Annotated in this window: 112 protein-coding genes, 1 pseudogene and 2 riboswitches (1 of these 115 running past the window's edge); of the genes and pseudogenes, 42 read left to right on the top strand and 71 right to left on the bottom strand. The window is 45.4% G+C overall.

The window, feature by feature from the left end:
* Nucleotides 1-75 precede the first annotated feature (75 nt).
* Complete coding sequence (locus DPF93_RS04350; RefSeq protein WP_114764992.1) at nt 76-486, bottom strand: PaaI family thioesterase; 411 nt, start codon at nt 484-486, stop codon at nt 76-78.
* Nucleotides 487-512: 26 nt separating this feature from the next.
* Between DPF93_RS04350 and DPF93_RS04345 the strand changes: the two genes are divergently transcribed.
* Nucleotides 513-788: a DUF134 domain-containing protein gene (locus DPF93_RS04345; protein WP_075649153.1), complete on the top strand. Its 276-nt coding sequence runs from the start codon at nt 513-515 to the stop codon at nt 786-788.
* Between the two features lie 34 nt (nt 789-822).
* Here DPF93_RS04345 and nqrM read toward each other — a convergent pair whose 3' ends face one another.
* The 7 genes from nqrM to DPF93_RS04315 all read right to left on the bottom strand — a co-directional run bounded on the left by nqrM (nt 823) and on the right by DPF93_RS04315 (nt 3,733).
* A complete protein-coding gene (gene nqrM, locus DPF93_RS04340) occupies nt 823-1,017 on the bottom strand; it encodes a (Na+)-NQR maturation NqrM (RefSeq protein WP_075649154.1) in 195 nt (64 codons plus the stop codon).
* Nucleotides 1,014-1,451: a NifB/NifX family molybdenum-iron cluster-binding protein gene (locus tag DPF93_RS04335; protein ID WP_075649155.1), complete on the bottom strand. Its 438-nt coding sequence runs from the start codon at nt 1,449-1,451 to the stop codon at nt 1,014-1,016. Before DPF93_RS04335 ends, nqrM begins: the two co-directional genes overlap by 4 nt.
* A gap of 114 nt (nt 1,452-1,565) precedes the next feature.
* Nucleotides 1,566-2,216 (bottom strand): 3'-5' exonuclease, encoded by a 651-nt coding sequence (locus DPF93_RS04330; RefSeq protein ID WP_244204673.1) that lies wholly within the window; start codon nt 2,214-2,216, stop codon nt 1,566-1,568.
* A gap of 160 nt (nt 2,217-2,376) precedes the next feature.
* Nucleotides 2,377-2,790, bottom strand: a complete 414-nt coding sequence (locus DPF93_RS04325) for a GFA family protein (protein ID WP_114764991.1) — start codon at nt 2,788-2,790, stop codon at nt 2,377-2,379.
* Between the two features lie 38 nt (nt 2,791-2,828).
* Nucleotides 2,829-3,068: a hypothetical protein gene (locus DPF93_RS04320; protein WP_114764990.1), complete on the bottom strand. Its 240-nt coding sequence runs from the start codon at nt 3,066-3,068 to the stop codon at nt 2,829-2,831.
* Nucleotides 3,069-3,175: 107 nt separating this feature from the next.
* Nucleotides 3,176-3,310 (bottom strand): hypothetical protein, encoded by a 135-nt coding sequence (locus DPF93_RS21505; RefSeq protein WP_279628045.1) that lies wholly within the window; start codon nt 3,308-3,310, stop codon nt 3,176-3,178.
* A gap of 111 nt (nt 3,311-3,421) precedes the next feature.
* A complete protein-coding gene (locus DPF93_RS04315; RefSeq protein ID WP_114764989.1) occupies nt 3,422-3,733 on the bottom strand; it encodes a helix-turn-helix transcriptional regulator in 312 nt (103 codons plus the stop codon).
* 142 nt (nt 3,734-3,875) lie between these two features.
* On the opposite strand from DPF93_RS04315, the gene DPF93_RS04310 reads away from it, so the two are divergent.
* Entirely contained in the window at nt 3,876-4,196 is a 321-nt protein-coding gene (locus DPF93_RS04310) for a hypothetical protein (RefSeq protein WP_114764988.1), read from the top strand.
* A gap of 54 nt (nt 4,197-4,250) precedes the next feature.
* Here DPF93_RS04310 and DPF93_RS04305 read toward each other — a convergent pair whose 3' ends face one another.
* Nucleotides 4,251-4,883 (bottom strand): glutathione S-transferase family protein, encoded by a 633-nt coding sequence (locus tag DPF93_RS04305; RefSeq protein WP_114764987.1) that lies wholly within the window; start codon nt 4,881-4,883, stop codon nt 4,251-4,253.
* Nucleotides 4,884-5,263: 380 nt separating this feature from the next.
* On the opposite strand from DPF93_RS04305, the gene DPF93_RS04300 reads away from it, so the two are divergent.
* Complete coding sequence (locus DPF93_RS04300) at nt 5,264-7,177, top strand: methyl-accepting chemotaxis protein (RefSeq protein WP_114764986.1); 1,914 nt, start codon at nt 5,264-5,266, stop codon at nt 7,175-7,177.
* Between the two features lie 64 nt (nt 7,178-7,241).
* Here the strand turns inward: DPF93_RS04300 and DPF93_RS04295 are convergent, their stop codons facing one another.
* From DPF93_RS04295 to DPF93_RS04280, 4 genes are all read right to left on the bottom strand, one after another.
* The gene (locus DPF93_RS04295) at nt 7,242-7,925 is read right to left on the bottom strand and encodes a glutathione S-transferase family protein (RefSeq protein WP_114764985.1); all 684 of its coding nucleotides are present in this window, start codon (nt 7,923-7,925) and stop codon (nt 7,242-7,244) included.
* Nucleotides 7,926-8,055: 130 nt separating this feature from the next.
* Nucleotides 8,056-8,628, bottom strand: coding sequence for an RNA polymerase sigma factor SigZ (gene sigZ / locus DPF93_RS04290; protein WP_114764984.1), 573 nt, complete (start codon nt 8,626-8,628; stop codon nt 8,056-8,058).
* Nucleotides 8,612-8,908, bottom strand: coding sequence for an ArsR/SmtB family transcription factor (locus DPF93_RS04285; RefSeq protein WP_075649163.1), 297 nt, complete (start codon nt 8,906-8,908; stop codon nt 8,612-8,614). Before DPF93_RS04285 ends, sigZ begins: the two co-directional genes overlap by 17 nt.
* A 568-nt stretch (nt 8,909-9,476) precedes the next feature.
* Nucleotides 9,477-10,205 carry a hypothetical protein gene (locus tag DPF93_RS04280; RefSeq protein WP_123777512.1) on the bottom strand — a complete coding sequence of 243 codons (729 nt, stop codon included), beginning with the start codon at nt 10,203-10,205 and terminating at the stop codon, nt 9,477-9,479.
* Between the two features lie 620 nt (nt 10,206-10,825).
* On the opposite strand from DPF93_RS04280, the gene DPF93_RS04275 reads away from it, so the two are divergent.
* Entirely contained in the window at nt 10,826-11,902 is a 1,077-nt protein-coding gene (locus DPF93_RS04275) for a permease (protein WP_114764982.1), read from the top strand.
* A gap of 99 nt (nt 11,903-12,001) precedes the next feature.
* On the opposite strand, the gene DPF93_RS04270 is transcribed toward DPF93_RS04275, so the two are convergent.
* Nucleotides 12,002-13,240: a peptidoglycan DD-metalloendopeptidase family protein gene (locus DPF93_RS04270; RefSeq protein WP_114764981.1), complete on the bottom strand. Its 1,239-nt coding sequence runs from the start codon at nt 13,238-13,240 to the stop codon at nt 12,002-12,004.
* A gap of 171 nt (nt 13,241-13,411) precedes the next feature.
* On the bottom strand, nt 13,412-15,154 hold the full coding sequence (ggt, locus tag DPF93_RS04265) for a gamma-glutamyltransferase (protein WP_114764980.1): 1,743 nt from the start codon (nt 15,152-15,154) through the stop codon (nt 13,412-13,414).
* A 207-nt stretch (nt 15,155-15,361) separates the two neighbouring features.
* Here ggt and DPF93_RS04260 point away from each other — a divergent pair, with 207 nt between their 5' ends.
* Nucleotides 15,362-18,952, top strand: a complete 3,591-nt coding sequence (locus DPF93_RS04260; RefSeq protein WP_114764979.1) for a hypothetical protein — start codon at nt 15,362-15,364, stop codon at nt 18,950-18,952.
* A 76-nt stretch (nt 18,953-19,028) separates the two neighbouring features.
* On the opposite strand, the gene DPF93_RS04255 is transcribed toward DPF93_RS04260, so the two are convergent.
* Nucleotides 19,029-19,820, bottom strand: a complete 792-nt coding sequence (locus DPF93_RS04255; protein WP_114764978.1) for a nucleotidyltransferase domain-containing protein — start codon at nt 19,818-19,820, stop codon at nt 19,029-19,031.
* A 121-nt stretch (nt 19,821-19,941) separates the two neighbouring features.
* Nucleotides 19,942-20,046: pseudogene (locus DPF93_RS21455) on the bottom strand (GNAT family N-acetyltransferase); the annotation flags it as partial.
* Between the two features lie 350 nt (nt 20,047-20,396).
* On the opposite strand from DPF93_RS21455, the gene DPF93_RS04245 reads away from it, so the two are divergent.
* Nucleotides 20,397-21,998 (top strand): long-chain fatty acid--CoA ligase, encoded by a 1,602-nt coding sequence (locus DPF93_RS04245; RefSeq protein WP_114764977.1) that lies wholly within the window; start codon nt 20,397-20,399, stop codon nt 21,996-21,998.
* 70 nt (nt 21,999-22,068) lie between these two features.
* Here DPF93_RS04245 and DPF93_RS04240 read toward each other — a convergent pair whose 3' ends face one another.
* The 3 genes from DPF93_RS04240 to DPF93_RS04230 all read right to left on the bottom strand — a co-directional run bounded on the left by DPF93_RS04240 (nt 22,069) and on the right by DPF93_RS04230 (nt 24,176).
* Nucleotides 22,069-22,494, bottom strand: coding sequence for a GNAT family N-acetyltransferase (locus DPF93_RS04240; RefSeq protein ID WP_114764976.1), 426 nt, complete (start codon nt 22,492-22,494; stop codon nt 22,069-22,071).
* Nucleotides 22,495-22,598: 104 nt separating this feature from the next.
* Nucleotides 22,599-23,198 carry a GNAT family N-acetyltransferase gene (locus tag DPF93_RS04235; protein ID WP_425275281.1) on the bottom strand — a complete coding sequence of 200 codons (600 nt, stop codon included), beginning with the start codon at nt 23,196-23,198 and terminating at the stop codon, nt 22,599-22,601.
* Nucleotides 23,199-23,342: 144 nt separating this feature from the next.
* The gene (locus DPF93_RS04230; protein WP_114764975.1) at nt 23,343-24,176 is read right to left on the bottom strand and encodes a helix-turn-helix domain-containing protein; all 834 of its coding nucleotides are present in this window, start codon (nt 24,174-24,176) and stop codon (nt 23,343-23,345) included.
* Nucleotides 24,177-24,410: 234 nt separating this feature from the next.
* A riboswitch (FMN riboswitch) is annotated at nt 24,411-24,551 on the top strand.
* Between the two features lie 108 nt (nt 24,552-24,659).
* Here DPF93_RS04230 and ribB point away from each other — a divergent pair.
* Nucleotides 24,660-25,316: a 3,4-dihydroxy-2-butanone-4-phosphate synthase gene (gene ribB, locus DPF93_RS04225; protein WP_114764974.1), complete on the top strand. Its 657-nt coding sequence runs from the start codon at nt 24,660-24,662 to the stop codon at nt 25,314-25,316.
* A gap of 131 nt (nt 25,317-25,447) precedes the next feature.
* Here the strand turns inward: ribB and DPF93_RS04220 are convergent, their stop codons facing one another.
* Nucleotides 25,448-25,927, bottom strand: coding sequence for a hypothetical protein (locus DPF93_RS04220; RefSeq protein WP_114764973.1), 480 nt, complete (start codon nt 25,925-25,927; stop codon nt 25,448-25,450).
* A gap of 1,320 nt (nt 25,928-27,247) precedes the next feature.
* Nucleotides 27,248-28,504: an adenylosuccinate synthetase gene (locus tag DPF93_RS04210; protein WP_114764971.1), complete on the bottom strand. Its 1,257-nt coding sequence runs from the start codon at nt 28,502-28,504 to the stop codon at nt 27,248-27,250.
* 145 nt (nt 28,505-28,649) lie between these two features.
* Here DPF93_RS04210 and DPF93_RS04205 point away from each other — a divergent pair, with 145 nt between their 5' ends.
* On the top strand, nt 28,650-29,537 hold the full coding sequence (locus DPF93_RS04205) for a LysR family transcriptional regulator (RefSeq protein WP_164675312.1): 888 nt from the start codon (nt 28,650-28,652) through the stop codon (nt 29,535-29,537).
* A 107-nt stretch (nt 29,538-29,644) separates the two neighbouring features.
* Here DPF93_RS04205 and DPF93_RS04200 read toward each other — a convergent pair whose 3' ends face one another.
* Nucleotides 29,645-30,376 (bottom strand): nucleoside phosphorylase, encoded by a 732-nt coding sequence (locus DPF93_RS04200; protein WP_114764969.1) that lies wholly within the window; start codon nt 30,374-30,376, stop codon nt 29,645-29,647.
* A 335-nt stretch (nt 30,377-30,711) separates the two neighbouring features.
* Here DPF93_RS04200 and DPF93_RS04195 point away from each other — a divergent pair, with 335 nt between their 5' ends.
* On the top strand, nt 30,712-31,392 hold the full coding sequence (locus tag DPF93_RS04195; RefSeq protein ID WP_114764968.1) for a Crp/Fnr family transcriptional regulator: 681 nt from the start codon (nt 30,712-30,714) through the stop codon (nt 31,390-31,392).
* Between the two features lie 126 nt (nt 31,393-31,518).
* Here DPF93_RS04195 and DPF93_RS04190 read toward each other — a convergent pair whose 3' ends face one another.
* The 10 genes from DPF93_RS04190 to DPF93_RS04145 all read right to left on the bottom strand — a co-directional run bounded on the left by DPF93_RS04190 (nt 31,519) and on the right by DPF93_RS04145 (nt 39,205).
* Nucleotides 31,519-32,730, bottom strand: coding sequence for a NupC/NupG family nucleoside CNT transporter (locus DPF93_RS04190; protein ID WP_208638765.1), 1,212 nt, complete (start codon nt 32,728-32,730; stop codon nt 31,519-31,521).
* The gene (locus DPF93_RS04185) at nt 32,731-33,273 is read right to left on the bottom strand and encodes an NAD(P)H-dependent oxidoreductase (RefSeq protein ID WP_114764966.1); all 543 of its coding nucleotides are present in this window, start codon (nt 33,271-33,273) and stop codon (nt 32,731-32,733) included.
* Between the two features lie 227 nt (nt 33,274-33,500).
* Entirely contained in the window at nt 33,501-33,791 is a 291-nt protein-coding gene (locus DPF93_RS04180) for a membrane lipoprotein lipid attachment site-containing protein (RefSeq protein ID WP_114764965.1), read from the bottom strand.
* A 191-nt stretch (nt 33,792-33,982) separates the two neighbouring features.
* Entirely contained in the window at nt 33,983-34,252 is a 270-nt protein-coding gene (locus DPF93_RS04175; protein WP_114764964.1) for a DksA/TraR family C4-type zinc finger protein, read from the bottom strand.
* 129 nt (nt 34,253-34,381) lie between these two features.
* Entirely contained in the window at nt 34,382-35,134 is a 753-nt protein-coding gene (locus tag DPF93_RS04170; RefSeq protein ID WP_114765156.1) for a phosphatase PAP2 family protein, read from the bottom strand.
* Between the two features lie 293 nt (nt 35,135-35,427).
* Nucleotides 35,428-37,491 (bottom strand): heavy metal translocating P-type ATPase, encoded by a 2,064-nt coding sequence (locus DPF93_RS04165; RefSeq protein WP_114764963.1) that lies wholly within the window; start codon nt 37,489-37,491, stop codon nt 35,428-35,430.
* Nucleotides 37,488-37,787 carry a YtxH domain-containing protein gene (locus DPF93_RS04160; RefSeq protein ID WP_114764962.1) on the bottom strand — a complete coding sequence of 100 codons (300 nt, stop codon included), beginning with the start codon at nt 37,785-37,787 and terminating at the stop codon, nt 37,488-37,490. Before DPF93_RS04160 ends, DPF93_RS04165 begins: the two co-directional genes overlap by 4 nt.
* Nucleotides 37,774-38,085, bottom strand: coding sequence for a magnetosome protein MamC family protein (locus DPF93_RS04155; RefSeq protein ID WP_114764961.1), 312 nt, complete (start codon nt 38,083-38,085; stop codon nt 37,774-37,776). The genes DPF93_RS04160 and DPF93_RS04155 overlap by 14 nt, the downstream gene beginning before the upstream one ends.
* A complete protein-coding gene (locus DPF93_RS21450) occupies nt 38,082-38,876 on the bottom strand; it encodes a YtxH domain-containing protein (RefSeq protein WP_244204672.1) in 795 nt (264 codons plus the stop codon). Before DPF93_RS21450 ends, DPF93_RS04155 begins: the two co-directional genes overlap by 4 nt.
* Nucleotides 38,873-39,205, bottom strand: coding sequence for an HMA2 domain-containing protein (locus DPF93_RS04145; protein WP_114764960.1), 333 nt, complete (start codon nt 39,203-39,205; stop codon nt 38,873-38,875). The genes DPF93_RS21450 and DPF93_RS04145 overlap by 4 nt, the downstream gene beginning before the upstream one ends.
* A gap of 141 nt (nt 39,206-39,346) precedes the next feature.
* Here DPF93_RS04145 and DPF93_RS04140 point away from each other — a divergent pair, with 141 nt between their 5' ends.
* Complete coding sequence (locus DPF93_RS04140) at nt 39,347-39,709, top strand: HMA2 domain-containing protein (RefSeq protein ID WP_244204671.1); 363 nt, start codon at nt 39,347-39,349, stop codon at nt 39,707-39,709.
* Nucleotides 39,710-39,725: 16 nt separating this feature from the next.
* On the opposite strand, the gene DPF93_RS04135 is transcribed toward DPF93_RS04140, so the two are convergent.
* Nucleotides 39,726-40,160: a hypothetical protein gene (locus DPF93_RS04135; protein ID WP_114764958.1), complete on the bottom strand. Its 435-nt coding sequence runs from the start codon at nt 40,158-40,160 to the stop codon at nt 39,726-39,728.
* Nucleotides 40,161-40,367: 207 nt separating this feature from the next.
* Here DPF93_RS04135 and DPF93_RS04130 point away from each other — a divergent pair, with 207 nt between their 5' ends.
* A complete protein-coding gene (locus DPF93_RS04130; protein WP_114764957.1) occupies nt 40,368-41,258 on the top strand; it encodes a LysR family transcriptional regulator in 891 nt (296 codons plus the stop codon).
* A gap of 74 nt (nt 41,259-41,332) precedes the next feature.
* On the opposite strand, the gene DPF93_RS21265 is transcribed toward DPF93_RS04130, so the two are convergent.
* The 4 genes from DPF93_RS21265 to DPF93_RS04115 all read right to left on the bottom strand — a co-directional run bounded on the left by DPF93_RS21265 (nt 41,333) and on the right by DPF93_RS04115 (nt 45,817).
* On the bottom strand, nt 41,333-41,485 hold the full coding sequence (locus DPF93_RS21265; RefSeq protein WP_164675311.1) for a hypothetical protein: 153 nt from the start codon (nt 41,483-41,485) through the stop codon (nt 41,333-41,335).
* Between the two features lie 760 nt (nt 41,486-42,245).
* Nucleotides 42,246-43,079, bottom strand: a complete 834-nt coding sequence (locus DPF93_RS04125; protein ID WP_114764956.1) for an arginase family protein — start codon at nt 43,077-43,079, stop codon at nt 42,246-42,248.
* A gap of 5 nt (nt 43,080-43,084) precedes the next feature.
* Nucleotides 43,085-43,810, bottom strand: a complete 726-nt coding sequence (locus tag DPF93_RS04120) for an IclR family transcriptional regulator (RefSeq protein ID WP_164675310.1) — start codon at nt 43,808-43,810, stop codon at nt 43,085-43,087.
* A 330-nt stretch (nt 43,811-44,140) separates the two neighbouring features.
* Nucleotides 44,141-45,817: a DUF342 domain-containing protein gene (locus DPF93_RS04115; RefSeq protein WP_114764954.1), complete on the bottom strand. Its 1,677-nt coding sequence runs from the start codon at nt 45,815-45,817 to the stop codon at nt 44,141-44,143.
* A gap of 295 nt (nt 45,818-46,112) precedes the next feature.
* Between DPF93_RS04115 and DPF93_RS04110 the strand changes: the two genes are divergently transcribed.
* The gene (locus DPF93_RS04110) at nt 46,113-49,430 is read left to right on the top strand and encodes a mechanosensitive ion channel domain-containing protein (RefSeq protein ID WP_244204670.1); all 3,318 of its coding nucleotides are present in this window, start codon (nt 46,113-46,115) and stop codon (nt 49,428-49,430) included.
* 41 nt (nt 49,431-49,471) lie between these two features.
* Here DPF93_RS04110 and DPF93_RS04105 read toward each other — a convergent pair whose 3' ends face one another.
* The 3 genes from DPF93_RS04105 to DPF93_RS04095 all read right to left on the bottom strand — a co-directional run bounded on the left by DPF93_RS04105 (nt 49,472) and on the right by DPF93_RS04095 (nt 51,914).
* The gene (locus tag DPF93_RS04105) at nt 49,472-50,518 is read right to left on the bottom strand and encodes an alcohol dehydrogenase family protein (protein WP_114764953.1); all 1,047 of its coding nucleotides are present in this window, start codon (nt 50,516-50,518) and stop codon (nt 49,472-49,474) included.
* Nucleotides 50,518-51,039, bottom strand: a complete 522-nt coding sequence (locus DPF93_RS04100; protein ID WP_114764952.1) for a TetR/AcrR family transcriptional regulator — start codon at nt 51,037-51,039, stop codon at nt 50,518-50,520. The genes DPF93_RS04105 and DPF93_RS04100 overlap by 1 nt, the downstream gene beginning before the upstream one ends.
* A gap of 98 nt (nt 51,040-51,137) precedes the next feature.
* Nucleotides 51,138-51,914, bottom strand: a complete 777-nt coding sequence (locus DPF93_RS04095) for a phosphotransferase enzyme family protein (RefSeq protein ID WP_114764951.1) — start codon at nt 51,912-51,914, stop codon at nt 51,138-51,140.
* A gap of 228 nt (nt 51,915-52,142) precedes the next feature.
* Between DPF93_RS04095 and DPF93_RS04090 the strand changes: the two genes are divergently transcribed.
* A complete protein-coding gene (locus DPF93_RS04090) occupies nt 52,143-53,084 on the top strand; it encodes an alcohol dehydrogenase catalytic domain-containing protein (RefSeq protein WP_114764950.1) in 942 nt (313 codons plus the stop codon).
* Nucleotides 53,085-53,178: 94 nt separating this feature from the next.
* Here the strand turns inward: DPF93_RS04090 and DPF93_RS04085 are convergent, their stop codons facing one another.
* Nucleotides 53,179-53,760, bottom strand: a complete 582-nt coding sequence (locus tag DPF93_RS04085) for a TetR/AcrR family transcriptional regulator (RefSeq protein ID WP_114764949.1) — start codon at nt 53,758-53,760, stop codon at nt 53,179-53,181.
* A gap of 121 nt (nt 53,761-53,881) precedes the next feature.
* Here DPF93_RS04085 and DPF93_RS04080 point away from each other — a divergent pair, with 121 nt between their 5' ends.
* Both DPF93_RS04080 and DPF93_RS04075 read left to right on the top strand, forming a co-directional pair.
* A complete protein-coding gene (locus DPF93_RS04080) occupies nt 53,882-54,763 on the top strand; it encodes a DMT family transporter (RefSeq protein WP_114764948.1) in 882 nt (293 codons plus the stop codon).
* Nucleotides 54,764-54,767: 4 nt separating this feature from the next.
* Entirely contained in the window at nt 54,768-55,166 is a 399-nt protein-coding gene (locus DPF93_RS04075; RefSeq protein WP_114764947.1) for a TrmO family methyltransferase domain-containing protein, read from the top strand.
* A gap of 156 nt (nt 55,167-55,322) precedes the next feature.
* Here DPF93_RS04075 and DPF93_RS04070 read toward each other — a convergent pair whose 3' ends face one another.
* Entirely contained in the window at nt 55,323-56,510 is a 1,188-nt protein-coding gene (locus tag DPF93_RS04070; RefSeq protein WP_244204669.1) for a multidrug effflux MFS transporter, read from the bottom strand.
* Between the two features lie 9 nt (nt 56,511-56,519).
* Nucleotides 56,520-57,197 carry a glutaredoxin 2 gene (gene grxB, locus DPF93_RS04065; protein ID WP_114764946.1) on the bottom strand — a complete coding sequence of 226 codons (678 nt, stop codon included), beginning with the start codon at nt 57,195-57,197 and terminating at the stop codon, nt 56,520-56,522.
* 132 nt (nt 57,198-57,329) lie between these two features.
* On the opposite strand from grxB, the gene DPF93_RS04060 reads away from it, so the two are divergent.
* Nucleotides 57,330-58,235, top strand: a complete 906-nt coding sequence (locus DPF93_RS04060; protein WP_208638759.1) for a LysR family transcriptional regulator — start codon at nt 57,330-57,332, stop codon at nt 58,233-58,235.
* Between the two features lie 24 nt (nt 58,236-58,259).
* Here DPF93_RS04060 and DPF93_RS04055 read toward each other — a convergent pair whose 3' ends face one another.
* On the bottom strand, nt 58,260-58,799 hold the full coding sequence (locus tag DPF93_RS04055) for a dihydrofolate reductase family protein (protein WP_114764944.1): 540 nt from the start codon (nt 58,797-58,799) through the stop codon (nt 58,260-58,262).
* A gap of 88 nt (nt 58,800-58,887) precedes the next feature.
* On the opposite strand from DPF93_RS04055, the gene DPF93_RS04050 reads away from it, so the two are divergent.
* On the top strand, nt 58,888-59,454 hold the full coding sequence (locus tag DPF93_RS04050; protein WP_114764943.1) for a TetR/AcrR family transcriptional regulator: 567 nt from the start codon (nt 58,888-58,890) through the stop codon (nt 59,452-59,454).
* Nucleotides 59,455-59,531: 77 nt separating this feature from the next.
* Here the strand turns inward: DPF93_RS04050 and DPF93_RS04045 are convergent, their stop codons facing one another.
* Nucleotides 59,532-59,957 carry a MarR family winged helix-turn-helix transcriptional regulator gene (locus DPF93_RS04045; protein ID WP_114764942.1) on the bottom strand — a complete coding sequence of 142 codons (426 nt, stop codon included), beginning with the start codon at nt 59,955-59,957 and terminating at the stop codon, nt 59,532-59,534.
* Nucleotides 59,958-60,111: 154 nt separating this feature from the next.
* Between DPF93_RS04045 and DPF93_RS04040 the strand changes: the two genes are divergently transcribed.
* Nucleotides 60,112-60,432 (top strand): DUF3861 domain-containing protein, encoded by a 321-nt coding sequence (locus DPF93_RS04040; protein WP_114764941.1) that lies wholly within the window; start codon nt 60,112-60,114, stop codon nt 60,430-60,432.
* A gap of 39 nt (nt 60,433-60,471) precedes the next feature.
* On the opposite strand, the gene DPF93_RS04035 is transcribed toward DPF93_RS04040, so the two are convergent.
* The 8 genes from DPF93_RS04035 to DPF93_RS04000 all read right to left on the bottom strand — a co-directional run bounded on the left by DPF93_RS04035 (nt 60,472) and on the right by DPF93_RS04000 (nt 68,975).
* The gene (locus tag DPF93_RS04035; RefSeq protein WP_114764940.1) at nt 60,472-60,768 is read right to left on the bottom strand and encodes an antibiotic biosynthesis monooxygenase family protein; all 297 of its coding nucleotides are present in this window, start codon (nt 60,766-60,768) and stop codon (nt 60,472-60,474) included.
* A gap of 26 nt (nt 60,769-60,794) precedes the next feature.
* Entirely contained in the window at nt 60,795-61,358 is a 564-nt protein-coding gene (locus DPF93_RS04030; RefSeq protein WP_114765153.1) for a LysE family translocator, read from the bottom strand.
* A 102-nt stretch (nt 61,359-61,460) separates the two neighbouring features.
* Nucleotides 61,461-62,006: a GNAT family N-acetyltransferase gene (locus tag DPF93_RS04025; RefSeq protein ID WP_114764939.1), complete on the bottom strand. Its 546-nt coding sequence runs from the start codon at nt 62,004-62,006 to the stop codon at nt 61,461-61,463.
* Between the two features lie 208 nt (nt 62,007-62,214).
* Nucleotides 62,215-63,912, bottom strand: a complete 1,698-nt coding sequence (locus DPF93_RS04020; protein ID WP_114764938.1) for an ATP-binding SpoIIE family protein phosphatase — start codon at nt 63,910-63,912, stop codon at nt 62,215-62,217.
* A gap of 9 nt (nt 63,913-63,921) precedes the next feature.
* Entirely contained in the window at nt 63,922-64,221 is a 300-nt protein-coding gene (locus DPF93_RS04015; RefSeq protein WP_114764937.1) for an STAS domain-containing protein, read from the bottom strand.
* A gap of 366 nt (nt 64,222-64,587) precedes the next feature.
* The gene (locus DPF93_RS04010; protein WP_114764936.1) at nt 64,588-66,588 is read right to left on the bottom strand and encodes a tRNA(Met) cytidine acetyltransferase TmcA; all 2,001 of its coding nucleotides are present in this window, start codon (nt 66,586-66,588) and stop codon (nt 64,588-64,590) included.
* A 190-nt stretch (nt 66,589-66,778) separates the two neighbouring features.
* The gene (locus DPF93_RS04005; RefSeq protein WP_114764935.1) at nt 66,779-67,750 is read right to left on the bottom strand and encodes a ParB/RepB/Spo0J family partition protein; all 972 of its coding nucleotides are present in this window, start codon (nt 67,748-67,750) and stop codon (nt 66,779-66,781) included.
* Between the two features lie 7 nt (nt 67,751-67,757).
* Complete coding sequence (locus DPF93_RS04000) at nt 67,758-68,975, bottom strand: ParA family protein (protein WP_114764934.1); 1,218 nt, start codon at nt 68,973-68,975, stop codon at nt 67,758-67,760.
* 1,250 nt (nt 68,976-70,225) lie between these two features.
* Between DPF93_RS04000 and DPF93_RS03995 the strand changes: the two genes are divergently transcribed.
* Complete coding sequence (locus DPF93_RS03995; protein ID WP_114764933.1) at nt 70,226-72,196, top strand: replication initiator protein RctB domain-containing protein; 1,971 nt, start codon at nt 70,226-70,228, stop codon at nt 72,194-72,196.
* A gap of 229 nt (nt 72,197-72,425) precedes the next feature.
* Here DPF93_RS03995 and thiE read toward each other — a convergent pair whose 3' ends face one another.
* From thiE to DPF93_RS03965, 6 genes are all read right to left on the bottom strand, one after another.
* Nucleotides 72,426-73,043, bottom strand: coding sequence for a thiamine phosphate synthase (gene thiE / locus DPF93_RS03990; protein WP_114764932.1), 618 nt, complete (start codon nt 73,041-73,043; stop codon nt 72,426-72,428).
* Nucleotides 73,044-73,098: 55 nt separating this feature from the next.
* Nucleotides 73,099-73,899, bottom strand: a complete 801-nt coding sequence (gene thiM, locus DPF93_RS03985) for a hydroxyethylthiazole kinase (RefSeq protein WP_114764931.1) — start codon at nt 73,897-73,899, stop codon at nt 73,099-73,101.
* A gap of 42 nt (nt 73,900-73,941) precedes the next feature.
* Entirely contained in the window at nt 73,942-74,793 is an 852-nt protein-coding gene (gene thiD, locus DPF93_RS03980) for a bifunctional hydroxymethylpyrimidine kinase/phosphomethylpyrimidine kinase (protein ID WP_114764930.1), read from the bottom strand.
* 91 nt (nt 74,794-74,884) lie between these two features.
* A riboswitch (TPP riboswitch) is annotated at nt 74,885-74,995 on the bottom strand.
* A 202-nt stretch (nt 74,996-75,197) separates the two neighbouring features.
* The gene (locus DPF93_RS03975) at nt 75,198-75,671 is read right to left on the bottom strand and encodes a transcriptional regulator (RefSeq protein ID WP_114764929.1); all 474 of its coding nucleotides are present in this window, start codon (nt 75,669-75,671) and stop codon (nt 75,198-75,200) included.
* Nucleotides 75,668-76,600 (bottom strand): ATP-binding cassette domain-containing protein, encoded by a 933-nt coding sequence (locus DPF93_RS03970; RefSeq protein WP_114764928.1) that lies wholly within the window; start codon nt 76,598-76,600, stop codon nt 75,668-75,670. Before DPF93_RS03970 ends, DPF93_RS03975 begins: the two co-directional genes overlap by 4 nt.
* A complete protein-coding gene (locus tag DPF93_RS03965) occupies nt 76,597-77,445 on the bottom strand; it encodes an ABC transporter ATP-binding protein (protein ID WP_114764927.1) in 849 nt (282 codons plus the stop codon). The genes DPF93_RS03970 and DPF93_RS03965 overlap by 4 nt, the downstream gene beginning before the upstream one ends.
* Nucleotides 77,446-77,816: 371 nt before the next feature.
* Between DPF93_RS03965 and DPF93_RS03960 the strand changes: the two genes are divergently transcribed.
* The 3 genes from DPF93_RS03960 (at nt 77,817) to DPF93_RS03950 (ending at nt 79,186) form a co-directional block, all read left to right on the top strand.
* A complete protein-coding gene (locus DPF93_RS03960) occupies nt 77,817-78,014 on the top strand; it encodes a PA3496 family putative envelope integrity protein (RefSeq protein WP_075648073.1) in 198 nt (65 codons plus the stop codon).
* Between the two features lie 144 nt (nt 78,015-78,158).
* Nucleotides 78,159-78,368 (top strand): DUF3283 family protein, encoded by a 210-nt coding sequence (locus DPF93_RS03955; protein ID WP_114764926.1) that lies wholly within the window; start codon nt 78,159-78,161, stop codon nt 78,366-78,368.
* A 101-nt stretch (nt 78,369-78,469) separates the two neighbouring features.
* Complete coding sequence (locus DPF93_RS03950) at nt 78,470-79,186, top strand: YebC/PmpR family DNA-binding transcriptional regulator (protein WP_114764925.1); 717 nt, start codon at nt 78,470-78,472, stop codon at nt 79,184-79,186.
* A 49-nt stretch (nt 79,187-79,235) separates the two neighbouring features.
* Here the strand turns inward: DPF93_RS03950 and DPF93_RS03945 are convergent, their stop codons facing one another.
* The 3 genes from DPF93_RS03945 to DPF93_RS03935 form a co-directional block, all read right to left on the bottom strand.
* Nucleotides 79,236-80,246 (bottom strand): DUF2955 domain-containing protein, encoded by a 1,011-nt coding sequence (locus DPF93_RS03945; protein ID WP_114764924.1) that lies wholly within the window; start codon nt 80,244-80,246, stop codon nt 79,236-79,238.
* 22 nt (nt 80,247-80,268) lie between these two features.
* The gene (locus tag DPF93_RS03940; protein WP_114764923.1) at nt 80,269-81,330 is read right to left on the bottom strand and encodes an HlyD family secretion protein; all 1,062 of its coding nucleotides are present in this window, start codon (nt 81,328-81,330) and stop codon (nt 80,269-80,271) included.
* Between the two features lie 66 nt (nt 81,331-81,396).
* Nucleotides 81,397-81,612: a DUF2798 domain-containing protein gene (locus DPF93_RS03935; RefSeq protein WP_114764922.1), complete on the bottom strand. Its 216-nt coding sequence runs from the start codon at nt 81,610-81,612 to the stop codon at nt 81,397-81,399.
* Between the two features lie 83 nt (nt 81,613-81,695).
* On the opposite strand from DPF93_RS03935, the gene DPF93_RS03930 reads away from it, so the two are divergent.
* The 3 genes from DPF93_RS03930 (at nt 81,696) to DPF93_RS03920 (ending at nt 84,864) form a co-directional block, all read left to right on the top strand.
* A complete protein-coding gene (locus DPF93_RS03930; RefSeq protein WP_208638758.1) occupies nt 81,696-82,586 on the top strand; it encodes a LysR family transcriptional regulator in 891 nt (296 codons plus the stop codon).
* Nucleotides 82,587-82,682: 96 nt separating this feature from the next.
* Nucleotides 82,683-84,134 (top strand): NAD-dependent succinate-semialdehyde dehydrogenase, encoded by a 1,452-nt coding sequence (locus tag DPF93_RS03925; RefSeq protein WP_114764921.1) that lies wholly within the window; start codon nt 82,683-82,685, stop codon nt 84,132-84,134.
* A gap of 187 nt (nt 84,135-84,321) precedes the next feature.
* Entirely contained in the window at nt 84,322-84,864 is a 543-nt protein-coding gene (locus tag DPF93_RS03920; protein WP_114764920.1) for a copper resistance protein NlpE, read from the top strand.
* A gap of 83 nt (nt 84,865-84,947) precedes the next feature.
* On the opposite strand, the gene DPF93_RS03915 is transcribed toward DPF93_RS03920, so the two are convergent.
* Together DPF93_RS03915 and DPF93_RS03910 are read right to left on the bottom strand one after the other, a co-directional pair.
* Nucleotides 84,948-86,609 (bottom strand): methyl-accepting chemotaxis protein, encoded by a 1,662-nt coding sequence (locus DPF93_RS03915; protein WP_114764919.1) that lies wholly within the window; start codon nt 86,607-86,609, stop codon nt 84,948-84,950.
* 207 nt (nt 86,610-86,816) lie between these two features.
* Nucleotides 86,817-87,596 (bottom strand): DUF4344 domain-containing metallopeptidase, encoded by a 780-nt coding sequence (locus DPF93_RS03910; protein WP_114764918.1) that lies wholly within the window; start codon nt 87,594-87,596, stop codon nt 86,817-86,819.
* A gap of 207 nt (nt 87,597-87,803) precedes the next feature.
* Here DPF93_RS03910 and DPF93_RS03905 point away from each other — a divergent pair, with 207 nt between their 5' ends.
* On the top strand, nt 87,804-88,160 hold the full coding sequence (locus DPF93_RS03905) for a YibL family ribosome-associated protein (RefSeq protein WP_114764917.1): 357 nt from the start codon (nt 87,804-87,806) through the stop codon (nt 88,158-88,160).
* Between the two features lie 93 nt (nt 88,161-88,253).
* Here DPF93_RS03905 and DPF93_RS03900 read toward each other — a convergent pair whose 3' ends face one another.
* Nucleotides 88,254-88,901, bottom strand: coding sequence for a helix-turn-helix transcriptional regulator (locus DPF93_RS03900; protein WP_114764916.1), 648 nt, complete (start codon nt 88,899-88,901; stop codon nt 88,254-88,256).
* Between the two features lie 532 nt (nt 88,902-89,433).
* Between DPF93_RS03900 and DPF93_RS03895 the strand changes: the two genes are divergently transcribed.
* Genes DPF93_RS03895 through DPF93_RS03880 form a run of 4 tightly spaced genes read left to right on the top strand, consistent with a single transcriptional unit; the run spans nt 89,434 to nt 92,330 of the window.
* Complete coding sequence (locus DPF93_RS03895; protein WP_114764915.1) at nt 89,434-90,540, top strand: hypothetical protein; 1,107 nt, start codon at nt 89,434-89,436, stop codon at nt 90,538-90,540.
* A 14-nt stretch (nt 90,541-90,554) separates the two neighbouring features.
* On the top strand, nt 90,555-90,905 hold the full coding sequence (locus DPF93_RS03890) for a carbon storage regulator (protein ID WP_114764914.1): 351 nt from the start codon (nt 90,555-90,557) through the stop codon (nt 90,903-90,905).
* A 1-nt stretch (nt 90,906) separates the two neighbouring features.
* A complete protein-coding gene (locus tag DPF93_RS03885; RefSeq protein ID WP_425275280.1) occupies nt 90,907-91,584 on the top strand; it encodes a C39 family peptidase in 678 nt (225 codons plus the stop codon).
* A 2-nt stretch (nt 91,585-91,586) separates the two neighbouring features.
* Entirely contained in the window at nt 91,587-92,330 is a 744-nt protein-coding gene (locus tag DPF93_RS03880; RefSeq protein WP_114764913.1) for a hypothetical protein, read from the top strand.
* 64 nt (nt 92,331-92,394) lie between these two features.
* On the opposite strand, the gene DPF93_RS03875 is transcribed toward DPF93_RS03880, so the two are convergent.
* Complete coding sequence (locus tag DPF93_RS03875) at nt 92,395-93,390, bottom strand: transporter (RefSeq protein ID WP_114764912.1); 996 nt, start codon at nt 93,388-93,390, stop codon at nt 92,395-92,397.
* 294 nt (nt 93,391-93,684) lie between these two features.
* Complete coding sequence (locus tag DPF93_RS03870; protein WP_114764911.1) at nt 93,685-94,848, bottom strand: amino acid permease; 1,164 nt, start codon at nt 94,846-94,848, stop codon at nt 93,685-93,687.
* A gap of 463 nt (nt 94,849-95,311) precedes the next feature.
* On the opposite strand from DPF93_RS03870, the gene katE2 reads away from it, so the two are divergent.
* Complete coding sequence (gene katE2 / locus DPF93_RS03865) at nt 95,312-96,745, top strand: catalase KatE2 (RefSeq protein ID WP_114764910.1); 1,434 nt, start codon at nt 95,312-95,314, stop codon at nt 96,743-96,745.
* A gap of 188 nt (nt 96,746-96,933) precedes the next feature.
* Here katE2 and DPF93_RS03860 read toward each other — a convergent pair whose 3' ends face one another.
* Nucleotides 96,934-97,839 (bottom strand): LysR family transcriptional regulator, encoded by a 906-nt coding sequence (locus tag DPF93_RS03860; protein ID WP_114764909.1) that lies wholly within the window; start codon nt 97,837-97,839, stop codon nt 96,934-96,936.
* Between the two features lie 140 nt (nt 97,840-97,979).
* Here DPF93_RS03860 and DPF93_RS03855 point away from each other — a divergent pair, with 140 nt between their 5' ends.
* The 8 genes from DPF93_RS03855 to DPF93_RS03820 all read left to right on the top strand — a co-directional run bounded on the left by DPF93_RS03855 (nt 97,980) and on the right by DPF93_RS03820 (nt 108,153).
* Complete coding sequence (locus DPF93_RS03855) at nt 97,980-98,282, top strand: monooxygenase (protein WP_185067074.1); 303 nt, start codon at nt 97,980-97,982, stop codon at nt 98,280-98,282.
* Between the two features lie 41 nt (nt 98,283-98,323).
* On the top strand, nt 98,324-98,695 hold the full coding sequence (locus tag DPF93_RS03850; protein ID WP_114764907.1) for a hypothetical protein: 372 nt from the start codon (nt 98,324-98,326) through the stop codon (nt 98,693-98,695).
* Between the two features lie 610 nt (nt 98,696-99,305).
* Nucleotides 99,306-100,010: a GntR family transcriptional regulator gene (locus DPF93_RS03845; protein WP_114764906.1), complete on the top strand. Its 705-nt coding sequence runs from the start codon at nt 99,306-99,308 to the stop codon at nt 100,008-100,010.
* A gap of 29 nt (nt 100,011-100,039) precedes the next feature.
* Nucleotides 100,040-100,936 (top strand): methylisocitrate lyase, encoded by an 897-nt coding sequence (prpB, locus tag DPF93_RS03840; RefSeq protein WP_114764905.1) that lies wholly within the window; start codon nt 100,040-100,042, stop codon nt 100,934-100,936.
* A gap of 134 nt (nt 100,937-101,070) precedes the next feature.
* Nucleotides 101,071-102,198, top strand: coding sequence for a bifunctional 2-methylcitrate synthase/citrate synthase (gene prpC, locus DPF93_RS03835; protein ID WP_075648051.1), 1,128 nt, complete (start codon nt 101,071-101,073; stop codon nt 102,196-102,198).
* Nucleotides 102,199-102,330: 132 nt separating this feature from the next.
* Nucleotides 102,331-104,928, top strand: a complete 2,598-nt coding sequence (acnD, locus tag DPF93_RS03830; RefSeq protein WP_114764904.1) for a Fe/S-dependent 2-methylisocitrate dehydratase AcnD — start codon at nt 102,331-102,333, stop codon at nt 104,926-104,928.
* Between the two features lie 9 nt (nt 104,929-104,937).
* A complete protein-coding gene (gene prpF, locus DPF93_RS03825) occupies nt 104,938-106,122 on the top strand; it encodes a 2-methylaconitate cis-trans isomerase PrpF (protein WP_114764903.1) in 1,185 nt (394 codons plus the stop codon).
* 153 nt (nt 106,123-106,275) lie between these two features.
* A complete protein-coding gene (locus tag DPF93_RS03820; protein WP_114764902.1) occupies nt 106,276-108,153 on the top strand; it encodes a propionyl-CoA synthetase in 1,878 nt (625 codons plus the stop codon).
* Nucleotides 108,154-108,211: 58 nt separating this feature from the next.
* Here the strand turns inward: DPF93_RS03820 and DPF93_RS03815 are convergent, their stop codons facing one another.
* Entirely contained in the window at nt 108,212-108,805 is a 594-nt protein-coding gene (locus DPF93_RS03815; protein ID WP_114764901.1) for an NADPH-dependent FMN reductase, read from the bottom strand.
* Complete coding sequence (locus tag DPF93_RS03810; protein ID WP_114764900.1) at nt 108,802-109,698, bottom strand: DMT family transporter; 897 nt, start codon at nt 109,696-109,698, stop codon at nt 108,802-108,804. Before DPF93_RS03810 ends, DPF93_RS03815 begins: the two co-directional genes overlap by 4 nt.
* A 106-nt stretch (nt 109,699-109,804) precedes the next feature.
* Between DPF93_RS03810 and DPF93_RS03805 the strand changes: the two genes are divergently transcribed.
* From DPF93_RS03805 to DPF93_RS03795, 3 genes are all read left to right on the top strand, one after another.
* Nucleotides 109,805-110,284: a MarR family winged helix-turn-helix transcriptional regulator gene (locus tag DPF93_RS03805; RefSeq protein ID WP_114764899.1), complete on the top strand. Its 480-nt coding sequence runs from the start codon at nt 109,805-109,807 to the stop codon at nt 110,282-110,284.
* Between the two features lie 801 nt (nt 110,285-111,085).
* Entirely contained in the window at nt 111,086-112,231 is a 1,146-nt protein-coding gene (locus DPF93_RS03800; protein ID WP_114764898.1) for an efflux RND transporter periplasmic adaptor subunit, read from the top strand.
* Between the two features lie 12 nt (nt 112,232-112,243).
* Nucleotides 112,244-114,181 carry the 5' portion of an efflux RND transporter permease subunit gene (locus tag DPF93_RS03795; protein WP_114764897.1) on the top strand. It continues 1,212 nt past the right edge of the window, so 1,938 of the gene's 3,150 nt are visible here — the first part of the coding sequence; it begins with the start codon at nt 112,244-112,246; its stop codon lies beyond the right edge, outside the window.

The following is a 114,181-nucleotide window of genomic DNA, read 5'->3' as shown; positions in this document are numbered from 1 at the left end:
CGCGCTATTCTGCTGTACTGATTACAAAATGATATGGCTATGCTAACACGGAAAGCTCACAGGAAAACGGGGAAGTTAATTGGTGTCAGGTAGCGATAAAAACTGACTTTTAGCTCTCGAGCAAAGCTGCCCTTCAACACTGATTTGACTGCTCAGTTGATGTAAGTTGCGCTTGGTGGCGAGCCACGTCGCCTCCACCACAATACTGACACCAACCGGAACTGGTTGATGAAATCGAGTTTCTAATTTGGCAGTCATCGCGGTAATACCCATGCTAAACAAGCAATGCAGCATCGCACTGTCATGTAAGGCAGTGATTAAGCCGCCTTGCATAATGCCAGCGTAGCCTTGCACCCTATCTGTTGTTACAATCTCAGCTCTGACCACACCGGGTTCAACGGTTGTGAACTGAAGGGTGTTATCAGCAAAAAATGGCTGTTGGCAAACCACGCAATCCGCGTGATTGTGAGGAAATATTGGCTTCATGGCGTACTAGCCTTTAGGAAATAGTTATGGCTCGACCTAAAATCCATCGCGAAATCTGCACTCGCGCTCCTTACTCATGTTTTAAGCCAAACGGGGTTCCGATGACTGACTTAGAGCAAGTTGAGCTGCTACCAGAGGAGTTGGAAGCGCTGCGACTGGCGGATCAGGAAGGATTGAGCCAACTCGACGCCGCAGCCCAGATGCAGGTATCTCGCCAAACCTTTGGTAATATTGTTAAGCGAGCAAGAAACAAAGTGGCACATTGCTTAGTCAATGGTCATGCGCTGGTACTGAGCAAATAACTTACTAATAAACAGCAGATGCCAGATCTCGCTGCTATTTAGACGGCTCTTGAATTTGATACAGCACTTTGTGTTCCGCACACACCTCTTCGCAATTGCACTCACGTTCAATATCAATTGAAGCCAACCCTCCGCAACTACCCGCGATTGGCTTACGCGAGAACATCACGCCAATCGCCATCAAAGCAATGATCGCCACAAAAGCCAGCACAGTCAGTATTAGCGTCATTTGCCGATCCTAGTGATCTTGGCAAAATTCGCCGGTGCTAATCGAGCCAATAGCGATGGCTTAGCTGCAGGCTTGCTGCCACAACACCCACTTTGTTTACGTGGCTCTCTGCCATATTCCAAGCTTTTCACTTGCTCTAAATTGGCAAAGTCGAGTTCTTGCACAGGCATTTTAGCCGGAGACACTAGTACGGTTAGCTGCCGGTCAAACAGGCGTTGCAGCATTTTTTTACCAATCGCTCGGACGACTACCGCATCAACTTGGTAGGTATCGAGAATTTCCATCCACTGTTTTTTCTTACCACATTGCGATGGGGTTTCCACTAAGGTAATAAGTTGATGGGTATTGCGCTCATCATCAACGATCAGCACTTGCGGAGAGCGAGAGAAATGATTGGCAACTTCAGCGTTGCGACTAGGAATAGCGTATATCATGGGCACTCGAAATAGGTGACTTCACTGTGCCTCTATTATTGCTAGTTATTGGCATACGCCAATAACTAGCAATGAGATCTTAGATTGCGCGCTTGCTTAATGATTAAACGGATTTTACAAACTCAGCTTATTCGCTATCTTCTGTGCTTCTTTGCGAAGCATCTGATCAACCACCGCTTTCGAGGTTTTGCCTACTTTGACCATTAAATCAAAGCTCGGCTCATCAATCGCATACTTTTCTTGCACCGTCGCCAACTGCACTTGCCACAAATGCGCGGTCATTTCGGCATCGGCTAACGCGCGGTGAAAAACGCCATCATTGGCAATTTGGTGGTACTTCACCAAATCACCGAGCTTATGTGAGCTACTCTCTTGATGCAGGCGTCTTGAAACCAGCAGTGAACAAGCGAACTTACCACCGTAGTTGCGGTTGATTAGCTGTAACTCACCATCAAGAAAACGTTGGTCAAAAGAGGCATTGTGCGCCAATAAGTTACTGCCTTGAATAAAGTCAGCAAACTCATCCATCACCTCAGCACAACTTGGCGCGGTCGCTAGCATATTGTTGGTGATACCGGTGTAGCCTTCAATAAAGCTACTCACGCGAAAGCCTGGATTCATCAAACTTTGGAAACGATCGACAACCTCACCTTGGTGCAGTTTAACCGCACCAATTTCTATCGCGCGATCACCTTGCTGCGGTGAAAGACCTGTGGTTTCAAAGTCGAGAACAATAATCGAGCTTGCTGCTGATGGAATAGCCACACTTTACCTATATTGAAGCACTAAAAAGCGGAGTGTAACGACCCAAACGCAGCTTGGCAAAACAATCATTTCACCAAATTAGAGTCGACAAATGGGATTGGAAATCAGCAAGAGAGTAGAATAAATAAAACGCCCTGTAAAAACAGAGCGCTAGATGCGATTAAGGTTGTTCTTCAAACACTTTTACGCCATCAGGGATGGTGTACCAAGAGACCTTCTCTTTCACCCAAAGGTGCGCCGTAGGTGCAAACATTGTGTCGTCCTCTAGGCCAACAGGCTTGAGTTTTAGCTTGATCATCGCAGCATCTTGCGGATTGAAATGGTAAACGCGATTACCGCAGCTTGTGCAGAACTTGGCGGCATTGGTATTACCACTGTCTGCAGGACGGCTCCACTCACCCATCTCACCGCTAAATTCAATATCTTCCGCTTTCACCAGCGCGGTAACGCTAAACGGCGCGGTCGCGAGTTTTTGACACTCAGTACAATGACACGCAGCCACCATTTGCGGCGCGGCTTTAAGTTGATAGGTTACCTGCCCACACTGGCACTGCCCTTCAATTGGGTAGCTCATTACTCTCTCCTTGTGTAAAAGCTGCCAATCTTTGACAGCTACTTAAACTCTTCGCCCTTATTATCTAGCGTCATATGATGACAGTGAGTGCACTGCTCATAGCGATCGACCAACTCTAAAGAAGCCAATCCCGCGCCCACAGTGACACCCGAGAAAAAGCCAGACAAGAACGCTTTAAACTGCTCTTTGCGGCTTTTTCCATAAGGGGAAGGTTTTTGTTTTATGATCTCTTTGTGCTCACACGTTTTTCCACAATTTGAGCAATAACGAACCGCCATCGCTTTCTCCACTACTCAATACAACAGGGATTAACACCCACCAACTACCAGTAAGGTGGGTATAAGTGTCGGTTCAGACTACAAATTCGTGTCACAAAGGTCAAATTTTACTCAGCATTGTCCTTCGGTGGCAGGCTGGATTGCTGGTTCAACTGCTGCATAATCACTTGCTGCTGCGTAGTACTCGATTCTAGCGCTTGAGCAGTGATTTGAATCGCTTTTGCCAAGTTGTATATTGCCACTTCATCAATATGACTCCTAACTGGTATCGGTCTATCAATGGTAGTGGCTTAAGCGCATCAATGCGTATGAGAAAACAATAGAGGAAAGCAATTCAAGTGATAACCGAGTGATTATTTCTTGGTAACCTGCATAATAAATCGCACCAACATAGCTTGTGCGTCGGAGCTGAGTAAGCGCGCAGCGGCGAGTAAATCAGCGTTAGTAAATGGCTGGATCTCTTTGACATCCAATGCGATATCCAAATCTGTCATATTCAGCGCACGAATGATTGAACGATATTGAGAGATCTTCATATCTGACTCACCACGCTCGATACGCTGGTAGGTTTTCAAGCTCATCCCCGCCGTATCAGCCATTTGCTGACGAGTTAACTTAGCAAGTTTTCTTCTGGTGGTAATCACTTGCACAATCGGATCTATCATAGCCACCACCTCAGTAAACGGACATATTTGTCCTAATCAAGGCAATAACTAGACCATGTTAACCATCTGATATTTACCCGCATAGGTAGCCGCTCAGAATAACCAAACTTTTTAATCACTTAAGGTGAAAGGTTGGTTATTAATGGCAAGAGACGATATTAGCTTTGATGCAAATTGCGAAGAGGATCTTAGCATTTTGCAAAACTACATTGCAGAACTTGTTGCATATGTAGAGTTAAGGGCTATCAATAAAAATCAACAAACTCAAATCGCTCTTCGTGAATCACAGTACCGCTTAATTAAATATAAAGAGCTTCTGTTACACGCAGAGTACATCGACGAGACGGATCTCCTATTGATGTATACAGAACTATCTAAGGTGGAAAAGTCGATTGCCAAACTGGGCGTGGAAGCGCTGACCATTGCCATCAATCAACTGGATAACACGTTTATCAATAGTTGATGTCAATTAGCCGAGTCTTTGACTCGGCTAACTTATCCGTAGCTAAGTGACTCGCTAGCGAAACACCGACAAATCAATCTGCTCTAACTCGGCGACGGCGACAATGGTCGGGTGTTCACTCAAACGCTTTAAGTATGCCGCCAAACACTCAAAATGCAGCGGTGATGTTTTGATTGGCAAACTCCACTCCGCCAACATAAACAGGAAAAAATCACAGGCTGAGATTTCATCACCTAGCAAATAAGGTCGACCTTGCAACTGCTGATCAATAATTGCTAAACATTCGCCAATACGCTCATCTTGCGCTGCAATCACATTGGGGATGTAGCGTTCATCATCGGTATGACGATGAGGGTAATAACGCACCATCAACTCAGCTTGCAACGTATTATTCAGATAAGTTAACCATTGAAAGAACTTCGGGCGCAATTTAGATCCCATTGGTGGGATCAACTGATTATGTTGCTCGCACAAGTGAATACAAATTGCTGCACTTTCAAAAATCGCCTCGCCATCATCAATCAAAGTGGGGATCCGCCCTGCTGGGTTCAACTTCAAGTAATCGGTCGATTTTTGAAAATTGGCTTTTTTGTCCACCAAGATAAGTTCGTACTTGGCTTGCATAAAATGCAGTAAAAAGTGCGGTGCAAGACTGGCGTTGTTGGGATAATAATAGAGTTGGTACACAACCGATCTCCTGTGCAAAAAATACACTATACTGGCGCACATTCCTTCAGTATTCGGCAAAACTCAAATCAACGACTTGGACCGCATTTTAGGCAACTTTCCCTCGTATTTTCTCAAAACAATCAAAATCGACTGAGCTGAACACAACCAACATAAAACCTTCTGAAAATCATTCACCTAGATAATTTTTCACCTTAAATCTATTTCTTACCTCAAATTTTTATCGCACCATGTCGCATTTTTTTTGTAAAGAAATGAAACTCTCAGCCGCTACCTTGTACGTGTTGGAACTATCTACGAATGGATGACATCGCCTATTAGGGTAAGCAGGCGAACCGAACCAGAACCAAAACGCAATGCTATAAAGGGTAGATGAACCAATGAAATTGAATTCAATTAGCATCAAACAGAAAGTCGTTGCTGGGATCACGTTTGCCGTGCTCGCATCAACCATCATCATGGGCGTCCTTGCTTACAATCAATCTCGCAGTGTGATAGAACATCACCTGATCGATATCGAGCTTCCAGCTCTGTTGGATGACATCAGCAGTCAGATCGATCGTGAAGTGAATGAAATGCTGCTGGCAGCCGAGCAACTCACCAATAATGAATTTGTTAAACACGCGGTTGATGGCACTGAGATTGATGCCAGTACGCAAGCAATGTTGGTTAAAGAGCTCAACAACCTCCGCCAGCAATACCAACTTAATGACGCTTCGGTTGCGAACCGCCAAACCGCGAATTACTGGAACCAAAATGGCTTCCTACGCCAGCTAAATCAGCAACAAGATGGCTGGTTTTTTGATTTTACCCAATCGGGTAAAGCAACCTCAGTAAGCATTTTCCAAGAACCAACGGGTGAAGTGAAAATGTTTGCCAACTTCCAGTTAGTGCATGGTTTGACGATGTCAGGTCTATCTAAATCGATGGATGACATGGTTTCGTTACTGAATAACTTTAAAATTGAACAAACTGGCTTTGTTTTTCTTACCGACGCACAAGGCGCGGTAAAAATTCATCGCGATCGCTCAATGGCAAACTCTTCACTTTCTCGCCTGTATGGCGCAGAGACTGCAAGCCTACTCAACAAAAACCACTTCAATTTAATCGAAGCCAATTACCAAGGACAGCGCGTCTTTGTTTCGAGCACCTACGTGCCATCAATGGATTGGTATGTTGTCGGCGTGGTACCGGTTGAAGAAGTGTTTGCAGATCTCGCAAATGTTGCCACCGAGATGATGGTGACAACGGCAGTGATCGCCGCCATCTTTATCTTTATGGGCTTGCTTCTTGCCAATAGCATCACGCGTCCAATTCGCGAAATCGCCCAGCGCTTTAGCGACCTTGGCAAAGGTGATGGCGATTTGTCACAACGCATCAACGTGAAATCTCACGATGAAATTGGTCAGCTCTCACAGGGCTTTAACGGCTTTATTGAAAAGATCCATGACTCAATGAAGGAAGTTGCCTTTACTAGCCATGCGCTGCAAGCTGCCGCTGATAGCGTCTCTGATCGCGCTAATTCAACGCATAACAACAGCCAAATGCAGCATGACCAAACCATTCAGCTCGTAACTGCCATCAACCAAATGGGCGCAACCATCAGCGAAATCGCGTCTAACGCTGCGACAGCTGCAGAAACTGCATCTCTGGCATCTGATAACACTGAAATGGGACAAAGTGTTGTCGGCACAGCCAAAGACGCCATCAGCCGCTTAGCATTGGATATCGACAACACAGGTCAAGTGATTGAGCAACTGGCGTCTACCACGCAAGAAATTGGCTCAATTTTGGATGTGATTCGCGATATTTCCGACCAAACGAACCTACTCGCTTTGAATGCAGCGATTGAAGCGGCACGTGCAGGTGAACAAGGTCGAGGATTTGCAGTGGTGGCTGATGAAGTGCGTAACCTAGCCAGCCGCACCGCCTCATCAACCGATGAAATCCAAAAAATGATTAACCAGCTACAAAGCGATGCCAAAGATGCTGTAATGGCGATGGAAGCAGGTAAAGCGGTAACCCATGAAGGTGTGGCTTCATCTGACGAAGCGGTTGATGTATTGCGCAGTATTTCAGAACGTATCCACGATATTTCTGATCGCAATACGCAAGTGGCAACGGCAACAGAAGAGCAATCGACTGTGGTTTACACCATTAACAACAACATCGAAGAGATCAATGCGATTAACTCTGCGACCACCAGCACCGCTGAAGAATTAGCGCTAGCCAGTGCAGAACTAAAAGATCTATCACAACGCCTAGACAGCATGGTGGGTAGCTTTAAGCTGTAACCCAGCTTCTTAAACAACAAAGCCCCGCAAATTTTACGGGGCTTTTTCATTCTCTAGCAACACGTTAGCAGCAGTTTGACCCAGCTTTGCACTGCGCTTTCTCCATCCCTAAATGGGTTTGCTCTGATAGGTAAAAGTTAGCAAACACTTGCTCAAAATCTTCTGGTACCGAGCGCGCCATCAAACCCGTTTCAAGCAATGCTTGCTGCCAAGCTTGTACCTTAGGAAAACCTTGCAACATATCAACGCAGCTATGTTGCTTAATGATATCCGCGCGGTGCAGCAGCGGTAACCAAGCAATATCAACGTTACTTAGTTGCTCACCTTTAAAATACGCGCCCTCGCCTAGCTGTTGCTCAACTTTCGCAAACGCTTTTTGCAGATTGGTTAATCGCTCGCTAAACAGCGCCTGATCGCTACTGCGCATAGTGCTACATTGAGCCAAGTAGTGCTTAGCACCCAAGTAGCTCCACGCTCTATCTAACGCGCGTTGTTCGTTGCTAATGCCTTGTTCTAGTGGACCATACTCATCTTCGATATACTCGATAATCGCATCTGATTCAAATAGAGCCGTGCCCGTCTCAGTTACAAGTAGTGGCACCTGCCCATTCGGTGAAATGTCTAAAAACCACTGCGGTTTATCACTTAGGCTAATAAACTCAATCTCATAAGGGATCTGCTTTGCCTCTAGCGCAGCAGTGACACGTTGAACAAACGGGCAGATTTTAAAGCTAACGATTTTGATCATCTTTCATCTCTCTATTTAGGGGGCGAAACCGAGTCATTTGGTTTCGCTTACATCCCTAAGACGACGGCTAAAACTGAAAGACGAAATTATTTCGATAAAAATGGAAACTTTTTCCTGGTCCGAGGAAAAATTAGCAACGCGAGCAACCTTTGACTTTTTGATGGTAATCGACCACGTTACCGTGTTTGTCTAACTCAAGATCACAGCACTCTTCAAACAGCTTCTTAAGCTCTGTGCGGCTCTTTTGCACGCGAGATTTCAAGGTGGAATAGCTAACACCTTGCTGCTCGGCAAGCTCTTTTTGACTCACGCCCTCTAGTTCAACGCTACCGAGAAGTTCCGCACTCGACTCAGGCAATGCTTGAATAAATGGCGCAATGCAATTTGCCAGCTCTTGCTCAACACTTTCTGGAGCTTGTTCAAACCACAAATCATCCGCTTGCAGATCACTATCACGCAGAGTACGAGCACGCTTGCGATAAAAATCGATGATGGTTCGCTGCGCCAACTGGAATAACCAAGACTTCACACTGGATTCGTTTTGTACATCCGCCAAGCTTTGATAGGTTTTTATCAAGATCTCTTGTTGCAAGTCCTCAACATCTGCCTCATTGGCGACTTTGCTGTGCAAAAACGCCTTGAGTGAATGTTGATACTGACGCCAAACCTCATCAAGGTTCAGTGAATTACTGACACTTTTCATCTGCACAACACTCAGCTTGCAGAAAGCCAATCACACCTTCCAAACACTGATATTCAGCGACACAGAATAGGGTGCGACCTTCACGGCGTTGACTAATCAAACCAGCAGATGCCAAGCTCGCAATATGGTGTGATAGCGTTGAACCTGGGATATCCAACTGCTCTTGTAAGCCACCTACTGCAATACCTTGATGACCCGCTTTAACGACGCTTTTGTAGATCGACAGGCGAGTCGGATGCCCAAGCTCTTTAAGGGCTTTAGCAACGCATTCTAGTTCCATTGTGTTCTCCGACTTTTGATATATTTCCACAATAGTCGAAATGTCGTTTAAATGCAATCTTAAAGCGTGGGGTTGTTTGTCGTGGGTAGGTGGTATTGTTTGTCCCGCTTCAAGCGGTGAGGGTTTCTTTGAGTTTACTGTAAGCGGTCCAGTTACTCTTTGTCTTACCGCAACAGGAGAGCCGCGTTACGATTTTGAACACTAAACTCAAACATTGTCATTTCCGCGCAGGCGGAAATCTTGGTTTTGATCGGTCTAGTGGGTTAGTTGGTCTAGAGGTTATGTACCGCTTAAAAGTCTATCGATCACTTTCGCTCAGCGTCAGCGGTCCAGTTACTCTTTGTCTTACCAAAGAGTAACCAGAAAGGCGCTTTTGCAATGCGCACGTTGTCCAGCCGGTTTTAGGCGTTCCCGACGCCGAAAACCTAAAAATGCTATCCTGCATTTTTGCTTATTGTTGTGGTTGTATTGGAGTAAATCATTTTTGGACAAAGCACGTTAGAGTAAGAAACCTAACGTACTTTACTGGGATTATAAAAGTATCTTGAAGCATTAAACGCTTGTATGCTTATGTTTCCTCGATCCCTATTTGCACATAAACCATGCGCCAAACAGCAGGCTGAACATCCACATTTGATTGTTTACAAGCAACCTCAATGTAGTCTTTATAACTATGGTGTTCACTGATTTCGAAGTTGCGCTGTTCTTCAAACAATTTAATTAAATAAAAGATAGTTTCAGCGACATCAATTAGTAATTGAGCAGTTAGGAAAGATATTCGATTACCTATTTCTCGTTTCTCACCAACATCAATTAGGTTTTCTGTCTCAAATAACTTTTTAATTAATACCCCTCGTTGCGAGTCAATTTCTACTGCATGGGCCAAAAGAAACTTTAACCTGATTATAAATTTCCTTTGCTCTCTCGTAACTCTACGCTTACTCGAAGCTAATTCGATAACGATGTTTTCAACCAGAGACAAGTCAATGGCCGGAATAACTGAATAGACATCCTGAATAGGTCTTTGATGTTCGAGTAGCAGTTTAGGGAACCAACGTTCCATTTCTACACGTAGAAACTCGAACTCATCATTCATCGCATGCTCGAGAGTTTCTACTCTTTGGTTATAAAACCTAGAAGTTTGGATATGACCGACTAAGCCACCAATCACTGCACATACAATGCCTATCAACCAGTTTTCTACACTCATCAGTTCCCCTAAAAAGCTAACTCTAATTTGACGACATATTGTCGTCTTTAACCCTTCGATAATGCAGTCTTTTTCATATTCACTCAACTGATAATCAATAAGTTATGCCACATGAAGGTAAACTTGGCTGCAAGATATCTTCAAGTAATGGGAATGTTAATTTGTAAGTTAAATCGGATAAATTTGATTAAAGAAAACTCAGGTTAACAAGATAATGATGAGTAAAAGGACTAACACATTTAGGGACAAATCTAAGTTACAACCATACTTGGATGCTGATCGCCTATTTACTTACAAAAAAATTCTCTACTCAGCCAAAGATATGCATCATCCTAGGTAAAAATGCAGGACAGCATTTTTAGGTTTTCGGCGTCGGGAACGCCTAAAACCGACCGGACCACACCAGCAGACTAAAGCGCCTTTCTGGTTACTCTTTGGTAAGACAAAGAGTAACTGGACCGCTTATCGCAGAGCGAAAGAAACCAACAGACTACTAAGCGGGACATACCCACTCACTAAGTCACCGAATCAACAAAAAACAAAAGCCAGTATCCTACTGATTCTAAAAACAATCCCCCTAAAAAAGACACATTCATTAGCTATCCCTAATAAATTTATTTCGATTTTTATCGAAATAACACTTGATCATTAGCGAGATATTTCTATAATTCGAGAAACTTCGAAATTAAACAGAATTTGAGGCTCCTATGAGTAATGAATTGATGACAATGGCACGCGACGCCCTAGACATGTTCGCGTTTTTAGCGGTGGAATTGATTATTCTATTCCTAGCAATCAGCTACATCGTAGGTGTGTTGCAAGAATTTCTAACCCCAGAAAAGATCCAATCGATCCTAAGTTCGCGTAACGGTAAAGGCTACTTTATCGCGGCACTATTAGGTTCTATTACACCGTTCTGCTCGTGCTCAACCATCCCTTTCCTAAAAGGCTTGCTACGTGCGCGTGCTGGTTTTGGTCCGATGATGGTGTTTCTATTCGCAAGCCCACTACTTAACCCAGTAATTATTGGTCTATTCGTAGTGACATTTGGCTGGCAAGTGGCGTTGTTCTACTTTGCTATCGCAATGACAGTATCGGTTGTGGCGGGTTATGTGTTGGAAAAACTGGGCTTTGAGCGTTACGTAAAACCTGAAGCTTACGAATCTGCGAATGCATCAAGCTGCTCTAGCAAATCAAGCTGTGGCGATAGCAAACCAGTAGTAGAAGCGGCAACGTCTTGCTGCACTAAACCTGAGCCTGTACCAGCTCCAACTAGCTGCTGCACAAGTTCAAAACCAGAGCCTGAAGTGAAAGTATCTTGTTGCTCAACTGACGGTAGCGCGACTGCAACTATGGTTGAAACCAAACAACCAAGCCGTTGGATGCGTATTTGGCTTTCAACTTGGAAAGACTTTAAACAAGTACTGCCTTACCTAATGTTAGGTATTGCGATTGGCTCATTTATCTACGGCTTTATTCCAACTGACCTAATCGCGGAATACGCTGGTGCAGGTAAATGGTATGCGATTCCTGTAGCGGCTGTAATTGGTATTCCTTTGTACATTCGTGCTGAAGCGGTCATCCCACTAAGTGCAGCATTGGTACAAAAAGGCATGGCGTTGGGTTCAGTAATGGCGTTGATTATCGGTAGTGCGGGTGCAAGTTTGACAGAAGTTATCTTGCTTAAGTCTATCTTCAAGAACCAAATGATTGCGGCATTCCTAGTGGTTATTCTAAGTATGGCGATTGGCGCAGGCTTCTTGTACACAGTGATCTTCGGCTAAATGATTTTCGACTAAACCAGTTAATCCACTAGTCTTTCAAATTTCAAATCACTTAAGACAAAACAGCAACTCAATGAGTTGCTGTTTTTCTATCTATATCTAACCTGCGCTATTCTCAAGCAACCGTTGATCAAAGGCTTTAACCCTAGCGATAAAAGCAGGCTTATCAGCGTCAGACACTGATGAAGCAAGCGGCAGATCCGCCTTCATTGGATCAACAGCGCGATTGCGTACTAGCACTTCAAAATGCAGATGTGGTCCAGTCAAGCGACCGGTCGCCCCAGACAGCGCAATTTTTTGACCGCGTTGAACATATTGCCCTTTCTTAACCAGAAATTTATCCAAATGCAGATAACGCGTTTTATAAACACTGTTGTGCTCAATCACCAAATATTTGCCCGCATAAGGATGATTTCTCACCCCGATCACTTTGCCATCACCGATTGAATATATCGGAGCGCCAACTGGGGTGGCGAAATCTGTACCATTATGTGGCGTCACTCTTCCTGTGACGGGGTGTTTACGCTTGGGATTAAATGGTGAGGTAATGCGGCGATACTGCCTGTCGATTGGATAACGGTTAAACGCACGCTCCAAACTATTACCTTCGCGATCATAAAACCGCCCGTCCTCTGCAAGAAACGCCGCGACTTCTCCGCGCGCTAGCTTAAATGAAATAGCTTGAATCTCACTATTACCAGTCGCATGTTCGCCAAGATATTGCTCTTTAACTAATACATCAAAGCGATCCCCTGCCCTTAATGCGCGAGAGAAATTGAGCTTATCTTTCAATACTCGAGTTATGTTCGCGATCTGCTTAGAAGAAAGCCCAAGTTTATGTGCAGATAAGGAAAAGCTGCCATCAACACTTCCCGAATAGAGGTTCTCACGCCACGTCGAGGGGGACTCAGTAAATTGGTAACCAAACTCCCCATTTTGCTCTCGACTATAAATGGCTTTCTCTACCAGACTAATATGGTAAGTCAGGCTATTGAGTTGCCTTGTCTGTTTATCGAGTGAAAATTCTAAATAGTCACCCGGCTTAATAGTATCAAGTTGCAAGGTCGCATGGTCTGCTGAGAGTATCTGCTGCAAATCTGTATAGGGAAGATTCCAGTCGGAAAAAATACCACTGAGGGTATCGCCCACTTTTACAAAGTAGTGAACCCGTATCGGCTGATCCGGTGCGGAGCTATTCGCAGCTTTAGTGGCAGGTTGATAAGCGGTGACTTTAATTGGTGCTGCGGGCTCTGGCTCAATCGGCTGCTCGGAAATAAGCGCTGCAACTGCAAATGCACTAAGCGCAAATGCTACTAATGTCAGTCTGATTTTGTTCATGGGTAAAAGCATTGATGAATTTTAGTTATGTTATAACATAACAATTAATCACCAAATCAGACAAATGTTAACTTGTAACTCAGACAATGAGGAAGACTCACTGCTCCCTCATCTATTTATCCAAACCATTCCGATCTTGATGCCCCAAGCAGAGCTTTCAGATCAACGTAATCAATCACCCAACACGATACCTTCTCGCCTTGGATCAGCGCCGCCTATCATCTGACCTTCGGTAAACACCACACCTTGCAGACCGGAATTCAAATCACGAATATCGACCTTGTAGCCCATCGCCTCAAGTGCCGGTTTAAGCTTTTCTGCGTCAGTACCTTGCTCTAAATCGTAGCTGCCAAAACGGTTGAGCATACGCGGCATATTGATCGCCTGTTGGATGTCCATGCCCCATTCAAAGTGGGCGATAAGCGTTTGTGCCATATACCCGATGATACGAGAGCCGCCCGGCGAGCCTAGTGCCATATAGGGTTTGCCCTCTTTCATCACAATAGTCGGTGCCATTGAAGAACGTGGGCGCTTGCCCGGTTCAACGCGATTGGCGATTGGGTAACCATTTTTGTGTGAAGCAAACGAGAAATCGGTCAGTTCATTATTAAGCAGGAAACCGTTACTCATCACCCGTGAACCGAAGCCATTTTCAATCGTACTGGTCATGGAGATGATGTTGCCCTGCTTATCAACAATCACAATGTGGGTGGTACTTGGCAGCTCAATTGATTGGTCATCAGCTTGCGCAATTCGCTGACTCCAAGGTGGATTGCCTGGCTCTACTTGCTCAAGAGCTTTACCCTGTTTAATCAAGTCTGCCCGCTCAGCCAAGTAGTCAGGATCAAGCAAGCCATGTGGCATTGGGACAAAATCCGTATCGGCGATATAACGCCCACGATCAGCAAAAGCTAAACGTGAGGCATCACCAATGATCTGCCATGATTGCGGATCATCAGCGCCCATTTTACTCAGATCAAAGTGCGCGGTGATGCCAAGGATCTGCCCGACAGTTAATGCGCCAGAGCTTGGTGGTCCCATGCCACATACCTGATACTGACGATAGGGCGCACAAACTGGCTCTCGCTCGATAACTTTGTAAGTAGCAAAATCCTCAACAGCCAGCGAACCGGGGTTATCCGTGATGCCTTGAACTTTGCTGACAATATCTTGCGCGATCTTGCCACGGTAGAAAGCTTGCTCGCCCTCTTTCGCCAGTAATTCTAGCGTCTGAGCATACTCGGCATTTTTCAACAGGCTACCTTGCTGCAAAGGCTGTCCGGATTCAGTAAAGAAGTAGCGCTTGGTATCTGGATAGCGGCTTAATCGCTCGTTATCACGTGCAATAGAGCTTGCCAAACGCTCCGAGACCTCAAATCCATCTCTTGCAAGATCAATCGCGGGCTTAAGCAAACTTGCCCATTGCTGCTCGCCATATTGGCGGTGAATATCAGCAAGCAGCTTTACCGTACCTGGCGTACCGACAGAGCGCCCACCGACAACCGCATCAAAGAACTTAAGTGGCTCGCCGTTTTCATCCTGAAACAGCTCCGGTCTTGCTGCTAGTGGTGCGGTTTCTCGACCGTCATAGGTGGTGAGTTGCTGCCTCTCAGCGTTGTAGTAAACCAGAAATGCGCCGCCACCTAAACCTGAAGATTGCGGCTCAACCAAGCCTAATACGGTCTGCACTGTAACTAAAGCATCCGCGGCACTGCCACCGCTTTTCAACACTTGATAACCCGCCTCCACCGCCAACGGATGCGCCGCAGCAACCACAAATTCTTTGGCAGTTACACTTTGTTTTGCATTGATCTGGCTGGTGAGTTCAGGCGCGACACTGTCAGCAACATCAGCGGCAAATGTTAGGTTCGACAACAGTGCCAAACTTAATATCAGCAACGGTTTTTTACCCATGGTCCTCTTCCTTGTGAGCGCGGATACCTTGTAAACACTTTAGCAATGGCAGTAATACTCTGCTGATTTCTCGACCAAAATGGGGATCTTAAGGCAGTTTTTTCTGCCGTTAACTGCGTTAGCTCTGCTTTCTGCTACAAGCGTGTTTTCGGCGTTAACATTTTAAATTACTGTATTTGCAGTTATTTCATCATGCAGTATCGGTCCATGAACCAGTTTGATAAAACCCAAATCATCACCCTCGATATCCACCAGCCTGAACAAATTGAATCTGCACTCATTCAGTATCAAGCGCTATTAAAAAGTGGTGAGGCTTTTAACCAACATCACTTTGATGTGGAGTTCAAACAGCAAGACGCGCAAGGTGTGCGCCGCTTGCAGCCAAGCGATGCAGGCGACAACCTTGAGCTACTTAAATCCGCCCTGAATATGGGGCAAGAAGGTGGCAGCCATTATTACGCCCACGAAATTACCGATCAGCGAGAAGTCTATATCTCAGAAGTGATTTTGTTTGCCGCTGCCCTACAGTACCCAGAGCTAAAAGCAACCGTAGTCGAAACTGCCAAAGCGATTGTTGCTTACACGCGCCGCGTTAATGATACCGACGATATGTGGATCGACGACATGCGCGTATTTGGCATTGAAGCGGTGTATATGCTGGCAAAAACCGATCTACAATACGCCTACTTAGTCGGTCAGTTCTTTGTGCCTTACTGGGACGATGAACACGCGACGCAATACGAAGAATACCTCGCCGCGTTTTTGAATGAACATGGCTGGCACCCAGAGGTGATCAAAGCCTTTATTTGGTGTGATAACCCAAGTTTCCGCTTGGCGATGTTTATGGATGATCCATACAGCAACGACACCACGTTTCAGCCACTCGGCGAATACTTGCAACAGAATCCATGCCAATACGCCAGTTTCAAACAGTTGATGGTGGCGCGCTTTAAAGCTGAGCCAGTGCTGCTGGTAAGTTATGACGAGAGCGACGATGACGAAGCCGATTTAAGCGGCTACAAACCGGTTATCTGGCTCTATCAAACTCTGTTTGCCCGTAGCCATAACCATGATGAGCAAGAAGACGACGCCTTTATGCAGCAGCCATTTATGGCAAGTACCCTCGAAGATGAAGCCTACGATCTGCAATGCTATATCGAAAGCCATGTTTCTGGAGACCTCGTTAAGCCTGCTGAACGTGCATTGGAAAAACGCGCCAAATACCGAGCCTATCTCGAACGTGACGACCGCCGCTTTGATCTTAACTATGGCAGTGAAGTACTTAAACCTTTGATCCTTGCACTGCCACAAGGTGAGCGTTTATGGTGCTACATCGAAGATGGCTCTGAGCTAGAAGCGCTAGAATCTTTGCAAGAGATCGAACTTTTACCTCTTGCTCATCAACATGCACCTGAGATGGCGGATCATATCGATGATCATGTTTGTAAATGGGAATACAACAACCAAGGCATCGCTGAAGAGATCGAAAGTATTCTTGAGCTTGTGCGCGGGGATTTGTTAACTGATCATTTTGGTGAAGAGACCACGATTGAGCTCGCCAATGGCTTGATCACCACTCTCACCATCACCCCTGACAGCGAAGTCTCGCTTCTCAAAGCACGATACGCACAGTATTTGCGCGTCATTGATGTTTTCTACCGCGTACTAGGCAAACGCGAGTTTAGTGAGTATATGATGGAGTCACTCACTGATGACGACGAGCCGCTTATTTCTCGCCAAGATTACTACCGTCGCTACAGCCAACTGCCAGAACCAAAAACCGAGGATGGCGATGAGCAAGATGGCGCGCTAACACGTGAAATGCAATCCATCTTCTACTCCTTCACCGATAACGATGAAATTCTATATAAAAAGAATTTTCAGTTGGTCGACAGTGTGCTGCGAAGTTCTCGTGAGTTATGTCATCCCGACTATTACCCGCGAGCACATATGGGCTTTATTGCGCTTGCCTGTTATCAACTGCATGCGGATTTTACTCAACGCATTGGCGATGATGTTACCGAAGCGCTGTTCAACTACTTAAATCAACAGAATATTTGGCAACAAGCGGTCGATAAGATTCTAGAAGAAGCCTTTATCAAAGGGAACTATCACTGCCCTGAGCATAAAGGACTCACTGAGCAAGATATTGCCCGTGTACGCGACTACTTTTGCGCGGAAAATCCAAGCGAAGATCAAGCCAGCTTACTGGCACTGTTAGAGCCGCAACTGCATCGTGATGATTGCTGCCGAGGCAATCTCTACCTCAGTAAATTCAGCGAACAGCAACCAGGCTATGAGTTCTTACACGATCATGATGAAGACTTCCAACGCTTCACCTTGATTGCCTTTTGGCTAAGACAACTGCCTCTGCCACAGCGAGCACAAGCGGATCGCCTATGGCAATTTATCAAAGCGCTAGCGCCAGTTCGCGTTGCACGCAACGTATTGCGCGCCTACTCTGATGGTCCATGGGGTATCGAATTCAACAACGTGTTGGATGATATTGAGATTCACGAGCAACTTGAAAAAGCGGGCATCGATTCCGGCATTCTCAAAGCCTATGAGATGAGCCGAGTGAGCGGTACTCGCGATATTGAAAAGTACTCCCACTGGCTAGATCGCTACAGCGAGATCACCAATACCTCAACCAGTATGTTTGGCAGTCTAGATCGTAAAAAAGCCGAGGCGCTGCATGAAGGTTTGAAGTTTATTAATGAAAGCACCCGTGTGGCTTTCTTACATCACGCATCGCTGAAATACCCAGACATCACATTAGACATTGAGCATGACTTTGAGCGAGCATTACGATTGGTAATTCAGCGCAACACAACTTCGTGGGAGTTTGCCCTCGGTCACAAGCTAGGCACGAGTTGCCTGTATGTGGGTGAAGGAGATAAAGTACCCGCTAAGCTGCGCAAACAAGTAATCGTAAATGAGCACACCGTGCATGATAAACATTGCCATATGGATGGCATGAGCTGGCTCGCGAGCACCGTGGTGCAAAAACAAGGCGATAAATATGTTGTGCTGATGGCTGATAAAGAAGTGCCACTAGAGGTTTATCAAAACGGGCTGCCAAATGGCATGCTGGTTATCCTTGATGAAACCGTTGACCATCAAGCGGTACTAACACGCATTGATGAACTGCAGCAAACGCCGCAACGTATCGAGCATCTACTTGAGCAAACCTTAGCCTACCTAGCTGGGAATATTGATTATCCAACCATTTCCGCCCTTTATCGCGCGCAAATCGAATCGGAACACTTGCGTCCAAGCTTGGATGAATACCGCCTTTACAGCCTAGGACAGCTATTGTGGATGCTAGAGAAGCCTCAGCGTGACAAGCTGGCTAAACTGCTATTTAACCATGATTATCGCGGCTTTAAATTCATCGAGCGACAACACGAGAAAGCTTGGCTAATCCATCAACTTGCCGAAGGTGAAATTGATTTCGATAGCTATTTGGAGCAAGAGCGTGAAGAAGACGTCTCGGAACAAGGCATGCTGTTTTTACTTAACTGGATGCTGCAATTGGAGATCGATGCTGCGCACATGACTTTGTTCTGCATCAAGCATGCTGAATTTGAAGCCTGTGGCGAGTTTATTCAAGTCCATGCTCGTGGGCAATATGGTGATTTTGAGCGCACGCTAAACTACCTGCACGCGGGCAGACGCGCACAACTACCAGAAATCTTAAGCCAAGCGGATGATGCAACGCAGTTGATGGAACCGCTGACCAAAGATCGTTCACGCGTAGTCAAAGAAGCATTAGCTAAGTGTGTACTGTTAGCCTAAGTCCTCAACGCTAGACTTGCGATATATTAAAACCCCCTAGGTTATGCCAAGGGGGTTTTTAATTGCATTTCGTCGATTACACCAAGTCACGCAAGTAACCAACACACGCATCTTTGGCTCTGTCGTTTACTTGAATCTCTTCGTTTGCACGTAACTCTAGGTAAATCGCAACGCACTGCTCTAATGCAGAGGTGAGTGATGCTTTCTCTGGCATCGCGACTGTTTTTAGCAATTTTGCACTAAATTCTGGCAGTCTTTTCTCGATCGTTCGTACACCCGATGGAGTTAAACCTGCTTGCTTAAGAGCTAAAGGAGACAAAACGTTTTGACGTAAGAACGAGAGAAATTCAAGCGTCTCAAAATACTCGCCTCGCGCAATTTTGGTCGCTGCATAGTGCATCCATACCCAGAACCTATCTTCAATCCATTGTGGATTTGGCTGCGGATACTGCGGCTTAGCGGTTGCAAATACATCACTTAATAGTGTGCCTTTTTGCCACAACACTTGCGTATCATCGACTCGCTGCGCCGCATCAGGCAAAGCAACAAATTTGAAATCAACATGCAGCACTTCAGCGCAATCAAACACCGAGACAATCAGTCGTGGTTCACCGACATGCTCGCCAGTAAACGCGGCCAGCAATTGCTCAAACTGAGTTAAAATCTCAAAGCGTTGTGCCATCACTTCTGGATAGTGTTCTGGCTCAATGGCGATAACTAAATCTAAGTCGCTGTATTGATCCATCGAGTCGGAGGCGTATGAGCCGCTACAACCAATACCGCAAATTCGGCTATCTTGAGAAAGCACCTGAACAAGTTGCTCAAGTAGTGTTTGGTGAGAAGTTGGAAGTGACTTAGGAAACTTCATATTTTACCTTATCTTTAACAGTTAAAGCTGCTGCAACAGCTAGTGCGGTAAAATTAACGCAGCATTATAGAGTCCTTTATTGGTGTAGAATTTGTCAATTAAAATCATACGCCACTCACTATCACTTCATCTCCCAGCGGAAAAAGGGGCGTGCACCTTCCATACGCTCTATTTGGGCGCCCATTCTGGTGTAAAAAGCATGTGCTCTTGTGTTGTGAGGGCTGGCATCTTGTTTTGTCGCTTTCCTTACAATCATATTTTCTCCCTTTAATCGCGGCGCCAATCCCTTGTCTCACAACAGGTTTTATTTGGCAATGTGGCTAAGCGATGCCGCCAGTTTTTTGTGAGGCACACGTAAACCGTGCTGCTAATAATTTGCCTAAAGGAAGAAGAAATTTCCGACTTGCTAGTTGCCCGCTAAGTAAAAAACTTTACCCGCTTAACAGTTGGAAACTATGATAATTGCTGTGAACAATAGAATATATCACTCTAAAGCTAGTAATAAGTTCGACGAATATTAGGCGAGCTTGTTATGCCAGATGATTAGCCAATACCATAAGATAACGAAGAGCCGCTATGAACCAGTACGTGAATGAACCGTCCAACTATCAATTGTTGATAAAGAACCTGCTTTTCTCTCCGGTTGCATTTGATCCAGAACAAGAGATTGTTTACGCCAACCATCGCCGCCACAGCTATCAAACGTTCCACAATCGAGTAAAACAGTTTGCCAACGCGCTTACCAATATGGGCGTGAAAAAAGGCGATACGGTTGCCGTGATGGATTATGACTCACATCGTTATTTAGAATGCTATTTTGCCATCCCTATGATTGGGGCAAAACTGCATATGATCAACGTGCGCCTGTCGCCAGAGCAGATCCTCTATACCATTGATCATGCAGAAGATGACATTGTGCTGATCCATGAAGAGTTCCTTCCTATCCTTGATCAAATCAAAGGACGTATAGATACCGTAACTCAATATGTCGTACTACGCGATGGCGAAGGATGTGAGTACGAAAAGTTACTGGCGCAAGAAAGCTGCGAGTTCGATTTTCCTGAGTTTGATGAAAATACTGTCGCGACCACCTTCTACACCACAGGCACAACAGGGTTACCAAAGGGCGTTTTCTTCACCCATCGCCAACTGGTGCTGCACACTTTAGGCATATTAAGTACGCTCGGCACCAACGCCGTTCAAGGCAGGCTGCATCAAGGTGATATTTACATGCCTATCACGCCAATGTTCCACGTACATGCATGGGGTCTACCCTACATGGCGACCATGTTAGGCGTAAAACAGGTCTACCCAGGTAAGTATGTGCCGGATGTACTGTTGGGGCTGATTGAGCAAGAGAAGGTGACCTTCTCTCACTGCGTGCCGACGATTTTGCATCTACTTTTAAGCTCACCAAAAGCCCAGTCGATTGACTTCTCTCACTGGAAAGTTGTGATTGGTGGCGCCGCGCTACCAAAAGCCCTGTGTAAAGCAGCTCTAGAGCGTGATATCGACGTTTTCGCAGGTTATGGCATGAGTGAAACAGGTCCAATTCTTTCTATTGTTCAGCTCTCTCCTGAGCAGCTAGAACTCGATATCGACCAACAAGCTGAGTACCGTTCTAAGACGGGTAAAAAGGTCGCGATGGTTGAAGCGCATATCGTCGATGAAGAGATGAATTCACTCGCCCATGATGGCGAAACCAGCGGTGAGATCGTGGTAAGAGCGCCTTGGCTGACGCCAAATTACTACAAAGACAACAAGAATTCTAAAGCCTTGTGGCGCGGTGGCTACCTGCATACTGGAGATGTAGCGACCATTGATGACGAAGGCTTTATTAAGATCACTGACCGAGTGAAAGATATGATTAAGATCTCGGGAGAGTGGGTTAGCTCACTGGAACTAGAAGATATTATTCACCAACACAAAGCAGTGTCAGAAGTGGCGGTGATCGGTATGCCACATACCAAATGGGGCGAAGTGCCTCTCGCACTGGTTACCCTCAAAGAAGGCTGCCAAATTAGCGAAAAAGAGTTGGTTAGCTTTGCCAAAGACTTTATCAGTAAAGGCATTCTTGCCCGTGAAGCGCTGCTGCTTAAAGTGAAATTAGTTGAGAGCATCGCCAAGACCAGTGTCGGTAAAGTGGATAAAAAAGAGCTGCGTAGAGTGCACCTATAACTTTTTCGATCTCGTTTAAATAACACTGACGATAATTAGCCCTGAATACGATTTCAGGGCTTTTTTATCTCTACTTGAGCGACTTTCTTAAGCCAATGCGGCTATGCCCGGCTGGGAAGTTATCGAAAGTCGTGAACTCTTCAAAACCAAGACGCTTGTAAAACACTGGCGCTTGCCAGCTTTGTGTCCACAACCATAAGCCTGACAAGTCATGTTCAATCGCATGCTGCTCTGCTTGCTGCATCAATTGACTTCCCATGCCTGTGCCTCGACAGCTTTCATCTACCCATAGCTCGCTGATGTAGAGCCAATCCCAAAGTAAATCAGCAGTAAGCGCAGCAACTAATTTGCCCTGCTCGTCTTTCACCGTCCAATTGAAATGCTGCTTGTTGTAAGTCGGCGCCGCTAAATTTTCGCTATGCGCTTCAAGACCAGTCGTGAGTTCTAAATGGGTTTGCGCATCAAGGGCGCCAGTCGCAAATTCAATCTTAGACATGTTTCATCTCTTGGTAGAAAAAGGGCTCCTAGCACGTTGGCGAGGAGCCCTAATTTTACCGTAATCTTGGTGATGCGAAACGAAAAACAGCAATAGTTTACCAATCAAATGTTAGTAAATTCGGCTTTCGTCATACCGTAGAAAAGTTTGTCATCAAAACCATGCTGCGTTTTGTAGTAGTCTTTCTGACGACCTTCTTGTTTAAAGCCGCACTTTTCTAACGTCTTGTAAGACCCCACATTCGCCGCGTAACAATCGGCTGAAATCTTATGCGCGCCTAATTGGTTAAAGCCAATCTCGGTCATAAGTTGGCAGGCACGCGTTGCAATGCCTTGCCCCCAAGCATGGAAAGGCAGTTGATAACCCACTTCATAGTTGCCCGCGAGAAACATAACTGCTATTACCGCTGTCATACCCATATATTTGCCAGCAAGATCGCGTATGACAAAGACTGGCGACTCTGCCCATTCTCCCGCCTCAATGGCTTGTTGGGTGCTTTCAATCAGAGGGTTAAAATATCCTTCATATAGGCTATTGTCCGCAGGCGCAAAATACAGATACGGGTTAACGAGATCATCATTGAGCATAGCGATGATATCGTCCAAATCTGATGCTTTGATTTGTGCAATGGTTAATCCTGTTGCAAACGCAACGTCGTGTCCTTGTTTCAGCTCTAACAAATTGATTGTATTGTGATTATTCATTTTACCTTTCCTAGCGCTTACTTCACTGCGCCTTAATCTGTGCGAATAATAACAAAGCCATTTGGTGACGAATTGTATTTTTGCGACAAGTTTTGTCGTCGGATAGCGGCTCCAAAAACACCATCGATATTAAAAGCGCTAGCGCTACTCAAAGTCCCCATAGATATCGATAGTTAAATCGCGCTTTTTTAGATAGCTGGAAGGGGTTTTACCGAGTTGCTGCTTGAGCGTGCGGATCAAATGAGACTGGTCACTAAAGCCAAACTGCTGAGAAAACTCTGTCCAATCAATATCATGCTCTTGCTGATAGATGGATAATATCATCTGCTCTAAACGCATCATCTGTAGATACTGCTTGATACTCAGCCCCACCACAAGCTTAAAACTACGCTCAAGCGTTCTGCGCGAACAAGCACATAAATCAGCCAGTTTTTCTACTTCTAGCTCTTGTAAGGATTCTAACTGAGTGTCGATAAGTGCCACCGCTTTTTGCACCAGTAGAAAGGCTTTATCTTGGCTTGGGCGAATCATAAGCGAGTCAAAATGTTGCTTTACACACGTGAGTAACGAAGCAGGTTCGCCTGAAGAGTCCCACAGCATTTGCTGAAACTTGTCATCAAATAGCGGCGATAACCAAGCAAACCATTGGCATTGGTTGGTGTGTTGTACAACGGTTTGATTGAGGCAATAGAGCGCTTCAGGGCGAAAAGTGATCCCTATTCGTTTCAGCGGTGGATTGTCATCAAGCAGAAGCAATTTCTCGCTGGCAGTCAGTAGGTGATTGCCTTTACCCGCCAGCATTAACTCACCGTTGTCATAGCTATAGCTTTGCTGCTGCGGAGTAAATAGCAAATGGGCTCGCACATTTGGGATAAGGTGTGGCTTGGGCTCAATCACTTCACCTTGCTCAACTTCTAGGTACCATACTTGATGGACAAGCCATTCATAGCCAGACAAAGGCTGCTTCCACGCTTTCATTAATTTTGCTTCTTAATCAGGCACTCAATAACAGACGAAGCATGGCACACTAGCGCATAGATCACCATTGCCTATCTTCAGCCTTTTCTCTTCTCTGCTCTACCATCTAATATTCTCACCTCTCTTCATCTCAATTCTCTTTTCTCAACTCTCGTACCTCAATTCTCAATTGCTATCACAACCCATTCTGTAATACCCTTTAGGCGCCTAACTTGTTGGGCAAACAATTAAAACTGAAATTCTCAGGGCAGGGTGAAAGTCCCTACCGGCGGTATGTCTTTTTAGATGAGCCCGCGAGCGCTCGATTCGTCGAGGTCAGCAGATCTGGTGAGATGCCAGAGCCGACGGTTATAGTCCGGATGAGAGAGAATGAGTAACACACCAGATCAAAGGCAGATTTTGCCTGCCGTGAGCTGGTGCATTTTGCATTGTGTTCTATCCCTCCCAATGAGCCCTGATTCTGGTAATGAATAGGAGTTAACCATGAATCAGACATCACTACTTGCCGAATTTGGCGACCCAATCACACGTGTAACCAACGCTATCGAAGCGCTTAAAAACGGCCAAGGCGTTATGCTGCTGGACGATGAAGATCGTGAAAACGAAGGCGATATCATCTATTCAGCCGAGCACCTAACCGCTGCGCAAATGGCGCTGATGATTCGCGAATGTAGCGGCATTGTGTGCCTGTGTTTAACCGAAGAGCACGCGAACCAACTTGAGCTACCACCAATGGTAGAAAATAACGACAGCGCCAACCAAACGGCGTTTACCGTTTCGATTGAAGCAAAAGAAGGGGTAACAACCGGTGTGTCAGCGCAAGATCGCGTGACCACGGTAAAAACGGCTGTTGCTGCGAATGCCAAACCAAGCGATCTCGCTCGTCCGGGTCATGTATTCCCACTGCGCGCTCGCACGGGTGGCGTATTAACTCGCCGTGGTCATACTGAAGGCACCATTGATTTGGTAACACTAGCAGGGTTACAACCTGCGGGCTTGCTGTGCGAGCTAACGAATCCAGACGGCACAATGGCAAAAACACCTGAGATTGTGACGTTTGCAAAAGCGCACAATATGCCTGTTTTAACGATTGAAGATATCGTCCAGTACCGCACACAAAATATGCAAAAAAGCGCTTAATTAAAGCTCTAAATATACGACTAGGGCATCCGCTTGGATGCCCTGCTAAGCTATATGTCCACAAGTACATGTGTTCGCAAATACATGTGTTAATACAAGTATGTGTCCTTTAGTACCAAATAAGCAGTGATCTACTTAACGGTAAAGTACTGTCTGGTCACCACACCCCATTTCTCATCCTGATACTGATCTTCGTTCCATTCACCTTGAATATTGCCAGCTTGCGCGTAGTCACCCACTACATCGCGCCAAAACTTAATTGCATGATCAGCCCCTTTTACCTGCTTGATCTCCCACGATCCACGCAAGTTATCGAACATTTTTGAGATAAACTGTTTACCGACTTTATTCTTACGAAAATAAGGCACGACATAAAAATCACAGATATCGAACTGCTGCGGCGCTTTTTCTGCAATAGAGGTCAAAGCCGCTGGAACACCGTCAATATAAAGCAGGTAACCAGTGACGTTGTCACCTAGCTGAGGGTAGATTTCAAACAGCCCATTTTCATCGGGTTTATCATCAATAATTCGCGAAAACTCAGCAGCGTAACCTTGGTACAAGTTAGCAAATACGTGCGCATTGCTGCTATCAACTTCGACTATTTTCATATACTTATCTCTGTTGTTCTTATGCTTAACCTACATCTTAGTCGCACTCTTTGGGAAAACTTAATAAAATATTTTAAAAATAACGCTAGCAATTCGATTCAAAAGGTGTATATTGCCGTCTTGCTCTGACAATTGAGTTGTTAAAGTATAGTAAGTCTTCCAGAGACATCCCTAGCAAGATACTCCCTGAAATACCCTCATATCTATATTAAAGAATGATTCTTTAAGTTCAGCGCATTGATTTCCGGAATAATAGAAAATTAACTAGTTCTATTATTTGCGATGGTTTTGCCGATCAATAATTTGGTCTAAAGCGTAAAGTAAAAACAGCGAAGCTCCGTCACTTTGGCTGTATTGTGAATATTATCTGATAGATACGCCCCCAGCACTCTAATGCTGGCATACAAAACCCTCCCGAAATCCTATACATGGTATATGTATTCGTTTGATCTACCTGCAGTGCCTTATTTATCGCACTGATATTGGTATTGCTTGATCGCGTCACCACTCTTTGCAAGAGCGGGGCATTGCCGATCGCCTTACCTCATTTGGTATATCTTCTGAGTATCCACTCTTGTGCTTGTCGATTTAGCTTCGGCGGCACCTAATTAATCTTAAAATTTAAACATAGGTAAATAATATGGCACGTTCAATCGGTCGTAAAAGATTTTGGTTTCAAAAAACTCGTTCTAATTCAACATTTAAAAAATAGGTACACGATTGCTAATTACATTTAATATTTTCAAAAATAACACAACTTGGAGTGCGAACATTCATCAGCTTAATAGTGATATTTTAAAGCGCCTTGTGCTGGCAAATAGTCCGTTAAGCGAGTTAGATTTAGACTTTTCTTTCTGTGAAGAAACATCGATGGGCAGTATTACTGGCAAAGATAATTCACAGGTGGGTGAGTTCATTGTATTTTTTTGATGATTGCGATTATTGACCGTCATTCATCAAGCCGTTCTTCAGACAATCCTCTCGTCTGTCGAATCATCGCAGTACTCACTGCGCAAGCAATGCTTTTCTAAATTAGAAAATGCACTCAGAGAACAAGGGCAAAGCCAACAGCTTTTAACCGCTAGAAATGAGAAAGACACAGCGCCACCTGTGGATTTATATGGCTTAGCCCTTACCCTTAACTCACAACCACTCAGTATTAAAACTGAATGAATCCGATCCATTAAAAGAGCCAAGCGAATACTTAGGTTTTCCAAACCCCAAATAGAAAGAAAGCCAACCATCCATGGTCAGCCTCCTTATTTTGCCTAGCTGCTTTGTTACTCGCTCAAAACAACTAGTTTAAATTTTGCTTAACGATTAACGTACGATCATCTGCTCGCGACCAGGACCTACAGAAACCATCTTCACAGGTACGCCCATTAGCTCTTCAATGCGCAATACGTATTTTTGCGCCGCTAGTGGTAGCTCTTCAAACTGACGACAACCTGTGATGTCTTCGCTCCAGCTTTCCATCTTCTCGTAGATTGGTGCTAGTGCAGCCGTTTGTGGCCAAATTGGGTTCTCGCTGTGCTCACCTTCGTAACCGACACAGATCTTTAGATCTTTCAAACCAGTTAGGCAGTCAACTTTCGTTAGCGCGATTTCCGTTGCCGCTTGTAGCTCAACACCGTTTTTAGTTGCAACAGCATCGAAGTAACCCATATCGCGAGGACGACCGGTAGTTGCACCAAATTCGCCTGCTAGTTCACGGAATGCGTCTTGCTCTTCCATTGCGGTAATTAGCGTGCCCGTACCTACTGATGAGCTGAATGCTTTCGCTACTGCAATAACGCGCTCAGGACGAAGTGCTGGTAGACCGCTACCAATACCTGCGTACATAGAAACTACGTTAGATGAAGTCGTCCATGGGTACTCACCGTACACAAGATCACGGCCCGCACCCAGCTGAGCTTCAAATAGCAACGTTTGCTGATTTGCTTGTAGCTCTTTTAGCGGCAGCGTTACGTTGCAGATAGCATCACGCCAAGGCGCCGATACTTCTAGTAGCCAATCTGCCATCTCTTGTGCCGTTTGCTCAAATTCAAAGGTTGGGTATAGCGCGCGCAGTTGCGGCAGTTTCCAATCCATCCAGAATTTAATGCGCTCAACTAGCACTTCAGGCTGTTTTAGCCAACCAACAAGGATGCCTTTTTTCATCACACGGTCGCCGTATGCAGGCGCAATACCTTGGCGCGTTGAACCGTAAGCTTTGTCACCAAGACGCACTTCTTCTAGCGTATCTTCTAGCGCGTGCAGCGGTAGACATAGCGTTGCGCGGTCAGAAATGCACATGTTTACTTTCACGCCTGACTCTTCTACTTCAGCAATTTCTTGCGAAAGTGATGCTGGGCTAATTACCATGCCAGGACCAAGAACTGCGATACAGTCTGGGTTAAATACGCCGCTTGGTAGTTGGTGTAGTTTGAATGTACCAAAGTCATTAACGACAGTGTGACCTGCATTATTACCACCTTGGAAACGGATACTTGCTGATGCTTGGTCTGCCAAATAATCAACGATTCGACCTTTACCTTCATCACCCCAGTTTGCACCAACAACGACAATAGACGACATAATTAACTCTCCTCAAAAGCGATGGACTTATCCTAAACATCGGCTCAAAATAAGAAAAATTAATAATCGTTATAACCCTAATAAGGATTTCATATGGGGATGTAACGCTAAATGCGATCTAGTTTCCGTTTAAGCGAGGATGATTATGTTAGACCTCAACTGGCTCAACACTTTTGTGGTTTTGGCGCGCTTAGAGCACTTTGGCAAAACCGCCAATGAACTGCATATGACGCAGCCCAATGTCAGTTTGCACATCAAACAGCTTGAGCAAGTGACCCGAGTTAAACTGATTGAGCGCAATCCATTTCGCCTCACACAAGCGGGAGAGCGGCTGCTAAAAAGTGCCCAAAGCACGCTGATGGAGCTGCAAGTTTGCCAAGCAGACATTAACGCTATCAATGATTTAGACCAAGGCACGTTGACCATCGCTGCCAGTGATATCATCTCGCGCTTACTGCTTATTTCGCCGTTTCAATCGTTCAAAAAGCAATTCCCGGGAATTGATCTATCGCTGTTAAACACCACCTCTTCACAAGCGGCAGAATTGGTCAAAAGTGCCAAAGCGGATCTCGGTTTTGTGATGGCGCAAAAAGAGAGCCAGCCACTGCATTTTACCGAATTACAGCAAGTGAAATGGTGCGCATTAGGTGATGGTTTACAAGCCTGGCAACAAGGTCAGTGGGACAGCAAACAAGAAGAGCCGACACTTATCTTACTTGGGCATGATACTCGTACCCGTGATCTGCTCGATCTGGCTCTGCCTACGCTTAATTTACCTAAATATCGCGTGATGGAAGTCGGCAGTGTCGATGCACAAATTGACTGGGCGGAAGCCGGCTTTGGCGTGGCTATTGTGCCGGAGTTTTCCCTGCATCCTAAACTCAATTTGAAAACCGCGATTACGCCTTTACCTGAATTTCCTACCACCAGCCTAGGCTACATTGTGCGGCAAAATCAGGTGCTTTCTCGCGCCATCAAACAGCTCTTAAATTGGGTAAGCGAAGAGATTGTGCGCTCACAACAAAGTGCTTAAACCGTTCATTTAAGCGTTGCAACTTAAGAGCAAACGCAACTGAAAAAAACGCCCCAAAAGCCTAGTAAGCATTTGGGGCGTTTTTTGAATTAAGGGTGTTACAAACCTTATGCTTGAGCGATAAGCGCTTCTAGGGCGGCTAGAGAAGCTTGTTTTTCACCCTGCATCATCACCTGCGCTTCATTAACGTACTGATCCACACCTTCTTTGACATCTTGCTGGTAAAGCACCACGTTATTCAAAATAGACGCCACCTCAAGACCGCGTAGACGACCCACCGCAAACAGCGCTGAAGTCTCCATATCCGCGCCTAAAATGCCCTTTTTATTCCAATAGTGGCAAATGGCGTCTTCATCATCGGTGTAAAAACTATCGTGTGAGCGTACGACACCAAAGTGATAAGCGTTCGTTTGACTCGCAAGGTAGTTATCCAGTGCTTTTAACAATGAGAAGCTGGCGTAAGCTGGGTAAGAGGCTTCAACGTAAGACTTTGAACCACCTTCATCACGAACAGCCCCTTCAGCTACAATCAACTCACCTAGACCAATGTCTGCCTGCATTGCCCCCGCTGAGCCAACACGCACAATATGGGTCACACCACATTGCTTTAGCTCTTCCACTGCAATGATCATTGATGGTGCACCAATACCTGTGCTGCACACTGATACGGGTACACCTTGATATTCGCCCGTAAATAAGCGGTATTCACGGTTTTCCGACACCAGCTCAGCTTTAGCAAATAACGCCGCAATACGATTGGCGCGATCAGGTTCACCACAAACAATTACCAAGGGGGCGACTTGCGTTGCATCAACACCAATATGAGGCTGTTTCAGCATGGATTGCTCCTTATACTTCTTGTACTTCAGACGGTTAGATAGCAGGGCAAACGGTTGACTCGCGTTAACCTTTCATTTTCAACCCTATGCATATCGAAGTCCGATAATAATGTGTTTAAACTACGCCAATCTTAGGCGAGTTTCTGCCATACGCAGGAGGACTTTTGTCCCGCCAAGACCCTTTTAAATCGCAGCAATGACGTAAAAAATGACAAACAAAGAACGCATCTTTAGCTTAGCGAAAAGATGGCTTTGCTTGAGACTCAAATATAAATAGAGCTGCGATTCTTGCGCCGAAATACTTTGCGGTGCCCACAATATAAACGTGAGAAAAGATGAGAATTAAACCCTACGCCAATGGTCGCTTTAATGACCTTTTACAGCAAAAAAGCGCTGCCTTTCGCCAGTTTATCTACCAATGCCAAATTGGCAGCCGTTACTTTAGCGCGGGCGAAGCGATTCTGACCCAAGGTGAGCCACTCAATTACATCTATGTGGTGCCTGTCGGTCGCGTCTCGATGAGTATTCTCGCGGCTAACGGACGCCGTTTTCAGCTTGGTGAAGCCAACTGTGACGATCATATTTTTGGTGAAATGGAATTTTTTACCCAAACGCCTTGCCAGTGGAATGTAGTGGCAGACGAGCATATGCAGGTCGACATTATCTGTTTGAAAAAACTCTCTGAAAGCTTGCAACAGCAACCAGAAATGTTGTTTTTCTTTGCCTCTGCACTGGCAGATGATTACCTAGACTCACTGGATATTTACACCAGTCGCTTATTGCACCCCATCACCTACAACATCGCTTATGATTTATTGATGCAGCAAAAAACCAGCCCAGCCTTAACTGGTTTTGACAAAGTGAATCAAGAAGCGGAACGTTTTGGCACTTCGGGACGCGTCTATCGCCGTGCGGTCAAAACGCTGATGGATAAAGAGCTTATTCGTAAAGGTGAGCAAGGGTTAGAAATTGTTGATGAGCAGGCTCTGCGCACTTTCCTCGACACCTACGAGTAGAGCAAAACACAGCGATAAAAAAACGCCACTGGCAATAAGCGAGTGGCGCTATCTCTATCCCGGCTGGTTAGGAGATCAGTGTCTATCAGCAACTGGGGGAAGCAACTGGTAGCTGCAACTAAAATGTTAAACGAACAAGCCGACGATAGCCGCGTTCATCAAGTTTGCTAGTGTTGCCGCTAGCAGTACTTTCATACCTAATTTACCAATCAAGCCAGAACGCTCTGGGATCATGCTGCTTAACGCACCACACACCATAGCTACTGAACCAATGTTAGCGAAACCACATAGCGCAATCGTCATAATCGCGGTAGTACGGGCACTAAGCTCTACCGCGCCCATGCTGGCAAAAGCAACGAACTCGTTTAGTGCAATTTTCTGACCTAAGAACGAACCTGCCGACATCGCTTCATTCCAAGGCACGCCAATTAGCCACGCAACTGGTGAGAAGAAGAAACCTAAGATCACATCAACGGTTAAGCCTTCAAAGCCGAAGTAAGCACCAATCGCGCCCAAACCACCGTTTAGCAGCGCCATCAAACCAATACATGAGATGATGATGGCACCAACGATAGCAGCAATTGACGTACCCGCAATCGCACCTTTTGCTACCGCATCAATAAAACTGGTTGGCTTTTCGTTGTCTGGTAGTTCTGGTACTTCATCAATGGTTGCTTCAGTTTCAGGAATGATAAGCTTGGCAAACATCAATCCAGCCGGTGCCGACATGAAACACGCCATGATCAGGTAGTTCAAATCTACCCCCATGCCTGCAAGACCTGCCAGAATCGAACCGGCGATCGATGATAGACCACCAACCATGATGGCAAAAATCTGTGAACGAGTAAGCACGCGGTGGTAAGGCTTAACCAATAATGGTGCTTCAGTTTGACCAAGTACGATGTTACCTGCCGCATTCATTGATTCAGCACGAGAAGTACCAAGAACGCGTTGTAGACCACCACCAATGATGCGCACAAACCACTGCATAATACCCAAGTAGTAAAGCAGTGAAGTAAGCGAGGCAGTAAAGATGATTTGCGGTAACACTTGCAGTGCCCAAACAAAGCCAATGCCATCAACACTAAAGTTCACCAAGCTACCAAAGGCGAACTTAATCCCCTCTGCACCATAGCTAAATACCTGACCTACTGCGTTAGATACCGCTAGCAGCACATCAGCACCAACTTCGGTCGCCAGAACAAAGCCAGCCACCACTAAGATAATGCCAAACGCGCCTGCTACTGCGCGCCAGCTAATTTGACTTCTGTTTTCAGAGCATAAAAAGCCCACGCCAAGAAGTACGGCGATACCGATTAATGATTGAAACATAATGATTTATCCGATGTGCGCTTTTACAGCGTTGATGACTTGTTGCGTGTGTTCATGCGCCAGTGCGATGGTCTTTTCCACATCGCCCCCTTCCTCAGGAATCGCGTTCATTTCAAACGTGACAATCGTGTCGAGAATATCCATTTCAGCCGCTTTAAAAGCGTGCTCAAACGAGCGTTGGTAATTCTCTAGCGGCATAAAGTTAAAGCCCGTTTCTGAGTAAGACTCTGCCGTAGCACCTGCGGTAATAGAAAACAGCAGTTTTTTGCCTTTTAGCTGACTGCCATCAGGACCAAACGCGAATCCATAAGTAAAGACTTGATCAATCCACTCTTTCATCACCGAAGGAAAAGTGCTCCAGTACAGTGGGAACTGCACCACTACCAGTTCTGCTTCCAGTAGTCGTTGTTGTTCGGTTTTAATATCACCGGTGAAATCTACCGCATGCGCAATCTGCCAATCTGTTTGCTGCTCAAGCAATTTCATAATCTCAGCGTTAGCAAAAGATTTGTCTAGGTTCGGGTGACCGTTAATAACAAGTACGTTCATAGAGTTGACCTATCTTGATCGTGCCTTCGTTTTCTTCTCACGCTCTAAAGCCCTACAAAGAAAAAGCGAATCGTTTGGTGTGTGGATATTTGTTGCGCCAAGCATAACGCTGGCATGATAAGAACAGGAGGACAAAAGTCCCTCTGTTTCGGTCTCAGGTCAAAAGTTTCTAAATTGAGCTTTGTTTGGTAGGTAAATGAAGAAAAGTCAGTCGATAAATAGCGCCATTAACCGATCGGCTTACAAGTACCCAAAAAAGTACTTTGATATTGGTAGCTGGTAATCACACCAGATGCATCGGTATAAAATACGTAAGTGCAGCTACCATCGAACAATTTGTAGATCAGTTCTTGACCACCATTTTCCAAGTTAGTTTTGCTTTCAGGTTCGCCCCAGTGCCCGGTCAACTGTTCAACCGATTCACCTTTCCAGCCTTCACCAAAGTAGTCTTCACCCACAAGTAGCGAGCAACCACTCAGTACAACAGCAAAACACAATAGCAACAAAAACTTCTTCATCGAATTACCTCTATTTCAATCACGATTATCATATCAAGCAAGCAAGATTAATGCGAAACAGTGTCACACATTTACAGTAGAACAAAACTGACAGTTGATATCCAAAGTCGCCATGACTTAACAAAGAACCTAAAGCACCGTACAGACACAGTACCTAGAATCTAGTCTCTCGTACCTTGGATATCACACGATTAACGCAGTTGGCTGTCTTTACTAGCGCGACGATTAAAGCCTGAGGTTGCTCTCTGGCGCGTATCTGCCTGCTGTTGACACTCGATACACAGCTCAACTCCGGGCATAACTTTTCGCCGCGCAAGGGGGATCAAATCCCCACACTCTAGGCAATATTCGGTGTGGTTGTGCTCGCGATTTAGATTGGCACGAGCACGGTGAATTGCATCGACAATGGTGGCATCGATTTGGTCTTGAACGCCACCATCTCTGGTAAATCCATTAGCCATAATGGTCTCCAAAGTGTATGAATGACTGGAGAGCCATTATGGTTTATTGATGCCAAATTGATAATAAGCAGATAAATGAATCACTATTACGCTAGAGTAATAATGTAACTGAAATGATGAATACTGCGTTCAGTGTGTACAGCGCTTGTGTAAATTAAGCTGCTGGCTCAGCTTACTCGCTAAGCCATCAAAATGCGGTAGTAACGCATACACCACCATCACAAATAGAATCGAACCAATTAAATCAATCGGACGGTGCATACCTAACCACAAGCGGCTATAAGCAACAGTCGCCGCCCAAACCATCATGCCTGTCGCAAAAGCATAGCGTTTGTGTTCCAGAAACAAGCCACCGAAGAATGCCACACAAATCGCGACGAAAATCGTATGCCCTGAAGGGAACGAATAATCGGTTTCCCCAAGCCAATGTTGCGTGCGCCAGTGGCTGACATTTTCACTCACCGAAGTAATGATCTTCTCTTGTTGCGAAGCCGAGAGCTGATAGAAATGATCTGGGTTGGGTACTAACAATTGATGCGCCAAAAGCTCTGTGTAAGGTCTTGGGCTTTCTGTCGCTTGTTTCAAGCCAGTCTTCGCGGCAAAGCCAATTAGCAAAATAAGCACTAGCTGCATTGCTTTGGCTAAATTCTGCTTCGGTGTTAGCTTGAGCATCATCACGCCAAACACCAAAATGGCTAAGGTAACAATAAATCCCCCACTTCCAGCAGAATGAGTCGCCAAGGTGAAAAACGCCCCTTGCCAATCACTGACCGGAGCCAACAACTCAATGTGACTCACTAGCAATGTCATTGGTGCGATCAGCAACAGAAGCAATGCCAGTAGAGCAAGCCCATTACGTTTGCCAGAAAGGAGATTTTTCATAACCATCAACTCATCTTATTGTGGCGAAAAGTGCGCTGTTTGAACAAAGAAAAGGAGCAAAAACGCAGCTTGCCAAGTGGCTATCAAGAGGTTGAATCGCCAACTAATTTAAGAAGTGTCGGCAAAGAGCCACTGCTCTTTGTCACCTAATGAAAGGCATATTAGCCACACGGCTTAATCGAATTATCAATTTGCTGTCAATTTGCGGAAAGTTTGCGCTTTTGGAAACGAAAGGCGAAGTAAAAAAGCCTGCTTAAATTAAACAGGCTCTGATTGAGATTTATTCGCTTAGTCTATGCATTTTTGATCGCGACGGAGCGCCCTAAAATAGCCAACGTTGTACCGTTGTGAAGCAGCGCACTCATAGTTGGATTTAACATCCCAAGCGCAGCGGCAAGCATGATGCCACTATTAACGTATTCAGCGACTTTGATGTTCTGATTGATCATCTTCATTGCAACATGAGCCAAGTTAACCGTCTCCGAAACTCCGGATAACTTATCTTGCAGTAGCACCACATCTGCGGCTTGGCGAGCAAGTTCAGTGCCTCGGCACATAGCCACGCCAACATCAGCTTTTGTTAAGGCTGGAGCATCATTCACACCATCACCGACAAACATGACATTGTGACCTTGCTGCTGCAACTGTTCGATAATATTCGATTTACTACTTGGGGTCGCTTCGGCAAACACTCGATCAAGCTTAAGTTCTTCACCTAACATATGCGCTTTATAAGCACTATCACCCGAAATCATCACCAGATGATTGATTCCTTGATTACGCAGTTGAGAAAGCGTCTGATGAACGTCTTCGCGCAGATGATCACGTAAGCCAATCATACCGATGAGTTTTTTCTCTGATGAGATAAAAATCAAGTGACGCCCTAGCTCTTCAAAGTGACGAATTTCTTGCTCTACTTCGCTAAAGTCTACCTGTTCGTGTTCTTCAAGGAAGTGACGACTTCCCATCACTAAGCAATGATCGTTAAGCGTGCTGCGTAGTCCATGAGCAATTACATATTCCACTTCACCATGTTCAATATGAGGAAGCTGATGGTTGGTTGCCGCATTCACGACGGCTTGAGAAAGTGGATGATTGCTGTGCTCCTCGACAGAAGCGGCAATCGCCAACAAATCTCGCGCACTATTTTTCGGACACAATGGGATCACATCGGTGACTTCCATATCGCCGTAGGTCAGCGTGCCTGTCTTATCGAATACACAAGTATCAACGCGAGCAAGTTTTTCAATTGCACTGCCACCCTTTAGCAAAATACCGTGTTGCGCAGCGCGATACATGATCGACTTAAAGGTCACCGGAGTGCTCAATTTCAATGCACAGGAGTAATCAACTAGAAACACAGAGGCGACGCGATTCAAGTCTTGCGTTAGAGCAAACACTGCCGCACCTATACCCAACGTAATCTTAACCCGGCGATTAGCCATATCTTGCGTGACTTGTTGAATCTCGCTCTTCTCGCTCAAAGAGTCATAGATCAACTTGGCGATCTGTGCTGTCGTCGCTTCACTGCCTACCTTATCGACGCGAACTTTTACAGTACCTTCATGCACGGTTGTACCTGAATATACATAAGCTTCGAGCTCCCGCCTTACTGGCACATTTTCACCGGTTAAAGCAGACTGGTTCACCAGCGCAGCACCTTCAACGACAACACCATCAATAGGAATCGCATCACCAGGGACAAGCTCAATGACATCGCCAGCAATAAGCTCCGAAGAACTAACTTGATCTTTGCTACCATCAGGGGTGATTCGCCACACTAATGATTCTTGAGGGCGCATCAAATCAGCCAATAGTTGATCACTATTGCGGCTGGTTTTCTGCTCCATGTATTCACCAAGGCTAATCAAGCTTTGGGTCATCATCGCCGTGCGGTAATCCCCACGCCATGCAGAAAGCCCCACCGCAATGGCGTCCAATACCTCGACCGAAATGCGCTTTTCACGCAGCTCTTCAACTCCTTCAAATAGAGTCGGTGCTATCAAAGTCGCGGTAGACAAAGCTCCCCACTTATTTGGCAACATGGCAGCCGCAAGCGTCCCAATCACGTTCATGGCGATATCACCACGAGTATATTCGTGCTCAGTTTCTTGTTGTTCTGCTTGGCTAAAATCCAGTTGAGCTAATCGGGCATTTAACACTTTGCTATTGAGCAAAGTCGTATCGTATTCAATCACAATAGAGCATGCGGCTTCATTGACACGAACATCACGAATACCTTGAATAGCCATTAAACTGTGCTTGACCCATTCACCGATATCGTGATGTTGTTTCAGCTCACTTACTTTAAAACGCACTCGCCCAGGAAAATGATGCTTGATTTGCAAACCAATCATTCCTCGTTTTTGTGCAAATTACGGTAATATTCGAGCTCTGCTTGGGTATCTTCTAAGCGCTCTTTGAGCTCTTCAACTTCGCCGCGAACAGTAGACCAAGCTTTTTCGCCAGTTGCCGCCACACCTTGCTGAAACTTCTTATTACTCAGAATGTAAGCAACCGCTGCGCCCGCGACTAATCCCATCGCAAAATGCGTTTTACTGTTTTGCTGCTTGTAAGGCTGTTGTTGATTGCTCACTTGATCTTGCTGACCGTAGTAAGGGTAGCCGTAATAGTATGGATTATTGTTGTTCATCGCTTGTCTTTTCCGTCAGTTGATCCATCAGATACACACCTGCAGCACCAACACTTAAAATAGTTAGAAGAGAGAGTACTGGACGACCCGCCATTTTTTCTGCCACATAGGTTGATGCTCCGCTCACCGCCCCCGCTTTGACGGCGGAAAGTGATGCCTGAGCAACCAACTCATTAGTTTCTAACTGACCTTTTTGGTGGTTTTTCCAGTTACTCAACACCGACGCACTACCACCAGCCATCGCACCAATAATCATGGCACGACTGGCGGCACTCAGTTTGTCGCTTGAGTTACTCATACTGGTTTCACATCTTGGTTTTCTGTTGCCACTTCTTGAGCGACTTGCGCAGGCTTCTCTTCCTCTTTTATTTCTTTATGACGCTCTACCGAATCTTGAAAACCTTGTTTACCTGCAGCATAAGTATCACGGAAGATTTCACCGCCTGTGCTGACGTTCTCTTTCACACTATGAGCGGTATTGGCAGCTGTCTCTTTTACTGCACATCCCCCCGTTTTAAGAGCATCACCCGCACCTGAGACCAAGCCCATCAATTTGCCACGTACATTTTCGTTACTTAATAGAAGTGCAGCCGCAGCACCAACCATGGCGCCTTTCCAAAACTCTTTATCGTTCATTCCTAAACTCCCTAAAATTTCTTTAAACATGCCAGCTTCTTCGCCCATCGCACCTTCTAGCATTGCTTGTGCTTGTTCGAATAAAGCGTCATTAGTTTCGCCCTGCTCCTGATGTGGCTCAGTCATTGGCGATTGCATTCCTTGATGCATTGCAGGATGCATATGTGGGTGATGCCAATTTGGCGGTGGCATCATCGAAGGGTGGCAAAACGCTGGATACTGCATCCACATCGGATGGTGCCACATTGGGGGTGGCATATAACCAGCCTGTGGTGGAATTTGCGCTTGTCCCATCTGATGATTTTGATGAGGATGGGCAAACTGGGGATGCGCCATATGAGGAGGGTAACCGTAGTAATGACCATATGGCGGTTGTTGAGTGCTTTGCGGGTCTTGATTGTACGCAGCATTTTGTTCGCCACCACCAACACCATGCGGGCTGTTATCACTCATGAACTAACTCCATTTAAATTCAAACTTTGCGCGATGGCATAACAGACTTGCTCAGCTTCTTGCTCTGTTCCCGAGAACAGGGCATCAATAAGATGAGGCTTTATCACAGCGGGATCGTATTCAAGTAAGATGCTGCCAGTCACACTATTAAGTTTGTAGTTTTTGAACGCAGGAATAGACGCGAGGGCATGTTCGATGTCTTGCACTTTATATTTCGCTAAATGCGCAACAATGCCCATTTTGTATTTCAAGCGAACTCGCCCAGGAATGTGATGGCCAATCACAACCCACTTTCTCAGTTTTAAGGCCGTGTCTACATATTGTTTCATAGAGAAAATATATACGAATGAAACAAAAAACCTACATAAAGTATGGTCATAATGCGTGCGGGTTAGTATTTTTTTGCGCCAAGTCATATAGAATGCTATTGTATACAAATAACAATAGTTATCGTTTGCATTAGGCTTTTTATGAACACTTACATTCACAAAACAAATCAAAGAGTTAGAGTAAGATCTGACTTTATAAAAGAACATCAAAAAGAGGTAGCATCACTGATATCTCAACTTGAACAGATCGATGCCATCACTGAGATCAAGCACAAAAAGCACGCAGGTTCTGTTGCGATTTCGTTCGACCCCAACGAACTAGATACAGAAAGCGTCATGGAAATTTTAGAGAGTCACGGTTGGCTGAAAAGCAACCCAAAACCCTCTTTTGTTGAAAATGCGGTGATCAGTGGCACGAAGACTTTTGCGAAAGGGATGGCAGGTATCGCCCTTTCACGCTTAGTGGGACCTTCAGTGAGCCGAGTCATTATGAGTTTAGGTTGATCGGCAAAGGATCAACTTAAGCCGACATTTGCAACTTCTTAGCTGCACATTTACAGATACCATTGCTCAAAGCCGGGCAACGTTTACACGGTGGGGACTTCATCGGTAAATGAACGATAGACTTCATAGTAGGACGCTGTTGAGCGTCCTTTTTATTGCCATCAACTGCCGGAGATGTCGCTAGACCAACTGAAGGCAGCGAAATCACATTACCATCATGAAACCAAGACAATACAGGGTTGAGTGGCGCAGCTAACTCACTTGCCACATTCACTAAGGCTTGCTGAGATACCTGCTTAAATTCATTACGCCAACCACTCGTTGACGCATGAGTGCCATGTATCGTTGGTTGTTTTGGGAGAGACAAGTTTTGTAGCTGTTTCAAAGAACGAGTCTGTGCTTTTTTCATCACATTCTTCTTAAGCTTCTTCAGCGATTTTTTCGCACTCATTTCCACTCCTGAATCACTCTTCTCGATAGAACAACTGACGGTAAGATTATCAAAAATACGAGTGAAAATAAATATCATTAACATTTTATTTCATAAGTAGACTCATTCCATATTCCTTTACTAAAGTTGATGAAGATAAACCATTTCAGAATATTCCGTTATGGTTTAGTCTTATCGGTATAAATCCTTGTTATCAAAATATGCATCATGCTAAATCCATTGTGGCTTAAAACCTTTGTAACCTTGATTGAAACTGGGCACTTTACGCGCACAGCAGAAAAATTGTTTATGACCCAGCCAGGGGTCAGCCAACACATCAAAAAGCTTGAAGCTGAGTGTGGCTATCCGCTGATTGAGCGTAATAACAAAAGCTTTGATATTACCTCTCAAGGACAAGCGGTTTTTGATTACGCCAAAGAGATGCAGCAGCGCGAGTCTGTGTTGCTCGCGAGCTTAGAGCCGGATTCACCTTTCAAAGGCACCGTGCGTATTGCCTGCTCTGGTTCACTGGCTCTGCTGCTCTACCCGCATCTGCTCGATATGCAATGTCAGCACCCTGCTCTAATCTCGCAAGTTGAAGCCGCGCCAAAACGCAAAGTATTGGCAGACATTCTTTCTGGCGAAGCTGACCTAGGGATCGTCACGAGTGTGCCAACCGATAAGCGCTTAGTGAGCAAAAAGCTTAGTGTTGAGCCGCTGTGCCTTATGTTGCCAGTGGCTTTTGCCGATCAACCGCTTGATCTGGGTAAGTTAAAGCAACTGGGTATGATCAATCATCCTGATGCCGAAAACTGCTTAAGCCTTTACTGTGAGAGTTGTGGGGAGAATTGGTTGCAGGAACTGCGCTTTGATCAGCTGCCGATCTCTGGTTACGTCAACCAGCTGAGTCAGATTCTATTGCCGGTTTCCAAAGGTCTCGGCTTTACTGTATTGCCGCAAGGGGCATTGGAGAGTTTTCCCTACAAAGACAAGATTGCAATCTACCAAGCCAAGCAACAAGTCGCGGAAGATCTTTATTTGGTCACCAAGCAACGAGGCACAGTACCGCTTCGCTTTAACACCATTATTGAACACATTGAAACAATTCTCTCGCGCTAATTTCTTCGCTCAATTTTTACAGCCCCAGAAACTGAAAAAGAGCCGTTAGGCTCTCTTTTCACACTCAGACTATTTTATGCTTCTAGCACGTCTTGTCCCGTCATCTCACAAATCAGTAATGCGTCAGAGGTATCGACATGCAGCCCCATCATGGGTAATCCGTGTTGGCATACCCAAGAGCCAAAAAACACGCCTATAGCGATTGCTAGAAATGCTAAAACTAACATAGCGTTACCTCTCATTGGTTTAACAGATACTTACAATCTACGCCTTGAAATTCCGTTAGTCAATCAAGTGAATAACAAAAGCGATACAAGGTCACAAAATTTATGCCAAAAAATAACGCTATATACGCTGACTTTTTGTTCGATTTGATAGGCTTAGAAACTTGTCACATTTCTTTCACTAAATATGATTAAAATCACACTCCAATGCCCGTGATATCTAGCCTGAACACGAGAAAAACTTGGCATTAAACATGCTTGATATATACAAGCGGCAACGCTTTAGTTAAATAATTGTTTTAATTAAATTTAATTATGGTGGCATTTTTATGACTTTTAATTGTCAAACTGATTATAGTGAGATGTCAGCCATATTAAGAGTTAAAGACAACAGGATTTCGGCACAAAAATGTGATCAAAATCCTAGCTATCGAAACCGAACACAGCTACATTCAAAGAGTTCATGAGGAACTGTATTCACACATGCGCATATCGCAGCAAGAATTAAGTGAGGAAATTTCATGAAGAAAATGAGAAAAGCACAATTACATCGAATTCGCATTCAATACTGGAAAGAAGTGAATAAACCAGTAACGAAATCGTAAATTGTGGATAAAAAAGCAACGTATAAGCTGGCTCTTTAGCCAGCTTTTGTATTTTTGGTCACGAGTAAATTAGCGAGAACGCTCGATAAATAACGCCTGCAGCATCCGGGCATGTCATAAGCAAACACGCCCCAGAGGAAAACGGTAGAATTTAGCCGTTACGCGACTTTATCGTTGGTAGGCACCATACCGGCCAACTCTTGTAGGATTGATAACGTCGATCTGGCAAAAATGTGCTTATCTTTCCAGCCAACCAATTGCACCATTTTGACTTTGCCTGAGATAAGGCTTTGGCGAATGATTCGATTGACCATCTGCACCTCTAAATAGCGCTCTGTGCCCACCAACGTTTGCGGGCAAAGAGAAGCTAAATCAATGCTTAACACTACTTGATCGCAATGTGCTAGATAGCTTGCTAGCTGCTCTTTCATATGGAAACGCTGACTAAACTGGCATTCAGGCAATGTTAACCAATCACAGCCAAGATCTTCTGCGTATTCAAGGGTTTTATCGCTTTGACGGGCACCATCAATCCCCATACAAAACAAACGTATATCGTTGAAGCGCGCCAGCGCGAAGTGGTAGGCAGAGCCTATTTCCGGCTCTAGGGTTGGCTTTATTTCAAATTGATTCCCAATATGAATAATGCCGAGTTCTTTATTTCGGCTACTGAGCAAAGGAAGTGCATGGAGCACTCCTTCGGTGCAATTGCTAAAAACAACAGGCAGTGTATGCGAACCAAGATAGCGACTTAAATTGAGCTGAAAGCGGCCAATCATCTGTTCTGACAACATATAGTGACCGCCATTTAGCCAGCGGCTCTGCTCTTGCTCTGCTAACCAATCAAACACATCCTGCAAGCTCTGATCAGCCATTTCGAACTCAACATGCTTCATAGGCTTAATTTTCTGAGAAATACTCATTAACACCATAGAAAAAGCCGATACACCAGTGACACTGTGTGTTTTATTGCGTCGAAATAGGCCAAACATATGCATTACCTTTCTGGGGGCAGAGCCCTCGCTGCTTGAAGTACGTGAAGGATGATCCTTTGCTGATTTTGTTGAACTCGATGTGCCGGTGCCATGACTGAAATCGCGCCCACCAGTTTTGATCCTTTCATCACTGGAGCACTAATACCTGAAACGCCGGGATCGATCTCTGAAGTACTGAATGCATAGCCCTGCGCTCGGATCGCATCAAGATCTTGCTGCCACTCATTAATACGGTGAGCCTCTCCAAAATAACGCAATATCTTTTCTCGGCGCTGTGCAGGCATAAACGCCAGCATTACTTTCGACGACGCGCCGCGCAGCAACGGCTGGCTTTGACCTTGTACATAGCTACAACGCAAGGCTTGCATACTTTCTTTACGGCTAACGCAAAGCGCTCGATACCCAACAGGCACCATATAAGCTGCCATTTCACCAGTCTGCTTTTGCAGGCGATTAAGTACGGCATCAACTGCATCTAAGTCGTGTTGGCTGGTTTCATAGCTGCGCATCAAAAGTAGCGCTGCCGGACCGATGATCAAGGTTTTGTCACTTGGACTTTCCTCAATCAAGTTCCACTCTTTGAGTAACTTAAGGTGACGATACAAGCTACTGATTGGCGTCCCTAAAAGATCGCTAAGCGTTTTGGCTGTTACAGGCTCATCATTGACCGCAACTTGCATTAGCAATTGCAGTAGCTTCTCATTGACCTGACCGGAATTTTGCTTCATCAAATTCACACTTATGTTTTAACGTTTCGGGTTGGATTGACCAAATTGTATTCCTAGAATATGAGAATTTATAAAGACAAAAAATAACTGATTCTCACAAAATGAGAATGTTGTTTTTTTTATTGATTTGCAATTATGACAAGTCAAGGCGTTTGACCTAAACGCCTCAACATTTGTGTATGATAGGTCGTATCGGTAAAGCGCTGTAAACGCTTATACTTAGCTAATAAGTGAAGCGACCGATATGATTGGTAAGATAAAAAACTGCCAATTCTTGATATACGAGAAAATACAATTAATCATCAACCAAGAACTAGTGGGTTGAACTAGTTATAAATCCTCTTCTAGCATTTCTTCATCAATCAATGATGAACACTCAACCTTAAATTGGTTATAAGAGAAAACTGCCGCGCCATGCACGCGTTTGGTTGTCACCTTGTCATCACCAAATTGAACAATAGCGCGGGTATAAACCCGTTTGGTTGCCTGCACCGTGTTTTCTGCCAGCAAGCGCTCAAACTCCTCATTATGAGTATCACGAGCCAGTTTTATCTTCTCCAGTTTGATGCTTGCCGCGACTTTGCTCTGCTCTATCTGAGCTTCTTCTTCGGCTGAGCGCTCGGCTTTAGGGCGTTTCTTAAACTCCAGTTCGCGTCGAATCACTTCCATGGTTTGCTCTTGAGCAAGTTGGTAGTGTTCACGGTACTTACTCTGACGTTCCTTGTGCATTTTGTAACGAGCAAAAGCTTGCACATAAGTTGCCGTGTCGCCTTCAACGCCTAAATTGACACACACCACTTTGCCGCCAACTTTGGCATTACCCCCACTGAGAGTGCCTTGACGCCCAGTTTGATCGGATACCGTTAAGTTGTTGCCACAACGAATTTCGTTGTTCATGCAGTGGATAGCTAAGTCAATATCATGCCCGGCTTGTAGCTCTGCAAACTGGGCGTAATTGGCTTTGATTGACCCACCCGCTTTTAAAATACATGACTTGCTCTGATTGTCAGAAACATTGTGCCCGATAATACCTTTAGCTACTTGAATATCGCCTTGTGCTTGAATATTGGCTGACTCGACAAAACCACCGATAGTAATGTTGCCCGTCGCACGGACTTTCATATCCGATTCAACGTTACCTTTAACCAAGACATTACCTTTAAACTTCACATGTCCGGTAGCAACACCAATAGTTTCTAGGACCAAGACATCGTCCACGTCGACACCAAACTCACGCAAGATCGGCATACCGGTAAGATCAGCAATCAAAATATTCGGATCTTTTTCACTGATCACTGACCCTTTACCTTCCTTGAAAGGAAGATCTTTACCATCTTGAGCTGTGATCTCTTTGCCCTGAACGGTAAGCCCCGCTTGACCTTGTGTTGCGGGGATCCGCCTCATTAAGGGCTGCCCTTTCGCCACACTGACCGTCTCGCCAAGGTTAAGCATATCCACTTTGCCTGTCTCATCTTCAACCGGCGCTAGTATCTGCTTGGTGACATCTTTAACGAGAGGCACAAACTGGGCATCTTTTCCATCAATCGGCTTCTTACCCATCGCGATCGGCTGGGTAAATTGTTTACCTGGAGCAAGTTGGGTACTCACCACCAGCACTTTCTTTAACGCGAGTTTGTTAATACCTTTGGTGACAGATGCGCTTGAAAGGGCTTGAACCAGTTGAACGCCACTAAGCGGCTTACCACCATAGGCACCGGTCACAATCATGCTGGCGAGCATGTTATCTTCTGCGATAACCATCTCTAGTTTGGCGTCGAGCTTTTCAGCAATCACAATGCCATGAAATGATTCAGATTTGCCTTCTTTGGCAAGAGTAAGAAAACGGAGGACTTCTTCTTCGTATAAGAAGAACACGTGAGCGTTGAGCTGTTCTAGTACTGCATTTAAGCCACCTGAGTCCATGTCTCGCGGTAGCGACATTTCATTTGGTAACTTTGCAATCACTTGCTTTCCATCGTCAGAGAGCGCGACGATCTCTTCCCACATGCTTCACCCATTCCGGTATTGTCCTTATTCTCAGTGTATATAAGTTACGGTGATATAAGTATGAAAGCGCTAGCATTTTCCGGCATATGTCGCCTAATTTTCCCATTGAGAGGTAAAAATTTGTGTCTAAGCAATGGGAATTTTATACAAATTGTCACATCCAATTGGAACAGATATCACTGCTCTTGTCGCTTTTTGCTGAGTCATCGATAAATAGTGAGTGGGAATTTTCCGATTTTTACCTGCGCCGCCACGTGCCTTCTCCGGCTGAAAAAGCGATTAGGGTTTACACTTAATGGTATTTCCTCAATCGCTGGAGTTGCCATTGCCTGCCTTGTTTCGCCGACTGCTACGCCTTATGTTGCTCAGTTTCCTTACCGCCACTGGCGGGTTGTTTTTGCCCTTAGTGTTGGCGCAAGATCTCCCTAGTGATAACGCCATCCAATCAGAAATTAAACAACTAGAGTCGCTTTCACCTAAAGATGAAGCATTGATAGCACAATACACCAGTTTACAAAGCCAACTTGCCAATTTTGAAACATTGCGTCAGCAGCGAGATAGCTATCGGCAAACCATTACTCAATACCCCACCCTACGCGAGCGCCTCAATCAACAAATAGATAAAGCAGATCAATTAAAGATTTTCAATACCGACAAGCTGCGCAGTTATAACGATTTATCCCAAGCGATAGCCTCCCTACAAGCGGCAATGAATGACTGGCGTTCCACCTACCAATCAAACAGTGAACAAGCTAACAAACTCGGCAAAGACCGCACCGAATTACCGACCGAGCTTGCCGCGCTAGACAAACAAATTGAGCAGACATCGCTCAATAAAACCGAAACAGGGACACAAATCGACAAGTGGCTCGAGTCTGCCAGCCTCGCAGAACTAAAACTTAAGCGTGACGTTACCTCAAGCGAGCTGCAAAGCTTAGACGAGCGAACCGAGTTACTCAGGCTTGAGCAACAGCTACTGGATAAAAAAATTCAAATCGCCTCTCCCTTGATCATCGTTCTGCAAGAGCGCCTCACTCAGGTAGAACAGCAATCTGTTCGCGCACTAATTGCGCAGGCGCTTGATGTCAGTGATCAGGTTGAAAAAACACATCCCGAGCAACAAGCTAACGTTGATCAGTTGCGTCAATATGCCAATGAACTGGAGCGCGTATTGGTCGACATCGATAACACACGGATTGAAAATCAAAAAACAGAATCGTTACGACGTGGGTTAGCCGAAGAGCAGCAACTGATAAAACAGAACCTATCATGGCTGCGCGATAGCACCGCCTTTGGCGCGTCGATTCGCGCCCAACTACGCCGTTTACCAAGTAATGTCGACCGCAACACCATTCCCGATACCATCGCCAATACCCACGTCAGAAAATATGAAATTAGCCAACTGCTGAGCGACTTCGCTCTAAGCCAGCTTTCAGTTGAAGGTGATACAAAACCCAAACCAAGTAAACCGTTAGACGAGCTGACCAATCAGCTGCTCACCCAGCTATCGCAAGATTATGAAAAGCTCATCGTTGCGCTGGGCAAACTGCAACTCTCTCTCAATCAATACGCCATCGAAGTAGACAACGCGCGCACATTTCTCAAAGAGCAGCAGCTTTGGACACGCAGTAACGTGCCACTTTGGCAGCACATCACCCAACTAAACAGCCTAGTTTGGTTTGGCTCTGACGCACCACTCCAATCGACATGGTCGCGTCTCGATCATCAAAAGCTCAAGCTCGTTAGTGCACTATTTGCTTTCTACTCTTTATTATTTTGGTTTATCTATCGCAAACTCACTCAGCACTCTTTGGTAAAGCGCGATGAGTTTAAAGCGGTATTTGGTCATCCGCTCAAAGATCGCTTCCACAATAGCTTAACTCTACTGGGCTCAACCTTAATTCGTGCTGTTGTGATGCCAATTTGGTATGTACTCACCGCAGGATTACTCTTTTGGCTACTCCCTAGTGACAACACTAGTGACTTTAAAACGCTAATTGCTGGCAGTGCTATTTCACTTTTTGTGGTGGAGTTCGCCTACACCATCAGCAGTCAAAATGGCTTGCTGGCGCTGCATCTCAATTGGATCGACTCTTTATGCCAATACCTGCACAATCAAAGTCGAAAAGTACGCTGGCCATTTACCCTATTTCTGTTTGTGATCTTAATAGTCGAGCTGATCGCAGGAGATAACGAAGCCGAAGCTTCCCGAGTTTGCTTTTTGATCTTTATCTTAAGCCTAACCTCTGTTTACGCAGCGTTACTAAGAGCCGACCGTATTCCTGCCACATTGCCTAACTCACTTGGTCAGGGAATGGGGTTATTAGTCCTTAAAGGGCTGATTATGGGCTCGATGCTAGCGATATTTGTTATGGCTGTAATGGGGCTTTATATCGCGTCTTGGATGTTGCTCGTCTATCAGCAAGCCACCATTTTCGTCATTTTGGTGATTTTACTTATCTATCAACTTGCTGAACGTTGGCTCAAACTCGAACACCGACAACTGAATTACCAACGCTTACTCGCTAGACGAGAAGAACTGATCGCCCAACAACAAAAACAAGCCGATGAGCCACCTGAAATTGCCGAGCTAAGAGAAGATCTTCCGGAAGTTGTCGAGCAAAGCCTTGCAAGCGAGCAAGTTAGTGAACAATCACTCACTCTGTTGCGCGGATTATCTCTGATAGGTTTGGTGATTGCGATCTTAACGCTGTGGTCAAGTGCGCTAGAAATGACCAGCTTGTTAGATAAAGTGGTCGTGTGGCAAGTAAGCGAAGCGATTAGCGGCGGTACCGCCTTGGTTGATGTGACTTTGCAGTCTCTAATCTATGCCCTAATCACCCTGCTTGTCACCTTTGTTGGTGTCAGGAACTTACCCGGTATACTCGAGCTTTTGGTGCTCAGACGCTTGGAACTTGCTCCGGGGACCGGGTATGCCGTCACCACGCTGCTACGCTATTTAATTTTGATGACGGGCGTGTTGTCTGCCTTTGCACTATTAGGCTTCCAATGGTCTCGTTTGCAATGGTTGGTTGCCGCTTTTGGCGTGGGATTGGGTTTTGGTTTGCAAGAAATCTTTGCCAATTTTATCTCAGGCTTAATCTTACTATTTGAACGCCCGATCCGAATCGGTGACATTGTCACAATCAATGAACTATCCGGTACCGTCAGTAAGATTGAAACTCGTGCCACTACCATTATTGATTGGGACAATAAAGAAATCGTGGTGCCTAATAAAACCTTCATTACTGAAAAATTAATTAATTGGTCGCTGACAGATTCGATCACCCGAATCGTGATCCCAATTGGCGTTGCCTATGGATCAGATGTGGAAAAGGTTGAAGATCTGCTCTATCAGGCTGCACAACAGCACCCACTGGTATTAAATGATCCGCCCGCTTCCGTTTACTTCTTAGCCTTTGGCGCAAGCAGTCTCGATTTTGAATTACGAATACACATCAATTCGATCGATCATCGCTTGTCGACTATCCACATCATCAATAAAAAGATCGATCAGTTATTTAAGCAGCATGATATTGAAATTGCGTTCCCACAGATGGACTTGCATGTACGGGACTGGCCTGAGACGCCGGGATCTGAATCGGCTGGATAAAAAGCTCCCTATGCGAGAGAGCTTTTGTGCTTAGGTAGGTGCTAAGCAACTGAAAGAACAATTTTCCCCACGTGACGTTTTTCTTCAAACGTCGCTTGAGCATCATTGATATCTTTTAAATCAAAGACTTGAGCTAGAATCGGTTTAATTTTCCCTGACTCAATCACTTTAACTAAATTATGGAAAACTTGCGGCTCAAGCACTGTGCAGCCAAAGAAGCTTAAGTCTTTTAAATAAAGCGTTCGCACATCAAGCTCAACCATTGCGCCGCCAATCGCCCCCGAAACCGCGTAGCGCCCCTTTGGTTTCAATACTTTAAGTAACTCGGACCATTGCTTGCCTGCGACGAGATCGATCACCACTTCAACGCTATTGTGTCCTAACACTTGAACAAGATCGTCATTACGATCCACGATAACATCAGCGCCAAGATCTAATAGTTGCTGCTTTTTCCCCGCACTGGTGATCGCGATCACTTGGGCTCCGCGCGCTTTCGCAAGCTGTACTGCCGCCGATCCCACTCCACCTGACGCGCCTGTGACTAGCACCGTATCTCGCTGCGAAACTTCAGCGCGCGTTAGCATGTTTTCCGCTGTAGAATATGAGCAAGGAAAGGTTGCTAGTTCCACGGATGAGAGCGGACTTTCGATTGGATGGGCGTGCTTTACCGAAACAACAGTATATTCAGCAAAGCCACCATTACATTCTGAGCCAAAATACCAAGGCGATTCTAATGGCTGGCCATTAACTTCTTGCAAGCTTGGTTCGATGAGGACACGTTCACCAACGCGTGCTGAATCAACGCATTCACCAACGGCTACAATAACGCCACATACATCCGCACCTTGGATTAGAGGTAGCTCCAGAGCTTTGCCTGACCAGCTTGCATCAGTGCTGTCGTTGTCACCTTTAGAATACCAAGCAGTGCGAGTATTGATATCAGTATTGTTGACCCCAGCGGCTAATACTTGTACTAGCACCTCATGCTCTTTTGGCTTTGGCACCGTAATATCTTCGCGATAGCGCAGCATTTCTGGACCGCCGTGTCCGATAAGTTCAACGCCTCTCATATGTGTAGGAATATGCATTATTGTACTTCTCCATTTAATAGCGCTGTCGCTAATTGTTTTGCACTGACTAACGATTGCTCACCTAACACCGTCCATGAGTTAGAAATTCCTTCATGGATTAGCAGCAAACTGGTGGCAAATTGGGGTTGTTGGCTCTTTTCAGACAAAAGTTCCATTACATCAAGTTTATGTCTGGTCACCGCTTGGCGAATTTCTTGGTTATCTGGGAATGCGGCGATGGCGTTGCTCGACATACAACCATTGGGCGCACACTCTTGCATCCATTGACCCAATTTATCAAACACGTTCAGCACGCTCTCTAAACCCTGTTCGCTATTCCCTTCAAGTAGAAGCTGCAAATAGCGCTGATGACGATGCTCCAAAGCAGCTGCGATCATCTGCTCTTTGGAAGCATAATATTTGTATAAGGTTCTTAAGCTAACGTGACATGCATCCTTTAATTGCGAAACGCTGGGCTCAGCGAACCCATACTGGCTAAATGCTTTTTCTAGATCTGCCGCTATCTGTTGTTTAAGCACGAATCATCACCTCGGTAGAACAGTTATTCTACTCACAAGGTAAAGTGATCATTCTACCTTGTCAAACACTTGCTTAATTTACCATCATTTTCTAACCGTTAATCAAGCAGCCCTGCAGTTATGATTTGATGATTTTCTTTAATGTAATCAATATCTTTAATATATGCTTTGTCATGACCATCGCGGATATTTGCCACAAACTGCGCGTTTCCTTGTTGAGCTTGCTGGTGCATAAAATCAACCAAGGTTTGCAGTCGCATCACCATAGTATCAACCAATAACTGGCGATCTTTTTCCAATAGCTGATAGGCATCGCAGAATAATCGTGTGCGTTGCACTTGCTCTGATAGTGAGCCCAGAGCGTCAACCGGATCAGTCTTAAATGGTGCGAAGCAATATACGCCGTACGCAACATCCCAAATTCTTGGCGCTGGATGAGCGGTATCAAAATCAAACACACCAGAGACTTGTTCGCCGCTAAGAGCGACGTTATAAGGCGAATAATCACCATGGCAGATAACTTCATAAGGCTCTCTAGACGGCAACATCCAAACTAAGTCCTCATGCTGATGCAGGGATAGAAAATCGGCTGAGGCATCATGCAAACGACGTAGCAACTTAGCAGCAGACTCAAGAGCCAACTCGCTGGCGATAGCGCCTTGCAACGGGTAGTCATAGCAATCACCTGAGACAAACGTCAGCACTTCATTGTACTCGCCTTCTACTGTCACTAAACGAGGACAATTCTCGATACCCTTATCGTGTAGATGTTGCAGCAAAAGATGCACCGTCGTAGACCAGCGGTTCAAAGGTCTTACTACCGTCTCATCACGCTTAACGATTTCACCATCGCGCCCAATAACCTGCTCTGACATAAGCTTACTCCCTACTTATCTCTATATTGGAGCCACAGTAATCTCGCTTATTCCCTCACTCAATCAACCCGTTACGATTCTTCTATTCAGTTCAATTTTTCTACTGCACTGACTCGGGCAAGAGTCGAATATATCGCTAATCAAATTATTCGATTTACATTGTAAACATCAGCATATAATTTACTGACAAAAGAAAAATTAACGCAGATTTAGATAAGGATTCATTTAATGCGTACACAACATTCGACTTGGGCTTATCAGCCTGAACAGCGTAATGTCTTGCTTGCTACTCAAACCTTGCCAACTCTTCTTGCAAATCAAGTATTGGTGCAAAATCAGGCGATAGGCATCAACCCTGTGGATTGGAAATTCATCCAAGCTAACCCTATAGATTGGCAAGAAGGGCATATTCCTGGCGTAGACGGCGCAGGCATTGTGGTTGCGGTTGGTGATGATGTAGATAAGGCTTGGTTAGGTCAACCTGTCGCTTATCACGCAGCTCTAGCTCAGCATGGTAGCTTTGCAGAGCACACCCCAGTTTATCTAAACCGCTTAATGAAACTACCAAAGGCGATGAGTGCAACTCTTGCCGCTGCGCTACCTTGCCCGATGTTAACAGCTTGGCAAGCGGTGGAGAAAATTCCACAAAAATCAGCACATCGAGTATTGATTTCCGGGCTCGGCGCGGTAACGAAGCTATTAGCGCAAATGCTGGTACAAAGAGGCTTTGTTGTCGATGTGATCTCTAAAAGCTGTACACCCGATCTTGCTCAAAAACTTGGGATAAACACTGTCTATCGCCAACTTGAGGATGTAGAGAATAAGTACTTTGCCGCGTATGATGCGGTCAGCCCAGAAAGTGCTGCTTGTTTAGTTTCGCAACTCAGAGCAAATGGTCATCTAGTCTGTATTCAAGGCCGAGTCGAACAGCCCGTTGATGCGCCTTTCACCACCAATATTTCTTATCATGAAATCGCCCTTGGCGCGCTGCATAACTTTGGTGACGAGCAAGATTGGGCGCAACTCATGAGTGATGGCGAAACACTATTAGCACAAGTTGCCTCTGGCTCTATCTTGGTAGAATCCCCGCAACAATTCCATTTCGACTCAATGCTCGATGCGCTTGAGCACAGTCAACACAGTAAACAAAAATCGGTGGTGACGGTTTAATTAACCGTAATAAGACTCAGACCCTGCGCTCTCAAAACCTAGGATTGAGAGCGCAGAACTCTTTGAATCAGTTCCAACTAAAGACCATCATCGTTTAAGCTGACAAAGCCGCTAAGAAAAAGTCCGTCGCTTGTTTGGCATGTTGCTTAATCTGTTGCTCATTTAAGTTTTGCATCCCAAGCAAAGCACCATTTCTCGGCGCGAGTAACATTGCTAGCCAAAGTTCCGTTTTATCAACGTGCTGCGGGAAATGCTGCTGCATAAAATCCGCTAATACTTGATCTGTCGAGTCTGGCCCCACTTCAAAGAAGCTTTGCACCATTTCGGGCGCTTGGACACTTTCGTTTACTAGTAATCGATAGGTTGCCAGATGCTCGGTTGAAAGGTGAAATTGAACAAAACCTTCAGCGAAACCAACCAGCGCCATACGAACGTCATTTTGTTGCAATGCTTCTACATATGACTGGTCGTGCTGGCTCGCAATATCATGCAGTGTCGCCTCAAACAACTCTTGTTTGGAAGCAAAGTAGCGATACAACGTCTGCTTCGTGATCTGTGCTCGACTCGCAATTCCATCCACGCTAGTCGCGACATAACCTTCCAAAAGAAAGCTCTCTCTCGCTGCGCTTAATATCGCCTGCTTTTTTCTTTGTCTATTCTGTTCAATCTTACTCATCAACTCAACTTGCTCAGTTTACTGCCAAATAACAATCATACTATACGGTATGATTTCTCTTGACTCAAGCAAGATACAAAATCATACTCGACAGTATGATTTGTTAATAAGAGTAATTCTCATGAACTTAACCAGTGACATGACCCAGCCAAACCCAACCCGCCGTCATGGTTTTTTGCTCGCGATTGGTGGCGCAATGCTAATGAGCTTAGATCCGATATTTATTCGCTACGCCAACGTCAGTGGCTTCGATACCGCTTTTTTATTTGGCTTATTCAGTGCTATCTCAATGCCGATCTTGCTTAAAATCAATGATAAACGCGGAATCAGACAAGCCGTCAAACAGAGCGGTTGGCCATTGCTGATTGCGGGGATACTTATAGTGGGGAGCGCTTCCGGCTTAGTATTTAGTCTCAAAAATACCTCGGTCGCGAACACATTTATCATCTTAAGTGCCACGCCAGCCGTCGCCGCGATGTTCAGTTGGCTAATGTTGAAAGAAAAGATCAACCACTCAACCATAGTGGCGATCATCGCAGTGATGACCGGTATTAGTGTGGTGGTTTCAGGATCATTTGGTTCCGGCTACTGGCTTGGTGATCTACTTGCCCTGTTCTCCGTGATCTGTCTTTCGCTAATGTTTACCTTACTACGCAAATTTCATCACGCTAGTCGCTTAGCTGCTGTTGGCTTAGGTGGATTGCTACTGGCAATCGTCATGTTTTTCTTTGCCGCTCCCAGCGAATATAGCTTAAAGACTTGGCTGATCATGGCTGCAATGGGATTGCTTACAGCACCGCTAGGACGCGTATTTTCAATGGTTGCCACGCGCTACATTACCTCTGCTGAAGTCTCAATGACATTAATGCTAGAAACGGTTCTCGCTCCAATTTGGGCACTCATTTTCTTTGCTGAAATACCAGCCAACGCAAGCTTAATTGGCGGAGCCATCATCTTAATCACTCTGTTTTTCTATAGCTTAATTTCAATGCGTGAGGAATAACGCCATGAATAATGTTTTAAACTACATCGGCTCCATCCAAACTCCTTTTGCAACCCTTGATGCATGTCCACATAACATCCATCAACATCAAAGCCCTTGCCGCATTCAGCTAGATCATCAATACAAAAGTGCTCTAACCGGTCTCGCGAAAGGGCAGCCCATTCTTATTCTTTACTGGCTTGAGCAGGCAAAGCGCGATCTCATGCTACAAAGTAGACAAGGACAACAGTTAGGCACGTTTGCACTCCGCTCACCACACCGTCCTAATCCTATAGGTGCGGCCATTCTTCCGATTGCGGAGATTGGTGAAGACTATCTGATCGTTAGAGGGTTAGATTGCTTAAACGGCACACCTTTACTCGATATAAAACCGGCAATTTATCAAGAGAGAAATGAGATATGAGAATTGAGAGTTATAGATCTGAAAATTTAAAACTACAGATGTGAGAATAGATGATTAGAGATGTGAGAGATCTTGAGAGTATAGAAACAGCGGTGATTTCAACTCACCGCTTTTTCCTTTTTACAGTGTAAACTCACTCAAAGAATCAGGTTAATCTCAACTTTTTAATGGTTGGCGCTGATATTTGCCATGCAAAACAATCATCAATATCGGCAGAACTGACAATAGATAAACTATCGCTAAGCTCAATGTACTGTCAGAAGTCACCCACCCTAAGAGTGCCACAATCACCGCACCTCCAACCATACGCAGGAAGCCATCCAGCGATGCTGCCAATCCTGCACAGTTCTCAAAAGGTTCTAGAGCCAATGAAATTGCCGCCCCTGACATCAAACTGAAACCACCACTGGCCATCGCAGCAACAGCAAAAAAACCATAAATATTAGCTGATGAAAACAAGATTAGCCCGATACCTGCCAGCGCGGTTAAACTCGAACCAACTAACACCGTGTGCTTGCGCCCCACTCGCTGGATTAATTTTGGTGCGAGCAAGCTAAACAAGATTTGTGCGCCGCCAATCGCCCCAAACAGAACAGAAAACATCACTTGGCTTAAGCCAGCTTCGACCATTGCAACACTTGGTGCCACAGCGACATAAGTTAATAATCCGGCAAAGCTAAGCATGTTCGCCACAGAATAGCGAACAAACGCTTTATTGCGGAAGATTGCTTTCACATCACAGGTCAGTATTTTGTTATTCTGAGCTAGGTTTGATACTGGCTTACTCGGCTTTTCCAAACTCACCCACACCGATAAAGCGAGTAGCGCGCCAATCGCGGTCATCATATAAAAACCGCCTTGCCAACCTAGCGCTGTCGCCAAGCCACTTCCAACCAGAGGCGCGATCGTCGGAATAGCACTGGTCACGCCACCGATATAGCTGAGTAATTTCCCCCCTTTGTTGCCATGATAGTTATCTCGCACCCACGCCATTGCGGTGATCATTGTGAACGAAGCGCCCAAACCTTGCAGAGCACGGGCAAAATATAACGTTTCAATCGTCTGTGAATAGATGGCAGTTAAGCTGCCTAATGCATAGATCAAGCTGCCGATCACCGCAGAAAATCGTCGTCCAAATCGGTCTGAAAGTGGTCCCGCGAGCAATTGACTGACACCCAGCACTAAAATATAGATCGAAATGGTCTGACGCATCGCGGCATCCGTGACAGAAAACACCTCGATCATCTGAGGAAACGACGGCAAATAGACGTCAATTGCCAAAGGTCCCAGAGGCACCAATGAGAAAATGATCAGCAGTGGTAACAGCTTGCTATTTGCCATCATAAAACCCTCTTATTGAGCAAAAATTGGCGTGTATAGCGCAACACCGCTAAGCCGAGAAATCGTCTGCAAGTAAGCAGTAATTGAGCTAGACATCGTTAGCTCACCAATCATGGTCAAATTGCGTAACTCAGCGAATAACGCGATATCATCAATCGTCAAATCACGTGATTGGTTAGCTGCACTAGCCAAATCCAATTGTTGGCTAATCTCAAAGAGTGCCTGCTCAAGCGCTGGAAGATACATTGAGGTTTGCGCTAACAACTGATCTAAGCTAGTGCCAAACATTTCCTGACGTGATTGCGTAAACATGGTAACCGCGCTCTCAGTAGCAAGCTCAGGTAGGTTTAAATGCAGCATACGCGGATAGCATAACTGAGCGGTCAGAGGCTTAAGCTGCGCCAAAATTTGCTCCAGTTGCGAAGAAAGTTGATAGCTGGCTAGATAAGGCTGAGAAAGTGAATCTAACCTTTGCAGAATATCTAAGCTTTCTGTCATCAGCTCTGTGCCGCTTTCAGAATTGGTATATTCGAGGATTGGAACCGTAAATTGAGTCAGTTTATCTGCGACTTGCTGCGGTAGTTCACCAAGGGCAAACGGCATTAGTTCAACATCAAGCTTCTTTAAACCAATCAATGTTTTTACGCGAACGCAGTAAGGACAGCTATCAAATACATACAATTTCATCATGATCTCTCTTTCAAAATGGGCAGTAGCGACGCTCATTAACGTCGCTATATGTTGGCGAGAGCAAAGATAATACCTATACTATTTGGACACAATTAGCACAAATATCACTTAACAATATACAAATAGTATCGAATGGATAAATACCGAAACATGCAGCTGTTTTGCACCGTTGTCGATCAAGGCAGTTTTGCAAAAGCGGCAAAATCTTTGAAGCTCACACCGGCGATTGTCGGTCGCCATATCGCGGCATTAGAGAATCAACTCGGCTTTGTTCTGCTCAATCGTACAACGCGCAGTATGCAGTTAACCCCTGGAGGCAGAGGCTATTATGAGGGAGCAAGAGCGATCTTGAATGAGATCGATGCACTGGAAGATTCGCTTAGCAGCACTCACCAAGTGAATCCGACGGGGTTGATCCGCCTATCTGCGCCCGATGCGATGGGACCAATATTGATGCAAGCGATCAAATTGTTTCGTCACGACTATCCAAACATTCGCTTTGATCTGGTACTTGCCAACCAACAACTTGATCTTATTAAACACGAAATCGATCTTACCTTTAGATTCGCCTTTGAATTACAGGACTCATCTTACATCGCAACCAAGTTAGGTCAGACAACGATGGGGCTCTATGCGTCGCCTGGTTATTTGCAATTACGCGGTACACCAACCAATCTTGCCGATCTCGAGCAACATGATTGTTTGCATATGGGAACAAATCGCTATGGTGACAACTGGATCTTGAGCGTTGATGGTAGGAACGTTACTTTTAGACAGCCGTGGATCGCGGTCATCTCAGATACTCATACCTTAATCCAAGCCGTGATTGATGAAATGGGCATCGTCATGCTGCCAAAAATATTTGTCAGCCAGCCTTTATCCAAGGGCGAATTAGTCGAGATTAAAGGGATTGCTGAATTTCCGCCTGTTGGAATTTATGGGATGTATCCTACGCGCAAACACATCCCTTATCGCCTCTCGCTGTTTTTAGATCATCTTAAACAGTGGATGCCACATAACCTGCCGAATATTGTTTAGATAGCATTTGTGTGGCGTTTTTAACTATCTCAGGCGCACGAAGTGATTTTGCACCAAACAATCTAGGAAACGTTCAGTTGCAACGTGGGTAAATTTAAGTGGGGCGGCTAACTCACCAAACAGTGGCACCCCGCCGCCCAACACCACAGGAATAGTGGTAATGATCATCTCATCAATCAGATCTTGTTCAAGGAAGTTTTGCACCGTCTTACCACCATCGATGTAAAGATGTTGATATCCTTGCTGATTAAGCTCTGCCACCACCTGCTTTAGGTCACCTTTAACTAAAAACACCTTGTCTTGATACTCACTTGGGATCGACGACAGTGTATTGCTGAGCACAAATACCGGTTTGGTATAAGGCCAATCGCAATCGAAGCTCGCCACCATTTCAAAGGTATTTCTCCCCATTACTAGCGCATCAACCTGCTGCATAAACGCAGCGAAACCAAAATCCGAGCCGTCGAGATTCGGATTCGGGGTATCGTGCAACCAATCAACCTGGTTATTCTTATCAGCGATGAACCCATCAATACTTGTGGCGATATAAACAATATTAGACACAGCAATACTCCGGTAAATTAGTTGGCAAAGAGAAGGAACTTTTCTATAATTTCTACACTGTAGAATTAAAGTGTATTAGTTGATCCCGATGAGTGTCAAGAACAAGAGTAGAGGACGACCTAGTGGCGTGACCGGTCGTTTAAACCGTGATTCGATCATGATTCAAGCCAAACGCATGATGCTTGATCAAGGTAAAGTGCCAAGTATCCGCAACTTAGCCGCTGAATTAGACGTCGATGCCATGGCGATTTATCACTATTACGCCAATAAAAATGATCTGCTTGAGTCGATCACAGTGTCACTGATCGATCAGATCTACCAACCGCAACAAGGTGCGAGTTGGCAGCAAGAACTCAATCGCCTCGCCTGGAGTTATTTAGAACTCTTACAGCGTTACTCAGGGCTATTAGATACCTTGCTGTCGATGAAGTTGGAGGGACCTGCAAATCGCTTTGAACAGCATTTTAACGCCATTGTCGATGAACTAACGTTGCCGGAAGAACATCAACAAAACGCGCTGCATTTGCTGGTGGATTATCTACATGGTGTCGCGTTGGCGATGAAGTGCAATCAAACTCAGGTCAAAATCACGCTAGAAATGATTGAGGGACCGTTAAATCTTATTTGCGACTCCATATATAGAAAGGATGTTTAAACGCTCTAGAAGGCGTTTGGGAGCGCTATGCGGGCATATTAAGCCTGCATAGCCGCTGCTAGAGAATTTGTCGCCCATCAATCGTTGAGGTTTCGTACCATTTGCCCGGCGATTTGCTCAAACAGTTCAAGCTGCTTAGCGCTCAAGTCTGCGGTCATTTTATCATGCAGCTTAGTATCCACACTGGCTATCTGGCTCACTATCGCTTGACCACTCTCGGTTATTTTTAAGCACTGGCTGCGCTTATCTTGCGGATTCGGGCGTTTTTCAATCAACTGCTTTTCAATTAAGGTGTTAAGCAATCGCGTGACCTGCGCTTTATCACGAGACAAAAAGCCGGCTATATCGACAGCCGTGCAGTTCGGTTGATGGGTGACTATCTTCAAAACCCTGACATGCATCGGCGCGATATCCAAATCCAACTGCTCTATCTGCTCATGTAAATTCCGCTTCAAACTGTGCACTAAGTGAAACAGAGTTTCTAACGATTTTTCATCAGCCATTTTATACCCTCAAAATATAGTTGACTTTATCAACCAAAACACTATAGTTGACATTATCAACTTAATTAACGGTTATTGCAATCTTTCCAGTCACTGCGAACAACCAAGTTGTAGAAATATCGCCCGAAACCAGTTTTAAAAATGAGAGCATAAGATGATTGAGAAAATTCGCCGAGAAAAACGTTACCGCGTCACTATCGAAGAAATTTCGACCAATGACGAATCTATTCAACGCACTGAATTTGAACACTACGATCGAGAAGACCTGTTTAATACCATAGATAAACTCAAACAAGGCACCGATCTAGAAACTAATACCGCGACCAAAGTCGCCGTTGCACTACGCCTACTTGGACCAACAATGATGGCTCATCGTAAACATCCTTTGTTTGCTGAGTTAATGCCGCACTTTAAAAACTTTATGCATAACCTAAAAACCACAATTAAACAAAAACTCAAAGCACAAGATGCTTAAGCGCCAGTTATGATTAAGGGGCAATAATGCCCCTAATTCTCAATTCTCACCAAAACTATATCGCCGTCTAACTTCGACGACTTCCACCGTGTAGGATTGATACCATCTCTCTTGGCCAAATTGCTGCGCAATCTTGTGCTGGCTATCTTGATGCCAATTGCGAATATCTTCTTCACTGTTCCAATAAGAAATCGCAATTTCTTGCTCCTCTTCTGTGACGGCAATAAAGTCTTGGCAATGGTAGTGAGCAAACGCCAAATCACGCATCACGTTAACCATCTCACCATAATGCTCGTCTTGCTCGCCCACCTTAGCTTTAAATATCACTGCAAACATTCACTATCCATCCTTACTGGTTCGCTTTATCTCTGACTCATGACCAAGTTGGCACTTGATAGCGCAAGCAGCGCTGCACAACTTCGATTAAATAGTTTGCTCATTTGCGGCTTAGCAAACCAATGACGAAGATACAAACCAGCCAAGGCATAAATGCTAATTGTGATGATTTCCAAAACAAGAAATGTTGCACCCAAAATGACGAACTGCTGACTAATACTTTTTAGCGGATCAACAAATTGTGGAAGAAAGGCTGTAAAGATTAAGATGGCTTTGGGATTCCCTGCCGCCAGAAAAAACTCTTGCCGCAACAGTTGCCACTGACTTGCTGGTGTTATCTCTGTCGAAACCAGCGAAGCTTTTGAGCGCCAAAGACCAACCGCAATCCAAAATAGGTAGAGCGCTCCAATTACTTTGATGACGAGAAAGAGTGTTTCAGACGCATACAAGATGATGGCAAGCCCAGAGGCAGTTAGTGTAATCATACCAGCGAAAGCAATAATGCGTCCCATACCGGCAATAAGTGCCGCTCTAAAACCAAAGCAGCGGCCGTTATTCAACGCCATCAAATTATTTGGACCCGGCGTCATATTCAGTGCAAAACAGGCGGGAATAAAAAATAGTAACTCCACTCAACCTCCTTGTTATTGAGTTTACATTGTAAATTTCACAGCGAGGTTACCTCTCAGCTTTTACCTCAGTGATCGCTTTTTCCACTCGTCCTCACGCATCGCCAAAACAACGGTATCCCACCACTGTTGTTTGAAATAACGATGATGAACAAAACAAGCTTCTTGACGCATACCTAAAGCGAGGCACAGTTTTACTGCTGGCAAGTTTTTGCTGATGGTTTCAGCATAGACTCGATGAACGCCTAAGGTTGTGAAAGCGAACTCTAGGATCGCTCGTACCGCCTCGCGCATTATTGCTTTGCCTTGATAGCAGGTTTTCAACCCGAACCCTAACGATGCCTGATGCTCTAACTCGAGCCGTAAACAAACGATACCGATAAATTCACCAGACGTTTTGCATGTTATTGCTAATTGATAGGCTTTCCTTGGACTCTCTTGTGACTGAGCAATAAACAGCTGTGCAAGATGGCGGTAGTGTTCTGGTCGGCAATCAGCTTCACTATAAAAACGCTGATATTCTTTATCTTGTAAAAGTCCGACAAATAGCTCTGCATCGCTAACAAGCATATCGCGAATAGTTAAGCGTTGAGTTTGAATCTCAAACATTGTGTCTATACAAACAAATGAACGTGCGCTCACTATGGCAGCGAGAGAATCAAGGTTCAATGTTGATAACGAACACCGAGAGTGAGATCGACATTCCCGCGGCGATAACCGCAAATTGCCTTGTATGAAAGTGCCATAGAGTTAGAAATTAGAACGAAGGGGGAACATCACCTCGTCATCTCACGAGGTGATTTACATTGTAAATAATTTAACGTGAGGCGGGGAAACGATGAGGCGCGTCAAAACGGTACAGCGCTGCAACCTGTTTTCCATCTTTACTGTACTCGAGAGACTCACATAACTCGCTCGCCAAAACAATCCCTCTTCCGTAAGGTAGGAGCTGCGATTGTGGCTTAGGATATTGCTGATAGTCAAAACCGACACCATTGTGCTCAAGTACCATTAACAAGCTGTGTTGTTCTGGCTGGTAGTCAATATTCAATTTCAACCATGCGTCATCAGTGAGTAAAGCCAACTTCTCTTCGCGCTGCTGATAAAACAAAAAGAAGCCCTCAGGCTGCTCTTTTATCGCGCTATCCATTTCTAGCAATCCATGATCAACCGCATTGGTAACCAGTTCCGATAACACCGAGCAAACTAAATCAAGATGCGGTCCGCCAAAAATTACACCGGATATAAAGCGACGAATATCATTCATTAAACTGGTCTGGCGAATGACGTTTGCCGGGAACTTCAATTGTGATTGAATCGGTAAATGACTGATAAAGTCCCCCCGCTCCACCTCAATTGTGCTTTTGTCGCTAGAGATCGGAAACTCCATGGAAAGAATCGACAAATCATCGTCGACATTCTTCTGTGCAAACTCTCGCACTGATTGGTATAAGGTTGGAATGGCTGATCGTCCGGAGCGTAGAACTTTCTCCAAGCGCTCTTGACCAAACAGTTCTCCCTGCGCGTTGACCGCTTCAATAACCCCATCCGTGTAAGCTACAATTCTCTGATGAGGCTCTAACTTGAGGTGAACCAAATTAGCTTCAAACTCTGCTGCAGATTGCACCCCCAAAGGCATATGTTTTGACTCAAGACGGCGAACGATTTGACCATCTTGATCAAGAATATAAGCATCGGGCAATCCCCCTCCCCACCAAGAAACTTCAAAACCACTGGCACGTATTTCGAACACACTCGCAGCGAGCATCATACCTGCAGGAAGAAATCGGGTTAAAACGTCATTGATCTCGGCAACAATCTCTCCCAGCGCCAGTCCTTTTACTGCCATGGAAAAAAACGCCCGTGTTGCCGGTATAGCAGATATAGCGGCTGGCAAACCATGTCCGGTCGCGTCGGCGATCATCACATACACGCCACCATGGGGGCGATTAGCAACGACAATCAGATCACCATTGAATATCGTTGAAGGCGTTGAGATGTAATCAATGCCGTAGACATGCTTAACTTGCGCGCTCATCTCATCTTTAAGGTTAGAGAATATAGATTCGGCAATTGCGTAGTCATAGCGCACCTGTTCGTGAAACAAGCTCAATTCATCACGTTGTGCCATCACTTCATTGTGCATAGTTACGATTCGATAGTGAGCTTGTACCTTTGCCAAGAGCACGCTACTTTCAACAGGTTTAAGTACGAAGTCATCGCCTAATGATAAACACCGTTCAAAGGAATCGTGATCATCTAGGACGGTTAGAAAGATTATCGCAATGTGCTGCTCGGGGAATGCAGACCGAATTTGCTGGGCGGTGACAAAACCATTTTGCTCCGGCATCATCACATCGAGCAAAACAATATCGGGTAAGGCTGCCATTTTTTGCATCTCTTCAACCACGCCAGCGCCACTGGCATAGGTGTCAATTCGAGACGTCACATGGCTGAGCATCAAACGACACAGCTCTCGATTTGTCGCTTGATCATCAATTATCATGATTCGCATCTTGTCACCTCACTCAATCCGAAACTTTTTATCGAATCGAGATATCGCCAGAATTTTACGTACCTGCGGTAATGTATTGGTGAGACGTATCGAACCATCGTGCTGGGCGAGGTAATTTTGCATATTGATTAATATGCCGAGACCCGCACTATCTATGTAGTCGACTTTACGTAAATCAATCGTGTATGCGTAGTCACGCTTGTCTGCGTAGCAGCGCTTAAAATCGTGTATTAAGTTGAAGCCAAAGGCACCTTGAACAAAAATAGTGACTTGCTTTGACTCGTTGTCAATTTCTGATGTTACAGACATGAGTCCCCCCTCTCGGCTGCCAATCTAGGCGAATAGTAAGCGGCTTGAGTAGAGTGTCGAAATATCCGAAACCCGATATGTCAATCAACGCAAATCTTGAGTTGTGGTTAATTTTAGGCGTCACACTCTACCAATCAAATAAAACTAGTTGCTTATTGTTTGAGTGTAGGAAGAAATGCACATTAAGCAACAAGGTTTATTTTATAAAATCAACCTTGAAGGGAGTTAGATGGGAAGATGTACTTGGATATCAGAAATGTAGAACTACAAACAGCGAAAGGAAATATTGCACCACAACAACTAACAATACTATCAGTTAGAGGATTTACAGTGTAAAACGGTATTCACTTTACACTGTAAATGGGTTTATCTATTAAGAAGCGTCGTGAGCTCACTTCTCAATTGTTGTTCCACTTGCTTACGCCCTGCTAAGCCAAACTCTTTGGCACATTCACACCAACTCCATTGCTGAACACATTTACGTATGGATAATGCTCTTTCGCTAGACATACTATCCCGCCATATTCTTGCGGCGATAACAGCCACGACATTTTCATAGCTGCTGCCACCACAGGCGTAGTTATTTAAAATTCGCTGTTCTAAAGTAGGAGCGAACGACACAGACGAATTACCTTCTTGAGCAAGACCACATATCAAATCAATATCAATATCTCGATACAGATCGGTCACTTGAAATTGAAACTGAGCTGAGAACAACTCAGCAGCTTCATCAATCCAAGTCTGTGCTCCTTTCACCATGATGATAGAGTAACATCCACTAGCTTGGTCTCGTTGGCTACCAAGTTTCACTACTCGATACCCACAGCGTAGCCAAAAGGACAATAGCTCGTAGGTCACACCAAAACTCGTTGAGAGAAACTGGTACTGAGTTGCTTGCTCTAACTGCGACAAAATAAGCTGCCCAACTTGGTTTCGTTGCCACTCTGGATGAACGGCGATTCGCATCACTCTTAAACTACTAGCAATGCCAGGCTCAGAACTCGCCAACTGAGTGACCAGAGATGAAGCAACTAATTGACCTTTAGGACGTCGCTTACCTGCAATGATATTGTGAACAAGCTCTTGCTCTAATCCGCCTTCTTCCACTGCGATAATACATGCGACACATACATCGGACTCAAACACGGCAAATAATTTTATTGCCGGATCAGACAGCAGTAACATCAAATCATTGGGCGTAGTTTGATAATGAGCATTCACCAGTAGCGCGAAACACTGCTGCAATTGATTAGGATTATTCAAGAGTGTCAGTTTATCGAGTTGGACTAACTCCAATTTGGCGTCAGAGCTAAACTGCGATGCCGGTAAATCAGTATTCAATAAGAAAGTCTGATATTGCCATTTTTCCAACGGGTCTTCATCAGCCCAGCGAATTGGTGTCTGCATATGGAAAAAACGACAGCCAGGGCGATGTTGTTCCAGCCAAGCTTGAAACTTAAGGCTAAAACCGCGACCACAACCTTCATAACCATGAATCGTGGAAGAGAATACGGTGCGATGAAACTTAGCCACCATGGATTGCAGCATAGGTAAAGGAATCGCAGCCGCCTCATCAACCAAAAGTAAATCGCACTCAAACTCCCCTCTTACCACTTCATCCGGTGCGATAAACTGAATAGAAGAGTTTTGCCAGTTGAGCTTTAACTTGCTTCTCTCTGCACCTTTAAGTAGGCGTGCAGCGTGGTCAAATAATGGCGTTACGTTACCAATGTTTGGTGAGGTCACCACCACATGTATATTTCGCTCTAACATCAGTTGTGCTGAGGCAATACCAAGCGCACTGGTTTTTCCGCGCCCACGATCTGCCGTCAACACGAGTGGACGGCGACGATGACCTGTGACTACCTTCTTAATCAATCCAATCGCCTGCTCTTGAGCAGCAAAACTCGCACTCTCTGTAACATCACAACTTGGCATAGATGGTAATGAAGGTAGTGGCTTTCCTTGCTCAATAACGAGTAGTTGCTGAAGCGCGCGGTCTAACCACTGCTGAGCGGCATTTCCCTCCGGTTGCCCGGAATGAAGAAAGATAGCAAGCCCTCCCCCACACAAGGTACCCAAAATCGAAGTGATGCTGTTGGCATCAAACTCTGCTCTCAAGTCACAGACTAACAAATGACATTCATGTCCCAGCAATTGTTGACCTTTACTCATCGAGCGCCATTGCTGCGAATAAGTTTTTGCTTCGCCGCCTAATTGAAAGCAATCGCCTTCAACCATCTGTGAAGCGGCAAAGCACAACTGTTGCTGCCAATTCTCTTCACCACGAAGTACGATCCCAAAACGGTGATGGCTTACTTGTGCAACTTTCAGGAGTTGTGCAAAAAATGATTGCTCGGATAACATAACTTTTAATAACCAGAGATGAGTTATCGCTAGTATATACCCAACCGCGCTTTAGATGCAGAGCTGCACGCTGATTATGGAAGGTTTAAATGGAAAGACAGAAATGAGATTTCTATTGAGCAGCAATACCAAACGACAGATACAAAAAAGCCGCTTTAGTCAGCGGCTCTTAATCACAATCAATCAGGGTTTAATTCAACTTTTCTTCTAAGAAAGAGAGAATGTCCTGCATGGTTTTCTCATCAATCTTTTTCAGATTTAGCGCCAAATTAGCCCCCTTACGGCTGTAGCTTACGCGACCTTTAATCAAATCGACTTTACTACTTACCGCTCGTTTGCTTGGCGAGAGTTCTTCAACCCAAGACTCAATCATCTCAGAAACGTCTTTAGTAATACGAGCGACACCCTGAGCGTTGCTGCGCTGCCACGCAAAACCTTGGTCATCACGACATTTCTTCAGCAACATACCTTTGTCTGCATGGCTTAATTGAGAAAACTGCTTGTGCAGCTTAACGATCGTCGGACGACCTAAATCAGCAACATTTGGGTACGCTTGTAAAAGCTCAAGAGGTAAATCTGCCGCTTTAAGTGCACCGCTGACTAATGCTTCACTGCATTGGAACATTTTCGCCAGTGCTTTTTGGTCTTCTGCTTCTCCGCTTGCTAGCTTTGTTTGCATCTCTTTACCTTTCTCATAAAGAGAAAGTGGTTTGTGCGCGTTCGCAACATCGGATAGAAACTTAGCATGCTCAGCATTGATATTTTGCGCGACATAAACCAAAAAAGGCTTACCCGCCAAAATACATGACATGCGACGACGGCTACCATCGAGTACTTCAATCTTGCCATCAGCACGCATACGACCAACAGCTGGATATTGTTGACCACGCTCGCGTAGCGTAATCAAAACATCAGATAATGCATGTTCGTTTAAAAATGATTGCTCACGAGCGTTATCAGCAAAAACGACGGTTTGGCTCTCAACTTGATCCGCTTCAATACGAGTCAGTTTAAATTCAACCATCTCTTCGCCAGCAACTGACAGCTCAATCACGTGAGCCTGCTCTTTCGCTGCTTGCTGTGCTTCCTGTACGGTAGTCGCAACGCGTTTGTTGGTCTTGCCAAATAATCTAGCGTTTAAATCTGAAGTTTTAATTGCCATGAGTTAATTACCCTTGGTTTAGTGAATTCCAATGACTATGCAGCACACGCTCTAATTCCAACGCGCTCTTTTGCACGGCGTCTTGAGCGGTAGCTAGGGTCTTTTTACCCCCTTCAAAGTCACTGGTTGTTAAATCAAAAACAGTACTGTAAGTGTCTGCACAAGTCTCAAAAGCACGGCTACGTGGAATCGTCGCCATCATCACTTGATCACCCAGCAGATAGTTCATCTCGGTTAATACCGAGACTTGTTTCTTGTTGTCATCTTCAAACATAGTCGGCATTAAACGCACAAACTCGAGACCTTTCCAATCATCCGGGAACATTTCGTAAACCGTAGGAAGGTGCTGGAAGAAGTTAACTGTTGAAGCCCAGTCTAGACGTTTTGCTGCACATGGGATCAACAACGCGTTTGAAGCGTACATTGCGTTCCATACAAGAGGGTCAACGTGAGGACCTGTATCAATCATTATAATGTCAAAATCATCGGCGATTTTGTCGATAAGCTTTTCTTTAAGAAGCTTAACAATATCGAGCGATTGGTTTTGCGATAGGTTTTGCCAAGCTTCAGCATTAAACATCGCGTCTTCAGGGAAAGCGGAAACCGTCTTTAGATTAGGATACTGAGTTGGTAGCAACACATTTTTGTGTAAAAACTCATTGGTGATCTCCACGCCGTCAGGCACGTTTTCCAACATAACATCGACAGCAGAGTAAATGTTGTCGTGATCAGTTAGGCTGATTTGTGGGTTTAAAAATAGACGCAGAGAACCTTGTGGATCCAAGTCAATAAGACAGATACGGTAGCGCTTGTCCAGGTTCAACGCTAAGCAAGCCGCTAAATGCACCGCAGACATTGATTTGCCCGTACCACCCTTTTGGTTCTGTACGTTGATGATCCACGGTTTATTAGCTGAGTTTTTCTTACGTTCAAAAAACTTTGGTACGCCTGCCGCGTCCATCAGCATATGTGCTTCTTGCAATGAAATTGAGTAATGGTTGGCATTGTTCTTAGTAAACTGATGACCATCCGCTTCGAGCTTGCTAATCGCTTCATCCAATTTACGACGAGTCAAACCTGAACGAGTTTCCATGAGTGCTTTTGACATTGGAGGAAAGTGTTCGTCACTTCGTTCTTCCAACACAATCTCGATACGGTCCGCTTGAACCTGTGCTGTTTGTTCTGCTAGCTGAATGAGATTCTCAATTGTTTGTTCTCTTTTCATCGCCAAATTCCATTATTAGTAACCTGCCAACATTGTACAGCACTTAATGCTTTTTACAATAAAAAGGTGAACATACTACTATCGATAAGTATCACATTAAATTGAGATATTTTTAGCCTTTTAATGATTTTTTAAACTAATTAGTCATTTTTTACCCAATAAATCCGTTAAGCTTTACGCTGAAAATATTGAATTACAAAAGTGTTACCGTGTCACTTATTTACAATGTAAAAAATCGATATTGAGTGAGTTTTGTGCAGAAATCTCGGAACGATTATAAACTCTCGACAAATTACGGTCGGTGTCAAATGGACTTGAGTAATTTCATGCAAAAATGGCCAACGTGGAAAATCATCATGAAATTAGCGACTTGATCGCTGTTGGTTTGCAATGCAAGTAGACGTCATTACGAAAGCATGATCAAGGTGGCTATGATGATCATGCTTTCGTGTGTACAACCCATTTTTGGAAAGATGATCAAGGCAACTTACCAATGAAACAACCATTTCTGGTGGTCAATACATATAGATCAAGATTAGGATCAATGATCAAGGTGTTTATTGTTCCGGAAGCATGTAAAATCTAGTCTTAATTACGGTCAAATGCAGATGAATACTAGCTTTGAGCTAAATACAGCTAAGAACTAGGGCGAATCGAGCAAACCAAGTAAGTGGGAAGCATAATCGACAAAAGCCTTGATCATGCTTTCATGATTTTGTTTCTATTGCCGAAAACATACTTTTTCCGAGCTAAATATGATTTTCAATTAGAAAATCGATGAATAATGAATCAAAACCACTTAAAATAGGCGCTCTCCTTGATCATCGTTGCGAAAAACTGACCGCGAATGAAGCGACATCCCGAGTGAAATAACCAGATGGTACAGATAGCCCTGTGGATAAGGTGTGCAAGCATGATGATCATGCTTCGTAGACATCGTTGATCATTGATTCATAAAACTCATGATCATCGTTTCTTATCTTTTTGATCATGCTTTCTGCTCAACTATGATCATGTTTTCGTTCTTATCATGATCATGCTTTCAGATGGGCTATTTTTTACTTCTTAATATTCAATCACTTGAAAGCAAAAAACCATTCAGATCAATAGATCATATAATCAATTAAGATCAATATAATCAGAAAGATCAGTTTAGAAGAGCAATAAGTTTTTTCTTTATTTATGATCTTTTTTTCTTTATTCTTCTGGAACTATAACGATATTACGGCTTATGTGACACGGATCCAGAAATGAGCTCAGAAGAAAAAATACTGATCAAAGCCCCTCGCAGTCATAAGGATGGACATCTTTTTGAAGTGTCAGAAACAGCCGTAGACTGGATCGAGCAGTACCAACACTTTAAAGGTGTTACCAAAAGCATCGTCGAACTTCTCAATTTGATCTCTTTACGCGGCTTCCGTAGCAAAGACGGTTTAGTTTCAACGACAGAGTTGATCGAAGCGACAGATGGACAGATCACGCGTGCCGCAATTCAGCAACGCCTGCGCGCTGCCGTAAGTGTTGGTTTATTCGATCAAATTCCAGTTAAGTTTGAAGAAGGCTTAGCAGGTAAAACCATGCTGCATAAGTTTGTTAATCCAAACAAACTGATTTCAGCATTAGGTGCCACCAGCTTGGTCACTGAAAGCGTCAAGCAAACGGAAAAGAAAAAACGCTCGAAAGCCCTAGCGCAAACTCAAGTCAATAAACGCCTGTTAAACGAATACGGTTTGAACACTCCGCCAGCAATGAAAGATGAAGCGGACCAGTTCGTGGTTTCTCCAACCAATTGGGCGGGTATTATCGATCAAGCCTTAGCGCCACCAAGAACACGCAAAAATTACCAAAAATCGATGGTTTCGATCTCGGGTACGCGCGCGGTGATCGAAACACGATCATCAAAAAACATCATGACAGTCGATGATTTGATGACCCTGTTTGCTTTGTTCACGCTGACGGTGCAATACCACGATCATCACCAGCACCAATATCAGCTCGATGCCAAACAGACGCCGAATAAAACGCCGCTCTACATCACAGACATTTTATCATTGCGTGGCAAAAAAGACAGTGGACCGGCACGCGATTCAATTCGTGACAGTATCGACCGCATCGAGTTTACCGATTTTCAGCTACACGAGCTTACTGGTCGTTGGCTGAGTGAGAACATGCCAGAAGGCTTCAAGAGTGACCGTTTCCGTTTCCTAGCTAGAACCATTACGGCATCTGAAGAAGCGCCAACCGAAGGCGCAGATGGTGAAATTCGTATTAAACCAAACTTATACATCCTGGTTTGGGAGCCTTCGTTTTATGAAGAGCTGTTGACTCGAGATTATTTCTTCTTGTTCCCACCAGAAATCTTGAAGCAGCATACCTTGGTCTTCCAGCTTTACAGTTATTTCCGTAGCCGTATGTCACGCCGACATACCGATGTGATGCTGTTGAGTGAACTGAACCAAAAGTTGGCACGCAATATCGAATGGCGCCGTTTCTCGATGGATTTGATCCGAGAGTTGAAACGCCTTTCTGATGGTAAAGGATCGGACGATCTTTTTGTCGTCAATTTGTGGGGCTATCACTTAACTATCTCGGCGATTTTAGAGAAAGGTAAGATCAGCGATTACCAAGTCGATATCAAATGCGATGTGGAAGAGGTACTGCGTTACTCACGTGCGCGAACCACCAATGCCGGCAAACGCAATATGGCGCCGACGTTGCCAAACCCATTACGCAATGAGATGGTCACACGTCAGCAATTGGATGAGCTGTCACAAATTATCGATGGTGAGTTTGAACCAATTCAGCGTAAAGAACGTTCGCCAAAGGGGAATTTAGGTCGTCGAGTTAAACAACGTAAGCACTTAGTTGAGATAAATGCTGACGAAATTACCATAACCCTATCGAAATATACCTCTGAGGAGGCGCTAGAACGCAGTATAACGGCTTTAGCGGCAATGACAGGGCATTCCCAAGGATCAATCCGAGAAGAGTGTCTAGAGCTCGTTGACAAGCTTGATTGGTTACGCGTGGGTGAAGATCCGATCCCATATGAGACGTTGAGTAAAATGGTTGAGCTGTATAATGCGCAAAGCGATAACAAGCATTTATCGATTGAGCGCTTGATCGCTGGTTTAGCGGTAAGACGCAAAGTATGTAAGCAAGTGATGGATGGGCATCTTGATGACTCGGTGTTTAGAGCATTAGACGAAGTCGCGATCTGATCATTTGAGCAGCGCATTAAATAAACCGTTTTACTACATTGCGCTGACAAAGCACTGACAATATCACGGCGTCAAACGATATGATTAATCACGAATAGACAACCTTTTGTCCTTTCTGATGAAATTTAAGGATACTTCCTATCCTTTAGATTGGCTCATATTGTTACATTCATTCTGAATTGTTCGCGAGTTCTTATGAACTCGCTTTTTTTTGCCTAAATTTTGTTGTTTAACCTTGCATTAGAGTCAAGATATCCGCTGTAGCTTGCTTGGGATCATTGGCGTGACTGATCGCAGAAACTAAGGCGAGTCCATCGACGCCTGTTGCGCTTAGTTGGCGGATGTTAGATAGGTTGATGCCACCAATTGCGACAACTGGCAAATTGGTTTGATTTAGCGCGAGTTTTAACCCTTCAATGCCCCAATGTTTTTGCGTATTGGTCTTGGTTGCAGTGGCAAAGATCGCACTTAAGCCGATGTAATCAATTGGTAATTGATCGGCGACTTTTAGTTGAGCCTCATTTTCGATCGACAAGCCTAAGATTTTATCGTCACCAATTAACTTGCGCGCGATCCTCGCTGGAAGATCACTTTGCCCTAAATGAACGCCGTCGGCATCAACCGCTAAGGCGACATCGACGCGATCATTGATAATCAGTGGCACTCCAGTCCCTTGCAGTATTTGCTTTACTGCCATAGCTCGCTCAATAAATGCGCGGACATCGCCATGTTTTTCACGCACTTGCACCATGGTGATGCCACCAGCGACAGCTTGCTCGATAACATGCAATAGCGTTGCTAGATCCTGTTTTTCGTCAGTAACCAGATATAAACGGTAGGGGTTCATAACACATCCTAATTGCGCTCCTACTGATGCAGCAGGAGCAACTGAGTAAAATGGACTAAGCGTTTTTGCTCATTTGCAGCTTGAGTCGCTCGACTAAATCAGCGGGTTTAAGTTGGTAGAGAGTATCAAGCAGTGTGAGTTGTAGACTGCCAGGACCACGAGCTTGCTCAGCGGCAATTTCACCAGCGACACCCAGTACTGCAGTGGCAGCTAATCCAGTATCATCACCAATCGCTGCAAACGCGCCTGTAAGCGCCGTTAGGGTGCAACCCATCCCAGTGACATACGGCATCATGGCGTGCCCGTTAGAGAGTGTTACAATGCGGTTTTCTGTGACGATGTAATCGGTCTCTCCGGAAATCACCACATTGGCGCCATACTCTTTAACCAGACATTTTGCTGCGCCAAGGGCGGCATCACTGCTGTCGAGTGCATCAACCCCTTTGCTTTGTGCTTGCTCGCCTGCGAGGGCGATGATTTCTGATGCATTGCCGCGAATGATCAGTCTGTTGGCGAGGCGGGCTAACTGGCGTGAGGTTGCGGTTCTGAGGTTGCTTGCGCCGCAACCCACAGGGTCGAGCACCACCGGTTTGTTATTGCGGTTGGCTTGTTCAACCGCAAATGCCATTCTTGGCGTCCAAACACTGTCTAAGGTGCCGATATTGATTACCAGCGCTCCGGCAAACGAAAGCATTTCAGCCATTTCTTGTTTTGAGTGCGCCATGATTGGTGAGGCGCCAATGGCCAATAACGCATTGGCAGTATTATTCATTACCACGTAGTTGGTGATATTGACCACCAGCGGCTTTTGCTGACGAACGGCATCTAGGGCTTGGGTAATTTGTTCAATTAGCATCGATATTCCTTCTTGCACTGAATTAGGCAGGGCTGGTAGTTGTTAGTGACCGCTCGTATGAGCAAAGAAGTGGTGAACAGGACCATGCCCTTGACCCACTTCCAACTCATCGGCTTGTGCTATCGCTTGAGAAATATAGTGTTTGGCGAGTTTTACCGCGGCAGTTAACTCATGACCTTGCGCGAGGTAAGAGGCGATTGCAGAAGAGACTGTACAGCCTGTGCCGTGGGTATTTTTGGTTTGATGGCGTTTAGCGCTAATAAGCTCCGCCGCAACAGCCGTGATCAGCAGATCATTGCTGTTGCGATCCTTTTCTAAATGCCCGCCTTTAAGCAGTACTGCTTTCGCACCAAGGCTACGTAGATCGTCGATCATCACGGTCATTTCACTTTGTGACTGCGGTACGGATAGGTTGGTCAGCGCTGCCCCTTCCGGTAAGTTTGGGGTAATGATATCGGCAAGAGGTAGCAACTCGCTTTTTAGGGTTGCAATGGCTGATTGCTCAAGTAGTAAGTCACCACTGGTTGCCACCATCACGGGATCCACCACCAAAAACTTCGGTTGATATTGTTTAATCTTATTGGCGACGACTTTGATAATATCGGCATCAGCCAACATACCGATTTTGATCGCAACGATATTGAGATCGCTAAATACTGCATCGAGTTGGCTCTCAACGTGCGCCAAAGGAATCGGGAAAATGGCGCTGACGCCTTGAGTATTTTGCGATGTGATAGCGGTGATGACCGAACAAGCGTAACTGCCGGTGGCTGAAATCGCTTTAATATCCGCTTGAATGCCTGCGCCACCGCCGCTGTCTGAACCTGCAATGGTGAGCACGATGGGAGTGTGAGATGAAGCTTTGCTGCTTGGTTTGTGGCTGGTTTTCGCCATGATCGCTCCTATTAGCTGACGAATAGGAACTGACTTTGCCTTGCGTGGATGCGTTCAGGTCGGTGGACCTGTCCTGCAGGAAAAAATAACTGGCAAAGTGATGATAGTTCCCTACGTCAGTGTTAACTGAATCAGGTTCAACGGGTCTCGAATTTCGATCTCAGCCTCAGCAATGTCTGCCTTGGCACCCCGACTATGTAGTGACGATACTATCAGCTCAATATGTTCAGCACTACTGGAACATGGCGTTAATCTTTGTTTGAATAGTAAATATTATGGTGTCATCACAATCGCAAAGGGCTGGCATGCGTTGGTTTAGAACGCGCCAGCCCTTTAAAATATCGGAAGCATGAAGCCAAAAGCGGAAAGATGATCAAGGCAGCTAGGAGAAAGTGAAGTCACGATCAATGAAAGGTGTGTTTTCCTTGATCATGCTTTCGTGCTTCATTCCAATTGTGCGCTGCCATAAACTGCACATGTGACTCGATCAGTTTATCGGATTCATGCTGCCACTGGCTTTGTGGTTGCTGATTACAAAACTCAAGCGCGAGTACGGTAAGGTGCTGTAAACGTTTCATTGACCAGTCTCTTAACTCTATATCGGCGAGAGGTTGGCTAGCCGCAGCTTGCAACTTACTGCTAGCCAGTTGCAGATATTGGTAGGCTTTACTTGGGTTACTGTAACGTAACCCATGGAATACGCGCAAACAGCCATCCAACCAGCAGGCGATGGCTTTACTTTGCAGTTCGGTGACTTCAGGACCCCAAACAGAATCAGGGACAGAGAGGATCAATGAACACAAGGATTCATCTTGATCATGTTTCCGGTTTTGATACCAATCACTGATCGCTTCTACCCAAGATTCTAATTTGATCATGCTGCATCATCCCATTGTTTTACAAAGTGATTCGTCGCCACTTGTTTCACACCTTGATGAACGATCGCGCTGGTGGCACGAATTTCATCAGCTTCTAGTGAATAGTTTGGTTCAGTTTCAACCAAATGACCAAATGGCATGTCAGGATCCGGTACCGCTGAGATAAGTAGCTTAGTGTATGGGTGCTGTGGATTGGTTAAGATTGCTTGGGTATCTCCCCATTCGACAATTTGCCCTTTGTACATCACGGCAGTCTCTTCTGCGATGTAATGTGCGGTAGCAAGGTCATGAGTAATATACAAAAAGCCAATGCCGAGCTCTTCTTTCATCCGCTGCATTAGGTTTAACACCCCAAGACGAATCGACACATCGAGCATCGAAGTGGGCTCATCGGCGAGGATCACTTCCGCACCAACCGCGAGTGCGCGGGCAAGGTTTACTCGTTGACGTTGACCACCACTTAGCTCATGGGGGTACTTTTTCAGCGTGTCTGGTGCCAGCTCAACCAATTGGATCAACTCTGCCAATTTGGCGGGGATCTCTGCGTTACTTTTTACCTGTTTATGGATCTTAAGTGGGCGAGTGAGGTGGTGCTCAATAGTATGAGTCGGATTGAGCGAGCCAAACGGATCTTGAAACACCATTTGCACCTTGCTGCGGTAATCAAGCAGATCTTTGCGGCTGGTGATCTCATCAATATTGCGCCCTTTAAATAAGATCTCGCCGCTGGTTGCTGGGTAAACTTTGGTAATAAGGCGTGCACAGGTACTTTTGCCACAGCCGGATTCACCCACTAAAGCCAGTGTGCGACCTTTATGCAGATTAAAGCTCACACCTTGCAGCGCTTTGAAGCGTTCTACCGATGAGAAGCCGCCACCGATATTAAATTCTTTCACAATATCATTAACTTGGATGATAGGTTCGCTCATGCTAGCACTCCTTGCTTTTGATGTTTACCTTCGTGGATGTTGGGGAATGATGCCCAAAGTTTTTGTGTATAAGCGTGTTGCGGATTAACACGGATCTCTTTGGAGGTATTCACTTCGACAATTTCACCATGGCGCATGATCGCGATGCGATCGCACAGTTGCGTCATCAATGCTAGATCGTGAGTGATAAACAGAATCGAAAAACCAAACTCTTCACGCAGTTGGTAGATCTGTTGCAGGATCTCGCGCTGCACCACCACATCAAGGGCAGTCGTCGGTTCATCCATGATGATCATTTTGGGATTGAGCGCGAGGGCAATGGCAATCACTAAGCGCTGGCGCATCCCACCACTAAATTGATGCGGGTATTCACTAAGACGTTCACGGGGAATATTGACCAAATCCAGTAATTGCTCTGCGCGCTTTTTCGCTTGCTCTTCGCCCATGCCTTGGTGGTGACGCAAAACATCGGCAAACTGCTCTTGCACAGGCAAGACAGGGTTTAATGAGTTCATCGCACTTTGAAATACCATGGCGATTTCGCTCCAGCGAATGGCATTAAATTCCCTCTCTGGCAATTTAAGTAGATCGCGCCCTGCAAAATGAATTTGCCCACCAGAGATAAACGCAGGTGGCTTATGCAGACGGTTAATGGCAAAGGCAATGGTGCTTTTTCCGCAGCCAGACTCACCAGCAAGACCGAATATTTCGCCTTTACCGATATCAAAGCTAACGGATTTCACAGCGTTAAAATCACCGCTGTCGGTTATATAGTCCACACATAAATTGCGTACTTGTATGATTGGATCGGCATGAAAAGCATGCTGTAAAAATTGTTTACTCATAACGACACTCGACTGATAAAGATAATGATTATCATTAACTCTTAATTCGAATGAGAAAAGAAGTCTGAGATAAAAGGGTGAACTCGGTCTAAAAATAGTCAGAGATTGAGGTCGAGAAAAGTGGATTTGGCAGAGAGATGATTGGCGAAAGTTTGTGCTTTGCGTGATCTAAAGCAAGCTGCTTTTTCATAGGGGAATCTTTTAAATGTACTGCGCATTTTTCGCTAGAGCAAAGCAAATTCGAGCGATTTTATTAATCGCTCTGTGAACTATTATCAAAGTCACATTCTCGACTGATTGTGCTTAACAAGTCTGGGGCTGGTTTGCTAAAGATTAGCTCGTCCCTTGCATGGTTTTTCGCGGAGGTTTTTATGTCCATCAATTCTTTAGACCATGATGAAATGACAAGTATTGCAAGTAAGTGGGACTTCACGGAAGAAGTTGAATCGCACAAACCTACTTCAATGGTTAAATCAGCTGAAGCTCGTCGCCGTATTGAGGCACTTCGCGAGATTCGTGAAAGCGGCTTAACAATTGAAGAAGCTCGAGAGCTAGGTTTGCTCCACTAAGCCAAATTAAGGCAATACTTTCCAGTAGGGTGGCTATTCTGTAAGCCACCCTTTGTTGTTTTTGATCTCACCCCATTTTCTTTTCTCAACATTTACTTCTGTTGTGTTATATTTCCGCCTCGTATTTTTAATCGAGATCTAACTATGTCGGTAAATTTGTCGTTGTTACCTGCAGATGAAAAGAACAAAGTGGAGCTAGATAAGCAAGCTGCGTTTCTTGTGTGGAAGCTGAAAGAAGCCAAAGCAGGACCTGATGAGATTGATCAACAAGCAGGCAAGATCATCGATGATGCTGAACGTGCTTGGTTTACTGAGTGTGTGGCAAAATACAAACGACTTATGGGTGTCGCGTAAGCCCAAGCTTACCTAATTCAGGTATAAGAGGCGAAATTGAAAAGCCTCGAATTTTTGCTAAAATCCTTCGCGTTAAATTTAAATTAAGAGAGATCGTCCCGATGGGAAGAAGTTTTGAAGTGCGCAAAGCCTCTATGGCGAAAACTGCAGGCGCAAAAATTAAAGTTTATTCCAAATACGGTAAAGAAATTTACATGTGTGCGAAAAACGGTGGTTCAGATCCAGATATGAACCTATCACTTCGTCACCTAATCGCGAAAGCGAAGAAAGACCAAGTTCCAGCACACGTTATCGACAAAGCGCTAGACAAAGCTAACGGCGGCGGCGGTGAAGATTACGTACCAGCGCGCTACGAAGGTTTCTCTCCAGGCGGTGCTAGCGTAATCGTTGACTGTCTAACAGACAACGGTAACCGTACTTTCCAAGACGTACGTCAATGCTTCGTGAAAACAGGCGCGAAAATTGGTGTTGAAGGTACTGTATCTCACATGTTTGCTCACCAAGCTGTATTCCAGTTCAAAGGCGAAGATGAAGAGTCAGTACTAGAAGCACTAATGATGGCTGACTGTGATGTAACAGACATCGAGCTTGAAGACGGTGTGATCACTGTTTACGCGCCAAACACTGAGTTCTTCAAAGTGAAAACGGCTCTAAACTCTGAGTACCCAGAGCTTACTCTTGACGTTGAAGAGATCACTTTCGTTCCTCAGTCTTACCATGAAATCGGTGCTGACGATCAAGAGAAATTCCAGAAGTTCCTAGACCTTCTAGAAGACTGTGACGACGTACAACAAGTTTACCACAACGCTGAAATCTAATTTGAGCGAGTGACAAACGACAAAGGCTTCGCAATTGCGAAGCCTTTTTTTATGCCCGTATTTTACGCTTGGTGGTAAGTTTGTAGAGCGTAAATAAAATCCCGAGCGTGACCGCCAGTTGCCAGCCGCGCAGGAAGGTACGTTCTAAGCCCATCTCATTCGCACCAATATAGAGTTGAATTGGCAACATAGTCGCGAGTAGGGCGTCGCCATGAAGGTCACGCAGTTTGAAGTCCGCCTTGGCCATCATGCTGGCAAGCAGAAAGATCAAGCTGCCAAGTAAGATTACGTACAGCCCAATGTTGGTCTGGTGACCAGACAGCACTAAGGTAAAAATAAACGCCAGTGCACAGCCGCCCACCTGGGTGATAAAACGTCTTTCCACCACTTGGCGAAACGCATCGGCTTGGCTTTGGGTGGCGGCGGCAATCACCGGAACCAGACAGAAAGTGGCGGATAACATTTCGACTTGCAGCAAAAAACCAACGCCAATACCAATCAGCGCCAGTGACAATAGGCGCTGCTCGGCGCTAACCGGTGTCTCTTCAAACACTGGCGGCTTCGCTTTGCTGGCAACTGGAAACAGTGCGACCGAGGCTTTGCACACCAGTGTGGTGATCACCATAGCAATAAAAATTTCATGGATGCGCGTTGTCATATCGGCGCTGGTGTGCTGCGCAAAGACGATCACCAAAATCCAGTTAAAGGTTGGCATCAACATCGCGCCCATTTTGGCGGGAGTTGTTGCTCTGCGGCGCATCCAATCAAAAAAGATCAGGCTAATGGTCCAAATAATAAATGGGTGTTGAGAGAAGGTGTTGCTCACCACTAAAGCGCAGCTTGCCGCAAGTAGTGTTGGCGCTAGGGTTTTGCCTAAACCTAACCAAGAATAGTCTTTCGCCTTGGTCATGATAATGGTTGGATAGAGCGCTAAATAGACTGGAGATCCGAGATTAAGCAGCTTACCCAGCACCATGCACACCGTGATTGCCAGCGTGATACGCAGCGCCTCATTGCGCTGCGATATTTGATCAAATTGGAATAGGGAAGGGAATGTCATACTCATCACCTTTGTCAGCCAATTAGTAGATATAACGGAACAGTGATACTAGGTGGATCCAGCTATAGCTGATCGCATCAATGATGGTTGAACCGTTTTGTACCGACACGGATGCTCTTGAGCCGGAAATTAGGCGCTGCGCCATTTCAGGTTGCATATCATCGAGCACAATACGCACGCGTACTTTTTGTTGCTCACGGATCCAACGGGTATCGTTCACCACATCAACCAACTGACCATTGCTGTTATCACTATCGCGAATCGCGCGCTCTTGGCTCTCAATATGCCCAGTGAAGACTTGACCTGGAATCGCATCAAACGCGATATAAGCGTGATTGTTGGTATGTAAGTGAGTAATGCCTTTTTCATTAAAATCGGCGCTTAGCCACGCTTGAGATTCGTTTACTAGTAGTAAAGCGGTGGTGCCTTGGCTGATATAGCTACCTGGTTGCAATTGTAAGTTGGTGACGGTGCCGCTCGTTTGCGCCGTAATATGGGTGTGCTGCTCATCAAGCTCGGCGCTGGCTAGCTTCGCTTTAGCCAATTGGATGGCGGCATTGCTGTCACTGTCTGCCAATTGCGCTTCGATACGCATGATGTCGGCTTGCGCGGCGAGCAAAGCGCTTTTGGCTACTTTTACACTCAGTTCGCTGTCTTCAATCGCTTGGGTGGTGGTGAGCCCTTTTTTGTACAAGGCTTTATTACGCGCCAATTTGGCGATGGCATTGCGCTCTTGCTCTTGTTTTTGTAGCAAGGTTTGTTTGGCGACATTCAGCTGTTGTGCACTGGCCAGAAATGCTTGTTGTGCTTGCGCCAATTCTGCTTTGGCTTGGTCAACTTTGAGTTGATAGCCTTGATCATCCAAACGAAATAGCGTCTCGCCTGCTTGAACATGCTGACCATTTTTCACCGCCACCTGCTCAATCACCCCAGATGTTTCGGGTGCAATGGTTGCGATGGTGCGATGCAGTGACGCTTGCGTGGTAAAAGGGGCAATATTGTCAGCCGCAACTAAAAAGAGAGAGAAAAGGATGGTGATGCTGAGAACGGTGTAAAGTAGGTATTGGTAGAATTTTTCTGTCATTAGGCTTCTCTTTATGCTGAATTGTTTTTCACCTCCTTGTTTTTCTTTTTGAATAGCGCTTTTTGGTTAAGCTGTTATCCATGCAGCTAAACGGCGAACTTGTGGCAATACGGTTAGGTTGAGAAACAGCGCACAGGGCCACGCAAGACTGAAACTTTCTAACCAGATCAATGGCCAATCACTGCTAAAGCCAAGCTTATAGCCTGACAGCACGCCAGACATCATTAGCGCCATCGTGAAAGAGGACATTAGTGCGGTGAGCCAAAATTGTTTTGTGTTCATGCTTTTCTCCTGTCTTGCTTGGCTTTGGTGTAAATAGACTATATAACCATTCAATAAATGGAAAAATAAGCAGGAATAGAAGTGTGAATTCCATATTTGGAAATATTGATGATCTCTATTTATTTTGTTCGGTGGTGGAGTTTGGTTCATTGCAAGGGGCATCACGCCATTTGCGTTTGCCCGTTTCGACCATGTCACGCCGCTTGAGCGCGTTAGAAGCGCGGCTTAACGTCAGGTTATTGGAAAAACAAGGGCGCGAGCTGGTGGCAACTGAGTCTGGCATGCACACTTTTAATCTGCTCAAAAGTGGTATGGAGAGCATTGAAACGGCATTTGGACAGCTCAATCAAGACCGCCAAGATGTCGAGGGGAAGATCAAACTGGCGTTACCGTATAACTTCTATCGCGGCTTTGCTGAAGAAGTGGTGGAAGAGTTTCTCCAGTGTTACCCCAAAGTGCAGTTAGATCTCGTGCTAAGCCAAGAGCAGCTTGTGCCGCAAACCGATCGCGATTTGCTGATGACCTTTGATCTGAGAGAGATGGAAGGGATGATCGCTAGACCCTTGTTTGAAGCCAAGCATGGATTTTTCGCCAGCCCTGAATATCTAGAGCGCGTGGGCGATATTACCAGTTTGGAACAATTGCGCGAGCAAGAGTGGGTCTCGGTTGATAACCTGATCGATTTACCGATTTATCGCGGTGATGAGTTGGTGGAGGTAATGTCGATTCAGCCAAAGTTGGTGGTCAATGATATTCTGGCTGTGATTAAAGCGGTTGAAAAGGGTATTGGGATTGCCTCTTTGCCCCTACGACATATCACCTCTGATACGACACAAAATCTGCAGCAGGTTTTACCCGAGTACAACCGCAGCAATCGCAAAGCGTATTTAGTCTATAAGCAGCGTCGCTACCAACCAAGAGCCCTATCATTATTTATTGAAGCGCTGCTGCAAGGGGTGAAAAAAATCTGGTAATCCGCGTAAGGTTAATCTTAGGTTGCACTGCGCTGGCTTAAAACCTCGACTAATGTTTGTTACTGTAGCCGCAAATTGAGTCCAACGGGGAAAAGCATGCAGCTAAAGTATCGACAATTGTTTCAGCAACAATGTTTCATCAACGGGCAATGGCGCGCTGCCACCAACCAGCAAGAGGCGATTACTAACCCCTCAAGTGGCAAGGTGATTGGGCATGTCCCGTTTTTTGGGGCAGCAGAGGCGCTGGAGTGTGTTGATGCCGCGCAAAAAGCGTTCTCACTTTGGAAACAAACCACAGCCGATCATCGCGCTGATATTTTGCGTAGATGGTATGAACTTCTTATCGAGCATATCGACGATCTCGCCACCATTTTAACTCTCGAGCAAGGTAAGCCATTTGCAGAAGCAAAAGGTGAGATCTCCTATGCGGCGAGCTTTGTGCGCTGGTATAGCGAAGAAGCTCGCAGGGCTTATGGCGAGATCATTCCGAGCCATCGCCCTGATGGCAAAATTCTGGTGAGTAAAGAGCCGATTGGGGTAGTGGCAGCCATCACGCCGTGGAACTTTCCCGCTGCGATGATCACTCGTAAATGTGCGCCTGCCTTTGCCGCCGGCTGCGCTATGGTGCTTAAACCTGCACCGGAAACACCATTCACCGCGCTCGCATTAGCCAAGTTGGCTGAAGACGCCGGGTTGCCAAAAGGGCTGTTTAATGTTGTGACTGGTGATGCGATTGAGATTGGACGCGTGTTTACCGCTGATAAGCGCGTGCGCAAAGTGTCGTTCACCGGTTCAACTAATGTCGGCAAAATTCTGATGAATCAGTCAGCCGCAACATTAAAGAAAATGGCGTTAGAGCTGGGCGGCAACGCGCCATTTATCGTATTTGATGACGCAGACATTGATGTGGCGGTTGAAGGGGCGATGATTGCGAAGTTTCGCAATGCAGGGCAGACCTGCGTGTGCGCCAATCGCTTGTTTGTCCACGATGCGATCTATGATGAGTTTGCAGCTAAGCTTGCTGCGCGAGTTAAAGCGCTTAAAGTCGGCGATGGCTTTGCTGCTGATGTCACCATTGGTCCATTAATTAACGTTAACGCGGTCGCGAAAGTGCGCTCACATATTGAAGATGCGCTGAGCAAAGGGGCGCAAGTGCTGTGTGGCAACTTGCCGCAAGACGACAGCTTGTTGGTTGAACCTTTTGTGCTAACTCAAATGCAAGATGACATGTTGGTGGCAGATGAAGAAACCTTTGGTCCGCTTGCGCCGTTATTTCGCTTTTTTGACGAAGCTGAAGTGATTGAGCGGGCCAACAATACCGATTCAGGTTTAGCCGCTTATCTGTATACCCAGTCACTTGGCAGGGCTTGGCGCGTCGCTGAAGCGCTCGAAGTGGGGATGGTGGGGATCAATGAAGGCTTGATCTCAACTGCTGCCGCGCCGTTTGGTGGGGTGAAAGAGTCCGGGCTTGGTCGTGAAGGTTCCCGTCATGGTATGGAAGAGTACCTAGAGATGAAGTACATGTTGATGGGAGGGTTGTCGCGTTAGTCTAATGACTCAGCATATAATCAGCGTATCGAAATGGCTGAAATACGCAGTATAAAGCGACGTTTTTGTTTATTTATCAACGATTCCTGACAAAAGCGGATCAGTAATTTGCGTTTATTCTGACGTTATTTGGCAAAACAATTCTATGATTACTAGAAGTACCTGATTGGTTGAATAAGGAAAGACGATGAAAAAAGCATTACTGATATTGGCTGGCTCTGTATTTGTTCTTGCTGGGTGTCAAGATGAAGCGCCTAGTGAGCCGATTGGTAAAGCACCAGCGGAGCAAGCCAGTGAGAACGTGACTGTCACTGTTACTGAGGGTATCCAGACGATTCAATCGGCAGCAACCAGTACGCTAAGACCAGAGACCGAGCAAACCGAACAGCCGCGATTAACCCACACAGCGCGCAACTCTCTTGATTGGGAAGGTCCATACTTTGGTACGCTTCCTTGCGCTGACTGTTCAGGTATTGCGACGACGCTGACGCTCAACTTTGATGGCACCTACAGTTACGATCAAACCTATCTCGGTAAAGGCGAAGAAGGTGAGTACAAATCGACAGGTGAATTTGTGTGGAATAGCAAAGGTGACACCATCACGCTGTCTAAAGAAGATGACTCACAGCAGTTCTTTGTGGCAGAAAATGCCTTAATGATGCTGGATGTTGACGGCAATAAAGTTGAAGGTGAAATGGCTGACAACTACACCTTAGTGCAGCAAGAGTAGTCATTTCAGCCGTTGTTTTTGGGCTGAATAGATAAAAAAGTGACCATAAGGTCACTTTTTTTATTGGCTGTCTCTACTTAAACCTAAACCTTAAAGCGATTGACCAGAGAGTAAAGCTCATTGGCTCGGCTATTGAGGTTTTGGCTACCTGAGCGGTTTTCGTTGGCAAGTTGCGCCGACTCCATACTCTGATCGGAAATCACCACAATACGCTCAGAGATCTCTTGTCCAACCAAGCTTTGCTGTTCAGTTGCGGTTGCGATAAGCGAGTTCATATCCATAATGGTGGCAATCGAATGTTGGATCTTAACCAAGGCTTCCGCTGCTGCATTCGCTTCGCTCACGGTATCTGAGCTGCGATTTTGACTGCTTTCCATCGCTTTCACCGCATCGTCTGAGGCTGATTTCAGCTGCTGGATCATATTGTGGATCTCACCAGTGCTTTCTTGAGTGCGGCTAGCAAGTTTGCGCACTTCATCGGCAACCACCGCAAAGCCTCGTCCTTGCTCACCCGCTCGCGCTGCTTCAATTGCCGCATTCAGTGCTAATAAGTTAGTTTGTTCGGCGATATCTTGAATCACTTCTAATGAAGATGAGATGTTTTGTACATCACCCTCTAAACGTGAAATCACTTCAGTGGCTTGATGAACTTCATCGGCTAGCGCACCGACAGAATTGGCGGCAGAGTTTACAATTTGCTGCGCTTCAAGCGCATTGTTGTCCGCTTCTTTTGCCGATTCAGCCGCTTGACTGGCGTTGTTTGAAATCTCTTGCGCGGTGGTGGTCATTTCTGTCATTGCAGTAGCAACTTGTTCTGTTTCCTCTCGCTGACCAGTTGCCAGTTCGTCAACTTTAGCCGCACGTGATGACATGCTGGTGGTCTCGGATACCACTTGCTGCCCGACGTTGCTTACGTTGCTAATGATGTTTTGTAAACTGGCAACGAAAGCGTTGAAATTGCTACTTAAGCGAGCATATTCCGGTGCTTTAAAGTCATCCATGCGCGCAGTTAGGTCGGCATCACCACTGGCAAAAGATTGAATAGAGGCGTCGAATTGCTCTAAAGGGCGCATGATAGAGCGGTTAATCGCAATCGCAGCAAAAGTCACTAGAGCCGAAATACCTAAACAGAACAGTACAACGATCGCTAAAGTGTTTTCTAGAGCCGATGTCGCGTTGGCGTTCATATCGGCGATCACCGCATCAATATCATCGGTATAAAAACCAGTACCGATCATCAGGTCCCACTCGGGAATAAAAATTGAGTAACTCAGTTTTGGCAGTGCGACTGTCTCACCTAATTTAGGGAAATAGTAGGTGGTGAATTGACCGGTTTTCGAGTTGGTAATTAACTCCTTGATCAGATAATTACCTTGCTTGTCTTGCAGGTTGATAAAGTTATCACCAATCCCTTTTTCATTCTTACCGTTGAAAATACGTACGCCTTTAGAGTCATAGCCGAAAATATAGCCATTATTACCGTATTCCAATTCTTTGAGGGTCGGCAGTGCTTCTTGTAATGACGATCCGCTGTCTAGGTAAGGCTGTATCGAGGATTTCGCCATTTGCACATAGGTCTTAAGCTCCCCTTTTTTTTGCTCCAGCATAGTGGTGCTGGTGGCTTCAACTTGCTGTGCGGTTAGGCTAGTAGTCTTTACGTAAACCACGCCCATAACCCCCAAAGTGATAAGCAGCAAAGGGATAAAAGACATGAGATAAAGACGAGTTCTTATAGTTAGATTCATAAATAATTCCTGCACTAATTACTTTATTGCGTACAAACTACAACCAAATGTTTTGATAGGTTTTAAAGTATGTTAACAAGTATGTCGGCAGAGAACAGTGAAGCTGAAGTCGTTACGATTTAATTCTTGATAAAAAAGAACTCGCCCCAACCCTGTTGGAGCGAAGATTTGCAGAGTATTAACGCAGTTTGTTGCTTACTGATAATGTTAAAAATATGTTTTGTGTTCTTGTTTTAGGTAGATATGCCAATTCTTATTGATACTTTGATAATGTGAAATACAGAAATCTTTGCGATCCGCTAGATATTCTTTTTCGATTTCATCGAGCAATCCGGCATGTTTTTGCGGATCACTACCAAAAATCAAACACAAAGTAGCGAAGTAGCGTTGCAGGTCAAAACTGTGTTCGTCGATGTATTCATCGACATCGTAGTAGTCGGGGCGCTCCTGTGATTCAAACGCAAACATATCAGCAGCACTGATTGCCGATTCATCACCGCCCTCTACGTATTCAAGCATGATGATGGCAGCGAAATTGTCGACCGCGTCTTCCTCTTTACCCAGTATTGGAATGGAACGATCTTCAATGTAAGCATGACCGGCTTCATGCAACAAAGTATGCAGCAGTGTATCAATGGCACCAGATTCCGCAGAACGACCAAACTTTTCCTGATATTTGTTGGCTTTAAAGTAATTCAAAGCTTCAGTGTAGAACTGGTAGGGCATCATGACCGTGTGCTTTTCAGGATCATAGAGCGGTCCATCCTCACCACCGTAATAGATAGTAAATGGCTGACTAAACGGGAAGTGTTGCTTGGATAGATCAACCACAAGTTGGTTGATGCCTGCATCAATAATGGTCTGTTTAATGGCTAACTCTTGCTCTGAGGTTGGCTCTGAGTAAATCACGGTGATGGAGGAATGAGCAAAGCCAATGGGAGATAAAGCCGCAAGGAAGAGAAGAAATGTCCGATAGAAGTTTCCCATAATGTATCCATTCATTTTATTTATTACTTACAAAAATATAAAGGGCGACAGGCGAGAGTGCCAGTCGAGTAAAAAAATCTGTGCGCCTTGATTGATGTGGCTGATTTTATTGAATTCGAATCAAACCTGCTGCTCGATTATAATTAGGGGTAAACTAGAGCCTGTGATACACTCGCCGCCCTTTGATATTCGAGAGAGAAATTCGCCATGAGCCTAAAGCAAGATCTACAAAAACTTCATAACCGCCTTGATTCAGCACAGCGTAAGTTGGACGCAGCAAAAACCCGTGGTGATCAAGCGATGATCACTAAGTTTACTGATGATGTTGAAGATTTGACTAAAAAAGTAAACTCGCTACGTGGTAAGCAAGACTACGATCTGAATAAAGAGCGTAAGAGTTTGTTAGATATGCCTTTCTCTCGCGAAATTACTAAAGCAGAGCAAGCAGACTTAGGTAAACTGAAAAAATCAGTAAAAGGTCTCGTGATTGTTCACCCGATGACTAAAATCGGTAAACAGTTACGTTTGGATGCGATGACAGGTTTCGCTCCTAAAAAGTTCTAATCTCTCGTAGCAAGCAAGGCGGTCACGGCGTCGCCTTGCTGTTGTTGTCGATAAAACTTATCTACAAAAGTTATCTGAAAAATTCCCTTTCTTTTATTCCAAACGCGCTTGATTATGGCTCACCGCCTGAGTGATATGCATAGCATCACGGCGTTTATGTACATCTAGCTTCTTAAAAATCTTGTAGACATGTGATTTAACGGTACTTTCTGATAAGAAAAGCGAGTTCGCTATCTGTTTATTGGATTTACCTGAAGCGACATGATCGAGAATTTGGCGCTCTCGTGTTGTTAGGCTTTTGTATAGTTGGCAGCGTGTTAGGTTTGGATTTCTTCGTAACATGACCAAATTTTCTAAACATTTTCTTGGTAACCATAAGCCGCCATTAAGTATGTAACCGACGCTTTTATACAAGTGATCGATTGGTGCGCAATTGAGTAGAATACCTTTGAGAGAATGCCAGTAAACATATTCACACTGCATATCCTCTTTTGGCATGTTGTAAATGAGAATGTCGAGTTTAAGAAGGTCAAAATTTGGTAGGGTTTGATTACCAATCATAAACGCGAGCTGCTCAAAATCGACTAGGACAAGATCGAGAGAATCCTGGTCCATAGAATCGGTCAAGTGGTTAACAGGGCATACCGTGACCTCTACGTCGAGATGTTCACCCAACTGTTGCTCCATCAAACTGGTCTGTAATGATTTCTCTGACAAAATGACTACGTGCTTGTTGGTCATTTCCACTGCCCTCCATCTTGTTTTTTTCGTTATCCCTTATGGGCTCTGTCTTAAAGACAGATAAAGTATATTCAAGAAAACTCGGGGGATTGCTGATTTCATGAAATTTACTTACTCATTTATCAATAAAAGCTAATCATTTCGTTTAGGCGACGTGAGATGTTTTAAACAAAAAGGCAATAGGGAACATTTAAGCTTCTGACTTTGCGTTTGTTTTGTTTTGGGGTTTAGCGCTTAAATTTTTCAAACTATTTAAAGTCTGAATTAAACGCGACTAGTCATCAGGCTTCTCGTCAGTCTAATCATCCTATCATCTTCATACTTCACTCATACTTAGCCTCCGCTTGAAACGTAACTGCATGTTTATTAACAAGATGCATATACAACGACTTTGCCCGATCTCCTGAGTTTAATCGCTGTGCTTTTTTAGTCTCATATTTGAGACTTGTGCTGTCAGATGCCTACCTATAATCGAGTTGCTCAAGGGCATAAACCAACAATTCAGACATGGATACACAACGGAGTGAAGGTTATGAATCTTAGAAAAACTGGCGTAGCAATCGCAATGGCAGCAATGATGATGAGTGGTGCAGCAATCGCTGGTGGTCATGGCGGTGGTGGCGGTGCTGATTACTTCAGTAATAACGGTAACGGTCCAGGTAACGATAATAACCATGTTACTAACACAAGTGGTGGTGGTAACGATGGTAACACCTCGAACAATGGTAATGATGACAACATGATCACCAATACTGGCGCGGGTAACGACAATAATCGTTCTAACGATGGTCACGACAACAACACGTTTACTCATACCTCTGGTGGCGGTAACGACGGTAACTCATCAAATAATGGTGATGACGGTAATACAATTACTACCGGCGGCGGTGATGATAACAACAAATCTTGGAGTGGTAGTGCAAATACAACTAACACCTCAAGTAACGGTGATGACGGCAATACGATCACAACCGGCGGCGGTGACGACAACAACAAATCTTGGAGTGGTAGTGCGAACACAACCAACACCTCAAGTAACGGTGATGATGGCAATACAGTAACCAATACTAGCGGCGGTGGTGATGACAACAACCGCTCAAATGATGGTCATGATAACAATACGTTCACTCATACCTCTGGTGGTGGTAATGACGGTAACACGTCAAATAATGGTGATGATGACAACACGATCACAACGACATCTGGTGGTGGTGACGACAACAACAAGCAATGGAATAACAGTGCTAACACTACAACCGGTGGTGGCGATGATAACAACAAAGAATGGAATGGCAGCGCAAACACAACCAATACTATGACCAATAGTAATAACCGAGTGGATGCAAGCCATAAACTGAACTTCGAAGTTGATATGGTCGTTGCAAGCTCTGAACTCGATGCTCACATTACCGATGCCGATGTTGATTACGGTGAATCAGCTGGCGGCGGCTACTACATGCGTGGTAAACGTGGTGGTGGTTGCAATACCTGTAAAGGTGCTGGTGTACGCGTGAATAACAGCAACACTATGACTGGCTTTAACAGCGCTGCAGGTATTACTACAGTGTCTCAGTCTGCGGGTGCTAACTCTCTAGTTCAACAATCTGTTGTTACTAACGCAACTGTAAAAACTAACTAATTCTGGAGAATGTCATGCGCTTAGCACTATTGGCATTAAGCAGTATGTTGGTTGTCCATGCTTATGCTGAAGATTTGGTGCTGGCAGACGACTTGGAACTATCCATGGATGCCATGGATAGTTCTCGAGGCGGACAGTATGTGCTAGAGGTGGATCAATACAATGTCGATATCGACAGTATTAGCGCCTCGTCAGAAGTAAACGGTTATAGCGTTGGTAACAGTGCGATTAACACCACTAATGGTAATAATCACATTGGCGCCGGAGCTTTTAACGCCGCTTCTGGGGTAAACAATGTTATTCAAAATACGGGTAACAATGTGCTGATCCAAAACTCAACGGTCGTTAACCTGACACTGAAATAATATGTTTTTTTGGCGAATCTTAACCTTAGGGATGCTGATAATTTCAGCATCCTCTTATGCTTTGACTTATCTGCCTCATCGTGGGGCATATAATGTGCCGGTAAAAAGCTACAAAGAAATGTTGTTTGGTGATGTTGTACGTCAGGAGTATGACTTTAGCTGTGGTTCTGCAGCTCTAGCCTCACTGCTTACCTACCATTATGACCACTCCGTTAACGAAGACTCCATCTTCAAAGTCATGTTCGAAACAGGTGATCAAGCTAAGATCAGAAAAAGCGGTTTCTCGCTACTCGATATGCGAAATTACTTACGAGGACAGGGGTATGACGCTGACGGTTTTAAAATCCCACTAAAGAAAATGCAGGGGCTTGGTGTGCCGGGCATTACATTGGTTAATTTTGATGGCTACATGCATTTTGTGGTGATCAAAGGGATGAACAACCATTCTGTGATATTGGGTGACCCTTCTCGGGGAACCATCCAAATGAAGTTTACTGATTTTGAACGGTACTATTCTGGCATTGTGTTATTGATTCGAGACAAAGTGAACATTGCCAGAAATAGCTACATATCTGACGACAACTACACACTCTATGCACCTGCTCCTGTGGACTCAGGTGTTTCACGGAATTCTCTAGGTGTATTTAGTATCACGCTACCCGAACGTGGGGAGTACTAACAATGTTCAGAAAAATAGGGTTGGTAAGTGCTGTATGCGCGTGCTTAACCGCACCTGCGGTTGCCTCTTACCAACTTGAGCACCTTCAGCCTCTCGATAGCCAAGAACTATCTAGTTATCGTGGTGGCTTTTTAGGTGACGATTTTATGATCAACATCGGACTGGATATCGCCACATCCATTAATGGTGAGACTTTATTCAACAACCGTATCGCGAACTTGTTCTTTCAAAATGGACGATTGGTTGCGACTCAGCCTGAGGTAGTGCCAACTACTACGATTGTCCAAATAGGGGCAGGCAATAGCGTTGCTTTACCAACAATAGAGCCTATATCGGTAACCACTCCCGCTCCGACATCACCGGTCGAGAGTCCACCAGCCCCTTCAACTCCGGTTATAGCAAATCGCCAACCGGTAGTTTCAGATCCTGATGTAGTAAATCCTCCTGCTGTCCCAACTACTTCTACTGTCCCAACTACTCCGACAGTGGCACAAACTCCGCCGCCTAATCCACCACAAATCGATCCAAATGTGGTGACATCGGCAACCCAGATCAACATCAGTCAAAGTGTGGTGTTACCTAGTGTGACGCAAAATACGATCAATCGTATTATTCAAAACTCTTTGGACGGTACGGTAATCGACTTCCAAACGGTGGTAAACATCGATGCGCAAGTGGAAGGGGTGCTGCGAAGAATGGATAGAGAGAATAGGATCCGACAATCATTACAACTTAATTTTAATTAACCTTTGATGATGTAATAAAAAGGTCTGCATAAATTGCAGACCTTTGTTTTGTGTCGAGCAAAAGTTAGAAAGTAAAAGGGACTCGTACGTTAAGTTGGAAATCAGGCGTGTCTTCAGTCAGACCTGCTTGAGCACTGATATTGATAGAAGTGGTTGGCGATAACGCATAGTTGATACCAAAAGTAAGCGAGTCAAGTTGTAGCAATTTAGCTTCACTGTCTCGAGAGCCATTTACCTTACTTTCGAGGATTGTCTGGTGACTAAGACCAATCGACAGGGATAAGTCTCGGTTAATGGCAAAACCAAGCCCAGCTCCAAAAGAGATGGTATCACCGAGGTCGATCTCATTGTTGGTGCCATCAATCACGAAATCTTCTTTAAAGTTATAGATATAAGAGAAGTTGGCAAACAGCACTGCAGGATCGGTTGGGTAGATCATAGAAATACCCGGTTCGATGCTCCAAAAACCAGAACCAGTAGGAGCATCTTGCAGCACATTGGTCGTTGGATCAGTGGCGATTTCATATGGAGATTTACCGGTGTCAGACTTCACTCTTAAACTACCAATCCAATAGGGTGTAGTATCAAAGTTAAACTGGTGGCGAATTGCAAACTCAATATCACCCATACCATTACCATCAACATCACGATTGATTATTTCATCTGAGGCACCATCTTGAATGGGACGTGCTGAAACTTGGTCATTGCGATAAATATAGGGAATACGTAGCTCAATTTCTGTTGAGTTGGTGATGCCGTAACGCCCAGTGATGCCCGCAGTGATCGTGGTTCTATCAGCATCGCTAACTTCAATTCTACCTACAATCAACGCTGGCAGTACTGTATAGCCAACGATGTTTACTTTGTTCGACGAGTTCTGCGAGTAGTTCATTGAAAATTCGACACCAAACTGCCCTGCTGGGGTGAGTACGCCGGGCCTATCGATTACGTCTGCGACAGTTTGTGCGCGTTTTGCATCGGTTGCTGGATCTTGCGTGTCTGCAAGTAGGGGTGGAGCTAACAACAGAAGCGGAAGAGAATAGAGTAGAGGTTTTGCCATTTGTTCGTCCCTTTTTTATTTGGCCCTCCTTTTAATTAGTTCAGAAATCAGACTCTTGCCACAGGGGATTTGATTGCTATACCGATTAATGCATACGCAGTTAGATGAGTAAATTTTGGTTGTCTTTGATAAGAAAGAAAAATATTTGTAGTGCTGTGCGAATCGGTAGAAAGACGATTTTTTTTAGATCAATTAATCTTCGCTCGTCTTACTATTGAGACGAAGATTATGCAGGGTGTGCGAGATATAAAAAAAGAGCCAAGAGGCTCTTTTTGTCTGTTGTCGGCTAAGGTATTAACCCATAAACCAAGAGACGAAGATCAGTACGCCAAACATAAAAGTTGCTATTAATGCGGGTTGACCACCACCAACCGTGTAGGTTTCAGTGCGACCCGCTAATGCGAAATCAGGTTTACGAACTTTAACCGCCATCGCTAACGGTCCCCAAATCGCTAGGAACACGAGTACCATACCTGCGTAATCCAACATGCTGATGAACTGGTTAGCAAACAGCGTGGCCAGTACCAGTGGTAGAATAAAGGTAAGCGAGTATGCGATCGCTGGGTTCTTTGAAATGGCATCTTTGTTTTGATCGTAAAGCGCCATCGAAACACCAAGGTATGAGGTGATCAGAGCAAGCGCAGAGAAAATCGCCACAACGCTTTTCAGCATGCTGGTTTCACCATCAAAGGCAGCAATAAGCTGAGAGATGTTTTCGAACTTGCTCACCGCTTCCACGCCTAGGTTCCCAATTACAGCAAATAGCCAAGTTAGGTAACATACCAGTGGGATAATACAGCCAAGCAGCACCATATTGCGGATTTGAGCAATTGAAGCATCTTGGTTGTAGCTCACCAGTGAAGGGATCACGATAATGGCAGCAAAGCTAGTAAAGATAACCGCGCTGTATTGCACAACATCGCTGGTGGTAAACGTACTTTCTTGACTGAGGTTCGCTAACTCAATGTTGTTCATTAGCGAGAAAATCACCACAAATAGCATGGCAATCATCAGAATGAAAAGACCGCGGTTAAGCTTGTCGATGTAGGATTTACCCGCGACTACCACAAGCCCCATCACCAAGCTAAAAATGGTATAGCCAACCACAGGAGAAAGGTTAACGCCCACTTCTAAAAGCATGCTGTGCAGCAAATCACCAATACCAATCGTGTAAGCGATCATCAGACAAGCAAGCAAAAGGTAGAAGAGGATATTGGTAAAGTGCATACCTTTGCGACCCAGCGTGAAGTAAGCCGTGCTACTCATACTGGTGCTTTGCTGAGTTTTGGTGCAAGCCTCTGCAAGCAGTAATGTCGCGTATGTAGTGCCAATAAAGATCACGAACATCAAGCCAGCACTAACAAAAAAACCAAACTGCGCTAGCACCATTGGAATCGCCAACATACCTGCACCCAATGCGGTTCCCGCTAAAATGAGGGAACTACCAAACAACTTCATGTTCAAAAGAAAAGACCCTTACTGAAAATAATTTCAGAACAATGTGTAAATTTTATTTGCCAAGACTAACAAGAAATTCTAAAAAAAACGCATAAAATATTTTTATCTATTGGGATACTTTTTCTAATAATACTGAAAATTAGGGTGAGCTCTTTCAAAACAAGCCGCCTGTTAAGTTTTGGTATTATCAATAGAGAGGGGATTGATAGGTGAGCAAAATGTACTCGGATTAATCGTTGGTTTAGGTTATAATTTGTCGAAATTTAAAGCTATAACAAATAGTTATAATAAATCTGATTAACTTGGTTGAACTTGTTATTTAACAATTGTTTAAACCATAGTTACTGCCTATCACACTGATAAGTATAATTGCTTTTGATATCAGTGAAATGCGGACTAATCTTCTTCTCAGAAATCGGTCGAGACCGAAAACAAATAGAACTATTCTGGAAGGAAGATGAATATGAGTAAAAAACTCACTACTGCTGCTGGCTGCCCTGTCGCACATAACCAAAACGTAATGACTGCAGGTCCTCGTGGTCCACAATTGCTGCAAGATGTCTGGTTTCTTGAAAAACTTGCGCACTTTGACCGTGAGGTGATCCCTGAGCGTCGTATGCATGCTAAAGGCTCTGGTGCTTACGGTACTTTCACCGTTACTCACGATATTACTCAATATTCTCGCGCAAAAATCTTCTCTGAAATTGGTAAAAAAACCGATCTATTTGCTCGCTTTACCACTGTTGCAGGTGAACGTGGCGCAGCAGACGCAGAGCGCGATATTCGTGGCTTTGCTCTTAAGTTCTACACAGAAGAAGGTAACTGGGACTTAGTTGGCAACAACACGCCAGTATTCTTCCTGCGTGACCCACTTAAATTCCCAGATCTAAACCACGCAGTGAAACGTGACCCACGCACTAACATGCGTAGCTCAACCAACAACTGGGATTTTTGGACTTCACTTCCAGAAGCATTCCACCAAGTCACTATCGTGATGAGTGACCGTGGTATTCCTGCTTCTTACCGTCATATGCACGGTTTTGGTAGCCACACTTTCAGCTTTATCAACGCTGAAAATGAGCGCTACTGGGTGAAATTCCACTTCAAAACTCAACAAGGCATCAAAAACCTGACTGACCAAGAAGCAGAAGCTATCGTCGGTAAAGACCGCGAAAGCCACCACCGTGACCTGTACGAAGCGATTGAGCGTCAAGACTTCCCTAAATGGAAGATGTACGTACAGATCATGCCTGAGCTAGAAGCGGATGAAGTTAATTTCAACCCATTCGACCTAACCAAAGTATGGTCTCAAAAAGATTACCCACTGATCCCAGTTGGTGAGTTCGAGCTGAACCGTAACCCAGAAAACTTCTACGCAGAAGTTGAACAATCAGCGTTCAACCCAGCAGCAGTTGTACCAGGTATCGGCTTCTCTCCAGACAAGATGCTACAAGGTCGTTTGTTCGCTTATGGCGATGCGCAGCGTTACCGCTTGGGCGTTAACCACCACCAAATTCCAGTGAACGCGCCTCGTTGCCCAGTTCACAGCTACCACCGTGATGGCGCAATGCGTGTAGACAGCAACTACGGCTCAACCATTGGTTACGAGCCAAACTACAAGCAAGAGTGGGCAGAGCAGCCAGATTATTCTGAGCCACCACTACGCATCAATGGCAATGGTGATAACTTTGATCATCGCGCTGACGAAGATTACTTTAGCCAAGCGGGTGACCTATTCCGTCTAATGAGCGAAGAGCAGCGTCAAACTCTGTTCGACAATACAGCTCGTGCAATGGACGGTGTACCAGAGTTCATCAAACAGCGCCATGTTGAGCACGCTTACCAAGCGGATGAAGCATACGGTCGCGGCTTAGAGTTAGCACTAAACTTAAAGTAACAGACTCTTAGTTATCCAAATCTAAGTAATCAAAAAGGCGCATTTAGCGCCTTTTTTGTATCATGTATACCCAAACAACTTGGAGATGCAGGTAGGCGACAAAGGAACAAAGCCTCTGAGCATAGATGGTCTATGTGATGAGGTTTGTGAGTGTCAGTCCCTTTTTAAACCAATAAAGCGCTGCAACTTCAAGTAGCACGGGTATATATGCGCGTTTGCGCACTTTCAAGCAGCTTTTGATACAGGGAAAGCGCAGCAGGACCGGTGTTTGCTCCCTTAGGCAAAGTAATGTGCAGTGCGACTTGATAGCGCTGTGAGTGCTCAATATTAAGCACAGTGATTGTTTGCTTTTGGGATTGCTTGAGCATATGCAGCGGTAATCGACAATAACCAACGCCTTGTTCCACCGCGCGCAGTGCATGGTCGAAATTGTCGACAGTAATCCGTTGTCTTGACTTAAGCCAGCCCACATCTCGCTTCGTGTTACTGCTCTCACCTAAATCTCTCACAACAATTTGGCAGGTGGTGGCAAAATCAGCCAACTGGAGATTTTGTTTGTTTGCCAGTGGGTGATCATAAGCCACCACCGGAACCATGGTGGTGGTGCCAAACGCTTGTGCTGGGTAGTTGGTGATAGGTAAGTTAATGATTGCGATATCCGCTTGCTCACTTGTCACCATGTCGGTGGTTTTACTTAATGATGTTTCAACCACTTGGATCGACGTTGCACTGTTGTCAGCGAGAAAAGCCTGCATTGGTGCATAGAGCCAAGTTGGATCGCAGAGGTGGTCAAGAGAGACCGTGATTTGCGATTCTACGCCACTGTTGAGCTGCTTGCTGATCATCTCTAGTTCATGGGCTTGTTCGAGCATCGAATCGGCGCGTCGCAGCAGAGTTTTACCGTGGTCCGTCAATACCGCTCTGCGACCTTCCACCGTCAGCAATTCAACCCCGAGCTGCTGCTCAAGCTTTCTTACCGAATAGATCAACGTAGTGTGGCTTTTATTTAAAGCCTGAGCGGCCGCTTGGATGCTGCCCGCTTGCTCGATGTGGTGCAGAGTTTGCCACTGTTCTAGGGTTGTTTTTAAACGCATTGGTCAAATTTTTAGACAGTTAATGGCAATATTATGAACTTTTTTGTCGAATTCATAAAGGTAATAATCTTTTCATCAACAGCGAGCCGTCGGGTGACATCTCGCTTAGGTTAAATAACATGTGAGGAATAGCCGCGATGATGAAGTTACTGCAAGTCGATTTTGATTTTCATGGTCCTTTTGGTGAAGAGATGGTTCAAGCGATGACAGGTTTGGCTGAGTCAATTAACCATGAACCCGGTTTGATTTGGAAAATTTGGACGCAAAGCGAAAAGGACCAACTCGGCGGTGGCGTGTACTTGTTCGCTGATGAAACGTCGGCACAAGCTTATTTAGCCATGCACAGTGAGCGCTTGACTCAAATGGGGATAAACAACATCCGTGGTGTCATTTTCGATATTAATCAACCGCTCAGCGCGATTAACCACGCACCAATTAACTAACTGCGTGCCAAGTAACCATTTAACTTATTAAAGATAGATCAATGAACAACAAAACATTCCTAACCATTCACGGCGTTATTTACGCTCTATTTGCCTTGGCATTGTTTTTCGTACCGAGCTTAATGTGGCCAATGTATGGGGTAGAAATTAACGATCAATATGCGTATTTCTTATCACAACACACCTCAATTTTTCTTGGGGGCGTTGCGGCAGTAAGTTGGTTGATGCGAGAGATTGAATCGGGTCTTGCTATGACACAGCTACTTAAAGCGCTGCTGATTGGTAATTTGCTTGGTGTCATTGTTACGGCTTATGCTAGCGTTACAGGGATTTTTGTTGGTTTCGGTTGGAGTGATCCGGCGTTCTTTGCTCTATTGAGCGTCATGAACTGGCGACAACTTAAAAAGCAATAAAGTGCCTAACACTGCGTTATCTGTGTATGGCTCGTTATATGTTCTAAAGCCTCCTTTGTGAGGCTTTTTCATTTTGGTCGACAATCATTTCGGACCATGTCCCTTTATTTATGGGGGAATTATTGTCGACACTCGCCATTTAGTGACCTTTACGAGAACTGCCAATCCTCAATGGGTTGAACATCACTATCGCATGCCTTTTCTTGTTACAAAGGTGGGCATTGAATAGTGGCTTTTGCTACTCGCCAGTTAGGCAGCATCTTTACTCTTTTCTGTGTATTCAAATCCTTTTTAAATAAGGCTTCGTCATGCAGATGACTAAGATGCTTTCAGCCGAATTTTAATATTCCAGTATCATCAACGAGCCGACCTTAGAGAGTCGTCTGATCTTGATTGCATTCCGCTTATCTTCACTAAGCGCGCGATACTATACCTTAGTCTAAATTGTCGACAATTAGCTTGATTGTCGACAATGTCATGGTCTATTTTATAATCAAGTTAAATAAATGTTGCCACCTTGAGTGTTTGTTAATGCGGGGTTCTTTTTCGCTAAGCGCAAACAAGTTCAAAGCACAGTGACAGACCACAGTTATAGACAAAGAGCCTTGATATGAATAGCGAGTTAAATCCTGAATTGAGAGATAAGCTGACAGGCAAGGATAGCACCAAGTCGGTGACCTTGACTGAGGTGCTGATTGAGGCAATTGTCAGTGGTGAGTTTCCTTCCGGAAGCAAGATTTCCGAACCCGAGTTAGCCAAACATTATCAAGTCAGCCGCGGACCACTGCGAGAAGCCATTATGCGCTTAGAAGGTTTGGGCTTAATCGAACGCGTTGCTCATGTGGGAGCGCGGGTGATCACTTTATCTCCTGAAAAGCTCGTTGAATTGTATGCCGTACGTGAAGCGCTGGAAGGCATGGCGGCGCGTCTAGCGGCAAGACATATTCTTCAAGAAGAAATCCTTGGCTTAGAAATGCTGCTTTCTCAGCATTCCGCGCACATTGATGAAGTCGCTGGCGCCTCTTATTTTCACCAAGAGGGCGATTTTGACTTCCACTATCGCATCATCAAAGCGAGCCGCAACCAAAAGCTGATCTCCCTGTTGTGTGATGAACTCTATCACTTGCTGCGCATGTATCGCTACCAATCCCCGCGCGCTCAATCGCGTCCTAAAGAGGCGTTGGATGAACACAAATTTATTCTTCAGGCGATTCGTAATCGCGATGAAGAACTCGCTGAAATGCTAATGCGTCGCCACATATCAGGCAGTCGCAAATTGATCGAACAACAAATTTCTCTTGCTGAAAATAATTAGGACCACAGAACTGATAAGGATAACAACAGATGAGCTTATCTCCTGGCGCGAAGTTTCGACTCGCGGTAAAAAATAATAATCCCCTACAAATCGTCGGAACCGTGAACCCATATTGCGCCATGATGGCGAAGAATGTTGGGCATCAAGCGATTTATCTATCGGGTGGCGGTATCGCCAATGCCTCTTATGGCTTGCCTGATTTAGGTATTACGACGCTTAATGATGTGTTGGTCGATGTTGACCGCATCACCAATGCTTGTGATCTGCCTTTGCTGGTGGACATCGATACTGGCTTTGGTGGCGCCTTCAATATTGCTCGCACCATTAAAGCCATGGAAAAAGCCGGCGCTGCGGCTGTACACCTTGAAGATCAAGTGGCGCAGAAACGTTGTGGTCATCGCCCGAATAAATCCATCGTCAGCCAGCAAGAGATGGTTGATCGTGTTAAAGCGGCAGTTGATGCGCGTAACAACGATGATTTCGTCATCATGGCTCGTACTGACGCGTTAGCGGTAGAAGGCATCGAAAGTGCCATTGAGCGTGCGATTGCCTGCGTTGAAGCAGGCGCAGATATGATCTTCCCTGAAGCGATCAACGAGCTTGGTCAATACACCCTGTTTTCTAACGCACTGGCGAAAGCGACTGGTAAGCATGTGCCAATTTTGGCCAACATTACTGAGTTTGGTCAAACGCCACTCTATGGCTGTGAAGAATTAGCCGAATCGAATGTAGATATGGTGCTCTACCCACTTAGCGCATTCCGCGCGATGAATAAAGCGGCTGAAAACGTTTATCAGCATCTACTTCAAGAGGGCAACCAAGAAGCTTTAATCGGTGAGATGCAAACGCGTAAAGAGCTTTATGCCCACCTTAACTACCACGACTACGAAGACAAGCTGGATAAGCTTTTCTCCGAAGGAAAATAGTTTACTGGGAAGCCCAAGAAAATCATTACTTAATCATCCAATAACGTGAAATCGTCTGGCTTAAATAAAAAACAGATAACCCGACCTAGAAATAACGCAGCAGGAAGGGGAGTCAGACAGAAAAGGAGTTCAACATGCCTACTAATGAATTAGGCGGCGCAGGTCTACGTGGCCAAAGCGCTGGTAGCACTGCACTATGTACTGTCGGTAAATCGGGGACAGGTCTAACTTATCGTGGTTACGATATTACAGACCTAGCAAACAACGCTCAATTTGAAGAAGTGGCACATCTTTTGTTACGCGGTCACTTACCCAATCAACAAGAGCTAGATACTTACAAGACTCATCTGCTTAGCTTGCGTGGTTTACCGCAAGCGCTTAAACACGCGCTTGAGCTGATCCCTGCAGATGCGCACCCAATGGATGTGATGCGCACGGGTTGTTCGGTACTCGGGAATCTTGAACAAGAAAAAGATTTCTCTGAGCAACTGCATGCCACAGAGCGTTTGCTATCACTATTCCCTGCGATGATCTGTTACTGGTACCGCTTTAGCCATGATGGTGTGCGAATTGATACCGAAGACCAATCGCAAGACTCAATCGGTGGCTACTTTCTCAAGCTGCTAACAGATAAAGAGCCGAGCGAATTGCATAAGCAAGTGATGCACTGTTCATTGATCTTGTATGCAGAGCATGAGTTTAACGCATCGACATTTGCGGCTCGCGTGTGCGCATCGACGCTGTCTGATTTGCATTCATGCATTACAGGCGCAATTGGTACCTTACGTGGACCTTTGCATGGCGGTGCCAACGAAGCGGCAATGGAAATGATCGAGAACTGGCAAACGCCAGAAGAAGCCGAAGACAACATCATGCGCATGCTGGAGAACAAAGACAAGATCATGGGCTTTGGTCATGCCATTTATCGTGAAAGCGATCCGCGCAATGCACTGATTAAACGTTGGTCGAAAGAGCTTTCGGAAGCGGTGGGTGACACTCATCTCTACGCTGTCTCAGAGCGTGTTGAATCTGTCATGAAGCGCGAGAAAGGTCTGTTCTGTAACGCCGATTTCTTCCACGCTTCGGCTTACCACTTTATGGATATTCCAACCAAATTGTTCACGCCTATTTTTGTGATGAGTCGTCTGACTGGCTGGGCTGCGCACGTCTATGAGCAGCGCGCGAATAACCGCATCATCCGTCCAAGTGCCGATTACACAGGTCCTGAGCATCAAGAATGGGTACCAATCGAGCAACGTTAACTATACCGATGGGTATTTGTTACTCGCACGATTTTGAAGATTGGAGTGACTCAAACCACATAGTGTTGGTCAGCGCAGTTAACGACCTGACAAACACTATGTGGCAAGAGTGAAAAGACTGGAAGTAACCCTATGACAATAAACACCCAATACCGCAAGCCTCTGCCGGGCAGTCAACTCGACTACTTTGATGCCCGTGAAGCGGTGGATGCAATTGCGCCAAATTCCTATAGCAAACTGCCGTACACATCGCGCGTGCTAGCTGAGCAACTGGTGCGCCGCTGTGATCCAAGCATGCTTGAAGCAAGCTTAAAGCAGCTTATTGAGCGTAAGCGTGACCTCGACTTTCCTTGGTACCCGGCTCGCGTGGTTTGCCATGACATTCTTGGTCAAACGGCTTTGGTCGATCTAGCTGGTTTGCGTGATGCGATTGCCGAACAAGGTGGTGATCCTGCCAAAGTAAACCCGGTGGTTGAAACGCAGTTGATCGTTGATCACTCGCTGGCGGTTGAACATGGTGGCTTTGATCCGGATGCGTTTGATAAAAACCGTGCAATTGAAGATCGTCGCAACGAAGACCGTTTCCACTTTATCGAATGGTGTAAAACCGCGTTTGAAAATGTCAGTGTGATCCCTGCTGGTAACGGGATCATGCACCAGATCAATCTGGAAAAGATGTCTCCTGTGGTACAAGCCAAACAAGGCATTGCTTACCCTGATACCTGTGTTGGCACTGACAGCCATACTCCCCATGTCGACGCACTAGGCGTGATCGCGATTGGTGTAGGTGGTCTGGAAGCGGAGACGGTGATGCTGGGTCGTCCATCGATGATGCGCTTACCAGATATCGTTGGCGTTAAGTTAACCGGTAAACGTCAACCGGGCATAACTGCGACCGATATCGTACTGGCGATCACCGAGTTTCTGCGTAACGAACGTGTGGTTTCAAGCTACCTCGAATTCTTTGGTGAAGGTGCGCGTGATTTAACCATTGGTGACCGCGCAACCATTTCCAACATGACTCCGGAATATGGTGCAACGGCGGGGATGTTCTACATTGATGAACAAACCATTAATTACCTCAAGCTGACTGGTCGTGATGATGAGCAAGTCGCTTTGGTAGAGAATTATGCCAAACAGACCGGTTTATGGGCAGACGACTTAGATAGTGCGGAATATGAACGCGTACTGGAATTCGATCTCTCAAGCGTAACGCGCAACATGGCAGGACCATCTAACCCACATCGCCGTTTACCTACCTCTGAGCTTGCGGCACGCGGGATTGCCAGTGAATGGCAACAAGAAGAGGGATTACTGCCGGATGGTGCAGTGATCATCGCAGCCATCACCTCTTGTACCAACACCAGTAACCCACGCAACGTGGTGGCGGCAGGCTTGGTGGCGAAAAAAGCCAATCAACTGGGTTTAGTGCGTAAGCCTTGGGTTAAATCTTCGTTCGCACCAGGTTCTAAAGTGGCGAAGCTTTATCTTGAAGAAGCGGGTCTGCTGGAAGAAATGGAAAAGCTCGGTTTTGGTATCGTTGCTTACGCTTGTACCACCTGTAACGGCATGAGCGGCGCGCTGGACCCTGAGATTCAACAAGAGATCATTGACCGCGATCTTTATTCAACGGCGGTGCTATCGGGTAACCGTAACTTTGACGGTCGAATCCACCCTTATGCTAAACAAGCATTTCTTGCATCACCGCCGCTGGTGGTTGCATACGCGCTGGCAGGCACAATTCGCTTTGATATTGAGCGTGATGCACTGGGGACGAATGCTCAAGGCGAGCCAATTTACCTCAGTGATCTTTGGCCAAGTGATGAAGAAATTGATGCGGTGGTGGGTAAATACGTTAAGCCCGAGCAGTTTAATCAAGTTTATATCCAGATGTTCAAACTGGATGATGCCGAGCGCAGCCCAAGCCCACTGTATGATTGGCGCGAAATGAGTACTTATATTCGTCGTCCACCTTATTGGCAAAAAGAGGGTGAAGGAGCATTGGCTGGCGAGCGAACGCTTTCAGGTATGCGCCCACTGGCTATCCTTGGTGACAACATCACCACCGATCACCTCTCGCCATCTAATGCTATTTTGGCCAGCAGCGCCGCCGGTGAATATCTGGCGAAAATGGGGCTGCCGGAAGAGGACTTTAACTCTTACGCCACCCACCGAGGCGATCACCTAACCGCGCAGCGCGCTACTTTTGCCAACCCGAAACTGTTCAATGAAATGGTTAAACAAGATGGCGAAGTGGTGCAGGGCTCACTGGCTCGCATTGAGCCAGAGGGCAAAGTCACCCGCATGTGGGAAGCGATTGAAACTTACATGAAGCGCAAACAGCCATTGATAGTGGTGGCAGGGGCAGACTATGGGCAAGGCTCTTCGCGCGACTGGGCAGCTAAAGGCGTGCGTTTAGCCGGCGTTGAGGCGATTGTTGCTGAAGGCTTTGAGCGCATCCACCGCACCAACTTAGTCGGTATGGGCGTGTTGCCGTTACAGTTTAAGTCAGGCGTGAACCGCAATAGCTTAAACCTTGATGGCACCGAGACTTACGACGTGGTGGGCGATATAGCGCCGGGTACTGATCTTGCGTTGGTGATCACTCGCGCCAATGGTGAAAAGCTTGATGTAGCAGTGACGTGTCGTCTGGATACCGCTGATGAAGTCAGTGTTTACCAAGCGGGCGGCGTATTGCAACGCTTTGCGCAAGACTTCCTAGCGCAGTAAGAGGTGAGTATGAATCGAACCAAACCTCAAATTCGCGTTCCTGCAACCTACATTCGTGGTGGCACCAGTAAAGGGGTGTTCTTTAGCCTCAATGACTTGCCGCCAGAAGCACAGCAACCTGGTGAAGCGCGCGATAAATTATTGATGCGCATGATTGGTAGCCCCGATCCTTATGCCAAACAAATTGATGGTATGGGCGGCGCGACCTCAAGCACCAGTAAAACCGTGATTGTCTCTGTCAGTGAGCAACCCGATCACGATGTCGATTACCTATTTGGGCAAGTTTCTATCGACAGGCCATTTGTCGATTGGAGTGGCAACTGCGGCAATCTCTCCGCCGCAGTAGGGCCATTTGCTATTCAAGCGGGCTTAGTCAGCTCAGAGCGATTACCTCGCAATGGCATTGCCGAGGTGCGGGTATGGCAGGCGAATATCGAGAAAACCATTATTGTCCACGTGCCAATGATTGATGGTCGGGTGCAAGAAACCGGTGATTTTGAACTCGATGGTGTGACTTTCCCTGCCGCAGAAATTCAAGTGGATTTTCTTGACCCAGCAGCAGGAGACAGCAGCTTGTTTCCTACCGGTAATCTGATTGATCGCCTCGATGTACCGGGGATCGGCACTTTTAACGCCACCTTAATTACCGCAGGAATTCCTACCATCTTTATTGATGCGGAATCTCTTGGCTATCAAGGCACTGAGCTGCAAGACGACATTAATAACGATGAAAAAGCGTTAGCGATGTTTGAAACCATCCGCAGTTACGGCGCACTTAAAATGGGACTGATTGCTGACTTAGACGAAGCGAAAAGCCGCCAACATACGCCCAAAATTGCGTTTGTTTCGCCCGCGCAAACTTGTCTCTCTTCAAGTGGCAAAACCATCACTGCCGACGAGATTGACTTGCACGTTAGAGCGCTATCAATGGGCAAGTTGCACCATGCCATGATGGGCACGGCAGCGGTGGCCATCGCTTCTGCTGCCAGTGTGCCGGGTACGTTAGTCAACTTGGTTGCTGGTGGTGGAGAGAAGAGCGTTGTCACCTTTGGTCATCCGTCGGGCACGCTCAAAGTGGGCGCACAGGCGAGCCTAATGAGTGGGGAATGGGCAATCAATAAGGTGTCGATGAGTCGCAGTGCCAGAGTGCTTATGGAGGGTTTCGTGCGCGTTCCCTTCAACGTATTTGAGTAAATCTGGCACCTAACGATGAATAACGAATTTGAGATATCGCTTTAGAAGCAAGGAGCGATCAAAGACATATCTCTTAATGACTTTGCGTTGTTGTCGTGGTGGTTGAGCAACATTACTTCACGTCAAGTCATAGGGGATACTGGAGGAAGCAAAATGTCTGCATATCTAGAACAGTACCAATGGGCGCAGCAGCAGCCTGAGCAATTTTGGCAGCAGCAAGCGCAACAGATTGATTGGTTTGAAGCGCCAAAGACAATTTTAGCCAATGATGAAAATGGCATCGAACGATGGTTCCCTGATGGCGTGCTGAACACCTGTTGGTTGGCGCTGGATTACCATTGCGAGCAAGGGCGAGGTGAGAGCACTGCACTGATTTACGACTCGCCGGTAACGGGCGTTAAGCAGCGTTATAGTTATCAAGAGATGCGTGACCAAGTAGCACGAATTGCAGGAATGCTAGCGGAACAAGGGGTGACAAAAGGCGACCGTGTGGTGATCTACATGCCAATGATCCCGGAAGCGGCGATGGCAATGCTGGCTTGTGCCCGCCTTGGCGCTATTCATTCGGTGGTGTTTGGTGGCTTTGCCCCAAATGAGTTAGCTGTGCGTATTGAAGATGCTGAGCCCAAAGTGGTGATGACGGCTTCGTGTGGCATTGAAGTCAATAAAGTGATCCCTTATAAGCCGATGGTGGATAAAGCGATCATGGATAGCCGTTGGAAGCCGGAAAAAGTGTTTGTGTTGCAGCGCCCTCAGTGCCCAGCAGAGCTAAATCAAGAACGTGACCTTGACTGGCAGCAAGCTTACCAAGCCGCGCTACCACACGCATGTGTACCGGTACTGGCAACGGATCCGCTGTACATCCTTTATACCTCAGGCACAACTGGCAAACCAAAAGGTGTTGTGCGTGACAATGGCGGTCACGCGGTCGCGATGAAGTATTCCATGGGCACTATCTATAATATGCCGCAAGATGGCGTTTTCTGGGCTGCATCGGATGTGGGTTGGGTGGTTGGTCATTCATACATTGTTTATGCTCCACTGATTCATGGCTGCACGACGATTTTGTATGAAGGTAAACCAGTGCGTACTCCCGATCCGGGCGCATTTTGGCGCGTATGTGAAGAGTATCAGGTGGATGTGCTATTTTCTGCGCCAACTGCATTTCGCGCGATCAAGAAAGAAGACCCAGATGGTGATTGCCTCAAGCAGTATGATTTATCGAAGCTGACCGCGATCTTTATGGCTGGTGAGCGCCTTGATCCGCCAACATTGGAGTGGGTTGAGAGCAAAGCCGATAAACCCGTTATTGACCACTGGTGGCAAACCGAGACAGGTTGGGCAATTGCTGGCAACCCGACTGGCGTTGAACTGATGCCAGTCAAAGCTGGCTCGGCAACTAAGCCTATTCCCGGATATCAGGTTGAGATCCTTAACGAGTTAGGTGAGCCTGTCGCAGCCAACCAACAAGGTTTTGTCGCACTAAAACGTCCATTGCCACCAAGCTGCCTCCCTACGGTATGGCGCAACCATGATCGCTTTGAGACGGGTTACCTTAGCCAATTCCCGGGCTACTATGTTTCTGGTGATGGCGGCTACCTAGATGAAGAGGGGTATCTATTTATCATGGGGCGCATCGATGATGTGATCAATGTTGCCGGACACCGCCTATCAACAGGTGAAATGGAAGAGATTGTTGGTGGACACCCTGCGATTGCTGAGTGTGCAGTGGTCGGGATTCACGATGATCTCAAAGGTCAGCTGCCACTTGGCTTTGTGGTGCTTAAAGATGGCGTGAGCATTGACTCGTTAGAGCTTGAAGGTGAGTTAGTCAGTAAAGTGCGTGACTCGATTGGCGCGGTAGCCTGCTTTAAACACGCCTTAGTGGTCGAGCGCTTGCCAAAGACCCGTTCAGGTAAAATTTTGCGTCGCACGATTCGTCAAATCGCCGATGGTGAATCTTACACCGTGCCATCTACCATTGACGACCCAACCAGCATCAGTGAGATAGAAAGGGTACTGAGAAGTTAAATCGGAACCAAATAGAAAGGAGCGCATTGGCGCTCCTTTTGCTTTCTCTAGTACGTAACTACATACCAAAGCGAAACGGCTTGCCTGCGGCGAGCATATCACCGTGCAGTGGCGCCAGTGCGCGAGCATAGCCGGCAAGTAGCGCTACTGTGTACACGCTGCGCTCATGCAGTGATTCATTTTGACAATCGAAGTTCTCATCGATGATGTCTTGCACATTACGGAAGATAAGATGATCAGGAATAAAACAGACATGGTTGTTTTTGTTACCTGACACTTTAAGCTCACTAATTGGGTAAACACCGTTTACGCTGGCTGATGTGCCCACTAGTAGCGCTGGCTTATGCGCGAGCTCATCGTCTTTAGTGAGCAGGAGAAAGTTCTTCAGTGCTGGCGTTGCCATGCCGTGCCACTCTGGAGAAATAAATACAAAAGCATCAGACTGCTTTAGTTTCTCAGCGATCGGTGTCCATTGCTTCCACTCTTCGCCACCTTGCCACACACCTTCGTTCCAAAACGGTAGGTTGAGCTCGTAAAGATCTAACACATCAACTTCTGTGAAGTGAGTATTGGCCAGTTTTGCTAAGTACTTAGCCACATTGAGGCTTTGGGATTTTGCTCGCTGACTTCCAGATACAATCGTCAATTTCATTGTAAATTCCTTTTTTTGACGTGGAAATTAAGTAGAGAATTAAACTTGAAGGGTGAAGCAAGTGCAATAGCTAGTAGCACGGCAAACGCCCCGATGATCTGTAATGCGCTCAACTTCTCATTTAGGAAGAAATATCCAAGTAAACACGCTGAAACTGAGCTTAGAAAGCCAAGGAAAGAGACACTAACCGTAGGCAGTTGATCGATGCCTCTAAACCACAGGTAGTAGGCGAGTAGGGCGCCAAACACACTGAGATAGCCATAGCCAATGTAATTAATAGTGGTGAGTTGGCTCGGTACACCTTCAACCCACAGCGCTATCGGCAGTAAGAAAATACCGCCGAAAAGCAACTGCCAGCCAGTGAAACTGAGCATCGACATATTCTCTGGGCGCCCCCATTTTTTGGTCAGTACCACGCCTGATGCCATACTGACTGTGCCTGTTAGGGCGAGCACTACCCCAGCAACGTTGAGTGATACTTCGCTGTTTGCCGCCAAAAGCGCTACCCCAGCAAAGGAGATGACGCTAGCGATTCCTTGACGCCATGTCAGTTTTGTATTGAGTAGATACCAGCTAAGCAGCATTACGATGACAGGTTGCGATGCCATCAGCAGGGCAGCGGTACCTCCTGGTAAGTAGGTGGCTGCGTAAAATAAGCAATAGAAGAACAAACCAATATTGAGAATGCCCAAGCTCGCGAGTTTTAGCCACCATTGGCTATTTGGCAAAGTTCGGGTGAATAGTACCAGCAGTAAGCCGGCGGGTAGGGCACGAATCGCTGAAGCCATGAGTGGACTATTTTCCGGTAGCCACTCCGTTGTCACGATGTAAGTGCTGCCCCAAATGATGGGGGCGAGTGACGTAAGTAGTAAAGTTGTTCTTCCTGATTGCATAAAATACTCCTGTAAAGTATCTTTTCCAAAAGATACTTTTTGTAAATTACTAAAAGAATAACTTTTGTTCAAGTATCTTTTTGAAAAGATATTTAGGGGAAAATTAATGCCAATTGATAAAGTTGCTAACGTTTTGCTGCAATGGTCATTAGTAAGACCAGATCTAGATTGTACTTCTATGGGGATTATTGGACGCGTTCGCCGCACCAGTGGTGAATGGCAAAAAAAAATTGATGGGTTCTTTAAACTGAAAGGCTTAAGTTCGACCGAGTTTGATATTTTGGCAACTTTGCGCAGGGTTAACCAACCAGCCACTCCGACAGAGATCTATCGCTCGACCATGTTATCGTCAGGCGCGGTGAGCACCAACTTAGAAAAACTGGTGCAAGCGGGTTGGGTGGCACGTACGGCGAGTGATGAAGATAGACGCAGCTGTAAAGTTTATCTAACTGAACAGGGAATTGCTTTGGTTGACGATGTAGTGACCCAGCATGTGGCGAATATGGATGATTTATTGTCGCCTTTGTCTGCTTCAGAGCAACAACAGTTGCAGCAGCTACTAGAGAAACTGATGCCTGAATCTTGATGGCAAAGAGTTGACTTAATATCGTTGATAGAGAACTTCATTTAATTAGCAGCCCATGTGGCTGCTTTTTTTTAGCTTAACACTGAAGTTTGGTCACAATGTGAGCGTTTGTGGTTGGGTTTAACCAATAAAACACGGTGAATTTATCGCATTTATTTTGTAGAAAATAATGGAATAAATGTAGGGATTATTAATTTAGGCAAACCTAAAAAATGTGTTTCAATTGCACACGTTTTTTTTAAAAAAGCAATCTTTTAATTACAGTGGTAAGTAACATTTATTTAACTGAGTTCGTTTGTGATGGTCCTTTTTTGGATGCGTATATCGTGTTGTTCTTAGTCTGTTATCATGGAGGATTGTTAAATTATTTTGGTTTAAACGGCTGATTTTAATGGTTTTATTTTCCGGTTTATGAGCAGATAACGGCAGTAAATCATAGTTTTGATGAAACTGTTAACTGGATCTATATGTTAAATTTATGAGGTTAATTTGGCTTGGTTTGACCATAAATAATTTTAATCGACTTGTATGATTTGGCTAATGGTAAAATTTAGTTACTCACTATAGAAAAATTATTTATTAATTCGATATTTTTCTCTACATTGATCCCACTATTTGTGGCATATTACATGCGTTATTTACCATCTGGATAGTAAACGCCTTTTCACTAGAAGGGTGGATTTCAAATTTTATAAATAAAGCACTCTTACATTGGGTGTGTTTTGCCTATTTGGCGATTAGCACAATTCCATTTTGAGGGTAAAGATCTGCGTTAAGTTGAAATTTTTCAATGGAGATTAAATGAACAACAAACTTAGGATTGCTTCTGCAATTTCGCTTGCATTGTGGTTGTCTGGTTGTGACATGTCGTCACATGCGGCATCTCAAGACCAAACACCACCGGCTGTTCCGGTTAATATCATCGAACTGAAAAGCCAACCACAAGCAATTACGATGGAATTGCCTGGTCGTAGCCGAGCGTATATGGAAGCTGAAGTTCGTCCACAGGTAAATGGTATCGTGCTTGCACGTAGCTTTACCGAAGGTGGTTACGTAGAACAAGGTCAATCTCTGTACCAAATTGATGATGCAACTTATGCAGCGGCACTGATTAGTACTAAAGCGGAACTAAAACGCGCAGAAGCAGCACTTGCATCAACTGGTGCAACGGCGAAGCGTTTTAAAGAGCTATTGAAAACGAAAGCAATCAGCCAACAAGATTTTGATCAAGCGGAAGCTGCCTACCTTGAAGCGAAAGCAAGTGTGGCAGTAGCGAAAGCGGCGATCAACAACGCTGAAATCAACCTAGCTTACACAAAAGTGCAAGCGCCTATTTCTGGTCAAATTGGTAAATCTAGCGTGACGCCAGGTGCTCTAGTTACCGCTAACCAAGGTCAAGCGCTAGCGAAGATTTCTCAACTTGATCCAATCAATGTTGATATCGCGCAATCAAGCACGCAAATGCTGCGTCTGAAGCAACGCATTGCAAGTGGTCAGCTGCAACAACCTGAATCAGCTCAAGTACGTCTGATCCTAGAAGATGGCAGCGTATACCAGCACGAAGGCTCAATGAAGTTTGCGGAAGTAACGGTTAACGAAACCACAGGTGCGGTAACACTGCGCGCTGAGTTCCCTAACCCAGAAGGCACTCTGCTGCCGGGTATGTTTGTTCGCACAATCATCACAGTAGGTACCGATCCTGCGGCGATTCTAGTGCCACAAAAATCAATTACTCGTAACCCTCGTGGTCAAGCTATCGCTATGGTTGTGGATGCAAACAACAAAGTTGAATCTCGCATCGTAACGACTGCGGAAGCAATTGATAACCAATGGCTAATTACTTCTGGCTTGAAAGATGGCGACAAGATCGTGGTGGAAGGATTACAAAAAATCCGTCCGGGCGCTACGGTTGCTCCGTCACTAATCAGTGATGAAAAAGCAAGCTAATAGGGATTCATAATGGCTCGTTATTTTATTGATCGACCGATCTTTGCATGGGTGATTGCAATCATCATCATGCTTGCAGGTGCGTTGTCGATTTTCGCTCTGCCGGTGTCGCAATATCCAACGATTGCGCCGCCAACGGTTGTAATTAACGCAAACTACCCTGGTGCTTCGGCTAAAACAGTAGAAGATTCAGTAACTCAGGTGATTGAGCAGCGTATGACTGGTCTTGACCATCTGCGCTATATTGCTGGTCAAAGTGACAGTTTTGGTAACGCAACTATTACGCTAACGTTTAACGCTGAAGCAGATATCGATATTGCTCAAGTTCAAGTTCAGAACAAACTGCAGTTAGCGATGCCTTTGCTGCCACAAGTGGTGCAAGCGCAAGGTGTAAGTGTTAACAAAGCGGGTAGTGGTTTCTTGATGGTATTAGGTTTCGTCTCCGAAGATGGTTCGATGGACGAAGCGGATATCGGGGACTACGTAGCATCGAATATTCAAGACCCGATCAGCCGTGTGGCTGGTGTGGGTGATATTCAATTGTTTGGTGCGCAATACGCAATGCGTATTTGGCTAGACCCTCTGAAACTGAACCAGTACAGCCTAACCACCAATGACGTAATGAATGCAATTCGTGAGCAAAACGCTCAGGTTTCTGCGGGTCAATTGGGTGCGGTACCTTCTGTTCAAGGTCAACAGCTTAACGCAACGATTTCATCGTCATCGTTACTGCAAACGCCTGAAGAGTTCAGCAACATTGTGCTGAAGTCTGATACCACAGGTGCAAAAGTACTGCTAAGCGATGTAGCCAAAGTTGAAATTGGTGCAGAAAGCTACATGACTGCTGGTTTCTATAATGGTAAACAGGCATCCGGTATTGCGATTCAGCTGTCGAGTGGCGCGAACGCCCTAGACACTAAAGATGCGGTTTTGGAGCGTATGGCTGAGTTGGAAGAGTTCTTCCCGCCGGGTCTAGAAATGGTGGTGCCATTTGATACCACGCCATTCGTTAGTAGCTCGATTGAAGGCGTAGTGAAGACACTGCTAGAAGCGATCGTACTGGTATTCGTTATCATGTACCTATTCTTGCAGAACTTCCGTGCAACGCTTATTCCGATGATCGCGGTTCCGGTTGTACTACTAGGTACGTTCGGTATCTTGGCGGCAGCTGGCTTCTCAGTAAACATGCTGACGATGTTTGCGATGGTACTCGCCATCGGTCTTCTGGTGGACGATGCCATCGTTGTAGTAGAGAACGTTGAACGTATCATGTCAGAAGAGGGCTGTACGCCGCTTGAAGCGACGCGCAAGTCGATGGACCAGATCACTGGTGCACTGATTGGTATCGGTCTAACGCTATCAGCGGTATTCGTTCCGATGGCATTTATGTCAGGTTCGACCGGTGTTATCTACCGTCAGTTCTCGATCACCATCGTATCTGCGATGGCGCTATCGGTACTGGTTGCGATGATTCTGACTCCAGCACTTTGTGCAACTATGCTTAAGCAAGTTGAGAAAGGTCACGCGTACACAGACAAAGGTTTCTTTGGTGCATTTAACCGTTGGTTCGATAGCTGTACTAACCGCTACGAATCAGGTGTAGCGAGCATCATCAAACGTACTGGTCGTATGTTCTTGGTGTTTATTGCTATCACTATCGGTACGGGTTACCTATTCTTGCGCATGCCAACTGCCTTCCTTCCAGATGAAGACCAAGGCGTAATGTTTGCTCAAGCAATTCTGCCTGCGAACGCATCGCAAGAGAGCACACTAAAAGTGCTTGATAAGATGGAAACTTACCTAAATACCCAAGAAGCAGACTCTGTAGAATCTGTGTTTACCGTAGCGGGCTTCAGCTTCGCTGGTATGGGTCAAAACATGGGTATGGCGTTCATCAACCTAAAACCATGGGATGAGCGTACAGCACCGGGTACTGACGTTCAATCTGTA

The organism is Vibrio rhodolitus, assembly GCF_003350325.1.
Classification (GTDB): Bacteria; Pseudomonadota; Gammaproteobacteria; order Enterobacterales; family Vibrionaceae; genus Vibrio; species Vibrio rhodolitus.
Note: the sequence above shows the minus strand (reverse complement) of the source record. Positions and strands in the feature narration are given on the sequence as shown.

What these genes read in the sequence shown, in the direction of transcription:
- DPF93_RS04350 (WP_114764992.1), bottom strand. Translation starts at nt 486, where the DNA reads ATGAAGCCAATATTTCCTCACAATCACGCGGATTGCGTGGTTTGCCAA.
- DPF93_RS04345 (WP_075649153.1), top strand. Translation starts at nt 513, where the DNA reads ATGGCTCGACCTAAAATCCATCGCGAAATCTGCACTCGCGCTCCTTAC.
- nqrM (WP_075649154.1), bottom strand. Translation starts at nt 1,017, where the DNA reads ATGACGCTAATACTGACTGTGCTGGCTTTTGTGGCGATCATTGCTTTG.
- DPF93_RS04335 (WP_075649155.1), bottom strand. Translation starts at nt 1,451, where the DNA reads ATGATATACGCTATTCCTAGTCGCAACGCTGAAGTTGCCAATCATTTC.
- DPF93_RS04325 (WP_114764991.1), bottom strand. Translation starts at nt 2,790, where the DNA reads ATGAGCTACCCAATTGAAGGGCAGTGCCAGTGTGGGCAGGTAACCTAT.
- DPF93_RS04320 (WP_114764990.1), bottom strand. Translation starts at nt 3,068, where the DNA reads ATGGCGGTTCGTTATTGCTCAAATTGTGGAAAAACGTGTGAGCACAAA.
- DPF93_RS04315 (WP_114764989.1), bottom strand. Translation starts at nt 3,733, where the DNA reads ATGATAGATCCGATTGTGCAAGTGATTACCACCAGAAGAAAACTTGCT.
- DPF93_RS04310 (WP_114764988.1), top strand. Translation starts at nt 3,876, where the DNA reads ATGGCAAGAGACGATATTAGCTTTGATGCAAATTGCGAAGAGGATCTT.
- DPF93_RS04300 (WP_114764986.1), top strand. Translation starts at nt 5,264, where the DNA reads ATGAAATTGAATTCAATTAGCATCAAACAGAAAGTCGTTGCTGGGATC.
- DPF93_RS04295 (WP_114764985.1), bottom strand. Translation starts at nt 7,925, where the DNA reads ATGATCAAAATCGTTAGCTTTAAAATCTGCCCGTTTGTTCAACGTGTC.
- sigZ (WP_114764984.1), bottom strand. Translation starts at nt 8,628, where the DNA reads ATGAAAAGTGTCAGTAATTCACTGAACCTTGATGAGGTTTGGCGTCAG.
- DPF93_RS04285 (WP_075649163.1), bottom strand. Translation starts at nt 8,908, where the DNA reads ATGGAACTAGAATGCGTTGCTAAAGCCCTTAAAGAGCTTGGGCATCCG.
- DPF93_RS04275 (WP_114764982.1), top strand. Translation starts at nt 10,826, where the DNA reads ATGAGTAATGAATTGATGACAATGGCACGCGACGCCCTAGACATGTTC.
- DPF93_RS04270 (WP_114764981.1), bottom strand. Translation starts at nt 13,240, where the DNA reads ATGAACAAAATCAGACTGACATTAGTAGCATTTGCGCTTAGTGCATTT.
- ggt (WP_114764980.1), bottom strand. Translation starts at nt 15,154, where the DNA reads ATGGGTAAAAAACCGTTGCTGATATTAAGTTTGGCACTGTTGTCGAAC.
- DPF93_RS04260 (WP_114764979.1), top strand. Translation starts at nt 15,362, where the DNA reads ATGAACCAGTTTGATAAAACCCAAATCATCACCCTCGATATCCACCAG.
- DPF93_RS04255 (WP_114764978.1), bottom strand. Translation starts at nt 19,820, where the DNA reads ATGAAGTTTCCTAAGTCACTTCCAACTTCTCACCAAACACTACTTGAG.
- DPF93_RS04245 (WP_114764977.1), top strand. Translation starts at nt 20,397, where the DNA reads ATGAACCAGTACGTGAATGAACCGTCCAACTATCAATTGTTGATAAAG.
- DPF93_RS04240 (WP_114764976.1), bottom strand. Translation starts at nt 22,494, where the DNA reads ATGTCTAAGATTGAATTTGCGACTGGCGCCCTTGATGCGCAAACCCAT.
- DPF93_RS04235 (WP_425275281.1), bottom strand. Translation starts at nt 23,198, where the DNA reads ATGAATAATCACAATACAATCAATTTGTTAGAGCTGAAACAAGGACAC.
- DPF93_RS04230 (WP_114764975.1), bottom strand. Translation starts at nt 24,176, where the DNA reads ATGAAAGCGTGGAAGCAGCCTTTGTCTGGCTATGAATGGCTTGTCCAT.
- ribB (WP_114764974.1), top strand. Translation starts at nt 24,660, where the DNA reads ATGAATCAGACATCACTACTTGCCGAATTTGGCGACCCAATCACACGT.
- DPF93_RS04220 (WP_114764973.1), bottom strand. Translation starts at nt 25,927, where the DNA reads ATGAAAATAGTCGAAGTTGATAGCAGCAATGCGCACGTATTTGCTAAC.
- DPF93_RS04210 (WP_114764971.1), bottom strand. Translation starts at nt 28,504, where the DNA reads ATGTCGTCTATTGTCGTTGTTGGTGCAAACTGGGGTGATGAAGGTAAA.
- DPF93_RS04205 (WP_164675312.1), top strand. Translation starts at nt 28,650, where the DNA reads ATGTTAGACCTCAACTGGCTCAACACTTTTGTGGTTTTGGCGCGCTTA.
- DPF93_RS04200 (WP_114764969.1), bottom strand. Translation starts at nt 30,376, where the DNA reads ATGCTGAAACAGCCTCATATTGGTGTTGATGCAACGCAAGTCGCCCCC.
- DPF93_RS04195 (WP_114764968.1), top strand. Translation starts at nt 30,712, where the DNA reads ATGAGAATTAAACCCTACGCCAATGGTCGCTTTAATGACCTTTTACAG.
- DPF93_RS04185 (WP_114764966.1), bottom strand. Translation starts at nt 33,273, where the DNA reads ATGAACGTACTTGTTATTAACGGTCACCCGAACCTAGACAAATCTTTT.
- DPF93_RS04180 (WP_114764965.1), bottom strand. Translation starts at nt 33,791, where the DNA reads ATGAAGAAGTTTTTGTTGCTATTGTGTTTTGCTGTTGTACTGAGTGGT.
- DPF93_RS04175 (WP_114764964.1), bottom strand. Translation starts at nt 34,252, where the DNA reads ATGGCTAATGGATTTACCAGAGATGGTGGCGTTCAAGACCAAATCGAT.
- DPF93_RS04170 (WP_114765156.1), bottom strand. Translation starts at nt 35,134, where the DNA reads ATGAAAAATCTCCTTTCTGGCAAACGTAATGGGCTTGCTCTACTGGCA.
- DPF93_RS04165 (WP_114764963.1), bottom strand. Translation starts at nt 37,491, where the DNA reads ATGATTGGTTTGCAAATCAAGCATCATTTTCCTGGGCGAGTGCGTTTT.
- DPF93_RS04160 (WP_114764962.1), bottom strand. Translation starts at nt 37,787, where the DNA reads ATGAACAACAATAATCCATACTATTACGGCTACCCTTACTACGGTCAG.
- DPF93_RS04155 (WP_114764961.1), bottom strand. Translation starts at nt 38,085, where the DNA reads ATGAGTAACTCAAGCGACAAACTGAGTGCCGCCAGTCGTGCCATGATT.
- DPF93_RS21450 (WP_244204672.1), bottom strand. Translation starts at nt 38,876, where the DNA reads ATGAGTGATAACAGCCCGCATGGTGTTGGTGGTGGCGAACAAAATGCT.
- DPF93_RS04145 (WP_114764960.1), bottom strand. Translation starts at nt 39,205, where the DNA reads ATGAAACAATATGTAGACACGGCCTTAAAACTGAGAAAGTGGGTTGTG.
- DPF93_RS04140 (WP_244204671.1), top strand. Translation starts at nt 39,347, where the DNA reads ATGAACACTTACATTCACAAAACAAATCAAAGAGTTAGAGTAAGATCT.
- DPF93_RS04135 (WP_114764958.1), bottom strand. Translation starts at nt 40,160, where the DNA reads ATGAGTGCGAAAAAATCGCTGAAGAAGCTTAAGAAGAATGTGATGAAA.
- DPF93_RS04130 (WP_114764957.1), top strand. Translation starts at nt 40,368, where the DNA reads ATGCTAAATCCATTGTGGCTTAAAACCTTTGTAACCTTGATTGAAACT.
- DPF93_RS21265 (WP_164675311.1), bottom strand. Translation starts at nt 41,485, where the DNA reads ATGTTAGTTTTAGCATTTCTAGCAATCGCTATAGGCGTGTTTTTTGGC.
- DPF93_RS04125 (WP_114764956.1), bottom strand. Translation starts at nt 43,079, where the DNA reads ATGTTTGGCCTATTTCGACGCAATAAAACACACAGTGTCACTGGTGTA.
- DPF93_RS04120 (WP_164675310.1), bottom strand. Translation starts at nt 43,810, where the DNA reads ATGAAGCAAAATTCCGGTCAGGTCAATGAGAAGCTACTGCAATTGCTA.
- DPF93_RS04115 (WP_114764954.1), bottom strand. Translation starts at nt 45,817, where the DNA reads ATGTGGGAAGAGATCGTCGCGCTCTCTGACGATGGAAAGCAAGTGATT.
- DPF93_RS04110 (WP_244204670.1), top strand. Translation starts at nt 46,113, where the DNA reads ATGGTATTTCCTCAATCGCTGGAGTTGCCATTGCCTGCCTTGTTTCGC.
- DPF93_RS04105 (WP_114764953.1), bottom strand. Translation starts at nt 50,518, where the DNA reads ATGCATATTCCTACACATATGAGAGGCGTTGAACTTATCGGACACGGC.
- DPF93_RS04095 (WP_114764951.1), bottom strand. Translation starts at nt 51,914, where the DNA reads ATGTCAGAGCAGGTTATTGGGCGCGATGGTGAAATCGTTAAGCGTGAT.
- DPF93_RS04090 (WP_114764950.1), top strand. Translation starts at nt 52,143, where the DNA reads ATGCGTACACAACATTCGACTTGGGCTTATCAGCCTGAACAGCGTAAT.
- DPF93_RS04085 (WP_114764949.1), bottom strand. Translation starts at nt 53,760, where the DNA reads ATGAGTAAGATTGAACAGAATAGACAAAGAAAAAAGCAGGCGATATTA.
- DPF93_RS04080 (WP_114764948.1), top strand. Translation starts at nt 53,882, where the DNA reads ATGAACTTAACCAGTGACATGACCCAGCCAAACCCAACCCGCCGTCAT.
- DPF93_RS04075 (WP_114764947.1), top strand. Translation starts at nt 54,768, where the DNA reads ATGAATAATGTTTTAAACTACATCGGCTCCATCCAAACTCCTTTTGCA.
- DPF93_RS04070 (WP_244204669.1), bottom strand. Translation starts at nt 56,510, where the DNA reads ATGATGGCAAATAGCAAGCTGTTACCACTGCTGATCATTTTCTCATTG.
- grxB (WP_114764946.1), bottom strand. Translation starts at nt 57,197, where the DNA reads ATGATGAAATTGTATGTATTTGATAGCTGTCCTTACTGCGTTCGCGTA.
- DPF93_RS04060 (WP_208638759.1), top strand. Translation starts at nt 57,330, where the DNA reads ATGGATAAATACCGAAACATGCAGCTGTTTTGCACCGTTGTCGATCAA.
- DPF93_RS04050 (WP_114764943.1), top strand. Translation starts at nt 58,888, where the DNA reads ATGAGTGTCAAGAACAAGAGTAGAGGACGACCTAGTGGCGTGACCGGT.
- DPF93_RS04045 (WP_114764942.1), bottom strand. Translation starts at nt 59,957, where the DNA reads ATGGCTGATGAAAAATCGTTAGAAACTCTGTTTCACTTAGTGCACAGT.
- DPF93_RS04040 (WP_114764941.1), top strand. Translation starts at nt 60,112, where the DNA reads ATGATTGAGAAAATTCGCCGAGAAAAACGTTACCGCGTCACTATCGAA.
- DPF93_RS04035 (WP_114764940.1), bottom strand. Translation starts at nt 60,768, where the DNA reads ATGTTTGCAGTGATATTTAAAGCTAAGGTGGGCGAGCAAGACGAGCAT.
- DPF93_RS04030 (WP_114765153.1), bottom strand. Translation starts at nt 61,358, where the DNA reads ATGACGCCGGGTCCAAATAATTTGATGGCGTTGAATAACGGCCGCTGC.
- DPF93_RS04025 (WP_114764939.1), bottom strand. Translation starts at nt 62,006, where the DNA reads ATGTTTGAGATTCAAACTCAACGCTTAACTATTCGCGATATGCTTGTT.
- DPF93_RS04020 (WP_114764938.1), bottom strand. Translation starts at nt 63,912, where the DNA reads ATGCGAATCATGATAATTGATGATCAAGCGACAAATCGAGAGCTGTGT.
- DPF93_RS04015 (WP_114764937.1), bottom strand. Translation starts at nt 64,221, where the DNA reads ATGTCTGTAACATCAGAAATTGACAACGAGTCAAAGCAAGTCACTATT.
- DPF93_RS04010 (WP_114764936.1), bottom strand. Translation starts at nt 66,588, where the DNA reads ATGTTATCCGAGCAATCATTTTTTGCACAACTCCTGAAAGTTGCACAA.
- DPF93_RS04005 (WP_114764935.1), bottom strand. Translation starts at nt 67,750, where the DNA reads ATGGCAATTAAAACTTCAGATTTAAACGCTAGATTATTTGGCAAGACC.
- DPF93_RS04000 (WP_114764934.1), bottom strand. Translation starts at nt 68,975, where the DNA reads ATGAAAAGAGAACAAACAATTGAGAATCTCATTCAGCTAGCAGAACAA.
- DPF93_RS03995 (WP_114764933.1), top strand. Translation starts at nt 70,226, where the DNA reads ATGAGCTCAGAAGAAAAAATACTGATCAAAGCCCCTCGCAGTCATAAG.
- thiE (WP_114764932.1), bottom strand. Translation starts at nt 73,043, where the DNA reads ATGAACCCCTACCGTTTATATCTGGTTACTGACGAAAAACAGGATCTA.
- thiM (WP_114764931.1), bottom strand. Translation starts at nt 73,899, where the DNA reads ATGCTAATTGAACAAATTACCCAAGCCCTAGATGCCGTTCGTCAGCAA.
- thiD (WP_114764930.1), bottom strand. Translation starts at nt 74,793, where the DNA reads ATGGCGAAAACCAGCCACAAACCAAGCAGCAAAGCTTCATCTCACACT.
- DPF93_RS03975 (WP_114764929.1), bottom strand. Translation starts at nt 75,671, where the DNA reads ATGATCAAATTAGAATCTTGGGTAGAAGCGATCAGTGATTGGTATCAA.
- DPF93_RS03970 (WP_114764928.1), bottom strand. Translation starts at nt 76,600, where the DNA reads ATGAGCGAACCTATCATCCAAGTTAATGATATTGTGAAAGAATTTAAT.
- DPF93_RS03965 (WP_114764927.1), bottom strand. Translation starts at nt 77,445, where the DNA reads ATGAGTAAACAATTTTTACAGCATGCTTTTCATGCCGATCCAATCATA.
- DPF93_RS03960 (WP_075648073.1), top strand. Translation starts at nt 77,817, where the DNA reads ATGTCCATCAATTCTTTAGACCATGATGAAATGACAAGTATTGCAAGT.
- DPF93_RS03955 (WP_114764926.1), top strand. Translation starts at nt 78,159, where the DNA reads ATGTCGGTAAATTTGTCGTTGTTACCTGCAGATGAAAAGAACAAAGTG.
- DPF93_RS03950 (WP_114764925.1), top strand. Translation starts at nt 78,470, where the DNA reads ATGGGAAGAAGTTTTGAAGTGCGCAAAGCCTCTATGGCGAAAACTGCA.
- DPF93_RS03945 (WP_114764924.1), bottom strand. Translation starts at nt 80,246, where the DNA reads ATGACATTCCCTTCCCTATTCCAATTTGATCAAATATCGCAGCGCAAT.
- DPF93_RS03940 (WP_114764923.1), bottom strand. Translation starts at nt 81,330, where the DNA reads ATGACAGAAAAATTCTACCAATACCTACTTTACACCGTTCTCAGCATC.
- DPF93_RS03935 (WP_114764922.1), bottom strand. Translation starts at nt 81,612, where the DNA reads ATGAACACAAAACAATTTTGGCTCACCGCACTAATGTCCTCTTTCACG.
- DPF93_RS03925 (WP_114764921.1), top strand. Translation starts at nt 82,683, where the DNA reads ATGCAGCTAAAGTATCGACAATTGTTTCAGCAACAATGTTTCATCAAC.
- DPF93_RS03920 (WP_114764920.1), top strand. Translation starts at nt 84,322, where the DNA reads ATGAAAAAAGCATTACTGATATTGGCTGGCTCTGTATTTGTTCTTGCT.
- DPF93_RS03915 (WP_114764919.1), bottom strand. Translation starts at nt 86,609, where the DNA reads ATGAATCTAACTATAAGAACTCGTCTTTATCTCATGTCTTTTATCCCT.
- DPF93_RS03910 (WP_114764918.1), bottom strand. Translation starts at nt 87,596, where the DNA reads ATGGGAAACTTCTATCGGACATTTCTTCTCTTCCTTGCGGCTTTATCT.
- DPF93_RS03905 (WP_114764917.1), top strand. Translation starts at nt 87,804, where the DNA reads ATGAGCCTAAAGCAAGATCTACAAAAACTTCATAACCGCCTTGATTCA.
- DPF93_RS03900 (WP_114764916.1), bottom strand. Translation starts at nt 88,901, where the DNA reads ATGACCAACAAGCACGTAGTCATTTTGTCAGAGAAATCATTACAGACC.
- DPF93_RS03895 (WP_114764915.1), top strand. Translation starts at nt 89,434, where the DNA reads ATGAATCTTAGAAAAACTGGCGTAGCAATCGCAATGGCAGCAATGATG.
- DPF93_RS03890 (WP_114764914.1), top strand. Translation starts at nt 90,555, where the DNA reads ATGCGCTTAGCACTATTGGCATTAAGCAGTATGTTGGTTGTCCATGCT.
- DPF93_RS03885 (WP_425275280.1), top strand. Translation starts at nt 90,907, where the DNA reads ATGTTTTTTTGGCGAATCTTAACCTTAGGGATGCTGATAATTTCAGCA.
- DPF93_RS03880 (WP_114764913.1), top strand. Translation starts at nt 91,587, where the DNA reads ATGTTCAGAAAAATAGGGTTGGTAAGTGCTGTATGCGCGTGCTTAACC.
- DPF93_RS03875 (WP_114764912.1), bottom strand. Translation starts at nt 93,390, where the DNA reads ATGGCAAAACCTCTACTCTATTCTCTTCCGCTTCTGTTGTTAGCTCCA.
- DPF93_RS03870 (WP_114764911.1), bottom strand. Translation starts at nt 94,848, where the DNA reads ATGAAGTTGTTTGGTAGTTCCCTCATTTTAGCGGGAACCGCATTGGGT.
- katE2 (WP_114764910.1), top strand. Translation starts at nt 95,312, where the DNA reads ATGAGTAAAAAACTCACTACTGCTGCTGGCTGCCCTGTCGCACATAAC.
- DPF93_RS03860 (WP_114764909.1), bottom strand. Translation starts at nt 97,839, where the DNA reads ATGCGTTTAAAAACAACCCTAGAACAGTGGCAAACTCTGCACCACATC.
- DPF93_RS03855 (WP_185067074.1), top strand. Translation starts at nt 97,980, where the DNA reads ATGAAGTTACTGCAAGTCGATTTTGATTTTCATGGTCCTTTTGGTGAA.
- DPF93_RS03850 (WP_114764907.1), top strand. Translation starts at nt 98,324, where the DNA reads ATGAACAACAAAACATTCCTAACCATTCACGGCGTTATTTACGCTCTA.
- DPF93_RS03845 (WP_114764906.1), top strand. Translation starts at nt 99,306, where the DNA reads ATGAATAGCGAGTTAAATCCTGAATTGAGAGATAAGCTGACAGGCAAG.
- prpB (WP_114764905.1), top strand. Translation starts at nt 100,040, where the DNA reads ATGAGCTTATCTCCTGGCGCGAAGTTTCGACTCGCGGTAAAAAATAAT.
- prpC (WP_075648051.1), top strand. Translation starts at nt 101,071, where the DNA reads ATGCCTACTAATGAATTAGGCGGCGCAGGTCTACGTGGCCAAAGCGCT.
- acnD (WP_114764904.1), top strand. Translation starts at nt 102,331, where the DNA reads ATGACAATAAACACCCAATACCGCAAGCCTCTGCCGGGCAGTCAACTC.
- prpF (WP_114764903.1), top strand. Translation starts at nt 104,938, where the DNA reads ATGAATCGAACCAAACCTCAAATTCGCGTTCCTGCAACCTACATTCGT.
- DPF93_RS03820 (WP_114764902.1), top strand. Translation starts at nt 106,276, where the DNA reads ATGTCTGCATATCTAGAACAGTACCAATGGGCGCAGCAGCAGCCTGAG.
- DPF93_RS03815 (WP_114764901.1), bottom strand. Translation starts at nt 108,805, where the DNA reads ATGAAATTGACGATTGTATCTGGAAGTCAGCGAGCAAAATCCCAAAGC.
- DPF93_RS03810 (WP_114764900.1), bottom strand. Translation starts at nt 109,698, where the DNA reads ATGCAATCAGGAAGAACAACTTTACTACTTACGTCACTCGCCCCCATC.
- DPF93_RS03805 (WP_114764899.1), top strand. Translation starts at nt 109,805, where the DNA reads ATGCCAATTGATAAAGTTGCTAACGTTTTGCTGCAATGGTCATTAGTA.
- DPF93_RS03800 (WP_114764898.1), top strand. Translation starts at nt 111,086, where the DNA reads ATGAACAACAAACTTAGGATTGCTTCTGCAATTTCGCTTGCATTGTGG.